This window comes from Ruegeria sp. CDSC002 (assembly GCF_059610905.1).
Map to the genome: position 1 here is coordinate 56,215 of NZ_JBXWOM010000006.1, position 113,106 is coordinate 169,320.

Consider the following 113,106-nt stretch of genomic DNA (forward strand, 5'->3'; position numbering starts at 1 on the left):
TGAGATCGACGTTATACCACTCACCGTACAGGCTTGCGATCCTTTGCCGCAGCGCGGGCAGACCCAAAGCCACGGTATAGCCCAGCGGGCCTTGATCCATTTCTCTGGCCAGGGCCTGAACGGCCCCTTTGGGCGCGCCCGTTCCCGGCTGGCCGACCTCCATATGAATGATGTGCCGCCCGGCCTCTTCAGCGCGGCGCGCGGCCTCCATCACATCCATCACGATGAAGGGATCGACCCCGGATCGGGTTGAGTTTCTCATGCCCATCTCCCATGTTGCAGCCATGGCTTTTGAACGCTTATCCAAGCTGGCGTCAATCCCGGCCCTGTTGCTGATTGCAGTGACATGGTTGAGCAGTGCGTTTCAGTCCAGCGCTCAAAGCCTGATCCGCGACCCCGATATCGAGCACGGGTTGCGCGAATTGGCCTTTCCCATTCTGCGGGCCGCCGGGCTAAACACCAATCGGGTGAAAATTCTGGTCGTCAATGACAGCACGTTCAACGCATTTGTCATTGATTACAACGCAATATACGTAAATTACGGGCTAATCCTGACCGTCGAAAGCCCCGAGATGCTGCAAGCCGTGATCGCGCATGAGGCGGCTCATATCGCCAACGGCCATCTGGCCAGACGGGTTGAAAACATGCGCGCCGCACAGCGCAAAGCCCAGCTGGGCACTGCGCTGGCCCTAATCGCCGCAGCCGCAGGTGGTGGCGAGGCCGCAGCGGGAATCGCCGCTGGCACATCCGCGTCTGCCCTGCGCAGTTTTCTTGGGCACACACGGGCAGAAGAGGCATCGGCCGACCGCAGTTCGGCCAGCTACCTGCGCGCGGCGGGGATCTCACCCAACGGGATGGTTGCCCTTCACCAAAAGTTTGCAGGTCAGGAGTTGCTGAACACCGCCAACCAAGACCCCTATATGCGATCCCATCCCACCAGCCGCGAACGGCTGCGCGCCGCTGAGGCGTTTGTGGGCGAGTTCAGCGATCATGCGTCACCAAACCCCAACGCCGACTACTGGTTCGCGCGGGTCAAGGGCAAGCTATCGGCCTTCCTGCGTTCGCCGGGCTGGACCTTACGCCGGTTAAAAGAGGAAAGCGCGCAGGACATACGCCTGATGCGCGAAGCTGCCGCCCACCATCAGAACCGCGATCTGGCGCGCGCAAGGACAGCGATCGACGGCGCGCTGGAAATCCGGCCCGATGATCCGTTCTTTTATGAACTAAAAGGGCAGATTCTGCTGGAAAACAGAAAATTGCCCGACGCAATTAAAGCTTATGGACAGGCGGTTGAGATGTCTCCGAATGATCCATTGATTCTGGCGGGGTACGGGCGCGCCTTGCTGGCAGATGGGCAGACGGCCGACGCCCTGAAGATGCTTGAAAAGGCGCGCGCGCGGGACTATCGCAATGCACGACTGATGCAGGATCTTGGAATGGCTTATGCCAAGGTCGGAAATAACGGCATGGCCTCGGCCGTGACCGCAGAACGCTATGCCCTGCAAGGCCGCCTGGTCGATGCAGGCATTCACGCAAAACGCGCCGTCGGGCAATTGCCCGAAGGTTCACCTGGTTGGCAACGGGCACAGGATGTGTTGATTGCCTCGGAACGAGCGAAGAAAAAGAAAAGGAACCGGAAATGATCCTCAGACATGCTGCACCCGCCCTTCTGGGGCTTTCCCTGATCACCGGCCCCGCGCAGGCCCTAGACCTGAGCACCATGAGCGATGCCGAACGCGAGCAGTTCGGTGTGCAGGTGCGCGAGTACCTTCTGGAAAACCCCGAAGTGATCATCGAAGCGATCAACATTCTTGAACAGCGCAACGCTGCTGCCGAAGCTTCTGCTGACAAGGAACTGGTCGCCGCCAATGCGGACGAGCTGTTCAACGACGGCTATAGCTGGGTTGGCGGCAACCCGGATGGCGACATCACTCTGGTCGAATTCATGGATTACCGCTGCGGCTACTGTCGCCGCGCCGTGCCCGAAGTCGCGAGCCTGTTGGCCGAAGATGGCAACATCCGCCTTGTGATCAAGGAATTCCCGATCTTGGGCGACGCCTCGGTCCTGTCTTCGCGCTTTGCGGTCGCAACCAAACATGTGGCTGGCGCTGACGCCTACAAACAGGTCCATGACGCGCTGATGGAATTCGGCGGAGAGCCTTCCGAAGTCTCCCTGCGCCGGATCTCGGATGGCCTCGGCCTGGACAGCGATGCGATCATTGCGGCCATGGACAGCGAGCAGGTTACGGATGAAATCGGTCAGACCCGTGCGCTGGCGCAGCGTATGCAGATTTCGGGAACACCTTCATTTGTTCTGGGCACCGAGATGCTGCGTGGGTTCCTGCCAGCGGATCAGATGAAGCAGATTGCGGACGGTGTGCGCGCAGAACAGGGTTGATGAACAATGAGCACCTCTCGCTGAGGTGCTCTTCACCCAACAGCCTATTGGGGTTTTCACAATGAAGCGTAGGGAAGTTCTGCTGTCCGGCGGGGCGATTGGGTTAATGAGTGTCACACAGCAACCTTTTGCCCAAGCTGGTTTGGGCTATTTTGTTCCGGCGGAAGAAACGCGACACCAACGCACTTTCATGCAGTGGCCGGTAAGCCGCAATGTGTATCCAGATGCCCACTTGCGTGATCTGGTGCAGCAAACGATCGCCGATATTGCCAATGCGATATCGCCATTTGAACCGGTGACGATGCTGGCTGCCGCCGAACAGCATTCGGCAGCGCGTGAAAAACTTTCAACGGAAGTTGAATTGTGGGACGTCCCAACCGAAGACCTTTGGTGCCGGGATTCCGGACCGATCTTTTTGATTTCTGACGCCGGTGACATGGCGATCCGCAAAATCCAGTTCAATGGCTGGGGTGAGAAGCAAGCACATAAACAGGATGCTCGTGTCGCTGGTCGCGTTGCCGAACGACTGGGCTTGCCGCTTCTTCCTTCCGGCCTGAACGGTGAAGGTGGAGGTGTTGAGCAAGACGGGCACGGCCTGCTCATTGCACATGAAAGCTCATGGGTGAATGACAATCGCAACCCAGGCCAGTCTCGCAACGAGATCGAAGCCAAACTTTTGGCTGCCTACGGAGCAAACCGCATGATTTGGTCCGAGGGTGTTTGGGGCGAAGACATCACCGACTACCATATCGACAGTCTGGCACGCTTTACTGGACCGGGTCGTGTTCTGGTCAACCTTCCGGACGAACCTGATTTTCAGGACCCCTTCCACCTTGCGGCGTTGGACACCCATGACCGATTGGTCGCGGAAGGCTTACAAGTAGACGTCATTCCGGAACCGATCAGAAGACGGATCAAAGATCCAGAGTTCGTAGCGTCCTATGCAAACTACTATGTTTGCAATGGCGCGGTCATCATGGCCCAATTTGGTGACAAAGAAACCGACACCATCGCGCGCGACGCCTTGTCCCGGCATTACCCGGGGCGCGAAGTTGTGGCACTAAACGTTGATATTTTAGGCGAATTTGGTGGCGGTATTCACTGCGCAACGCAACAAATGCCCGCCGTCTGAATTGACCCGAGGGTCAGTGACATTAACTATTCCGCCGCCTCAGCCACGGCATCCAGTTCAGCGGCCTTCTTTTCGACCTCATCAACAATGTGATCAATCATCTGGTCGTTCGACATCTTGTGGCTGGCCTTGCCTGCCAGATAAACCATACCCGATCCAGCGCCACCTCCGGTGAAACCGACATCGGTCATCAGCGCCTCACCCGGTCCGTTCACTACGCAGCCGATGATCGACAGGCTCATCGGTGTTTTTATGTGTTCCAAACGCTGTTCCAGCGCCTCGACCGTTTTGATCACGTCGAACCCCTGCCGCGCGCAGGAGGGGCACGAGATGATGTTCACGCCGCGATGGCGCAGGCCCAGAGATTTCAGGATCTCAAAGCCCACTTTTACTTCTTCGACCGGGTCAGCGGACAAGCTGACACGGATCGTGTCGCCAATACCCATCCACAGCAGATTACCCAGCCCGATGGCCGATTTGATGGTGCCTGACACCAGTCCGCCAGCCTCGGTGATGCCTAAGTGGATCGGCGCGTCCGTGGCCTCGGCAATGCCCTGATAGGCCGCGGCCGACAGGAAGACGTCGCTGGCCTTCACGCTTATCTTGAATTCGTGAAAGTCGTTGTCCTGCAGCATACGAATATGCTCCAACCCGCTTTCGACCATCGCCTCGGGGCATGGTTCGCCATATTTCTCAAGCAGGTGCTTTTCCAGACTACCGGCGTTCACCCCGATGCGGATCGAGCAATTATGGTCCTGCGCGGCCTTGATAACCTCTTTCACACGCTTTTCATCGCCGATATTGCCCGGGTTGATGCGCAGGCATGCGGCACCCGCTTCGGCAGCTTCGATACCGCGCCGATAGTGAAAGTGGATGTCGGCCACGATAGGAACCGGGCTTTCGCGCACGATCTCTTTTAGTGCTTTCGATGACGCCTCATCAGGGACGGAAATCCGCACGATATCGGCACCCGCCTCTGCTGCGGCCTGAACCTGCGCAATGGTCCCGGCAACATCCGTTGTCAGGGTGTTCGTCATCGTCTGGACAGCAATGGGTGCGTCGCCCCCGACCGGAACATTTCCAACCATGATCTGGCGGGATTTGCGGCGGTAGATATTGCGCCACGGGCGGACGTGATTAAGGGACATGAGGACGGGTCCAAAGCTGCCTGAGTTGCGTCTTTAAATAGTCCGCCTACCCGGCCACCGCAATGGCCAGATCACTCAGCCGGCGTTTCAGGTACTTCCGCCTGAAGTTCGGCCACCAATTGTTTGAGGGCGCTGTTCTGTTCGGATTCCAGATCGGCGATCTCATAGCGCTCGGCAACCGCGTCCTTAGACAGCAGAACACCTTTGGTCACCGTGCCCGGCGCGCCAACAGGTCCGAAATGTTCACCATTCATCGAGAAATAAACGGAACCCGAAGCCCCTGCGCGCAGTTGCGGTGGTTCTTCGGTCAGCGGAATTTCGAATGTATTGCCCTGCTCGACCGTACCCAATGTGCCTTCAAACAGAACGCTTCCATCGGCGGCGCGAATACGCATCCACGATGGCGCAACGGCCACGATTTTCAGTGCGGTATCAACCTGTTCAACAACCTGCGGCAATGCGAGGCGTTCAACTGTGTGCACTTCGGCCACTTCGATCCGGGGCGCCTCTGGCGGGCGGAACGTTCCGACTGTGCGAGGGTCCAATGTGGCAATCGGCGCGTCACGTGCCACAAGAACCGGAACATCCAGCGCCTGTGGGCGATAAAGACGATCCAGCGCTTCGGGGGTCGGTGCTGTGGATTCTGCTGCTTCGGCAAGTTCTAACGGAGCGCGGGCTGCATCCAACGGGTCGAGATCGGACAGAACCACCGGGGCCTGCTCAACCGGGCTCACCTGAACCTGTTGGATTTTGTTCAGAACCGCCCAACCGCCATAGCCAATGCCACCAATCACCGCCAGCAGGACCAGAGACGAGCCAATAGCACGGGGCTCAATCTGGCTGACCAGAGATTCCCTGCCTGGGATGTAAGGTGTATTCGGCGAGATGAACGGATCGCGCCCCATCGGACCCCGCGCGGGCAACCCGCCGGATGGTTTACGAACAACCGAAGCCTCGGCTGACATACCATGGGCCACTTCGAAACCGCTTTCGGCGCAGAACGTGGCAAAGGTATCATCCGGGTTCATACCCAGATAACGCGCATAAGAACGCACATACCCGGCGATGAAGCCGGGTGTGTCAAACGCATCGGGATCAGCGTCTTCGATTGCAGCTATGTAGTTGGCTTTGATCCGCAGTTCGCGCTGAACATCCAGAAGAGACTTACCCATGGTCGCGCGTTCGCCGCGCATCCTGTCGCCAAGCCGTACCTCATAGTCGTCAAAGCCCTTCGGCCTGACGTCCGTGTTTTCTTCGGAATCGCGCTGTGATCTGCGCCCAATCATCCCTGCTGCCCCATTCTGCCTTGCGCGTGTTACACGCCAACGGCGAATCGCCTACGTAACGATTCGTGCGTCTCTTTTGTTAGCGTAAGCTTAACACGCGACAAACGCATTGCACACTTTGGCGTGAGGTTAACCTGCAAGTTCGGCGCGATTTAGCGCACAATGTGACCAAAGTTCGTCCATCGCATGGATCAATCGGTTCATTTCACCCGGTCCGTGGATCGGTGACGGGGTAAAACGCAGGCGTTCCGTGCCGCGCGGCACGGTCGGGAAGTTGATCGGCTGGACGTAAATTCCATGGTCATCCAGCAGTCTGTCACTCAGGATTTTGGTGTGCACCGGGTTGCCGACGATCACAGGTACGATGTGGCTGCCATGATCGATTAACGGCAGGCCCATTCCTTTCAGGCGTAGCTTAAGCACCTTGGCCTGTGTCTGATGCTGCTCTCGCAACTCTGACGCACCTTTCAGATATGCCACCGAAGCGGCAGCACCGGCGGCAACGGCCGGCGGAAGCGACGTCGTGAAGATGAAGCCCGGCGCGTAAGAACGCACAGCGTCACACATTTTCTCACTGGCGGCGATATAGCCCCCCATCACGCCATAAGCCTTGGCCAATGTTCCGTTGATGATGTCGATGCGATGCGCCAAGCGATCACGTTCGGTCACGCCACCACCACGGGGACCGTACATGCCAACCGCGTGCACCTCGTCGATATAGGTCAGCGCGCCAAATTCATCTGCCAGGTCGCAGATCTCTTCGATCGGGCCGAAATCGCCGTCCATCGAATAGACCGACTCGAAAGCGATCAGTTTGGGTGTCGCAGGATCGTCGGCCTCAAGCAGTTCGCGCAGATGCGCGACATCGTTGTGGCGGAAGATACGCTTGTCGCCGCCATTGCGGCGCACGCCTTCGATCATTGAAGCATGGTTCAGTGCATCGGAATAAATGATCAGACCGGGGAATAGTTTCGGCAAAGTGCTGAGCGTCGCGTCATTCGCGATATAGGCGCTGGTGAACAGCAACGCTGCCTCTTTGCCGTGCAGATCGGCCAGCTCAGCCTCAAGCTGCTTGTGATAGACCGTGGTACCCGAGATGTTACGCGTTCCGCCCGAACCCGCACCAGCAGCATCAACCGCATCATGCATTGCATTCAGAACAACCGGGTTCTGGCCCATACCCAAATAGTCGTTTCCACACCACACGGTGATATTCTGCTGCGAGCCGTCCGGACGCGTCCGTACAGCATGCGGGAAATGACCCTTCTGGCGTTCGATATCAATAAAGGTCCGATAACGGCCTTCGTCATGCAGCCTGGCAATCGCTGAATCGAGCTGAGCAGTATAGTCCACCAGTTTCTCCTTCTGTGCCCGACATAGACGTGCTGTTTGTCGAACCCGTTATTTCCCCGAATGACGGATCAAGCCGTCCCCGCGGTTTGCTTCCCCTTGAGTACCTTGCCTAGTGGCATTGCAGGAGTCGCAGCATTGATCTGTATCAATTATCCCTGTTCACGCCCCCCGACAAGTAAAGTTACGGCCATAAGACGCGAGGAAACGACGCAGGCGATAACCCTGCCACACATTCTGTTTCCGACAGTATACTGCAAATCCTGCCGATACGCACTGGACGGCGCCGCCGGTGCTGATAGGTTCCGCAGCAGTTCACGCCATTCAGGAGAAGCTCATGTCGCTAGACGCTGTTCTGAGCAAGATCGATTCCGATCTGACCACTTCCATCGACCGTTTGATGGAGTTTCTGCGCATCCCGTCGATCTCGACCGACCCCGCATACAAAGAGCAGGTCGACCAGGCCGCTGACTGGCTGGTCGCCGACCTGCAAAGTATTGGCATTGCAGCCGAAAAGCGCGAAACGCCGGGCCACCCTATGGTTGTAGGTCATGTAGGCGAGGACAGCGACGGACCGCATGTTCTGTTCTACGGTCACTACGACGTCCAACCCGTTGATCCATTAGAGCTTTGGAACCGCCCCCCGTTTGATCCAGCGTTGGAAGAGACTGAAAACGGTCAAGTTATCCGCGGCCGAGGCTCGTCGGATGACAAAGGCCAGTTGATGACCTTTGTTGAGGCCTGCCGCGCATGGAAGGCGATCCACGGCACTCTGCCCTGCCGCATCACGTTTTTCTTCGAAGGCGAAGAAGAATCCGGCTCGCCTTCGCTGGTTCCGTTCCTGGAAGCCAACAAGGAAGAGTTGAAAGCCGATCTAGCACTGGTCTGCGACACCTCGATGGTCTCGCGTGGCGTGCCCTCCATCGCCTCGCAATTGCGCGGTATGCTCAAGGATGAATTCACCATCATTGGTCCCCGCATCGATCTGCATTCCGGTCACTACGGCGGCCCGGGCCTGAACCCGCTGCGTGAGTTGTCGAAGATCGTCGCCTCGTTCTACGACGACGAAACCGGTCGCGTGGCCGTTGACGGGTTTTACGAAGGTGTACACGAAGTGCCCGTAGAGCAGCTCCGCCAATGGGAAAATTGCGGTTTTGATGAGGCGGAATACCTGAGTTCTGTCGGTTACTCGCAACCGCATGGAGAAAAGGGCTATTCCACACTGGAACAGCAATGGGCACGTCCAACGCTGGAAGTGAACGGCTTGTGGGGCGGCTATAACGGTGCAGGATCGAAAACCGTGATCCCGTCCGAAGCGCACTGCAAGATCACCTGCCGGCTGGTCGGCGACATGGACCCCGATGCCCTGCGCGACAAAGTCCGCAAACATGTCGAAGATCGCCTGTCGCCCGACGCGAAAGTTGTCTGGGACAACGATCTCGAAGGGGCTCCGGCATCGGTGATGAACCTAGATCGCCCCGAATTCGAGGCCGCGCGCGGCGCGTTATCAGATGAGTGGAACCGCGAAGCTGTCTTTACCGGCATGGGCGGTTCGATCCCGGTGGTTGGCTATTTTGATTCGGTTCTCGGACTGGACTCGATGCTCGTCGGCTACGCCAATGACGACGATGCCATCCACTCACCGAACGAAAAGTATGACGTGAAAAGTTTCCACAAGGGCATTCGTTCGTGGGCGCGCATACTGGACGCATTGAATAAATAAGATATTTGCGTGGCTCTGCCTCGCGCTCCGGGAAATTAAAAAGCCAGATGAAGGAAAGATCCTTACTTCATCTGGCTAAAATATCCCCGGGGGAGACGGGCGGCAGGGGCAGAGCCCCCATCCTTACATGTGGATCACGCGCCCGTAGGCATCCAACACGCTTTCATGCATCATTTCCGACAGAGTCGGGTGTGGGAAGACAGTGTTCATCAGGTCTTCCTCGGTGCTCTCCAATTGCCGTCCCACTACGTAGCCCTGAATCAACTCAGTAACTTCCGCGCCGATCATGTGCGCGCCCAGTAGTTCACCAGTCTTGGCGTCGAAAATCGTTTTGATCAGGCCCTCGGGTTCACCCAACGCAATGGCTTTGCCGTTGCCAATGAACGGGAACTTGCCGACCTTGATGTCATAGCCAAGCTCTTTCGCCTTGGCTTCGGTGTACCCCACCGATGCGACCTGCGGTTGGCAGTAAGTGCAGCCGGCGATGCTTTCGGGTTTCACCGGATGAGCGTGTTTACCGGCAATCAACTCCGCAACCATAACACCTTCATGGCTGGCTTTATGCGCCAGCCAGGGTGCGCCTGCGATATCACCGATGGCATAAAGGCCATCAACACCTGTGCGGCAGAATTCATCCGTGACGACATGGGTACGGTCAATCTTGACGCCCAAGGCCTCGAGCCCAAGATTTTCAACGTTACCGACAATCCCGACTGCCGAGATCACTGTGTCAAAGTCGTGCTTTTCAACCTTGCCCATAACCTCAATATGCGCGGTGACCTTACCCTTGGCGCGGTCCAGTTGCTTGACCATCGCCTTTTCCATGATGGTCATGCCCTGTTTGGTAAAGGCTTTCTTGGCCAGCGCGCTGATTTCGGCGTCCTCGACCGGCAGGACCCGGTCCATGACCTCGACAACCGTCGTATCCGCGCCCAACGTATTATAGAAGCTGGCGAATTCGATCCCAATTGCGCCGGACCCGATCACCAACAGCTTTTTTGGCATCCGCGGCGGCTGGAGCGCGTGCTTGTAGGTCCAGACCAGATCGCCATCCGCTTCCAATCCGGGCAGTTCCCGCGCCCGCGCACCGGTGGCCAGAACGATGTTCTTGGCGGTCAGTTCCTCGGTGCCCTTGTCGGTTTTGACTGTGACCTTGCCTTTAGCAGGGATCGTGGCCGCACCCATGAAAACGGTCACTTTGTTCTTTTTCAACAGATGGCCAATGCCACCCGACAGCTGCGCCGCAACGCCGCGTGAACGCTTGACGACCGCATCCAGATCAAAACCAATTTTGTCAGCGCTCAGGCCAAAATCCTTGGCGCGCTCCATCAGATGGAACACTTCGGAGGTTCGCAGCAGCGCCTTGGTCGGGATACAGCCCCAGTTCAGACAGATACCGCCTAAATGTTCGCGTTCGACCACGGCAGTTTTCAGGCCCAGTTGCGCGGCACGGATAGCGGCCACATAGCCGCCGGGACCGGCGCCAATTACGATCAGATCAAAAGATTGTGCTGCCATGTTTCCCTCTCGGCGCAGGTCGATTCAGAAATTAGTTTACCATTAAACTAATTTCCTGAATGCATCAACATATTGCTCCCGCGACAAAACAGACGCAGGGTAAACTGGCGCGGTATGCGCTGTTTTCAGCCTATACCGCGCGTGAACCTATGGCTAGAAGATACGCACCGGGCCTGTCCGGACTTTGTGAAACCCAAGTCATTCGAAAGGCTTACCATGGCCAAAACGCTTAAAGATCTGTTGCTCGCCGTGCTGAATGCAACGCTTATCCTGATTGCACTATGCCTGTTTCTGGGATGGAAGCTGGCTTCTACAGTCGACGACATTACCGTCAAGTTTGCCGAGAAGGTCCAGATCGTAGCGCCCCTGAAGGAAGACGTTCAAGGGATACGCGGTGAACTGACGGCATTGCGCAGCGACCTGTCATCCCTTCAGCTTAGCGGAACAGCAGCCGATAGTGCCACCGCCCGAAAACTGTCTGAAGCTTTGGAAAAGCTGAATGATTTAGAGAATAACCTGCAAGCTGCGCAGGCGAGAATAGCCGAGTTGACCGAAGCCCCGGACCAGTTAATTAACACTGCAATTGAAAATTCGGCCGACATTGTCGCCGACCGGATCATTGCAATCCGAGGCTGCGAGCCGGCGTCCTAGCCGGCTGTCTGCAGCTCGCGCACGGTCGCGCCATATCCGCCCATGTCGACATAGGCGGCCTCGTGCTCGGTCATTGGGCGCGAGAGAGCGTCGTTGCGGTATGGGAACCGACCGAACTTGCGGATCACTTCGCGATGCGCCCTTGCGTGCAACAGGTTGCCGTCGTCGCCATCGGTCATGTTTTGACACATCAGGCGCACACAGCGTTCCTGGTCACACAGGTTTTCCGAATGCATCAATGGAAGATAAAAGAACTGGCGGGCCGGTTCGTCGATCTTCATATCCCACCCTTTATCCACCGCACATTTCGCTGCTGACAACGCCGCGCGGTCTGAGGCGAAGGCCTCAGCGCTTCCTCGGAACATGTTGCGTGGAAACTGATCCATAAGGATGATGTACGCCAATGCACCGCTGGGATAGGTCAGCCAGAGAGAGAACTTGCCTTCACTCGCAGCCTCCCATGTGGTCAGGAACCTTTCGCGAATTTCTGCATCCAATGCGTCATCCTGCAGATACCAACCCTTGGGACCAACCTCATCTAACCAAAAACTCAATACATCTTCAGGACTTGCCATGCCCTTAACTCCGTCGTGTTTCCCCCCCAAGGGACTTAAATTCATTTAAGTGTGTTTTACAGAATTGTAACAGTAAATTATTGCAACACTTGCGACATAAATTCGTGTTCTAGGCAACATCTTGCGTTTCCTGCTCGGCTTCTGCGGCCTCAATGGCCACCTCCTGTGCCAATTCCATCACAACCGGAGACGCCGTTGGATAGAGCGGCGACATGGTGCCTGTTTCGTCGACCGGGATCGCCGCGCGCTGGGTCATACGGTAGAGCGCATAGCCCGCCATAACGACCAACAGGACTGCGATGAAAAGGAAAAAGCCCGGAGGCCCAAAGACCGCATCCCCCATGAGCCAACCGGTAATCAACGGACCCGCAATGGCGCCCATGCCGTTGATGAACAAAAGACCACCTGACGCCGCGGCCATGTCTTCGTGTTCCAGAAAGTCATTCGCGTGCGCAATCAGCAGTGAATACAGAGGGTTCGACATACCGCCGATCACAAAGGCCGCGCCCAGCAGGATTGGAAACGTCACACCGAACACCAAGCCCACAACTGCCGCGCAGCTGCCGACCCCTGCAACAAGCATGATCAGGAAACGGCGATCCATGCGGTCGGACATCCATCCCAATGGATACTGCAAAACCAGAGCGCCAATATAGAATGCGGCAATAAAAGTCGAAATCTCGACCAGTGTCAGACCGGCGCGGGCACCGTATACCGACGCCATCCCAAACTGCGCAGAGAACACGCCCCCCAGAAGAAACATACCAACACAGCCCAATGGCGAATAACCGAACAATTCGCGCAGTGTCATTGGTTTGGTTGTGTCAAAAGCTGGTGTCGGCGAAATCGACAGCAGAATTGGCGCAAAAGAGACCGAAACCAGTATGGAGGCGATTACAAAGGTATCGAACCCGGCCGGGTCGCCCAAAAGAACCAAACCTTGAGCGCTGATGATGCCTGTCATCTGGAAGATCATGTAAAGAGACAGCGCTTGGCCGCGATTTTCGTTGCTGGCAGCATTGTTGAGCCAGCTTTCCGCAGTGACGTACACTCCGGAAAAACAGAACCCGATCACGACACGGCCCAGAATCCAGATAACCGGGTCGGTCATCAACGGATACATGATCATCACGGCAGAAATGAACGATGCCAGTGCCGCGAAGACCCGCACATGTCCGACACGTCGGATCATTTCGGGTGCAAGTCGTGATCCACCCAGGAAACCAACGAAATAGGCTGACATGACGAATGACATCTGAAGGGTCGAAAACCCCTCGATCTCGCCCCGGACACCCAGGATCGTACCCTGTAGGCCGTTTCCGACCATCAACAGGCCCATACCAAGCAATAGCGCCCATGCGCTGGAAAGGACCTGAATCATTGGGGCCTCCGAAAAATTCCGACCAAGACTGTGACACCGTTTTGCAATCAAAAACGGCTTTGGTCATGCTTGTCTACGACATTGAAAGGATTCGATCCCGACAACACGTCCCTTACGGGATCAAAAGCGACGCATCCCCGTAAGAGAAGAACCGGTATTTCTGTTCAATCGCATGCGCGTACACCTTCCGCATTCGCTCCTGCCCCATCAGGGCCGACACCAGCATCAACAAGGTGGATTTCGGCAGGTGGAAATTGGTCATCAAGGCGTCGGTCACATGAAATTCGAAACCGGGATATATGAAGATATCGGTCTCACCTTCCCATGGTTCGATCTGGCCCGGCCGGCTGGCACTTTCGATCAGACGCAGCGCGGTAGTGCCCACCGGGATGACCCTGCCCCCTGCGGCTTTGGTCTCTCGGATCTCTTGCGCGGCGGCGGCGCTGACACTGCCCCATTCGGCGTGCATTTTGTGGGTCGTCACGTCCTCGACCTTGACCGGCAGAAAGGTGCCCGCGCCCACATGCAGCGTGACATGAGTGACTACGACGTCGCGCGCGCCCAGCGCCTGCATCAACGCCTCATCAAAGTGCAGCGACGCCGTCGGGGCGGCAACTGCACCGGAATTGCGGGCCCAGATTGTCTGATAATCCGTCTTGTCCTGCTCATCCGCAGGCCGCTTGGCGGCGATGTAGGGCGGCAGAGGCATTGCACCGGCCTGTTCCAACGCAGCATCAAAATCGTCGCCCGACAGATTGAACCGCAGATAGGCTTGCCCGTCCTCAACCCGCTCCAGCGTGGCGCTCAGATGATCCGAGAACTGAATGTCTTCGCCCAGCTTCACTTTCTTCAGCGGTTTGATCAGGGCCGCCCATGTGCCATCAGCCTGCGGGTCCAGCAAAGTCGCCTCGATTGCAGCAGACACCGGTCCTTGCGCACTGTCGCGATGGCGCCGCCCGTTCAGGCGCGCGGGGATTACGCGCGTGTCGTTCAGCACCAAACGGTCACCCGGCTGCAACCACTCGGTTAGATCAAAAACATGCGCATCCGAGATCGCGTCACCTTCGGCCACCAACAGGCGCGCGGATGAGCGCGGGTTGGCGGGACGTGTGGCAATCCGGTCTTCGGGCAGATGGAAGTCAAAATCGCTGAGTTTCATAGCCGCGCCATACAATTCCGCATCGGAATCAGCAACAGCCCATCCGGGTCAATTGTCCCGGGGCGGAGAACCAAAGGTCTTTTTGGGCTCATCCGGCTTTCTCGGCAGCGCGTTGGGACCATCTGATACAGTCGGGGCCGGTGCGCGCAGCAAATTGCGTAGGAACAGTGGCGCAAGGCCAGACAGCGGATTTACGGAAACCTTTGGCTTCGTAAGCGGCCCGGTCAGACTGTAGTTGAACCCGATGACCCCCTCGCCTTTTTTTGTGAAAACACTTCCGATTGCATTCACCAGATAGATCGGAGAGATCGCGCCACGCAGGTTCAGCATGCCCGCAACCGTGTCGATCGTGCCGTCAAAGGACAAGCCGATGGACGGGCCAACGGCGCTTCCACTGAGGACTTTGATTTCGGTCGGGGTGATCCGCATGCGGCTGTCGATAGTCGAGAAAAAGATCCCCTGCCCGGTCATCTCGTCCAAAAGTCCAACAAGACTGATCGCGTCTAACAGCGCGGCCATTGCCGGCGCGTCGGTAATGCGTGTGTTTAATATCTTGAGGATCACATCATAATTCCCCGGCGCGCTGACCGGTTCCAGTTGCAGATCCAAACTGCCGCCACGTGCCTGGGTGATCACGCCAGCTGACCGCAGGACGGCCCCTGCGTCCTTCGACTTTATGTTCACGGCGCTACCGCTGTCGCGCGGGCTCACCTGACCGCTGACCGCCGTGCCGCCGTTTACATTTGCCGTAAAGGTGCCGTTCACCCCGCCTGTGGTTTGAAACGCGCCCCGGAACCCGGTCAGTGCAATGTCTTCGGTCACCTGCAGGCGGTCCAACAGAACATCGATCCTTGGACCGGGGCCTGACCCTCCTCCGCCACCCCCCTCGCCGAAGGTTGCGCGACCCAGATTCATGACACCGCCCTGAACGACGATATTGGGGACAGGTCCGCCGGTGTTGATCAGTTCGGCCGGCACCGCCAGCCAGTTGCCCAGATCAAACGAACTGAACCGTATCCGGTCAAAGGCACCCCCGTCCCGGAAGAAGATCGAGGCTTTAGTGCGCAGCCCCGCGACATCAAGCGTCAGATCATCCACCTTGGGCTTTTCACCCAGCGTGGCGTCCAGTGTCATCTTTCCGGTCGCCCCCGTCCCTTTGCGCCAGCCAAGTTCAGGAATCGTCATCCCGACCCCGGCGAGGTCCGAAGTCGCAGAGAGTGTGACCGGTTCATCCGCGCCGATTCCAACGGTGATATCCGCTGTGCCTTTTCCAGTCAGCATGCCCGGCGGCAGCGGCACCTTCAGCTCGTTCATCAGCAAAGGCGACAGTTCGATCTGGCCCGTCAGTTCGCTGCGTTGAGGCCCGTCTCCGCCAATGGGCTGACGCCACGCGACCTGCATCGGCACTTGGCCGAATAAGCCGTAGCCGTCGATCTTCACCTCGGTCTGATTGCCGGACAGGTTCAAAAGGTCAGCGCTGACCGAATAGTCAGGTACAAGTTTGTCGCTTTGCACATTGTCGATTTCACCGGTGTAGTGGAATTCGGTGTCGTGAAACTTCAGCCCCTTTTTCAGTGGCAATGACAAGGTGCCTGACAAGCTTACGTCACCAGCCGCCAAATCGACCGGCAAGTTGGCTTTAGACATCAGGCTTAGTGGTGGTCGGTCCAGCAGCGACAAGGCGGCCTCGACGCTGCCGCTCGCCTCGATCCGAGCAATCGCCGGTGTTCCGCCCTTGGCAGTTGTATCCGGGATGATGAACGAGGTTCCCGAGGCATCCACCGCGCCACCCTGATCGGCGATGACAACCCCTTTTTCAGCCGTGACGGTAAAGCGATCTTTCAGCAGGCTAAGCCGGCCCCGCCCGTCCTGGATCAGCGGCAAGGTCTTGGCAAACCTGATCTTGGCCTCATCGAACCCAAGGCCCAGATAGAGGTCCGGCTTACTGCCCGGATGCAAGCGTAGTGAAAACTCCACATCCGAAAACTGACCTTCGAACAGGTTTTCCGACACCCATTTCCGCGGGTTCGGCGCCAATCTTTCGGGCCAGTATCGCAACAGGTTCTCGGACCCCATCTTGTCCAGTTGCGCATCAAACGCGGCATCCCAGCCGTCGGGCTGGCCGATCAACCTGCCCGTTGCGTGCAATTCGTGCAGCGCATCGGTGATGATTAACTGTCCCAGCTGCAGCTCGAACGGCGCAAGCTTGAGTTGAAAATCCACATCCGCCCGCGCCGTTTCCAGCGATTCCGGGAACAGACCACCGGGGTAGATATCGATACTGTTCAGGGTCAGCTGTGACGTCAGGCTTTCAAGAACACCGTTTTCGACCCCGTTCAAATAGGCTTTGCCTTCGGCCTGCACGGCCCCCACATCGGACACGACCGAGGCCTCGTTGAATTCCAGAACATGACGCGCAGGGTCATAGGTGAAATAAGCGCGCGCGGATTCGAACCCGATCGGGCGCGTCTCGGGTCTGGGCTGCAGGACACCCTCGCCCAGGTTCAACGTCGCAAAAAGCGGACCCAGCGCGGCCTGCCCATCTACACTGCCCCGTAACGCGCCGGAAATCGGAGCGTTGAGCACCTGCAACCACGCCAGTGCAACGCTTTGGGTGGCAATGTCTTCCGAGGGAAGATCGGTGATCGAAACCCCAAAACTCGCCTGAGGTGTACCAAGCACACTGGTATAGTTCGCCTCGATCGTGCTGGCATAGTCGCGCCCGGTCAGCACCGAAAACCCGGTCGCCAGCCGCATTTCATCCCCGTCCCGGATGATCGAGATATGCCCGCCGTCAAACACCCAGGCCCGCCCCAGTCGCAGATCCTGATAATCCAGCGTCAGCGATTCCAGATCGACCGCCCGCAATCCTGACAGAAACGGGGACAGGAACACATCATCCGATTCCTCGATAAGCTGCGCCAGCGTCGGGGCCTTTTGCACCGGGGCACTGCCCGACCCAACTGTTAGCGACAGCGCACCGTCCTCACCACGGGTCAAAGCAATCTGCGCGCCCAGCATAGTGATCCGCCGCGGTCTGATCTTACCGCGCAGCAATTCGCGCATCGACAGGCGTGTCCGCAAATCCGATATCTGAGCGATCTGATGACCCGCTGCATCGCTGATGGTCACATCCGTCAATCGGATTCGCGGGCGCCACTTATCGTTTACGATAAAGCTGGCGTCCCCAAAGGTGAATTTCAAACCGCCAAGGCTGCGTTCAAGGCGCGCTTCTACTTTCTGCGTGACCCATTCCGGCGCGTGCAGCTGTTTTCCGATCAGAAAGAACCAGCCCGCTCCGACCATCAGGCACATTAAAAGCAGGGTTCCAATGCTCCAGCGCGCGGCGATACGACGACGTGATCGGCGGCGGACAGGCGTCTCGGGCCGGTCGCCACTTGCGTCTTCGTGCTGAGCCAATTTTTTATCCAAGTCTTTCAACCCGCTCGCGTCGCCCTATTATGCCGGGCAGCACTTAAAATCCTTTAGCGGAGTTTCCAATGCCCGACGTGACAGACATCGCCCCTGATTTCACATTACCCCGCGACGGCGGCGGCGAAGTGACCCTTTCGGACCTGCGCGGCGGTGCCGTCGTTCTGTTTTTCTATCCCCGCGATGATACGCCGGGCTGCACCAAGGAATCCATCGGTTTCTCGGAACAACTTCAGGCCTTTGCAGATGCGGGGGCTCAAGTTTTCGGCATCTCGCGGGACAGCGTCGCCAAGCACGACAAATTTGTCGCCAAGCACAGCCTGACGACCCCGCTGTTGTCGGACGAAGGGTCTTCGGTCTGCGAAGACTATGGCGTCTGGGTTGAAAAGAACATGTACGGCAAGAAATCCATGGGAATTCAGCGCGCGACCTTCCTGATCGATGGCGAGGGCAAGATCGCCAGGGCCTGGCGCAAGGTCAAAGTCCCCGGCCACGTGGACGAGGTGCTTGAGGCTGCGCGCGCCCTGTAACCCTCTCGACCATGGCTGCCATCCGGTTTAAGAGCCGTCCACCCCAATCAGCGGAGACAACGCGGTGTCCAAAACACTGACTCAGATGGCGACCGAAGTCCTGACAACAGCGGATGGTCGTGAAAAGACCACTCTGTCCAAGCGCCATGCCGCAGCCTGGTTCGCTTCGCGCAAGGGCGACGCGCCTGAGATTGAGGTGGGAACCGCAACTCCGCCGCTGAGCCCCGCCCGCCCGGAAAAGCCCGAGCTGCTGTCGCCGCGTGAGGTTCCAAAGCGCAAGCCCGGGACCGAGGCTGGGCGTATTGCCCTGCTTCACGCAGTTGCGCATATCGAGCTGAACGCCGTTGACCTGCATTGGGATATCATCGCGCGATTTGGCCACGTGCCGATGCCGATCGGGTTTTACGATGACTGGGTCAAATGTGCCGAGGAAGAATCGCGGCATTTTGAGATGGTCTGTGACTGTCTGGAAAGCATGGGCAGCCACTATGGCGCCCTACCCGCGCATGCTGGAATGTGGCGCGCGGCCGAAGACACCGCCGAAGACCTGATGGGACGGCTGGCGGTTGTCCCCATGGTGCTTGAGGCGCGCGGGCTGGACGTGACACCCGGCATGATCAACATATTCCGCAAGGCCAAGGCAGAACAGGCAATCGCCGCGCTCGAGGTCATCTATGCCGAAGAAGTGGGCCACGTGGCTTATGGATCAAAATGGTTCCATTTCCTGTGTGGGCGTGAAAACGCGGATCCCAAGGATGTGTTTCACCAATTGGTGCGCCAGTATTTCCATGGCGTCCTGAAGCCCCCGTTTAACGAAGAAAAACGGGCCGAGGCTGGGCTGCCGCCGGATTTCTACTGGCCTCTGACGGAAGACTTGCCATTGCCGGGACAGACCCAATAACGGGCTCAAGTTGAAGGTATCGGCAATTTCTCGCCTAGAATCGGCGGCAAAAACCAGTAACGCAGGGTCGGTAAGTTAACAAACTTGCCCAAAACAAATTGCCGCTTTATGCACTTCGCCCAAGGGACGGCTATCACTCACGACCGATCCCGATCTTGGGGATGGAGAGGTGAGACGCGTGAGAACACGTCTGGCAATTAAATTACATTCATTGTTTGAGCGGCATTTTCCCGAACGCCGTGTCTTTCTGAAATCAGACAATGATACGCGATTCATTCGGCTAAGCTCGGAAACGCAAGTTGTCGCCGTCGCTGGCGTTGCACTGTTCGTGGGTTGGACAGCCGTTGCGACCGCGATCCTTCTGATGGACAGCATCGGGTCGGGCAACTTCCGGGAACAGGCAAAACGCGATCAGGCGACCTATCAGGAACGTCTGAATATCATGTCCGCAGAACGGGACGTGCGCGCGCAAGAGGCTCTGGCAGCTCAGGACCGGTTCAACGCAGCGCTTGAGCAGATTTCGGCCATGCAGTCGGAACTGCTGGCGTCGGAAAACCGCCGCCGCGAGCTTGAGACCGGGATTGAGGTTATCCAGACCACGCTGCGCGCCACCATGAAACAGCGCGAAGAAGCTCGGACAGAGCTGGTCAAGCTTGAGCAGGAAGCGGGCGAAGGCGACATGTACATGGCCGCCGTTGCCAACCCCGAGCAGATGAACTTTATGACCGAGGCGCTGTCCCGCACCGCCGAGGAACGCGATCAGATTGCCGCCAATGCGAAGGACGCGCTGGAACAGCGTGACGATCTTGAGTTGGAAATCCGGCTGATGCAGGAACGCAGCGACGAGATCTTCCGCCAGTTGGAAGAGGCGATGGTGATCTCGGTCGAACCACTGGACAAGATGTTCCGTCAGGCCGGCATGCCCACCGACCGCATCATCGAAGAAGTTCGCCGCGGCTATAGCGGCATGGGCGGCCCCCTAACCCCTATTTCTTTTAGCACGCGCGGTGAGGAACTGACCCCCGACGAGATCCGCGCAAATACTCTGTTGCAACAGATGGATCAGTTGAACCTGTATCGAATTGCAGCAGAGAAAGCGCCGTTTGCAAGCCCCGTCAATTCCGTCGTGCGATTCACGAGCGGTTACGGGACGCGCCGCGACCCCAAGACAGGTGGTCGCCGCATGCATAACGGCGCCGATTTCGCCGGTGCCCATGGCACCGACATTTTTGCCACCGCCGACGGTGTGGTCACCCATGCCGGCTGGCAGTCCGGGTTTGGACGGCTGGTAAAAATCAAGCACGCGTTCGGAATTGAGACACTTTATGCCCATAACACGAAGATACGCGTGAAGGTTGGTCAAAGGGTCTCGCGCGGGGATCATATTGCTGATATGGGTAGCACCGGACGGTCGACCGGCACGCACCTGCACTATGAAGTTCGCGTGAATGGAAAACCTGTTAACCCAATGACTTACATCAAGGCTGCGAGAAATGTTTTCTAAGAGCAAAATCAACGAGCCCTCGTCCACTGCACCCGAGGCGGCAAAACCCGCTGCACCGGCGACACCGGCGGCCCCTGCACCGGCAGAAAACAAGGCCAGCACCGCGCCCAAGCCTAAGCCACCGGCATCGGTTCTGTCTTCGGACCTGCACATCACGGGCAACCTGAAGACCTCGGGCGATATCCAGGTCGAAGGCACTGTCGAGGGCGACATCCGTGCGCATCTGCTGACAATCGGTGAGACCGCCACCATCAAAGGCGAAGTCACTGCCGATGACGTCGTGATAAACGGCCGCATCGTGGGCCGTGTCCGTGGCTTGAAAGTTCGCCTGACCTCGTCCGCACGTGTCGAAGGCGACATCATCCACAAGACCATCGCGATCGAAAGCGGTGCGCATTTCGAAGGATCGGTTCAGCGTCAGGACGACCCCCTGAACCCGGGCCGCAGCGGCAAGGCGGGTGCCAACCCGGCAGCCGAGGTCAAGCAGTAACGCGGACCACTGTCCAAAGTTTCGAACGCCGCGGGGAAACCTGCGGCGTTTTTCATTTGACGGGGACGATCGAGTTTTCCGGTTCCAACCGCCCGGCGCGTCCTTATAGTGACCTTTATGTTGTTCTTTTTCACCGCCTTGGCGCTTATCGCCGGTTTCGTACTGTATCGCTACTGGTCCAAGTCCCGAGCGCGCCAACAGCTTTTGTCCACGCCCCTGACAGACCACCAACGCATCCTTATCGAACAGCAAGTGCCTCTGATCCGCCGCCTGCCCCTTGACCTGCGTGTCAAACTGGACGGCAAGGTGAATCTATTTCTGGATCAGGTTCGTTTCTTTGGTTGCGACGGGCAGGACGTAACCGAGGAGATGGAACTGGCCATCGCCGCGCAGGCCTGCTTGCTCATTGTGAACAGCGATCTTTGGTATCAAAACCTGACAACAATCCTGATCTACCCGAACGCTTTTAAGTCTCGGCAGCGCCGACAGGAAGGATACGTCGTCAGCGAGAAAGAGATCGTGCGCACCGGTGAAAGCTGGGACCGGGGACCGGTTATTCTCTCCTGGACCCACAGCAAACTTGGCGCGCTGAATGATCATGACGGGCAGAACGTCGTACTTCATGAGTTCGCCCACCAAATCGACGACCTGTCTGGGGGAACCAACGGTGTTCCGATCCTAAGCGACGGACAAAGCTTTGCCGAATGGGAACGCGTGTTCCTGACCGCATATGACTCCCATGTACGCGCTGTCGAAAGTGGACGGCACACGGTCATAGATCCCTATGGCGCGACCGGGCACGAGGAGTTTTTTGCCGTCTCTGTCGAGGTCTTTTTCGAACAGCCCCGCGCGTTGAAGGCGGCTGTACCCGAGGTATATGACCAGCTTTCCAAACTGTTCCGACTGGACCCGGTAAGCTGGGCTTAACTCGTGGAAGTTGGAACAAGCATTGATCTATTGATCCTGTGTGAGGCGCACTGCGACTGTTCTTAGGGATCAGCGCGTGTCTTTAACGCTCCGCCCAGCTTGACACTGAACGGAACCCATTTCCTTCCAACGCCTCGTTAGCAAGAATAAAGCGTTCCCGAACCCGGTTGATTTCATCATCTGAAAAAAGACCGTCCGCGTCCAGGTCCGACGCCGCGACTGCTGCCCAAAGCGGTTCAGTAAACTCTTCAAACGTAACGGCTGCGTCACCGTCAATGTCAAAGTCATCGAAGTAAGGGACGGGCTTCGGCCTGGCCGTTTCTTCAGCCCCCGTCCAGCCGCCTTTCGGATCGACGACGGGAATATTACCGTTTTCAGCCGCTCCCATCACACCCCGGATACGGGCCGTTTGCTCACCAAGTTTTTGCCAAAACCGCACGGTGGCCTCTTCAAAAGTCGCCCCTTGACCATACAGATGATAGGCCGGTCCCCAGGCATCTTTTGAGAAGAAAACTTCAAGTTCTGCCTGCGTGACCACACCGTCCCGGTCCAGATCGTATCGCGCTGGCTCTTTGGTAATGGAAAACGAATACTTGTTCGAAACGACCCGCAAATAGTCCACTGCGTCCGCCTGAGACAGCACGCCATCCGCGTTCGACATCAGAGCAAAATAATTCCCAGCAACCTGCTGCCGAACGTCGTCGGTTGTGATCTCGGCAGGAGAAAAGGTCATAATGCTGCGAAACGCTGCACCGAGATAGAAATCAGCGCCATTTGGAAGTTCCACTTGTTCGGCGCCTGCCGAATTGATGAAACCAAGATACAGAAATGCGGAGCGCAGAGCGCAATTTCTCAGACGCAATCGATTGGGCATCTTTATAAACCTACACATGCTAATATTGTGAGTGAGTATTTGTCCTTTCCCTTCCCAATACAACCCAAACAGGAATCCAGGTACAGGCTGCTTTCTTACAATTTCACAAAATGAACTTTTTGAATTAACCTTAAACCCATTGTTTTCTGGAGGACTTTTAATGTCATCAAAACTTATGGCTGAATTCTTTGGTACCTTCTGGCTCGTGCTTGGCGGCTGTGGTAGCGCCGTTCTGGCCGCTGGGGTCGCCGATGTAGGTATCGGGTGGCTTGGCGTTGCCTTTGCCTTTGGCCTGACCGTTCTGACAATGGCCTATGCCGTTGGGCACATCTCGGGCGGCCATTTCAACCCCGCAGTCAGTCTTGGGCTGATGATCGGGGGGCGGTTTCCGGCGAAGGACCTTATCCCCTATTGGATCGCTCAGGTTATCGGCGCGATTGCTGCAGCTGCGGTCTTGTATCTGATCGTCAGCGGCGCGCCCGGCTTTGAAGGCGTGGGTGGGTTTGCCTCGAACGGTTATGGTGAGGCATCACCCGAGGGCTATTCGCTGATGTCCGCTCTGGTGATCGAGATCGTCATGACCGCGTTCTTCATCATCATCATCCTTGGGGCCACTTCCAGCGGCGCTCCTGCCGGGTTCGGCCCCATCGCCATCGGACTTGGATTGACATTGATCCACCTGATCTCGATCCCGGTGACCAACACATCCGTCAACCCGGCCCGGTCCACAGGGGTTGCTTTGTTCGCGGACGCGCCTGCCCTTGGGCAGCTCTGGCTATTCTGGGTCGCACCCCTGATCGGTGGCGCAATCGGCGCATTGATCTGGAAGGCGATGACAACAGACGACTAATGGCCAAGCGGGGGATTATTTCCCCCGCTTTCCTGTTCCTAAGCTATCATCCCTGACGAGACGACGCGAAACCAGGGAGGTAGACATGCTTCGAACACTGATGGTCACTGCGATAACGTTGACCGCGACAGCGGGACTGGCACAGGATGCCTGGCTGACAATCCCCGAAACGCCCGATATGTCCGAGGCCGCGTCCAGTGGTACCGCCAGCGTGAATGGCATCGACATGTATTACGCCACCTATGGATCGGCAGAGGGCACACCCGTCCTGTTGATCCATGGCGGTCTTGCGCATGGCGATATCTGGGCAGCACAAGTGGCTGATCTGTCCAGCGACCACAGCGTGATTGTGGCAGATACCCGAGGGCATGGCCGGTCAACCAATGATGGCAGCACCTACAGCTATGAATTGCTGGCGCAGGACTATCTGGCGCTGCTGGATCATCTGAATGTCGGACAGGTGCATCTGGTTGGATGGTCGGATGGTGCCAACATTGGCTACACGATTTCGACCACTGCGCCTGACCGTCTTGCCAGCCATTTCGCCCATGCGGGCAATGTCACGCTGGATGGGATCGATCCTTCAGTAGAAACCAACGAAGTCTTCGGTTCTTACGTCGGAATGATGGCCGGGGACTATGCCGCCATGTCCCCCACCCCGGACGGGTTCGAAGCGTTCCTGGGCGGTGTCGCGGCCATGTGGGCCACAGAAAAGCCCGGCGGGCTTGAGGGGCTGCAATCGGTGACCGTGCCCACTCTGGTCGTGCAGAGCGAACATGACGAGGCCATCCTTACCGAACACTCGCAAGCGATTGCCGAGGCGATCCCTGATGCTGATCTTCTGATTTTGAAAGACGTTAGTCACTTTGCGTCGTTTCAAGACCCGGATGCATATACGCAAGCGATCAGAGGCTTCATCGACCAATGACGAAAAACCCGGCGCTGGTGCCAGCGCCGGGTTCAAGGATTATTCGGTGACGGTGACTTTTTTCATCACGTCCGGCTGGCCGATAATGGCACCGTTCTGACCCTCACCGCGTTTGATCGCGTCAACCACGTCCATGCCGTCAGTCACCTGACCAACAACCGTGTACTGGCCGTTCAGGAACGGGCCCGGTTCGAACATGATAAAGAACTGCGAGTTTGCGCTGTTGGGGTCTTGCGCCCGCGCCATGCCAACCACGCCACGGTCGAATTCGAAATCAGAAAACTCGGCCGGAAGGTCTGCACGGTCGGAACCGCCTGTGCCGGCGCGGCGCATGTCGCCACCCAAACGGCCATGTTCCACGTCGCCGGTCTGCGCCATGAAGCCGTCAATCACGCGGTGAAACACCACGCCATCGTACTTGCCTTCATTGGCCAGAGCAGCGATCTGCTCAACATGTTTCGGAGCAATATCATCGAACAGGTCGATGGTGACAGTGCCATTGGCCCCCTCACCTTCGATCTCGACCTCAAGACCCGTGGCCAGCGCAGGGCTGGCCAACAAGGCAAAAGCGGCAGCCAGCTTATACATCAGCCGCCACCTTGACACTGATCATCCGATCAGGGCTCGCTGGTGGCTCGCCTCGTACGATGGCGTCCACATGCTCCATTCCGTCGATGACACGGCCATAAACAGTGTACTGGCCGTTCAGGAAATGATTGTCGCCGAAGTTGATGAAGAACTGCGAGTTCGCCGAATCCGGGTTCTGCGACCGGGCCGCGCCCAAAGTGCCACGATCATGGGGCAGTTTCGAGAACTCGGCCGGAACGTTCGGCAGAGACGATCCGCCGGTGCCCGCCATGCGCAGGTTGAACCCGTCTTCCATGTCGCCATGCTGCACGTCGCCGGTCTGCGCCATGAAACCGTCGATCACACGGTGAAAGGCCACGTTGTCATATTCGCCATTGCGCGCCAGTTCTTTCATGCGGGCGCTGTGCTGCGGTGCCACGTCAGGCAGCAGCTCAATGACGACATTGCCGCCTTTGAGTTCGACGATGATTGTGTTTTCGGGATCCTTGATCTCGGCCATGAGGCCCTCCTGTCGTTTTATCTTGCGCAAATACCTATGCGCCGGGCGCGCGAATGCCAAGTGACGCATTGACCTGAGGGCAAAATGCAGGAAAAGAACCGCCTAAGTCACTTTCACATTTGTCGAGGATTGCGCGATGGGCTGGAAAACACTGGACGACATGGACCTGAACGGCAAACGCGTGCTGGTGCGCGTGGATATCAACGTGCCGGTGGTCGACGGGGTCGTGACCGACGCCACCCGTATTGAGCGCATCGTGCCGACCGTTAAGGACATCTTGGCCGCTGGCGGCAAGCCCATCCTGCTGGCGCATTTCGGACGCCCGGGCGGAGAGCGCCGGCAGAACCTGTCGCTGAAGCAGCTTGTTCCGACGCTGGAGACGGCCTTTGGCACCAAGGTTCGGTTTGGCGATGACTGCGTCGGGATCGAGGCGGAAACCGCAGCGGCCAACCTGGGTGCTGGCGAGGTGCTTTTACTGGAAAACACGCGCTTTCACGCTGCGGAAACAAAGAACAGTCCGGAACTGGCTGCCGGCATGGCAAAAATGGGCGACGTGTACTGCAACGATGCTTTTTCGGCGGCTCACCGCGCGCATAGCTCGACCGAGGCGCTTGCCCGTCTTCTGCCCGCCTGCGCGGGCCGCCTGATGCAGCAAGAGCTTAGCGCGTTGGAAGCCGCGTTAGGCGCGCCTAAACGCCCGGTCACTGCGGTGGTCGGCGGCGCCAAGGTTTCAACCAAGCTGGACCTGTTGGGCAACCTGATCGAAAAGGTGGATTACTTGATTATTGGCGGTGGCATGGCGAACACGTTCCTCGTCGCGCAAGGCGTAAACGTCGGCAAGTCGCTGGCAGAAACGGCGATGAAAGACACCGCCGCTGAGATTCTGACCAAGGCCGAGACAACCGGCTGTCAGATTGTCCTGCCCCGCGATGTCGTGGTCGCTGAAAAGTTCGAAGCCCACGCCCCCAATCAGGTTCTACCAGCGGATCAATGCCCCGAAGACAGCATGATCCTTGACGCTGGTCCGGAAACCGTTGCGGAAATCACTGCGATTTTCGACAAGAGCCAAACGCTTATCTGGAACGGCCCGCTGGGTGCATTCGAGATTGAACCATTCGATGCCGCCACCAACGCAGCGGCCCTGAAAGCGGCTGAGCTGACACGGTCCGGACAGCTTGTGTCGGTCGCAGGCGGTGGTGACACGGTCGCTGCGCTGAATGCGTCCGGTGCTGCCAAGGACTTTTCATACATCTCGACTGCAGGGGGTGCCTTCCTGGAATGGATGGAAGGCAAAACGCTGCCCGGTGTTGCGGCACTGGATCAGTAACCCCTATCTGTCTGGCAATCGGCATTCATGGTACTCTCTTCGTCAAACCGGGAGATGCACCATGAAAGCTGTTGCCGTCCTTGCCACCACCCTGCTGCCCGTCACGACATATGTGCAATCCCACTGCAACGGGCACACACAGCTCGATCTCAATTTTTGCGCCAAAGAGAAATGGGAAGTGGCAGATCAGGATCTGAACAGCCTTTGGTCAGAGATCAAACCCTTATCGGACACGCGTGGTGATGGCCAAGCCCTGCTGACCGAGCAACGCGCCTGGCTGAAACGTCGTGACGCGACCTGTGACCCCGAGCTGGAAAGCGACGGTAGCGCGGCCCCCATGTTCTATTGGGCCTGCATGGAAGAACAAACCCTGCAGCGCAATCAAGCGCTTGAAGCCTGGCGATAACCACTTTTCAACCCAGCCAAATTTATGGGGCGAACATGTTTTTTCTGCTGATCATGAAAAATTGCGAATCGAGGGATTCACAAGCCGAATCACCTGTGACATAGTGCAGACAGATGTCCGAAAAGGGCACGTTTTTGAGGCAGACTTCATACGGCGGTAAACAGAGTGTCCCGTTCCCATCGGCCCGGTTTGGGCGCAGTTGCATTTTTCATGGTGGCTTTCACGTTAGGTGTTTATTTCACCTTTGCAGCCGTGCAAGGCGACTATGGCCTGTTCCGACGGGTCGAGATTGCAGCGGAACGGGACGCCCTGTCGCGCGACCTTGCCAAACTTGATGCCGAGATCACGGAAATGGAAAACCTGACGCGCCGCCTGTCGGACAATTACCTGGATCTGGATCTTTTGGATCAGCAGGCGCGGTCCGTGCTGGGCATGATCCGCTCGGATGAGATCGTCATCCGCTGAGCCGATTGAGCGATGGTTCTTTGACCAAAGCACCTGACGGCCCGGGATGAAATGGCTCACGCGGAACTTGGCCTGACGCTTTCTTTAGTCGGAAATTCATACCCGAATTCGGATATCTCGGCGGCAAAGACATTCGCCACGATATCGACGTTCGCATTATCGAAATTCTCGCCGTAGAAAACACCGATGTCATATTCTTTTCGGATACCAGAGTTCCAACGCCGATCACCCAGCGAGACATCTGTGATCCCCCTCTCAGCCATCAGGGTGTTGAAATCTGATTGCAAACTCTCGTAGCGCAGAACGCGGTCGACCGCCAATTGCCCATTCTCAGAATACAGATGAAAGTCTGAAAAGAATCGCAGCTGCAAATTGCAGAACCGATGAAACGATTCCCCAACATCAACAATCTTGTACCCGCGCTGGTGCATCCAGAAATAAAAAGCAGAAACCGCCTTATCCCACGGGTTGCGTTCGACGCAGAAGCTGAAACATCCGTCGCAAAGGTCCCCGAGATAAGTTCGCGCCACTGCGATTCCGTTGTGGGGATTGCGCGCCCTTACGTGGCCTTCCGACCTTTCCCTAAGCAAACGCAACGAGCCGCGTACAATGAACTGCTTGCCCGCGCGCTGTTCTTCCTCCTCCTTGGTGAAGGGCGTCGCAAAATCGCCCTGTGCAAGGTGCTTACTAAGTGCAATTTCAATAGAAGTCCCAGCAGTCTTTTTTGTTTTGATAAACATAAGCTTATCTTGTCGCAGGATCATCATTCGGAAAGAACTCCACAGTTCGGGCGCGAGCATCTATAGCCCAACGTAACTTGTCAAAAAAGCGTAGCGCCAGTCAATCGGAGATAACATCCGGGAAATGGAACTGACGCAAAAATGGCCTGAGTTTTGAAGCCGGACGGCTCGCCCTACGCTGCGTCACATTTCTGCTCGCCAGAAAGCAGGAAATGCTTTATGAAATAGTTTAACGCTAAACTATCTTGCCGAGAGGGGGAGATCGCCAACATGGCTGCGCGAAAAACCACAAAGAAACCAAACGTTTCTGCGGAAGAACTTACCGAATATTACCGTGAAATGCTGCTGATCCGCCGATTCGAAGAAAAGGCCGGTCAGCTCTATGGCATGGGTCTGATTGGCGGTTTCTGCCACCTCTATATTGGCCAAGAGGCCGTTGTCGTCGGCCTTGAGGCTGCGACTGAAGAAGGTGACAAGCGGATTACCTCTTACCGCGACCACGGTCACATGCTGGCTTGCGGCATGGATCCGGGTGGCGTGATGGCCGAGCTGACCGGTCGCATTGGCGGTCTGTCCAAAGGCAAGGGCGGCTCGATGCACATGTTCTCGAAAGAGAAGCATTTCTATGGCGGCCACGGCATTGTTGGCGCGCAGGTTCCGCTGGGTGCGGGTCTGGCATTTGCCGACAAATACAAAGGCAACGGTCGCGTGACCTTTACCTATTTCGGTGACGGTGCAGCGAACCAGGGCCAGGTTTATGAGACATTCAACATGGCCGCCCTTTGGGACCTGCCGGTAGTGTTCGTGATCGAGAACAACCAATACGCCATGGGTACGGCGCAGGCGCGCTCGACCTCGACCAAGGATATCTACCACCGCGGCGAAGCGTTCGGCATCCCCGGTGAGATCGTCAACGGCATGGATGTACTTGCGGTCAAAGCCGCAGGGGAAAAGGCTGTCGCGCACTGCCGTGCGGGTAAAGGCCCCTATATCCTCGAGATCAAGACCTACCGCTACCGCGGCCACTCGATGTCCGACCCGGCCAAGTACCGCACCCGCGAAGAGGTTCAGAAGGTTCGTGAGCAAAGCGACCCGATCGAACATGTGCGCGAGCTGCTGCTGACCGGTAAACACGCGACCGAGGATGATTTGAAGGCGATCGACAAAGAGATCAAAGAGATCGTCAATCAAGCCGCCGAATTCTCGAAAGAAAGCCCCGAGCCTTCCGTCGAAGAGCTCTGGACCGACATTTACGCCTGAGAGGACGACTAAGACATGGCAACCGAAATTCTCATGCCCGCCCTTTCGCCCACAATGGAAGAGGGCACATTGGCCAAGTGGCTGATCAAGGAAGGCGACACCGTATCCAGCGGCGACATCATGGCCGAGATCGAAACCGACAAGGCGACAATGGAGTTCGAAGCCGTCGATGAAGGCATCGTCGGCAAGATCCTGATCGCCGAAGGCACCGAAGGGGTAAAAGTGAACACTCCTATCGCGGTGCTGGTTGAAGAAGGCGAAGACGCCTCCGCCATTCCCGCAGCTGCACCTGCGGCGGTGGCCGAGGCGGCCCCTGCGGCAGCAGAGACCGCTGCCCCTGCTGCAACTGCACCTGCCGCGCCTAAGGTGGATCTTTCCCCGGACTGGCCAGCAGATGCGCCGATGAAACAGCAGACCGTGCGTGAAGCTTTGCGCGATGCGATGGCCGAAGAAATGCGTGGTGACGAGGACGTCTACCTGATGGGCGAAGAAGTCGCCGAGTATCAGGGCGCCTACAAAATCAGCCAGGGCATGCTGGACGAGTTCGGCAGCAAGCGCGTGATCGACACCCCGATTACCGAACACGGGTTTGCCGGCATCGCCGTCGGATCCGCCATGGCCGGACTGAAACCGATTGTCGAGTTCATGACCTTCAACTTCGCCATGCAGGCGATTGACCAGATCATCAACTCGGCGGCCAAGACGCTCTACATGTCCGGTGGTCAGATGGGTTGTCCTATCGTGTTCCGTGGCCCCAACGGTGCCGCTGCTCGCGTCGGTGCGCAGCACAGCCAGGATTACGCAGCGTGGTATATGCAAATACCGGGCCTGAAAGTGGTGATGCCCTATTCCGCAGCCGATGCAAAAGGTCTGTTGAAGTCGGCGATCCGCGATCCGAACCCGGTTGTGTTCTTAGAAAACGAAATCCTTTACGGTCGTTCTTTCGACATGCCGCAGGTGGACGATCTGACCGTCCCGCTGGGCAAGGCGCGTATCTGGCGCGAAGGCACGGATGTAACCATCGTCAGCTTTGGCATCGGCATGCAATATGCGCTTGAGGCCGCCGACAAGCTGGCCGAGGACGGTATCAGTGCCGAGGTGATCGACCTGCGCACTATCCGGCCAATGGACACAGGCGCGATTATCAACTCTGTGATGAAGACCAACCGTCTGGTGACCGTCGAAGAAGGCTGGCCGCAAGGCTCGGTCGGCGGCTACATCTCATCCGTGGTGATGCAGGAAGCGTTCGATTACCTCGACGCGCCGGTCATCAACTGCACCGGCAAGGATGTTCCGATGCCTTATGCCGCAAATCTGGAAAAGCTGGCCCTGATCACAACCGAAGAAGTGATCGCCGCCGTCAAACAAGTGACCTACCGGTAAGGAGCGACAGACAGATGCCTACAGAAATTCTGATGCCCGCCCTGTCGCCGACCATGGAGGAAGGCACCCTTGCCAAATGGCTGGTCAAGGAAGGCGACACCGTCTCGTCCGGCGACCTGCTGGCGGAGATTGAAACTGACAAAGCCACGATGGAATTCGAGGCCGTCGACGAAGGCACAATCGGCAAGATCCTGATCCCCGAAGGTACCGAAGGGGTCAAAGTAAACACCGCGATCGCGGTGCTGCTGGAAGACGGCGAAAGCGCGGATGACATTGCCGCAGCCCCTGCCGCTGCGCCGGCGGCTGCTCCTGCTGCTGCCGCGAGCAACGAGGCTGCCGCGCCAGCGGCACCCGAGGCGCCCGCCCCTGCTCCGGCTGCTCCGGCCAAGGCGGATGGCGGTCGGATCTTCGCATCTCCGCTGGCCCGCCGTATCGCGGCCCAGAAAGGTCTGGATCTGGCGCAGATCGCTGGTTCTGGCCCACATGGGCGGATCGTGAAAGCAGATGTCGAAGGCGCAACTGCAACTGCCCCGGCTACGGCTGCCGCATCCGCACCCGCCGCTGCTGCACCGGCAGCCGCCGCAGCTCCGGCCGGTCCGTCCGCGGATGCTGTTGCCCGGATGTACGAAGGTCGCGACTACGAAGAGATCAAGCTTGACGGGATGCGCAAGACCATCGCTGCCCGCCTGTCCGAGGCCAAGCAGACGATCCCGCATTTCTACCTGCGCCGCGATATCAAGCTGGACGCGCTGCTCAAGTTCCGCAGCCAGCTGAACAAGCAGTTGGAAGGCCGCGGCGTAAAGTTGAGCGTCAACGACTTCATCATCAAGGCCGTCGCCAACGCGCTGCAACAGGTTCCCGAATGTAACGCCGTCTGGGCCGGTGACCGGGTTCTACAGCTTAAACCCTCGGACGTGGCTGTCGCGGTTGCCATCGAAGGCGGATTGTTTACTCCGGTTCTGCAGGACGCCGACACTAAATCGCTGTCCGCATTGTCGACCGAGATGAAGGACCTTGCCGGGCGTGCCCGCGAGCGTAAGTTGGCACCGCATGAATATCAGGGCGGCACATTCGCGGTCTCGAACCTTGGTATGTTCGGTATCGACAATTTCGACGCCATCGTGAACCCGCCGCATGCAGGCATCTTGGCAGTGGGAACCGGGCTGAAAAAACCGGTTGTCGGCGATGACGGTGAACTGACAGTAGCTACTGTTATGTCGGTGACAATGTCTGTCGATCATCGAGTCATTGACGGTGCGCTTGGCGCCCAGTTGCTGCAGGCCATTGTGGACAACCTGGAAAACCCGATGGTCATGCTGGCCTAAGGAAAATCAGGGTCGCGCCGATACCAGACCGGCGCGACCCAACCGGATCACAACCGTCATGTGAGCGCTTGTGATCACCGCGCGTGTTGCGCCGGTTCCTACCCTCAACCACCTTGTCTGAATGAAAATCACGGACACAGGTGCCCTATGACTTCTACCTTTTCTGTAAACTGTTTGCTGGTTGCAGCCCTTGTGTTTGGTATGCCGACGGTTGCGGCGGCTAAGCCCAATACCTATCCGGGCGAACATTCCGCCTTCAGTTCTGATCCAGCCGAAACGGCTAAACGTGAAGCTGAACGCGCGAAAAGGAAAGAAGAACGAAAAAAGCGGCGTGAAGAACAGCGGCGCAAACGGTCGATCAAAAAGAACGACCGCTTGAACTGACTTGAGTTACTGGTCTTTGCCCAGCATGTGATCCATCGAGATCGAGGGTTGATCGCACCCGGCCTCTCCGACGATCTTCGCCGGTATTCCGGCCACGGTTTTGCACGCAGGCACTTCCTGCAGCACCACCGAGCCTGCAGCAATACGGCTGCAATGCCCAACTACGATATTGCCCAGAACCTTGGCACCTGCCCCGATCAGCACGCCATCGCCAATCGTGGGGTGGCGCTGTTCTTCTTCCTTGCCGGTCCCGCCAAGGGTCACCGAATGCAACATCGAGACGTTGTCGCCAACGATCGCCGTTTCACCAATTACGATCGAATGCGCGTGGTCGATCATGATACCTTTCCCGATCTTTGCCGCGGGGTGTATATCAATCCCGAAAATCTCGGACGAGCGCATCTGAAAGAAGTACGCCAGATCATAACGCCCCTTGCGCCACAACCAGTGCCCCACGCGATAGGCTTGCATCGCCTGATACCCTTTGAAGTAAAGGATTGGTTGCAACAGGCGGTGGCAGGCCGGGTCGCGTTCGTAGACGGCCATCAAATCCGCGCGCGCAGCTTCGAGCAGTGCGGGGTCGTCGGCGTAGGCTTCGTCCACGATCTCGCGCAGCACCATCATCGACATTTCGTTCGAGCACAGCTTGGCCGCAATCCGGTAGGACAGCGCCCGTTCCAGGCTACGGTGGTGCAAGATACAGGCGTGAACCAGCCCACCCATCAAAGGCTCAATCTCAACTGCCGACTGAGCTTCGGCGGTGATGCGATCCCAAACAGGGTCGACAGGGGTCACGTGGCTGCGCGTTTCGAACATGGCTTTTCATCCTTTGCTGCGCCTAGAATGCCATTTAGTTGTAAAATCACCAAACGCAAACCCGTGATCTGCAGGGCAACGAAAATGAATGAAACCCAGTTGGAGGATTTCGAAGCCCGTATCCGCGCGCGATTGGACGAATTGGCCGCGCATTCTGCGCTTGGAACCGAGGCACAGGCAGTTGTTGAACTGGACCAACAGGCAGTCGGGCGGCTCAGCCGGATGGACGCCCTGCAAAATCAGGCCATGGCCAAGGCTCAGCAAGCGAATCGTGATATCGAAACACGCCGGTTGTCAGTGGCCCTGACCCGGATCAAAGATGGAGAATTCGGGTATTGCGAGGATTGCGGCGAAGAGATTCCGGTTGGTCGTCTGAACCTTGATCCAGCGGCCAGCAAGTGCGTCAGCTGCGCATCCGGGTAACGCGGAATTGAACCAGGCATCGCAGAACCATCTCAAAACACTGGCAATATTGCAAATCGTCAAAGCTTGGCTCGTTGGCCAATGGCCGGGTTCGGGCCACTGTCATCAATGAGCCATTACCAAACAGCGGGTGTAGCCGGCCTGTATGGCCGACATAGATGTCGGCCAGTTCAGCTTCGTTGATCATTCTAGTGCACAGGCGTTCCCGGTCGGAAGGCGGCGCGTTTAGCAACACCCGCGCCGCGGCACTTACATCGCCGTGCAAAACAGGACGCATAACTGCCTTACCCAACCAGAAGACGTGCGGCGGGACCCGGCCCGTAGCTGGCTGAGATCTGTGCCACATCAACCTCGTAAGTGCCGGTTACGCCATCGGCGGCTTTCATCGTTGATGGGTATGTCCAGCGCGGCTCTGACGTAACCTGTTCGCGTATTACTGACCCGTTGATCCTGATTTTAACCAGATAGGATTCAGTCTCTTCCCCTAGCGGCACGTCAAATCCATCCCAGCCATCGCCGTCCAGCCGGGTTCGACGGATCCACGAAATTTCATCACCCGCTCCGATTTTTGCCAATTTGACATGCACCGGAGCATATGGCCGAAGTCCGTTGCCGTTGAAGGCGTGAACCTGGTGGAGGAAAGAAGGATCGTCATAGGCACGCGTTCCCGGCCCAATGCGATAATGTTTCGCCACCCGCCTTTCAGACCGCAACAGCCCGGTTTGGAAAACTCTTTCATCCAGCAAGACAAAAGTTGAACCTTCAGGCCAGGTGTCAGGCGTGACACTGTCCGTCCCCAATTGCCCGCGCAGGCGCCCTGAAAGGGCGTAGGTCCCCTGACCCACAAGTTCGGCGCTGGCGAACTGGAACAGTTCCCAGTTGCCGGGCGTCCCGTCCCCTATTGCGGCCAGATTGGCACCATTCAACAAAGCGTCGCGCGGGCGCGATTCCAGCAAGCCATCGACCAGCCTGACGCGCAGCGGCGCACCGTCGTCCCAAACCCCTACGCCGGCGCGCCGCAAAGGCGATTGAGTAAACCCGATGACGGCCTGTGCCGAGATAACCTCTTGCAAGGTATAATCCTCATCATTCACAGCCGAATACATTGCAGCGCCGCCGGGCCAGGGGTCGGCAGACACAGCCAGGTAAGGCGCATGCGGCACCTCTGAGCCGGTAATCAGCGGCAGATCCATGAACACTGGCAGAACCGGAACCGGGGCGACAAAGGGCTTGGTCGAGACTAGGTCATCAGGCAGATCAGACGGCGCGTATATTCCCGGTTCGATCCGAACGGCATCCGCCAATTGCATCTCAGCTTGTTCCAGTCGATCGATCCTGAAACGCGCACCCTGTCCGCCTTCATCCAGGCTGACGACATCCCCCGCGCCGATGTGCCCCAACGAAGGCGGCAGCGCAAAGCGCACGGTTTCGCGGGACACCCGCGCCTCGCTTAGCCACCGTTCCGCCGTCTGGCGACCTTCGGCACGGGTCATGGACAGGGGCATCTCGTTGACAGACACCGAATGCGTCCGCGTGTCGGGCAGAACGGACTCTTCCGCGACGATGTCATGATCCCCATCCGATTGAACAAAGCGCAAGCGCACCCGGCCAGTCATTTCAGCCTCGGCTTCGCGGCGATGTTCGATACCGGCCTCAATATCAGAGCTGAGCGCCAGATGTTCCTGTTCCAGCGCGATGGCGCGTTGCCCATTGCGCATCTGAAACCGCAATACGCCATCCCTCTCGATTGCATCGAAACCATAGCGCAGCATCAGCGGCTGCAACGCTGATCGCGCGTCTGAGACCTGTTCGATAGCATAGCCGCGCACCACACCATAAAGGCGTGACGTGTCGATGTCGGTCACCCCAGCCCCATGACAAATCTCGGTCACCACTGACGCCAGCGTGCGCGACCCCGACCGTCCGTTCAACCAATGCCCTCGTGCGTAATTCTCGCCATCACTCCACTGGCTTTGCAGGTTCGGGAAGGTTGGATACGGTCGCGCATCCCAGGCCCAGACATAAGCGTTGGACAGATCAATCATGCGGCCGCCGTAAGTATTGGAAACCGGGTTATTTTTTGCCTCGGACCAATAGCCCAAAATCGCCTTGAGATATTGCACCTGAATGAAATCATCCCGCAGACCGTTGGAATAGCGTGGCAACTTGGATTCCGAGGATTTCGGGTCCAGAAACTTGTTCGGCTGATTGGTGCCTTTGTCGATGGCCGCACAACCCAATTCCGTGAACCAGATCGGCTTGGACCTAGGCACCCATGCGGTCCGATTGGCTTGACGCACGCCGCCGATCCGTTCGTGATGCGGTTGCGACCACCAGTTGCGTATATCCTTGTATCGCCAGATCCAGGCCTCATCATGCGCCTGATCTTCGATCGCAGACCGGATCTGCGCTTTGGATTCCTCGGTCGAGGCGTAGTACCAGTCGTACCCTTCCCCACCTTCAACATTGCCGCGCAGGTAGTCCAGATCATAGATCGCATCTACGCCCGCTTTGGCGTCGACGTGATCCTCTCCGTCCCGCCAATCGGACAGCGGCATGTAATTGTCGATACCGACAAAGTCGATATTGTCATCGGCCCAAAGCGGATCCAGATGAAAGTACCGGTCGCTGCCAGCATCGACTGGTTTGTAACCGAAATACTCGCTCCAGTCGGCCGCGTAGCCGATTTTGGTGTCCGGCCCGAGGATATTGCGCACTTCCGCCGCGAGGATTTGCATCTGCGTCACTGCAGGAAACCCGGTCGCGCCCCTGATCTGCGTCAGGCCGCGCATCTCGGATGCGATGCAGAACGACGCTACTCCACCGGCTGCCTTGCAGAGCGCCGCATAGTGCAAAATAAAACGGAACAAACCCCATTCCTGCGGGCCGGTATAGGTGACGGTGCCATCGCCGACGACAAAGTTGCTTGCGCGGGCCTGGCCAAAGAACTGCGCAACCTGCGCATCGGCGCCGGCAGTCATATCCGGGGACCCGTTGCGGCCTGGTGCCTCGCTCAGCGTGATCCGCCCTCGCCACGGCAGGTGCGGTTGATCGGTGGCATCGGACCAGGGATCGGGCAGACCGTTGCCGCGCAACTGATCCATCAGGATGAAGGGATAGAACATCACCCGCTTACCGGATGAGTTCAGATGCCGGATCGCTTCGATTACGGACGCATCCGCCGGTGTCGCCCCATAGACAGGTCTATCGTTTTCGATCTGAACAATCTGGGCAGCCGCCCGGGATACGCCTGATACGCTCCACGGCATGTTCTCGCCATCAAACTCTTTGTGCAGGACCTTTGGCTGCACCTTGCAATGACCGCACCGCAGATCGTCGCCAAACCAGGACACGACGAGCGACACCGCATCGCAGGCGGGCAATTCAGCATTCAGCGCGTGGGTCGAGGTGACCAGATCGGAAACGCCCGAAGCCGAATGCACGTTCGCAGCCCAGCTTTGCCCCTGCCCTTTGGAATAATTCACCTGCCTGTTGGCCAGAGAATATTCGCCCGTACCCGGGATCATCGCCACGCCGCGCACGATCCGGGAAACAGCACCGAGTGTGTCGGGCAGCCCCGGCTGTTCCTGTCGGACAACTTCAAAGGAAAACTGCGGGACGCGGTTGCCGAATGCAGCAAGCTGTAGGTCCTCGATCACCACATATGCGGTGCCCCGGTACGCAGGGACCTGTCCGGTGCCCTCGACCGCCTCGATTAACGGGTCAGGCAATTGATTGTCAGTGCCCTTGTACAGGCGCACATTCAGCCCGGCGCGCTCAAGCTCTTCACCATCGGCCCAGATACGCGAGATGTCAGAGATCTGCCCAGCGCCCACGGCAATCGCCAGCGAGATCGAATAGCTGTAGGTATGCGTGGTCGTGGTTGTTGTGGCCGAACTTGGCCGCCGCGACCCTTTTCCGCCCCGCGTGGATTGCGTTGTCGTGCTGGTGCTGCGGGTTTCCAGAAAGTCCGACGCCCAGATGATCTGCCCACCGACACGCATACGTCCGAACACGGTAGTGACCGAAGCCCCCTCTCCGGTTTCGGTCAGGCGGAAACGATCCAGACGCCCGGTTTCGACAACCTCGCTGCCGCCACCCATCACAGATTGGCTCATCAGCCGCTGGTCGATGACCCGCCCCAACGTTGCGCCGACAGCCCGGCCAATAATTGCCGTGGAAAGACCCGCGACAGTGCCACCGATCGAGCCGCCAAGAGCAGCGCCTGCTGCGGAAAGTACAATCGTAGCCATTTACTTGACCTCCAGCGGGAATGCGAAACAGGCGACAACCCGGCGACGCCAAGGGTCGCTCAGGGCGTTTTCCACAACGCCGTGCCCGGAATATGCGTGAATGAACCGCGGGACCGCGCCGGTTTCGCTGACAACACCCACATGTTTGGCGACGCCACCATCGCGCATGCGGAACAGCAATACGTCGCCTGCTGCCAGTTCCGAGGGTCGCTTTGATGTCAAATTCCGGCGGGCCGCATCCCACATGCGTTCATCCCCCTGCGGCTCTGACCAGTCCATGCTGTAGCTCGGCACGGACTCCGGCTCAGCTCCGTACAGCGCGCGCCAGATTCCGCGTAGCAATCCCAAACAATCCGCCCCCGCGCCCCTGACGGACGCCTGATGCACATACGGCGTGCCTAGCCATCGGCGCGCTTCTGCAACTATATCCTGCCGGTCTATTGTCATCGTCTGCTGCCCCCTTTATTCGGTTTGTCTTTCTTAGGAACAGCCATCACCCAATCCTCGCCCGGCAAGTCCGGAAAACCTTGAAAATTTATGAGGTTGTTGAATTTTCTTCGACAGGTTTCCATGCGTTTGTCGCACCCGGCGGTTAGCCGGACTCGATCACCGACTGTCAGTCCGCCACTGATCCCCGTCCATAAGGTGACGTTGCGCCCGCCCGTGATACGCTCATCCTGTTTCACCGACGCCCAAAGACCCGAGGCCGTGCCGGAAATTACATCCAGACGGCCACGTTCGAACCATCCCATATCCGGCGCGTCCGCACCTTTCAGTTGAAGCACACTGCCCGCCGACAGGTTGAAGATCTCAGCCTCTGCCTGAAAACCGGCCGCTGCCACGTTGAATCGGCACGCATCGTCGCCTAGCACTGCGGTGCAAGGTTTTTGGTAAATCCGCCCCAAGGGCCGGTTCAGCAGATCCGTCAGCCCTCGCAGCTCAGCATGAAAGGCCCCGCCACCACGACGCATTTCCCCGATTGAACCACGAAACTGTAGAGTTCGTTGTTCGGGGTCTGCCCAGTTCACGAGCCAAGCGCGAACCTGAGCACCGTCAAACCGCCCGGCCTCAATGTCCTCTTCCCGGATTGCCGCATCGGACAGAGCGCCCATCGCTTCAGAGTTATCGATCGAAAGCCCGGTTGCCTGTTCGATCGCTGCTGCGGTCAGCCCCGAGCTTGCCTTGAAGACCAGCCCGTCAAAGCGCAGCTCCATATCATGATCGGTAAACCCATAGACCTGCCCATCCGTGCGCGTGATGGCCCAGCATCGACAGGTGGTGGTCATCCCGCTTTGCAGATGCTCCTGCAACCCCTGTGCATTACCGCCCATCAGACCCGCACCTCGACCACCGGAACGTTGGGCACGTCGCCTGCCTGAAAGCTGGCCACGCTGGTCTGAATCTTGTCGGTGTCAAAACGAACGGGCACGTCAAACTCGAACCCCGCCGTAATCTCGACGTCTTGCGGTGGCGCGTTCGTAAACGTGACCCGGCCCCGCGCCAGATCTACCTCGAAATCCACGCCTTCGCGCATTTCGTCCTGCTCAAGGCCAAGTTTGACGGTCCCTAGAACTGGTTTGAGGATCGGACGGACGTATTTGAACCCGCCAGAGTTGTAGGTTTTCAACAACTGGAACTCGGTCGTCTTTCCGTCGCCGCGTGCAATAACCTGATCGGCATTGTCTACCTCAGCCGTTGCTGCGCCCGACTTGAAGTCAGACCAATCTTTCCACCGAAATCCGAACATCTGCCCCTGCCGCGCCTCGAAGAACGAAATCAGCGCTTCGATATCGTCAAGCGAGCGCATCCCGAGCCCGGCATCATAGCGTCGCCTCGAATGGGCCCAGGGCGTGTTGCGTTCTTCAAACCCGTTGGCCAGTGTCACGATATCTGTGCGCCGCTCGGGGCCGCCAACCGAACCAAAGCTCAAGCTGGTGGGAAATCTAACCTCGTGGAAATTCATGGCCTGCTCCCTCAAGTTACCTGTTGCGATTGCCGCGCCCAAGTGCGCGGCTCATCTGCGCCGCAATCTGGCTTTGACTGCGACGGAACCCCTGCACGTCCGGGGTGGTGATGTTCATCACGACATTGACGGCACGCCCACCGCCCGAAGTGCGCACCCCAAGCTTACCGTCCGACCCGCGCGCCAAAGGCATGATAGCTTCGGGTCCGGCTTCCCCCATCAACCCGGTTCCGCCACGCATGGGAAATGTGGTTGGGCCGCTGACAACGCCGCCATTGGCGAAGGGCATCACCCGCCCTTGCGAAAAACTGCCGCCGTCGGCAAATGGCAAAAGCCCCTGCACCAGACCGCCAACGGTTCCGGCCAGCATCCCACCAAAATGATCCGTCACGGGCTTGATCGCTGCCGAATACGCGGTGCGGATCATTGAATTCTTCAAAACGTCCAGCGCACCTGACAGGTTCATCCCATCCAGCACCACGCCATCGAACGCTTTGCGCAGCCCGCTGGACATGCCGCGCTCCAGCATCGCGACATCCTTGCCGGTTTCCTCAAACGCCGCGCTGATCCGTTTCATCTGGCCGTCAAAAGCAGCCGCCATAGATGCCGCGTCGCCCAGCGAGTCACCCAGCGCATCGCCGCGTTCCTGCAAGTCGTCAAACCCGTCACGATCCGTCATCACGCTCTCCTTGTAATTTATCCGGATAGGCCTTCAGCATCGCATCCAGGCCAGCCCGGTTCATCGCCGGAAGCCCTACGCCCTGCCCCAACATCAGTTGCAATTCGGCTGGCGTCAGTCGCCAGAACTGATCTGGCGTCAGACGCAGACCGACAAGCGCAACCCGCATCAGGGCGGGCCAGTTGAACCCGCTCATGCCTGATCCGGCACCATGAAGGCCCGCGCCAACAACTCGGCTGCCGCACGCGCAGCTGCCATCGGGCCACCCTCGATTTCGGCGCTCAGCAGATCGGCGCGGTTGACGTCGCCGCCACCGCCGCGCAATCCGGCCACAATCAGCGCCAATACGTCACCACTGGAATAGGCTCCGCCTTCGAACCGTTGCACGAGTTCCACCAGCGAACCGGCGCCTAGCTCTTGTTCCAATTCCGCCAAAGCGCCCAGCGTCAGCTTGAGCACCCGCCGCTCTCCACCGATGGTCAATGCCACCTCGCCCGTCCACGGATTGGCCATCGGTTTACAGCGCCGTAAAGCTCAGCGCGCCCGCGCTGGCTAAACTCATCTCATAGGTCGCCTCGCCGTTGTGTGAGCCCGCATATTCGACACCTGTGACCTGAAACGGCCCGGCGACAATACCGAAATCCGGGATGATGACCTGAAAATCCGGTGTTTCGCCGTCAAAGAACAATTGCCGCGCGCGTTCATCAGTCCCGGCGTCCTTGAACACCCCCGAGCCGGATATCGACGCTGATTTGACCCCGGCACCCGATAGAAGTTCGCGCCAGCCACCCTGACTTTCCAAGCTGGTGACATCCACACTTTCCGCGTTGAAGCTGACGCGCGTGGCGCGCAATCCCGCGATCGTTTCGAACAGACCGCTGCCGTTCATATCCACTTTGACCAACAGGTCCTTGCCGTTCTGGGCACCCATATGCTCTCTCCGTTGATTGGTTAGTCGTCTTCCACGCGGGCGCGGAATTTCAGGTCGATCTGGCGGATCGCTCCACCGGTCCCGGTGCGCCGGGCTGATGCGCGCTCGAACCACAGGCCCACCACACGCCCGCGATCAAGGCTGGGCATGGCACCCTTCAGCGCGTCACACACAGCTCCTGCCAGGGTCTTGGCGGCCCCGAACCCTGCGGCTTCGGACACGACCGAAACCGTGAACCGATGAACCGCACCCCCGCCCGATCGGTCAGAGACATCACGAACCTCTTCTGGTCCCAGCGTCACATAAGTCTGTGGTACTGCTCCGGCTGGCAGCGCGTCATATATTGCGCCACCCGACAAATCGTTAACTTGCGCGTCCTCTGAAATCTGCTTGAACACCGCCGCCTGGAGGGCGGCTGAAACGCCATAGCTCATGCTGCCACCTCCTCATCCGCGAAACAGATCAGGTACTGGCCGCGCGGATCACGCTCAGCGACAGCGCGGATGACAAAGCGACGTGCGCCCTCAGCAAAGCGCTGATCCGGCGATGGCCGCGTGGTCGAACCGGTGGGCGCGCCCCGGATCACGATGCGATAGCCGACTCGCGAAATAGGGACACCAGCCACCTGCCGCTCGGACCCGCTGCGCGCGGTCACCTCGGCCCATACCGTGCCCAGCGGCACCCAGGTTTCGGTGTATCCGCCTGACCCATCGGCCACGCGCACCGGCGCCTCCAACTCCAGCTTTCTGTTCAACCGCGGCGCTTTCATTGCATCACCCCAGCGCCAAACCGAACTGTGCGATAGCGTTGGATCAGACTGGTAACGCCAAATGGCATGCACCCGGCACCCAGCGCTGTCTCGTCGCGGTATTCGTAATAATGCGCGGCCAGCAACAGCACCGCCTGCCCCAGATCGGCGGGCAACCCGCCCCAATCCGCTGCCATCCCAGCGGCAAAGACGATCCTGACAGAACCACCCTTTGGCATCTTCGGCATCAGTGGCCCCATTGGCCTAAGACGGGGACGCTGCGCATCTTTTTCCAACCGGTATCTATCCGGGGCGAAGACAGTCTCTGCGCCTTCTGCCTCAGCCAGCGTCACACTCTTGACCTCGGTGACCGGAGCCACCGGCAGCACCTCTCCCGACTGGTCTCGCCATACGGTCAGGCTCCAGGAAAAATCGCGCTCGATCAGAACCTTGCCAGTGCGCGCTTCGATTGCCGCAACGGCTGCGCGCAGAAATCCTTTCAGCACATCATCCTGTACGCTGTCTTCGGCAAAGCCCGTGCCCAGCCGCAGATGCGCCTTAAACTGATCCACCGGCAGCGCCGCATCCGCGATGGCGGTTTCTTCGATCAACATCATCCATTCACTCCGCAATCTCGGACCCCTCCGGGGGCCTCACTCAAGAAAATGACGGGCACGCGCCGCCCCACGTTGCTCGGACGGAGGGGAGCAGCTAGACAACGCAGGGGATCTCACCCCGGCCCGCGCCCGTGCCCGAAGGGCAAATGCCCCCCGGATCCGTCACCAATTAGGCGGTGCCGAATTTCACCAGCTTGATCGCGGCAAAGTCACTCACGTCACCGCCGACGCGCTTGGTCGCGTAGAACAGAACGTGTGGCTTGGCACTGAACGGATCGCGCAAGACGCGCAGATCAGGGCGCTCGGCAATGGTGTAGCCGGCCTGGAAGTCACCAAAGGCAATCGAGAAGCTATCGGTGCCCGCATCCGGCATATCCTCGGCAATCAGCACCGGATACCCCATCAGGCGCGCAGGCTCACCCGCAGCCAGACCGTCCGACCACAGGAAGCGCCCATCGCTGTCTTTCAGCTTGCGGATCACACCGGCAGTTTTCGAGTTCATTACAAAGGTGCCATTGACGCGGTACTGCGCGCCCAGCGCATAGACCACATCGACAATCGCATCCGCATTGACACCACCGTCAATGCCGGTCGGGACATAGCCCAGATTGCCCCAGGTCCAGACATCATTGTCGACCTTTGCATGGTTCAGAATGCCCTTGGGCTTGTCCGCACCATCGCCCGAGATGAACGCCGCCGCTTCGGCACGGGCAAACTTGTCAGCAATACGACCGGCCAGCCATCCCTCGACATCAAACGCGCTGTCATCCAGCAAACGTTGCGACGCCTTGGGCAGCGCGCTCAGCTCGTGCAGGGCAATCGAGATGCGATCAATCGACGGGGTCGCTGTCTCGGTGGCCGCCGAACTTTCATCCGCCCAGCCCGCGCCCACGTCGGTGTGGTCGATCAACACGTCGAACGAGTTTGCCTCGACATTCACCACCGACGCGATCGAACGGATCGAGGCCGTGGTTTTCAGCACCGACTTGATCATCTCGGCGGTTTGCGGATCGACCAGATAGCCGCCATCGCTGTTGACCGCACTGGACAGCGATTTGGCTTCCATATCAAGACCGCGCAGGCCGTCATCGTCACCGCATCGCACATAGGCGTCGAAAGCCTTCTGATGCGGCGCACCGTCCTCGATTGAAGCCGCAAGATGCGGGCGCACCGCGGTGATTGATTTACGATCCAGCATGGTCAGTCGCTCTTCTGTCTGTTGCAGTTTAGTCTTAATTTCAGCCTTCAGGCCCTTGAATTCGTTCACGAAGCCAGTCATCGCCTGCTTGACCTCCTGAACCAGGGGCACACCCTCTCCGGTCAAGGCCGGGGTCTCGGTCTTGCTCATCAGAACTTCCTTATTTGGGTGGGATTGAGGCGCGCTAGGTTCGCGCCAGCTCCTGCCGGGCATGATCAAACACCTCGGCAATACTGCGCAGGGTGTCCTCGGCGTCCGGGGTCGTCCCCTTTGCCGCCACCCGCGCACTGGGCAACATCGGAAAAGTCACAAGCGACACCTCCCACAGCTCCAGTTCGGTCAGGACCCGATGGCCCTTTTCATTTTTTATGGCTCGTTTGGTGCGATAGCCGATCGACAGCCCGTCAATGGCCCCGGCCCGGATCAATTCCGTGGCTTCACGACCTTTCTGCGTGCTTTCCAACATACGTCCCTTGACCCAAAGCCCGCGCTCATCCTCGCGCACGTCGTCCCAAACACCGATGGGCTGCGCCGGGTCGTGCTGCCACAGCATCTTGACCCGCTGACCTGCCGCCTTCAGTCCGGCCAACGACCTGCGATATGCGCCTTTCTGCACCACATCGCTCCCTTGATCGACCTGCCCAAACAGGCTGGCATAGCCCTCGATCACCGCGTCCTCGGTCACCGACAATCCATCGCTAAACCGCGCGAACTTGTGCTCTAAGTCCATGAACACCTCCTCATAAGTCTCTGAATTCATGGCGACACCACCAGAATTGACTGAAACGCTTGCGCCAGGATCACCGCAACGACTCCATAGACCGTCAACCACAGCCGTTTCTCCAGCCGCTCCATCATCTCTTCGATCTGATCCAGCCGCCTGCATAGATGCGCGTGCTGAATCTCGGCCACCCGTTCATGCGCAGCCAGACGCAGGCCCGGCGCACAGTCAAACGGCGGATACCCCTCAGCCATCTGCACGCTCCGGCAGCCCCAGCATCAAGCGTTTTTCAGCGTCTGTCAGGAACTCGGCACCGTTGACTCGCGCCCACTGCGCATCCCGCTCCGCTGACAGCGCCGGCACCTGATCTAGGTCGGGTTTCAACACCAGTTCTTCGCCAGTAAAGCCCGCCAGCCATTCCGACACCGCCGCCGCCACCCGCGTCACCAGGGGCAGAACGGTCAGGCGGTAAAACGCCCGGTTGGCCTCCTGATAGTTCGAATAGGTCGCGTCGCCTTGAATTCCCAGCAACATCGGCGGGACCCCAAACGCCAGCGCGATCTCGCGGGCGGCGGCTTCCTTGGTCTTTTGAAACTCCATGTCTGAGGGTGAGAAACCCATCGGCTTCCAATCGAGCCCTCCTTCCAGAACCATCGGACGACCTGCATTGCGCGCCCCGCGATAGTTCTGCTCAATCTCATCGGACAAGCGGCGGAACTGATCCTCAGCCATCACCCCATGGCCATCGCCACCCTTCCACACCAGCGCGCCCGAAGGCCGTGCCGCATTGTCGAGCAGCGATTTCGACCACCGAGACGCGCTGTTATGTACATCAATCGCCATCGCCGCCGCCTGCATTGGCGAGAACCCGTAGTGATCATCTTGCGGATGGAATGACTTGATATGACAGATATTTTCCGCTGCAAACCGATGTTTCTTGCCCCCGACGGCATAGTCATAAGCCTTGGGCCACCCATCCGCCCCGGGCACCACGCTCATCCGGTCCGAGCGCAACACATGCAGCTCAACCGGCAGCCCGTCTTCGGCCTGCACCGCCTCGACATAGGCATTGCCCGACAACAGCAACTGTCCGAACAGAGCCTCCATCAACTCCGCCCGCCCCTGCGCCGCATTCGGACGGCGCAACAAGCTGAGAATAGGGTGCACATCAAACCGTTGCGCCTGATCCTGCAGCACCAAAGGCAACGCCGCCGCCGCCTCAGCAATCAACTTGACCGAGCGAAACCCCACCGGGTTCCCCGCAAACCCCGTCCGCGTCAACGACACCGCATCCCGAGGGCTCCACGCCACGCGCCCACCCGTTTGCCATGCCACCACAGGCCCCGCCGCGCTCGCCTTCGCCTCGGGTGCGCTCCCAGCCGATCCACGACGCAAGAAATCGAATACCATCTGTGCTCCTTTCTGCCGCCGCTCTGCCCGGCTTGTTGAAAGGAGTTATGACGGAAAGAAGTTTAAGGCTTGGGAATGGGGCGTGCGGGGGGTGAGCAACGGGACCAACCTTGATCACGATCTACACGGCAGCAACTTCAACTTGAACCTATATGCGCCAAAGACGGAATTCGCGACATATGTGGCAATTGCAGGTTTAGGTGAGATTACTTGTTGTCTATTGCGTCAAAATAATCGCACAGACCTTAAGAAACACTGTCACCGTTGGGTAAATCAGAAACGCTGCACCCACAGAAAAGAGCATGAAACATGCCCAGCGCGCGGACTCAAAACGAGTATTTTGATAAGAGAACCACAAGGCAAGAATATCTCGATCATACATCTCGCTAGCTTTTGGACGGTCATGCTTTTTGTAGAAGTCGAAGGTTTCTTGGATACGTGTAGTATCTTCAGGCAAACTTATGTCCAGCGCTGCGCGGATTCGACGGTTAAACTCATGGTGAAACACCTTTGTGTTTTCAGCAACGTAGTCTTCAACATGCCAATACTTCTTTATCTCGTGTGGGCACAATCCTTGGAAAATCACGGTGGAGAGACCGATGGCAGAAAGAGCAATGTAGATATTCACTACCTTACGAAGCATAAACTCATCGTCGAGATTGACAAAACCACCATCGCTACAAACCGCGCTTTGAAATGCTGCACATGCCCATTCCATTGATGATCCTAACAGTGCAACAAATGCATCGTTAAAAATAACAAAATATCCAAAAACAGGGACGAAGATAGTTAGTTTCGCAAATTTCGAGCTGCCAAACGAGCGAAGCAACTCCCACGTTGGAGTGAACGACATTCAGGAATTCCTGCTTAAATATGTTGACTTACTTATTCAGGCTGTTGCCAAATTTGTCCATCAATTTGTACCCGAGCTTAATTCAGGTACAGACCGTCATACTATGTGCAGTATCGCGCAAAATGGATTAGAATTTTCCTCTTTATTTCTGTGGCTTGTCCAACGAGCGACTTCACAAACTCCGCACCCTAGGCCGCCGATAGGCCCCCGCAGGCCCCACAACCAGCTCATGCAGCGCCCAGACCAGCGCGTCGACCCGGTCGGGCGAGCCCTGCCCCTCGTACCCGCGCGCCGTCAACTGGCACATCTGTTCCTCCAGCGAGTCTAACCCGGCCACATGCGCCACGCGCCCCTGCTCGTAGAGCGCCGCCACAGGCTCGGCCCGCGCCACCTTGCCGCGCGACGCCCGTACCGCCCGATACGGGACCAGAGGGTCCACCTGCCGCACAACCTCTTCCACCAACTGCCCGCCCTGATTGACCTCGGCCACCAGCCGTTCAGCCCCGAACTCGTCCATCGCGTCAATCGCCGCCTTCGCCCAGCCCGCCGGGCCAACGCCCTGCACAGTCCGGTCGGCCAGCACATAGGCGCGCCACTCCTCGGGCGACCCTTGCACTTGTGCGCCGACCACCACGATCCCACAAGCATCCGCATTCAACCCCGCCGTCACCGCCGGGTCCAGCGCCACCACTATACGGTCCAACTCTGGTACATTTTCAACTCGCGCCGCATCCAGCATCGCCCCGGTCCACAGCGCCCCCTCGGCATCCGACAGCAGCACCCCGTCCAACTCCTGCCGCCCCAGCCGTGTACCCGCATAACGCGCACGCACCTCGTCCAAAAACGACTCCGCCAAATTGGCCCGGTTCGCCTCGGTCGGCGCATGGGTCTGCACGGTGGAGGGCGATGCCAGCAAGTCCTTCAAAACCTTCACATTGCGCGGCGTCGTGGTCACACAGACTCGGGGCCGTTCCCCCAACCGCAGCGCAAATTGCAGCATATCCCAGGTCTCGCCAGCCTTCTTCCACTTGGCCAACTCATCCACCCAAGCCGCATCGAACTGAGGCCCCCTCAGCCCTTCGGGATCATGCGCCGAAAACGCCTGCGCCTCGGCCCCGTTGGGCCAGACCAGTTTCCGTTCGGACGCCTTCCAGACAGGTCGCCGATCCGGCGGCGAGCATTGCAATATCCCGCTATCGCCAAAGATCATCACATCGCGCACCTGATCGAAGGTCTCACCCACCAACGCTACACAACGCGCCTCGCCGCGATCCAGCGGCAAAGACCCCTCGACTACCTGTCGCACCCATTCGGCCCCGGCCCGCGTCTTACCAGCCCCACGCCCCCCCATGATCACCCAGGACCGCCAATTGCCTTCGGGGGGCAACTGATGCGGCAGTGCCCAGAACTCGAACAGGAAAGGGAGGGCGCACAGCCCCCCCTCCCCGATCTCACTCAGAAATCTGTCCCGAACCGCAGCAGGCGCGGAGGCGAGCCAGCCTGCACCCAATCTCAAATCGAGCGCGCTCAAGGTCGAGCGCATACCCCCCTTGGGCAATTCCGGCTTGTCTGTGATGTTGTTCGACAAAGCTTGTCTCCACTTTCTGACAACTTCGGATCAGCCCCTCTAACTGCCCGAGTTGCTTGGCTGAACCAGCAAGATCTGCATCCTCCCCGGCACCGATCTGTTTGCGCAGTTCTTCCGCTGCTTGGCGCAGATCGCGAATGGATCTCTCAAGCGACTGCAACAAATCAGCCGTCTGGGACATCCGCTCTTCCGGGGTAATCAAAGTCATGTGTGCCTGTGACCTCATGCGTGAGTGATCTCCGCACGAGAGAAACGAAAAACGGCCACCGGGTCGCCCCGGGGCCGTCGCCCACCTCTTCTAGCATGACACAACTTATACGCGAGAAAGTCCGCAAAGTCAATGCTTTGCGCAACAACGGCGCAACGGGTAACGTGCGCTGATAGTTAAGAGACCTTTACTGATAGGGCCATGTGGCAGACGGGCGTCAGTGGTTGAGCTCCGTGATTACAACGTTACGTATCGCCGAGAAAAAGAAATGGCTCGGAAGGTTCAAAGCTGGCCGAAACCTCGCCCGCAAGGATGGGCTTTTCGCCAAGTTCCAGTTTCAGGGTAGAAGCCCCATCGGAGAGATCAAGATTTTCGATATCCACCCAAAACAATGTTGGGCTGAACACGCTCTCATAGTAGTAACGACCCAGTTCATGATCAGCGACCGTACGCCAAGTTGTTGATGCGATGTTTGGGCGCTCCGGGTCCGTCACACCAAATGGTACGGAAATTGATCGCACGAGAGAGAACACCGCTGCCGTCGCATCGTTTTTGTCTTCGAACGAGGGAACGGCATTCAGATTCCAACTCAACCGCGCAAACCGGTCGGAAGACCGATGGGTTCCGGGCAAAAATGAAAGACCATTAACTTCACCCCAATAAGTGGTGATTGCGAGTTGTTCGTCAAAAGTAGGAGAGTTCGTCATGACAGTAAATTCGCGGCCGTGGTGGATAACCAACTCGCCATCGAGATACTCGAATATTGCACTGTCACCAGACGCATCGGATAGCGCAATATGCCCCCCTGCCTCATGTCCGCTAGGCAACATCGGCGCTACAATCACGAATGGCTCTTGCTCCATAGCTGCAACGGCTTCTTCAACTGTTGCAAAGTTATCCAGAAAATACTGCAACCACCCTCCGACAGAAATGAGAGGTTTGTCTCCGGCATTTTCCGTCCCGTAATCCGCTTCGGCAAGATAGAGAGCGTTGCCGACCAGCCCGCCATCATTCATGCCGTCAACAGTTGCTCCGTCATAGATCGTTGCCACGACAGAGCCGTATTTGGACGTCCATTTGACCGAATTCTCTCCGGCACCACCATCACGGTCCATGCCCCGCGGGAAGGCCCAAATGTCTGTTGAAGTATCTTCGAACCAGTCAAGCGTCCTCCCCGTGAGGTAGGATCCGTCTGCCGTTTCATAGACGATCCGAGAGCATGCGATTGCTGAAGACGCGGCTAGAACCACGGTCAAAGTAGAAGCTACAAGTATTTTCACGCACATTTCTGGATTCCTTTTTTGGTAATACACAAAAAGTCATCTCCCCTAAGGATCGGATATTTACCGATGTTATGAAAGCCAAGAAGCACTTCGGGATTTTCAAAGCCCAGCCGGACAAGGTTCTTCTATTTGAACAATCCGTTCCCTGACGGCCGCGGCAGGTACATGTTCCCACTTCGCAGTTCATGCCTTGACAATTGTTAGCAAAACTAGCATGTGCCACCTTAAGACAGCGCTGACGCGTGAGCATTGACGGTCGTAGCAGACCCCACAGCGCATCACTACTTCTCCTAGTTCCCATTCACGCAGGGTTCTTGACGCGACGCCAGATGGCGCAGGGTTCGCCTGCACGTCCCGAGGTTTAGCGGAAACCCTGCCGGTCACGCGTTGCGTGGCCACACACGTCTTGTCCGCGCGGCTATCGCCTTGCGGATTACAAAGGATAGTTATTTGTTCGACTTCGACATGCTGGGTCTTGCACCAGCCCTCAACGATGCACTGAAACGTGCCAATTTCTCACAACCAACCCCTATTCAGAACCAGGCCATCCCGCTGGCGCTGAACGGTCACGACATCCTGGGCCTGGCGCAGACCGGCACTGGTAAGACGCTGGCCTTCGGCCTGCCGCTGATCGACCACTTGCTGGCGCAGCCCGGCAAACCCGCGCCCAAAACCGCCAAAGCGCTGATCCTTGCCCCCACCCGCGAGCTGGTCAACCAGATCGCGGATAGCCTGCGCAACCTGACCGACAAGACCAAGCTGCGCGTGGCCACCGTGGTCGGTGGTCAGTCAATCGGCAGACAGATTTCGTTCCTGTCGCGCGGCACCGACATTCTGGTCGCCACGCCCGGGCGTTTGATCGACCTGATGGAACGCGGTGCTGTTGACCTCGGCTCGGTGCGACATCTTGTACTGGATGAAGCCGACCAGATGCTGGACATGGGCTTTATCCACGCCCTGCGCAAAATCGCACCCAAGCTGGGCACGCCGCGTCAAACCATGCTGTTTTCGGCCACGATGCCGAAGCAGATGGAGGAACTCAGCCAATCCTATCTGACGAACCCGCAGCGGGTGCAGGTCTCGCCTCCAGGTAAAGCGGCTGACAAGATCACGCAGTCTGTGCATTTCGTCGACAGGGCCGGCAAACCGCGGAAGCTGCGCGAAATTCTGTCCGCTGACATGGAAGCTCTGACCTTGGTATTTTCCCGTACCAAACACGGTGCCGAGAAACTGATGAAAGGCCTTGTGGCCGATGGTTTCAATGCGGCCTCGATTCACGGTAACAAAAGCCAGGGACAGCGCGACCGCGCGATCAAGGCGTTCCGGGCCGGAGAGATCAACGTATTGGTCGCGACCGACGTGGCCGCGCGTGGCATCGACATTCCCGGTGTTGCCTATGTGATCAACTATGACCTACCCGAAGTGCCCGACAACTATGTCCACCGCATTGGTCGCACAGCCCGTGCTGGTCGCGAAGGTGAAGCTATCGCCTTCTGCTCACCGGACGAGGTGGATCAGCTGCGCCAGATTCAGAAGCTGATGAAGATCGAAATTCCGGTCGCCAGCGGCACCATGCCAGAATTTTCCGAGCCTAAGAAAACCCGCAATCGCGGAGGGTTCCGGGGGCGTAAACCGCAGGGGGCAAATTCGACATCGAAGCCCACGTCCTCGAAGCGTCGTCGTCCACGCGGACGTCCCGCCGCATAACAAAAAAAAAAGGCCGCGTTTTTCGACGCGGCCTTTTTCTTAGTTGCTCGAGCTGTTTCTTTCAGCCTCAATCTCACGCCACTTGGCGACGTTCCGATTGTGTTCCTGCAAGGTTTCCGCAAACGCGTGCCCCCCGGTGCCATCCGCAACAAAGAAGACAAAGTTGGTCTCTTCCGGTGCGACAGCAGCCTCAAGGCTGGCCAACCCTGGGTTGGCAATGGGTGTCGGCGGCAAACCGTCTATCACATAAGTATTCCAAGGTGTTGCACGGCGCAGTTCACTGCGACGCAGCCCGCGCCCCAGCGTGCCTTGACCCTTGGTGACGCCATAGATGACCGTCGGGTCTGTCTGCAGCTTCATGCCCTGCTCAAGCCGGTTCACAAAGACGCTTGCAACCTGCCCGCGTTCATTGGGAACACCGGTTTCCTTTTCGATGATCGACGCGAGGATCAGCATTTCCTCTGGGCTGCTGATGGGAAGGTCGCCTTTGCGGCTCTCCCACACTGCTTTGATGCGCAATTGTTGCTTGTCTTGCATCGCCTGCAGAACAGTCGTCCGTTCATCGCCCGGTGCCAAGTCATAGCTGTCAGGCGCCAACATCCCTTCGGCCGGGATCTCGGCAATCTCACCTGTCAGCGGTTCAATCGCCTGCAAGCCTTGCGCCACCTGCCAAGAGGTCACGCCTTCGGCAACAGACACACGGTACCGGGTGTCGGCTTCTTCACGCTTTTGACCATATTCGGCAGGGATTTCTTCGTCGGTCACATCAAACGAAGCGATTTCGACAAACTCCAGCGTTGCCGGGTCCAACTCGCGAACCCGGGTCTGGATGCGCGTGACACCGATACGGTATTCAATCTCAGACCCGCAGGTGCTGGCACCACTGCTGGTGATCTCATCGATGATCTGCTCCATCGACGCACCTTCGCGCACCAGAAAGCTACCGGCTTTCAGCTGCTGCGATTTATCTGTGTAGTCCGCAGCCATGCGAAAGATCATGGCGCTGCTGATGGCTCCGTCATCTTCAAGCTCTTGGCTGACACGGGTCATATTCGACCCGCTTCTGACTTGCAGGCACATGGCGGATTCCAGCGGACCCTCGGCCTTGTATTGCGACTGCCCCCACACAACCAGCCCGCCCATCAGGAACAAGCCTACAATCAGCAGAGTCAGCGCGTTCGAAGCAAGAGCCCGCAACATTTAGCTGACCTTTCCGAAGATCACGCTGGCATTGGTGCCGCCAAAGCCGAACGAATTCGACAGCGCCACGTTGATCTCACGCTCACGCTTGGCGTTGGGTGCCAGATCAATCGGAGTTTCAACGGCGGGGTTATCCAAATTGATCGTCGGCGGGGCCACTTGATCCCGGATCGCCAGGATCGAAAAGATCGCCTCAATCGCGCCAGCCGCACCCAAAAGGTGACCGGTGGCCGATTTGGTCGAGGTCATGGTGGCCTTGCTGGCGTGATCACCTAACAGGCGCTCTACCGCGCCCAGTTCGATCGTATCCGCCATGGTCGATGTGCCGTGCGCGTTGATATAGTCCAGATCCGAAGGCTCCAAACCGGCGCTGCGTAATGCGGCCTTCATGGAACGCTCAGCGCCATCACCATCCTCGGACGGTGCAGTTATGTGATAAGCGTCGCCGGACATGCCGTAACCTAGCACTTCGGCATAGATCTTCGCACCGCGCGCCTTGGCGTGCTCGTATTCTTCCAGAACCACAATGCCTGCGCCCTCGCCCATGACAAAGCCGTCACGGTCCACATCATATGGTCGGCTGGCTTTCTTCGGATCATCGGCATATTTGGTCGACAGCGCCTTGCACGCATTAAAGCCAGCGATACCGATCTCGCAGATACAGCCTTCGCCGCCGCCAGCAACCATGACATCTGCGTCACCCGCACGAATGATGCGGCTGGCATCACCGATTGCATGCGCACCTGTCGAACAAGCCGTCACGACCGAGTGGTTGGGGCCCTTGAACCCGTGGCGGATCGAAACCTGACCGGACGCCAGATTAATCAGTGCGCCTGGGATAAAGAACGGCGATACACGGCGCGGACCTTTGTCGCGGATCAGGTTCGCTGTTTCAGCGATAGAGCCCAAACCGCCGATACCCGATCCGATCAGGACACCTGTTCGCAGGCGGTCCTCTTCATCCTCGGGCAGCCAGTTTGCATCCTGACAAGCCATGTCAGCGGCAGCGATCGAATACAGGATAAAGTCTTCGATCTTGCGTTGCTCTTTTGGCGGCAACCAATCGTTGGGATTGAATGTCCCATCAGTTCCATCGCCGCGCGGAACTTCGCAGGCATAGGTCGTGGTGACACCGCTTGCTTCGGCATCAAATTTCGTGATCGGGCCCGCGCCGGATTCCCCATCCAGCAGCCGTGACCAAGATTTCTCGACCCCGCTGGCCAAAGGAGTGACCAATCCCAGACCGGTTACAACGACTCTGCGCATGAAATGCCTCTTGCCTGCTTCCTATTTGAGAACCGCTCATACCCCGGCCCGGGGTCCGGGGGCAAGAGCAACGGCACATTCCCACCCGGCACCATTTCGCCGGACGGTCCGTCTGTGCGGCTTGTACCAAAACAAATTGCCCCGGCCCTTTCACGGAATTGAAAGGCCGGGGCAATGACGTGCAAGACAGGATTACTGGAATTCAGCGACCGGCTCGTGGGCTTGCTCGGCCACGTTAAGCGCGTCTGCCAAGTCAATCGTTTTGCGGAACAAAGCCCGCCCAATCAATGCGCCCGAGATGTTGTGCACATAGGCCAGACGCGAGATGTCATCTGATGTCCGAACGACACCGCTGGCAATAACCGGCGTGCGTGACAGCTGTGCAAGACCCGAGATCAGACCCAGCTGCGCATCGACGTCTTCGATGTCGCTGTCGATATCGGTCACCAGAATCGCCGCAAAGGGCGTGCCCTCGAACGCTTGAATAAACGCTTCGGGCGTAAACGCACTCTGACTGCGCCAGCCTTCAGTCATGACCTGACCTTGCCAGACATCCACAGCCAGAACGATCTGGTCCGGATAAAGCTTGGCCAGTTCCTTGACCAGATTCGGATCCCAGGCGGCAAGCGTACCAATCACCACCCGTCCCGCGCCTTTGTCGATCCAGTATTCGACCTGTTCCCGCGTCCGCATACCGCCGGCCAGTTGCACAGACATCTCGGACGTGCGGATAATTTCCTCGACCAATTCGGCGTTGGTATCGCGGCCTTCGATCGCATCGAAATCCGTCAGGTGCATCCACATGGCACCGGCTGCAGACCAGCTGCGTGCCGTGTCCGCCGGATTCACATGCCAGATCATCGCGTCGTCCAGACGGCCTTTGTCCAGTGTGACACACCGGCCGTTCTGCAATTCCATCGTGGGGTAAATCCTCATGAGCATTCTCCTCCGCTCAATCGCTCTGCAATTCCAGAGTACCATACACGCGGAAGATCGGTCCGTTATTACCAGGATCGGCAAACTACGGCCGGTTTGCGGCATTCGCGAAGTCTCAAATTGTCAGTGGCGCGGCGGCGGTCCGTTGCGGCGCATAAGCGTGACGTCGCTGCCGTTGAACGCGCATTCGCGCATCGGGGTATAGCCCAGCTTGCCCGCCAGATTGCGCGAGGCCAAGTTCGCCGAATTCACCATCGCGACCAACGGACCGGGCATGATCCGGTCAAACCAATCATGTGCGGCTTGTGCCGCCTCCAGCCCCAATCCCTGTCCCTGCGCCTCGGGGACCAGAATCCATCCGGCCTCGGGAAAACTGTCGAAATCCTCGCCAATCGAACGGTTACCGTAAAAGAACCCCGCCTGACCGACCATCTGGCGATTCGACTGCTGGACCACGGCCCATTGCCCAAAACCGGCCATTTGCCAGTGCCCGGCATTTCGAAGGAATGAATCCCACGCCTCTCCGCGCGACCGCGGCTTGCCGCCGATATGTCGCACGATGCACGGGTTGCGCCAAATCTCGGCGAACCGGTTGAAATCTTCTGGCCGCATGGCGCACAGCGTCAAACGGGCCGTATTGATCATAGGGGTGGATCGTATCATGCCCTGCCCGCTTTGAATTATGTGCCTCGGGCAAAAGGTTGCGAACGAATACGGCACCTTGCAAGGCAGAATTGAACAAGGCACGAAAAAACGGCGCCTCCGTTGCCCGGAAGCGCCGCTTTTTAGTTATTTCGAAGCTTTAGGAAGCTTCCGAGATGAATTTGACGGCGTCGCCAAATGTCTGGATGGTCTCGGCTGCGTCATCGGGGATTTCGATGCCGAACTCTTCTTCGAAGGCCATAACCAACTCAACAGTGTCCAGGCTGTCTGCGCCCAGATCGTCGATGAAGGACGCGTTTTCGGTCACTTTGTCTTCTTCAACACCCAGGTGCTCAACAACGATCTTTTTAACGCGATCTGCGACGTCGCTCATGTCTATTCCTCATTCCGTTTTCAGGGCCTAGTGCCCGGTTCTGCCCTTGCCCGCTCAGGCTGGCTTTGATTTGCCCGGTGCGGGCGGTTGGGTCCCGGATGACCGGGAAAGTAGAAGGCCGACCATTTGGTCGACCCCAGCATTTATGCGCCGCCTATAGCATAGACAACGCGCGAGGCAAACGCTTTCGCACCTGCCCCTGTCCGCGCTCACAACATGGCCATACCGCCGTTAACATGCAAGGTGGTTCCGGTAACATATCCAGCTTCGGGGCTGGCAAGATACAGAACAGCCGCCGCAATTTCCGACGCATCGCCCATACGACCGGCGGGAACCTGCCCCAAAATGCCCGATTTCTGATCGTCGGTCAGCTTGTCGGTCATGGCTGTGGTGATAAAGCCCGGCGCAACCGCGTTTGCCGTGATACCGCGGCTGGCAACCTCATAGGCCAGGGATTTGGTCATGCCGACCATACCGGCCTTGGACGCTGCATAGTTTGCCTGACCGGGGTTCCCGGTGGCACCGACGACGGACGAGATGTTGATGATCCGTCCCCAGCGCGCCTTCATCATACCCCGCAGCACGCCTTTGCACAGCTTGGCGGTCGAGGTCATGTTCACGTCGATCACGCTCTGCCATTCGTCATCCGACATACGCATGAACAGGTTGTCCCGAGTAATCCCAGCGTTGTTGACCAAGATATCAACCGACCCCATCGCCTCGGCAGCTTGCTTCGGCAGCGCGGAAACAGCTTCGCCGTCGCTCAGGTTACATGGCAAGACATGCGCCCGCTCACCCAGTTCGGCGGCCAATGCCTCGAGCGGTTCCACGCGCGTGCCGGACAATGCAACCGTGGCCCCCGCACCGTGTAGGACGCGCGCAATCTCGCCGCCAATCCCACCGGACGCACCGGTGATCAACGCATTCTTACCTGTCAAATCAAACATTCGATCTTCCCTTTGCAGCGCAACTTGCGTCGCACGTTGTTCTTATGATTCGCTCTTAACCATATTCTGCACGTCATCCGGCGTGCCTACAGCCTTGCCAGCAATCGCGCGGTCGATCTTGCGGATCATACCCGAAAGCGCTTTGCCTGCACCGATTTCCCAAGTTTCGGTGACGCCCTGCGCCGCCATATACAGCACGCTTTCACGCCAGCGCACAGAACCGGTTATCTGCTCGACCAGCAACTGACGGATCAGGTCCGGGTCGCTGACAGCCTCGGCGCGCACGTTCGCAATTAGCGGAACTGCCGGGGCCTTGATTTCAACTGCAGCCAGCGCCTCAGCCATCACATCTGCAGCGGGTTGCATCAACGCACAATGGAACGGGGCACTCACAGGCAACATCACAGCGCGCTTGGCACCTTTTTCCTTGGCAATCTCGGCAGCACGTTCCACGGCTGCCTTTGCGCCTGAAACAACGACCTGAGTAGGATCGTTGTCGTTCGCGGCCTGACAGACCTCGCCTTGTGCGGCCTCTTCTGCGACTGCGCGCACCGCCTCAAGGTCCAGCCCCAGAATGGCGGCCATTGCGCCTTCACCAACCGGAACGGCGCTTTGCATCGCCTGACCACGTGTCCGCAACAAACGCGCCGTATCCGCAATCGACAGCGCACCAGCTGCCGCAAGCGCTGAGTATTCCCCCAGCGAATGCCCAGCTACAAATGCAGCGTCCGTGACCGCAACACCTTCGGCCTCCAACGCGCGCATCGCGGCCATCGAGGTTGCCATCAGCGCCGGCTGTGCGTTCTGCGTCAGCGTCAGGTCGGCAATATCACCTTCCCAGATCAGGTTGCTCAGCTTTTCACCAAGCGCTTCATCGACCTCGTCGAAAACTGCCCTTGCAGCCGGATAGGCCTCGGCCAGTGCTTTGCCCATACCGATGGTTTGGGCGCCCTGCCCCGGAAAAACGAACGCGCGTGTCATTGCAACCTCTTGGATGACGTTAGGTTGCGATGGGGTGTAAACCGAGTGAACGAGCGGCACAAGCTCTGCATCCTGACACGCATTCTGTGCGTCAGAGGCTATTGTGTCGGCCTCCGCTGCATTTAGGGTGGTCGCAGCAAACAGATCGGAGTCGTGAACCAATGCCCATTGCCAACACCACCCAAAGCTACGGGGGCGTTTCAAAAACCTTCCACTGGCTGACGGCCTTGCTCATTCTGACGGCGCTTCCGATTGGATGGTTTGCGAACGAACTGGCCCACGCAATTGAAGACCCGGCCATTCCAACGACACCGGAAGACCTGCAACAGGCGGCCCAGTTGTTCTCGCTGCACAAAACTATCGGTGTCACGGTCTTTTTCGTGGCGCTTGCCCGTATCTTGTGGGCGATCAGCCAACCCAAGCCTGGGTTGCTCAATGCTGAAAACAAGCCCGAGGCATTTGCTGCGGAAACCGTCCACTGGCTGTTGTATGGCTCGCTGGTTCTGGTTCCTCTGACAGGCTGGATTCACCATGCGGCCACCGAAGGGTTTGCACCGATCCTCTGGCCGTTCGGGCAGAACCTGCCGTTTGTGCCCAAATCCCCCGCATTGGCCGAAGCAAGCGGCGGGTTACACTTCGTCCTGATGCTTGTGCTGGTGGGTGCGCTGGTTTTGCATATCGTTGGCGCGCTCAAGCACCATGTAATCGACAAAGACAGCACATTGCGCCGCATGCTGCCCGGACAGGTGGAATTGCCGGAACCACCAACACAATGGCACTCACCTGCCCCCGTCGTAGCAGCAGTCGTGATCTGGGCTGTTGCTCTTAGCATCGGGTGGTTCGACGGAGCCTACTCGGCACATCCGACCGGTGATAATGCATCTGCCGAACTGGAGGCCGTCCAATCCGACTGGCAGGTGCAGGAAGGCACTTTGGCAATCACGATCACCCAGTTGGGCAGCCCCGTCAGCGGCGCGTTTTCCGACTGGACCGCCGCAATCACATTCGACGAACCAACAGAACCGGGACCGGCCGGGGCTGTTGATGTGACAATTGCCATAGGCTCATTGACCATCGGCACCGTGACACAACAGGCCCTTGGTGCGGACTTTTTTGACAGCGCTCAATTCCCGACCGCGAATTTCACTGCAGATCTGTTCAAAACCGATCTGGCCTATGAGGCACGCGGCACTTTGACCATTCGCGATAAAACCATGGACGTCGTCCTGCCGTTCGAACTGGACTTGCAGGACGGCACCGCCAAGATGCAGGGAGAGTTGGATCTGAACCGAATGGACTACGACGTCGGTACGACACAACCAACCGAGGACTCGCTGGCCTTTGCCGTCAAAGTCGCCCTTGAACTGACAGCCACCCAAGCCGAATAAAGAAAAAACCGCCGAGACCTGAAGGGTCCCGGCGGTTTCTTTCTGCATATAAGGCGGGCTTACTCGGCCTTTTGCGCCTCTACTGAAATACGAATCTCAACCTCGTCGCTAACAAACGGTGCGAACTGGCCCAGATCGAACTCGCTGCGGACCAGTGTGGTGGTGGCATCAAATCCGGCCCAGGGCTTGCCCGCCATCGGATGCTCGCCAACCTGGTTCAGCTTCGCGTCCAGAACAACCGACTTGGTCACGCCGTTCATGGTCAGATCGCCGGTGATGTTCGCGGTGTTTTCACCGGTGACTTCGATACCGGTCGAGGTGAACGAAATCAGGTCACCCTCGGCGACGCCAAAGAAGTCTTCGGTCATGAAGTGATCTTCGCGCGGCTTCCAACCGGTGATCATTTCGACCACTGGCATCGACACGCTCACGCTGGAATCGGCCGGGTTTTCCTGATCGAACATGATCTCGCCTTCAAAGCCCGAGAACATGCCAGTCGTGGTGGAAAAACCAAGGTGGTTATAGTTGAAGACAACCTGGCTGTGGCTGGGGTCCAAAACGTATTTCTCGGCGCTTGCAAACGCCGAGGTCGCCGATACGGCCAGTGCAGCAGCAAGAAGGGTGGATTTCATGACTATCTCCAAAAATGTTGTGAGTGCAAACCAGTTGGAATGCTCAACAACAAAAATGTGCCGCCCTTGGGCGGCACACAAGACTTATTCTCTAACAATTTCTGTTCCTAAATGAACAGAAGTGAAAATCAGGCGAAGATCGTTACACTTCCGCTCAATTGGCCCTTCAGCGCTCGGCCAACATCCGCCGATTGTAGCGGCAACTTCATCAGCAGGCTGCCGTCCACATCATAGAGTTCGACCTGATCATCATCGAACCGTGCACCACCCAAGGTGTCATAGCTGCGGCGCAGTACTGTCTGAGGACGCCCGTTTTCATTCTTTTGCAGCACGCGTACTTCGCGGCGGATCGGATCAAAATAGGCATCGGGGCGCGCATCAAGCACCTGAATGGTCAGCAGGCTGACGCCGATCAGTAAGAATGTCAGCGACGCAGCCAGTTTGATCGGCCAAACTTCGGTTGCCATCACCGCGCCAGACATCAGCCACATGGAAAACGCGACAACGATCAACAACGCCCCCGCGATGCGTGCCAGAACGGTGCGTGCCCTCCAGTTCGGCGCAAATGCGATAAGAACTGGAACCGATTGATCATAAGTCGTGCTGGTCGCAGACTTCTCGAAGGTATTCGTGTTCATCGCGGTCATTTCTCTGTACCCTAGTTCACGTTGCCGTCTTTGGTTCGGTCTGTCCGGTTAGTTCCCGGTATGCAAAACAACTTTGAGCCGAAAAGCGTCAGGAATTGGGCAGCGCAAAGGAAATAGCGCGACTTCACCAAGGCGTGTGTGACGGCCCTTGCCCCCCGACGCGAATGGTGTATATGGGGCCATCCTTCGCAAGAGTTATGAATCGCGCAGCCTCTCGTGGCAGGGTCGCGAAGGACGAACCGGCCCCGCCTTTGAAATGCGCCTTGATAGAAACAGGAGTGCACATGCCACTGTATGAGCATGTAATGATCGCGCGTCAGGACCTGTCCAACGCGCAGGCAGAAAGCCTCGTCGAACATTTCGGCACCGTTCTGGCTGACAACGGCGGCAACGTCGTCGAAAGCGAGTACTGGGGCGTCAAGACGATGGCCTACAAGATCAACAAGAACCGCAAGGGTCACTATTCCTTCCTGAAGACCGACGCCCCAGCTGGCGCCGTTCAGGAAATGGAGCGCCTGATGCGCCTGCATGACGACGTTATGCGCGTTCTGACCATCAAGGTCGACGAGCACAACGAGGGCCCTTCGGTCCAGATGCAGAAGCGCGACGAGCGCGAAGGCCGCCGCGAGCGCCGCTGATCAACGCCTGACGAAAGGACATATACCATGGCCGCAAAACCATTTTTCCGCCGCCGCAAGGTCTGCCCGTTCTCGGGCGACAACGCGCCGAAGATCGATTACAAAGACACCCGTCTGCTGCAGCGCTACATCTCTGAGCGTGGCAAGATCGTTCCCTCGCGCATCACCGCCGTTTCGGCGAAAAAGCAGCGTGAACTGGCCCGTGCTATCAAGCGCGCCCGCTTCCTCGCCCTGCTGCCCTACGCTGTGAAGTAAGGAGAGACTGATATGCAAGTTATCCTGCTGGAACGCGTTGCGAAACTGGGTCAGATGGGCGACGTCGTTGACGTCAAGCCTGGCTACGCCCGCAACTTTCTGCTGCCCCAAGGCAAAGCGCTGAGCGCTTCGAACGCCAACATTGCGTCGTTCGAATCCCAAAAAGCGCAGCTTGAGGCGCGCAACCTGGAAACCAAGAAAGAAGCTGAATCTCTGGCTGAAAAGCTGGACGGTCAGCAGTTCATCGTGATCCGCTCGGCATCGGATGCTGGTGCTCTGTACGGTTCGGTCACCCCGCGTGACGCCGCAGATGCCGCAACCGAAGCTGGTTTCACCGTCGACAAAAAGCAGATTGCTCTGATCGCTCCGATCAAAGAGCTTGGCCTGCACTCGCTGGCGGTCAAGCTGCACCCCGAGGTCGAAGTCAAGATCCAAATGAACGTTGCCCGTTCGCAAGAAGAAGCCGAACTGCAGGCTTCGGGCAAGTCGATCCAGGAACTGGCTGCCGAAGAAGAGGCCGCCGCAGAATTCGAAATCGCCGAACTGTTCGACGATATCGGTTCCGCAGCTTCCGACGATGACGATTTGGTTGCCGAAGAGGCCCCGGCTGAGGAAGACGAAGCCAAAGCCTGATCCGGCTGCCTTTGAAAGATTGATTGGCCGCGCCGAAGGGCGCGGCCTTTTTTTGTGTTCGAACCCCAGACCGTGACAAAGAGTGACGTCAGGCACGACCAGGAATTTGGATTGAAATTATGCTATCCTACGGTCACGCGGCCCCTGCCGCCCCAGCCGCATTTTTTTTGAAGTTCATTTTATTAGCAATTTGCGTGATCGCACATCTGGGCGGATCGCGATCCGACAGGAGAAACCACTATGGCATCCTTGTGCAACTACATCGTCGTGAATGATGGCTCTTTTTCTTTAAACCCCGGTGAAAGCCAGACCTTCAGCGACCCGATCCCTTCCAACCTGATCATCGGAACCAACCGCGCGAAGCCTATCCTTGCCTTCAAAGCCTGGGCAACGCCGTCCGGAGGGGCTTTTCAGATCGAAATTAACGACACCTTCGTTTATAGCCCGTCCATATCGGGCGGCGACATTCGGGGATTATGGGAGGCCTTTCCCGGAACCGTCCTGAACCCGGGGATCAACAACACCGTTCAGTTTCGCGCGACAGAGAACAAGATCTGGTTTGCCGATATCATTATGTGGTTCCAGGTCGAAATTTAACGACGCGCCTTTCCGACCCGATAATTACGGAACACTCTGGTACCAAGTTATGACGCAACGAGACCCGGCATAAATCAGCGCGCGGACTGTGTGTCTGCTTGCGGTTGCATTCGACGGGACTATCATGCGGCCAAACCCCATCCGGAGACTACACATGCCCCACTACACGCGCCGCGCTTTACTTGTTGCATTACTCGGCGCACCTGCCCTGGCTGCCTGCGGCGGCCTGGATGGCAAGCAGAGCTCTCGCAATGCCCCTTTTGATCCTCCGCTATACCCCAATGAAACCCCTGAATTGCGTGCATCAATCAACAAGTGGGCTGACCATTATGAACTGCCGCGCGAGCTGTTGCACAAGCTCGCCATAAGGGAAAGCACGCACCGCCCATGGGCCGTCAACAGGCCATATTACGGGTTGCTGCAGATCCTGCCCGCGACAGCGCGATCCATGGGGTACAAAGGCAACGCTCAGGGTTTGTTGGATGCAGACACCAATCTGGAGTTTGCCGGAAAATACCTGCGTGGGGCGTGGCTCTTGTCAGACGGCGACCAGAAGCGGGCTATCTTCCTTTATGCCAAAGGTTACTATCCCGAGGCGAAGGCCGCCGGGATGCTGGTTGAAACTGGCCTAAGGTCAGAGTGACGTCGGGTAAGGATATAGCTTGTCATTAGCGTAAAGGTTGCAATAATGACTTATGTAATCACTAAGGTATTCTGTTGCCATAACCACGCATTATGCCTAAGCGATATGCATAATTAGCTTGCGTCAGGCACCACAGTTGACGCAACGTATTCGGTGAAATGGACAGATTTGGCATGTCTTTGGGGAAAGATTTGCCGCCGCAAGGGTTGGACAGGTGAAACTTATAGACTTGGCCGCGATCGACCACGAGGAAAAGTCGGCAGCCGACATAATTAATGCTGTCTGCGATGAATTGGGTTTCGATTACGCGTCTTATGCCACTTTTAACCCTGTAAAGGGTGACGTTCAGGGGTATGCCAACTACCCGGACGAATGGAAGATTCACTATGGCAGCCAAGGCTTCCACCATTTCGATCCGACCTTGTATCAATCTGCGCTCAGCATCGCTCCGGTAGACTGGGGCAGATTTAATCACGACGAAAAGTTCCATTCGGTTTTTCGGGACGCGCATGATTTTGGCATTACTTCCCGTGGCTTAACCGTTCCGGTACGTGGCCCATACGGGGAATGTGGCCTGCTGAATGTGACCCGAAATTGCTCGGATTCCGAGTGGGCAAAGCTGAAGAAACATGTGATGGGGGACCTGCAGATGGCCGCAGTTACAGCGCATGATACCGTGATGCAGTCTGGCCTGCTGGCCAAAGCACTGTATTTACCAGCCCTTTCGACGCGAGAGAAAGAGATCCTGCAGTGGGTTGCGGACGGAAAATCACAGCAGGACATCGGTGATATCCTGTCGATTTCCCACCGAACCGTCGAAGTTCATATGCGATCCGGGCGTGAAAAAATGGGCGCGTTGACAACACCGCAAGCCATTGGAAGAGCTATTGGATTGGGCCTAATTGCCCCAGGATAATCAAAAAAGATCAAAAAATACGGGAAACCCCCAATAGTCTTAGCTCAAATCTTAGTTAACGTCATCCTTACGGTAACCAGACTGTAGGGGGATGGAAATGATCATCGTAATTGATGGTATCAACCAGAATAAGTTTAAGCATGTCTTGGACGAGATGTACAAACTGCGCGCGCGCGTTTTTGGCGACCGCCTTGGTTGGGATGTAAATATCGTTGATGGGCGCGAACGCGACCATTTTGACGACCTTCATCCAGCACATGTAGTTAGCATCGACGACGAGGGGGACGTTGTTGGGTGCATGAGACTACTGCAAACGACCGGGCCGCACATGCTGTCCGACGTTTTTCATTCAATCCTAGACGGCGAACCGCCGATCCGCAGCGCGCAGGTCTGGGAAGCAACCCGGTTTTGCGTCGACACCAAAAAGCTTGGGCGAGGACGTGGGGAAAACTCGGTATCCTATGTCACCAGCGAGATCATGATTGGCTCGTTCGAATATGCCAAGATGGCCGGCGTATTGGACTCGATTGCCGTGATTGACCCTGTGATGAACCGCGTCCTGCAACGATCCGGCAACGCGCCTTACGACTATCTTGGAACTGCCAAGCCAATGGGCAAGGTTGTGGCCATGGCCGCTCTTATGGACTGTTCGGATGAACGGATCGCCGGAATTCGGGATTACGCCGACATTGAACACGATGTCTTCCTGACCGAAGAACAGGCGCTGGAGTTGTTTGAGGGCGCAAAGGCCAAGCCAAGTGCCGCAAACTACGACCACCAGCCGCTGACTCAGTTGGAAAAGTACTTTGTCGAACAGATGAGTTCGGCAACATCGAAAACCGAAGTCGAGTCTGTACTGAAGCTGATCGAGGCGCTTTCAGACCGCTTTACGCCAGAGCAGAAGACCGCTCTGTTAAGAACCCCCCGTGCTTTTGCTCATGAGGCCTGACCCCCTCACCTCATAGGTTAAAGCCACCCAAGCGGAGCCGTCATTTTTCAGACGGCTCCGTATTTTTTATGCCCATGGGGATGGTTGAACGAGGATTACTCCTCGTCCAGTGCCTCAACGGCTTTCTGAAGATCGTCTTTGCTGACTTCTTTGTCCGCGACCTGAGCCAGTTCAAAGACGTAGTCGATGACTTTGTCTTCGAAGATCGGCGCGCGCAGCTGTTGCTGCATCTGAGTGTTCTGCTGCACGAACTCAAAGAACTGACGTTCCTGACCCGGGTACTGACGTGCCTGGTTCATGATCGCCTGGGTCATCTCAGAGTCGGTGACCTCAACCTCGGCCTTCTGGCCCAGTTCAGCCAACAGCAGGCCCAGACGCACGCGGCGTTCGGCCAGCTTGTTGTGCTCGTCTGTGGGCTCGATCTCAGCGTGGTCGTGACCTTCCACTTCCGGGTTTTCCTCGTGCCACAACTGATGTGCGATCTGCTTGGCTTCGGCTTCAACCAGCGACGGCGGCAGGTCGAAGGATACCTTCTCGTCCAGCGCGTCCAGCAGGCCACGCTTCATGACCGCGCGCGATGCACCGGAGTATTCCGCTTCCAAACGCTCGGCGATTTGACCTTTCAGCGCGGCCAGATCTTCTGCGCCAAACTTGGTTGCCAGCTCATCGTTTACTTCCGCAGCAACGGGTTCCTTCACCTCTTTGATGGTGCAAGTGAATACGGCGTCTTTGCCGGCCAGATGCTCTGCGCCGTATTCCTCGGGGAAGGAAACGTTGACGTCTTTGACTTCTTCGGCCTTCACTCCAACCAGCTGCTCTTCAAAGCCGGGGATGAAGCTGTTGGAACCCAGAACCAGCGGATAGTCTTCAGCCGAACCGCCTTCGAACTCTTCGCCGTCAACCTTGCCAACAAAGTCGATCACAACCTGATCGCCGTCCTTGGCTTTAGAACCCTTGCGGCGCGCTTTGAAGTCCTGCGCGGTTTCGGCCAGGCTGTTCAGCGCTTCTTCGATGGCTGCATCGTCCGCTTTGACAACCAGCTTTTCCAGCTCGACCGATTTCAGGTCAACTTCGGGGATCGCAGGCAGTGCCTCATAGGACATTGCGACCTCGACGTCGTCGCCTTCTTTCCAGTCTTCGTTGGTCATTTTGACCTCGGGCTGAAGCGCAGGGCGCTCGCCGCTGTCTTCAAAATGCTGGTTCATCGCACCATCGATGCTTTCCTGCATCGCTTCGCCTAACAGGCGCTGACCGAACTGCTTTTTCAGCAATGCCATCGGCACTTTGCCTTTGCGGAAACCCTTCATTTCGACTTCCGGCTGCGCTTCGACCAGTTTCTCGTTAACTTTGTCGTCCAGCTCGGCTGCGGATACGATGATATTGTAGCCGCGTTTCAGACCTTCGTTCAGCGTCTCGGTAACCTGCATTATGGTAGTCCCCATAGGATTCGGGGCGCGCAAAACGGCGCGCCGGGCAAATTTGACGCCTTCTATTTGCCCAGCCGCTTACGTGCAAGAGGCAATGGCCAGATCAGCCTTGTTTTGCCGCCGATTTGAACAAAAAAAACGCCCCAGCCAGACCGGGGCGCCGTTAGTTTATGGGGAAACGTCGTCAGAACTTCCAGAGCGCACCCAGTACCCAGGCTTCGTTCTTGTCAAAGTCGACCGTGTCGTCGAAATCGTGGTTGCGGTATTTCAGGTAGGCGTCTGTGTTGATCGCATCGATCCGCTGAACAACGGCAATACCCCAGGACTTGGTGCTGGACCCCTGATTTTCGAAATCGGAACCGTCGAAATAGTCGATACCAACGCCGGTTTTACCCCAGGACACCCAGTCCCCTTCATAAGCAAGTTTAGTGTACCAGTAATCCGGGTCGCTGGCGCCGGTAGAGGTATCGTCCCGCGTGCCGAGGGCCGCAGTAAAACTGAACCCGCTGGGCAACAGAACCGACGCGGACCCGATGGTATCCTTGCGCTCGCCGGGTTGGCCGTCGAAATCCCTTACTGCATAGGCAAGGCTCGCTGCGAACTCGACACCGTTGGTGAAGGTGTTTCGGTACTTGACTGCGAGATCGTAATAATCGTCGTCGTCGCTGCTGGACAAGATGTTCTGACCATAAGCAATCGCCGCTGAGAAGCCGTTGAAATCGGGCGTGTCATACCGGACCCTGCCCCGACGCGCGCCATCAAAGTTGCTAGCCGAGTCGCCAACGGTGATGCCACTCAAGACACCGTCTGCTCCCCGGTAGAAAAACGCGCCGTTTTCATCGTTCGTAAAAGAATACAAAGCCGTCCCGACGTAGGACAAATCAGTCTCGGCGGCCCCGTCCGAGGCCATACTACCCTGACCGGCAGAGAACTTGCCGTATCCACCTTTGAGCGAGAAATCGACGTGACGGATATCTTCACGGCTCCAACCGTTGGTGTTGGTACCATCTTGGTTGGCTGTCCCGGTACTTGGCAGACCCAGACCGGTTTCGAACCGGAACATGAACTCATTGCTGCCATAAGGTTGCATGACGCGCAAACCCACGCGGCTGTTGGACAGGTCATTGTCCAGCAACCGGGTCTCGGTCTCCTGACCGTCATCGACCGATACGATCACCGGATCGAGCTGACCGTACAGCACCACATAACCGCCGCTGTTATTTTCGTACTTTAGTTCAGCAACGGCAGGGATCGCCGTGGTCATCGCCAGAACAGCGGCAACCGAGGGAAGTTTCAAATTCACTGTCATTTTATTCACCTTGAACGTTTCGTTTGTGGGAACCGCCAAAAGAAAAACCGATGTGACGGACCACTCCGCAAGGAACCGAGTTAGTCGCGTTTAGGATTTCTGCCTTACGGCTCAAATCGGCAGAAAGTAAATTTTAATCATATCAAAGATTTGGCTACCAAGGCTTCGTAGGCAGGAAAATCTGGGTACAAGTCTGCCACTCTGTCTGATGTCTTTCAAAAGGAATGACATGCACTGATGCGTATACGTGCGGCTATTTCTTGCCGAACGCTGAAAAAAGCGGCTAATTTCCGCCCATGCGTCATTTAGCCAAACTCTGAAAAACCGCAGGTAATTGCTCGGGTAAGTCCTCGGCAATCAACCCGGGGCCGAAATGGCGCGCACATTCCACATGCAGCCAGGCCGCCGTTTCCGCAGCCTGCATCGGAGCGAACCCACGCGCCAACAACCCGGTGATAAACCCGGCGAGCACATCGCCAGAGCCAGCCGTCGCCAACCACGGTGCCGAACGCTCATAATGGGCCGAATTGATCGCGCAGCGCCCATCCGGCGCGGCAATCACCGTGTCCGACCCCTTGAACAGAACGACGCACCCTGCCCGCTTGGCCGCCTCACGCGTTGCGTCGACCTTGGAATAGGCCGGGCCTTTGGTTGGAACCGCCTTGAGCTTTTCAGATATGTCAGGGAACAGCCGTGCGAACTCTCCACCATGCGGTGTGAGAACGCAATTATCGTGCAATTGGTCAAACAGAGCCGCAGGGTCGTCTGCAAACGCGGTCAAAGCGTCGGCATCCAAAACCGTCGCCCGATTTGCCGCCAGAGCAACCGACACCAGATCCCGCGCACGCTCCAATCCCAGACCAGGTCCAAGACAAAGCGCATTCAACCGCTCATCGCTGAGAACATCGGACAAACCGTCGCCACCCTCAACCCGTTGCAACATGATGGCCGTAACCTGTGCCGCAACCTCTGTCTGCGCCGCCGGCGGAACCCCCAATGTCACCAACCCGGCCCCAATCCGCAAAGCACCGCGCGCTGCCAATCGCGCCGCGCCGGTCCTGCCCGAACCGCCTGATAAGATGAAGGCGTGGCCATGGGAATACTTGTGTTGCCATTTGAATTTGGGCATTCGATAGAGCGGCAAACCACCCCATGTTCGCTCGTCCTTCACGCGGCCAGGTGCCTCGGCAAGGGTTAGAAAAGCAGGTCGGCTCGCCCTGCGAAAAGGCTTGGGGCCTAATGTGAACGCACTGTCGTATGGTTCACCGTTAAAGCGGCAACGCTGCGTGGAAATACCGATGTCTTTAACAACGAGCTTGCCACACAAATCCGGCCCTTGCGCCAGAAAATGCCCGGGCTTTGGGCTATCGAAACACACGGTCAACCAAGCAAAACGGTCATGCAAAGCGCGCGCGCCGCCCGCAGTAGCAACCTTGTTTCGCATCTCTGCGGGCAAACCGTCCAGAAACTCGCGAGGCCATAGGTTCAATGGCTCTTGATGCAACACCCGCCCGCTGTCCAAACACAAGCCGGATGGGGCATCTATGCTGACCAGGCGGTCGGTGTAATCGTCCCCATTCATACCAGAAAGATGCCGAACGACCTTGAACAGTTCACCGTCCAAGCCGCGTTTCAGTCCCGTCCCAAACAGAGCGTCAACGTAAAGATCGGCAAAACCACCCTTGCGCATGTCCTTTTCAGTCAGCGGTACAACATCCCCCAACTCCTGCCACCGGTCATAGTTCACTTGCGCATCTGCTGGCAGCTTGTCGGCGTCCCCATACAGAAAAACCTCGACTTCCCAGCCCCACTCTTTCAACAGGCGCGCAACGACGAACCCATCACCACCATTATTGCCGGGACCGCACAAAACCACGGCAGCGCCAGACGTTTTTGCCAACTCCGGCCAATTCTCGAAAATCGCCTCAACAACGCCGCGACCGGCGCGCTCCATCAGTTCCAGACCGGTCACCTGACCGGACTCAATCGCCGCTGTTTCAATTGCTCGCATCTGTGCCGCTGTCAGCAATTCCGTCATCTCAAATCCTCTGGCGATTCAGTTTCGCTTACTTTTTGTGCAAGTTGATCAAAAATTGACCCGACGCCCATTTTCTCAGCGCCCGGCTCGGGCCGGTATCGCAATCACATTGCCGCCCGAATTTAGACGTGGTCAGTGCCAAACTGACAAGAGTTAACAGGAGCCCGGAATGAAGAAGATCGAAGCGATCATCAAGCCGTTCAAACTCGATGAGGTTAAAGAGGCGCTGCAGGATGTCGGCGTCCAGGGTCTCAGCGTGATCGAGGTTAAGGGCTTTGGCCGTCAAAAGGGCCACACCGAACTGTATCGCGGCGCGGAATACGTCGTCGATTTCCTGCCCAAGGTGAAGGTCGAGGTTGTGCTGGACGACGATCAGGTCGACGCAGCCATCGACGCTATCGTTGCGGCAGCCAAAACTGACAAAATCGGCGACGGCAAGATCTTTGTCTCGCCTGTTGAACAAGCCATTCGCATTCGGACCGGTGAGACCGGCCCGGAAGCACTGTAACAAACTCAAAGCAGAGGAATATTAAGTTATGAGCAAGGACGCAGTTCTTCAGCTGATCAAAGACGAGGACGCCGAGTACGTCGACGTTCGCTTCACTGATCCCCGCGGCAAGCTTCAGCACGTCACGCTGATGGCAGACCAGGTTGACGAGGACTTCCTGGAAGAAGGCTTCATGTTCGACGGTTCGTCCATCGCGGGCTGGAAGTCGATCGAAGCATCCGACATGAAACTGATGGTCGACACCAACAGCGCATATGTCGATCCGTTCTACGCGGAAAAAACAATCTGTGTGCACTGCTCGGTTGTTGAGCCCGACACCGGCGAAGCCTATGAGCGTGACCCGCGCGGCACCGCTCAGAAAGCCGAAGCCTATCTGAAAGCATCGGGTATCGGTGATGTAGCCTATATGGGCCCTGAAGCGGAATTCTTCTTGTTCGACGACGTCCGTTTCTCCAACAGCATCAATAAGGTATCTTATGAAGTTGATGCGACCGACGCGTCGTGGAACACTGACACCGAATACGAGATGGGCAACATGGGCCATCGTCCGGGCGTCAAGGGCGGCTACTTCCCGGTGAACCCGATCGACGAAGCGCAGGACCTGCGTTCGGAAATGCTGTCGACTATGAAGCGTCTGGGCATGAAGGTCGACAAGCACCACCACGAAGTGGCGTCGTGCCAGCACGAGTTGGGTCTGATCTTTGACAGCCTGACCAAACAGGCCGACGAGTTGCAGAAGTACAAGTACATCATCCACAATGTTGCGCACGCCTACGGTAAATCGGCCACGTTCATGCCGAAACCGATCGCAGGTGACAACGGCACCGGCATGCACGTGAACATGTCGATCTGGAAAGACGGCAAGCCACTGTTCGCAGGCGACAAATACGCCGATCTGTCGGATGAGGCACTGTACTTCATCGGCGGCATCCTGAAGCACGCCAAAACGCTGAACGCCTTCACCAACCCGGCGACCAACAGCTACAAGCGTCTGATCCCGGGCTTTGAGGCCCCCGTTCTGCGCGCCTATTCGGCCCGTAACCGTTCGGGTTGCGTCCGTATTCCGTGGACTGAAAGCCCGAAAGCCAAGCGCGTCGAGGCTCGTTTCCCCGATCCAGCGGCGAACCCCTACCTGGCATTTGCCGCTCTGCTGATGGCCGGTCTGGACGGCATCAAGAACAAGATCGATCCGGGCGAAGCCATGGACAAGAACCTGTACGATCTGCCTGCCGAAGAACTGGCCGATATCCCGACCGTCTGCGGCAGCTTGCGCGAAGCTCTGGAAGCTCTGGCATCGGATCACGACTTCCTGCTGCAGGGCGACGTGTTCACCAAGGACCAGATCGACGGCTACATCGCACTGAAGATGGAAGAAGTCGAAACCTACGAGCACACCCCGCACCCGGTTGAATACGGCATGTACTACAGCTGCTGATCCGATTTGCTGTTTAAAATTCAAGGGCGTCCACTCGGGCGCCCTTGTTTCGTTTGGTACGATCTCTCACACTCGACCCACCCGGTTAGGAGAGATCGCATGTCATCAGACGCCCCCTTTTCTCAATTCACAGACTTCGTGACTTCGAGCGATGAACTGGAGCGCATAACCGGAGCGCCCCTGCCCCAGATCATCGCCAAAGAGCTGTCCGGGCTGGACCAGATGTGCCGCGACTTTATTGCTAAATCCACATTCTGCCTGATCGCATCAGCCAATCCAGGTGGTCATCTGGACATCTCGCCCCGAGGTGATCCAGAAGGGTTCGTAAATGTGTTATCCGACACACTGATCGCAATCCCTGATCGACCCGGCAACAAGCGCGTGGATACGTTCCACAATATTTTGCTGGACCCACGTGTCAGCCTGATATTCTTCGTGCCGGGCAAGATGGAAACTCTGCGCCTTCGTGGCACTGCCCGTTTATGCAAAGACCGCGACTTGCTGGATAGCATGGCAATAAACAACCGCTCGCCGAAACTGGCCTTGGTCATTCACGTCGAAACAGTGTTCGCACACTGCCCCAAATGTGTGATCCGCGCGAACCTGTGGCGACCGGAGGAATGGCCGGATTCCTCGGACCTACCCAATATGAACGCGATGATGGTCAAACACGCCAAAATCGACAAAACACCAGATGAGTGGTTTGAAAGTCTGAAAGGTACCGAAGAGCTGGACCTGTACTAACGTCTTTTCGGACAGAGAAATGCAGCGTACTCTTTTCCTGACAATGCAATTTTCCGGGTTTCCCTGATGCTTCGCTTCGCTCTCTTGTTCGCCCTATCCCTTCCCGCCCTTGCTTCCGCGGCACCTTGCGGCAACACCAGCAGCGGCTTTGAGACATGGAAGAAGGACTTTGCCAAACAGGCGAAACGTGCGGGCGTCAAAAAGAAAGGATTGCAGGCACTGGCCCAATCCCAATACGCCACGCGAACCATTGCGGCGGACCGCAATCAAAAGAGCTTTAAATACTCGTTAGACAAGTTCATGCGCGTCCGAGGGGCAGACACCATCGTGGCGCAAGGGCGCAAACGCAAAGCGCGCAACCCACAATTCTATGCGGCACTCGAACGTCAATACGGCGTACCGGCCGGGGTGCTGATCGCCATTCACGGCATGGAAACCGGGTTCGGAAACTTCATGGGGGACAGTCAGGTTGTTTCCGCAATCACAACACTGGCCTATGACTGCCGCAGGTCCGATTTTTTCATTCCTCACGCGATCGGGGCGCTGAAGCTGGTCGATCAAGGCAGCATTACGACAGCGACAAAAGGGGCAAAACATGGCGAACTTGGGCACACCCAGTTCCTACCGGGCAATGCCATGCAATACGGGGTTGATGCTACCGGCGACGGTCAGGTCGACTTTTACAATATGACCGATGCATTGGCCTCAACTGCCAATTTTCTGCGTAAGAAGGGCTGGAAACCCGGTCGGGGCTATCAACAGGGTCAGCCAAACTTTGCAGTCATTCAACAGTGGAATGCCGCCTCGGTTTACCAACAATCCATTGCAATAATGGCTGCCCGAATCGACAGTTGAAGCTGGCTTGGGATTCCGGCAGTTACACCCGATTTCGGCCACATTGTCGCCACAGACGTCAAAAGGCCCCTAAAATGCCTAGGTTTCCATAGCGTAATCAATCTGCCCGATTTCTCATTTTTTTCCATTTTTGCCCAAATCTGCCCCAGATCACTTGCTAGATTGTTTCCAAACACAGGATGCGACAAAGGACAGCGCAGTGACTCCGAAGCACAGCTATCACGGTGGTCTGCAATTCGACGGTAAGACCGAAGACGCGATCGAGCGGTTCAGCGACATCGTTGCCAAGACCCTTGCGGACTATGGTCACCTGGTCGAGCGCAAGTCTCTGCAGAACAGCACCGAAGCCAGCATTGTGTCTAGTCAGTATCTGGTGCGCCTGACGCTGGATACTAAGGTCGCCGAAACCGAAGACCGGTTCGAGCGCCTCAACCGCGCCGCCGGTCTGAAGACAATCCAGAGGCCCATCGTAACCCTGCCGAATAACCGGCTGACGATCACTGTGACCCCGGTTTCCCCCCTATTGGATGACAGCGAAGTTTCCGAGTTGATGCTGGTCGTGATCCTTTACAGAATGGTTGACGTCTGCGCGACCCAGCGGGTCGAATGGCTGTCGCCCAACACCGTTCTGACCATCGAACAATTCATGAGCGCATTTGACACGCTGGCCCCAAGCAGGCCGCGTGACAGAAAACAGATTTTCGAGGCAGTGACAGGCCCGTTTGCCGGACTGAATGTTACTGACGCAGAAGACCTGGATGAGCCAGAAAAAAAGGCGCTGACCCCAGTAGCCCGGCCAATCCAGCTGTCAGATGAGCAGTTGCTCAGCATCGCTTTTCGGACAGAACCTATCGAGCAGCCTACCGATCGGGACGACACGCCCCCCCTCGTCCACGAGCAACCCAGCGATATCCTCCGACTGACCAGTTGGGGATTGACGGGTGCCGTGGCAAGCGTGTCCGTCCCGATTGCGGCCTCTTTGGCCGCTGTGAACCTGATAAGGGGCGAAGACTTCCGCCTGAACACTCAGGTGCTGGTGTATTCGATCGCGATCTCCGCTCTCAGCACAAGCGGGGCACTTGCGGGCGCTGCCAGCGCGCTGGGCATGTAGCCTGGTATGAAATGACCCTCCTTGGAGGCCCCGCCATCAGGCGGGGTTTTCCATGTTTGGCACCTGCTCTGCCGCCAGAACATATGTATGGATCGAAAAAACCACGGCCTGTGTCTTAGGTAGGCGCAGCAACGTCTGCCGCTCACTCCGCAGGAACCGGGCGTGTCCTGGCTCCTGTGGAGCCCGCCGGTCGTATGCACTGCGGGGTTGATGCAGCTCGGCGTCCTCATACCACAGCGCATTGAATCGCCACAGAGGGCGTCCCGGTTGTATCCCGTCAAACAAACGCTGAACTCGCCGGGCGATGTCGGCGTTGTAGCTGTCAACAGGCAGATGGATGTCGATCAGGGGCCGCATGAATTTCTCGGACAAGCGCCAACTGGCAGGAAAACACAGGATGGCTCCGGTCAGAACATGTTCATCCCCCTGCTTTTGCAGGATGCAGAAATCTTCCTGCACCAATCGGCACAGTGTATCCAATGGCTGATCCGGATCGATCGTAACATCTGTCCCGTCCGGGCGAGCGACGTGATCTGTGCACTCGGGATAAACTTGGTTCAGGACAAGATCCAACAACTCCTGCGCAGCGGGTTTAGCACCTGCATCCATCGCCAGCACATCCGACCGATGACTGACCAACAGGTCCTCGCGTCTTTGCATCTGGGCGGCAAACGCATCATCGTGGTGCAACCAGTTGTCCATGCTTGCTGGCTGAATGCCTGGCAATGAGCGCTTGTCCAGCGGGTCATACGGAGTTGAAGTCTGAAGAATGGTCGTCATGAATTTGACGTATCATCAGAATTTCCGCTTGTCGGTCAAAAAGCGACGAACGCACCGTCGCAAACCTTCAAGACGCCGAGAGATTGATTCTTCACGCTCAAAGAACAGGCAGGGAGACCCACCATGAACCGACACTACCGCGACAGCCGCAAGATCGACCCGACCAAAGGTGCGACCCTTGGTGATGGTACCCCGAATGAAAACGACCGGATCGAAATTGGCCCTACGCAGCTTGCGTTTTCAGAATGGGAAAAGGCCGGCCTTGCCCTGCCCGATCTGGCCCGGATGCGCGAACACCGGTGGAAACGACTGACTCAAGCCATTGTCGATCGCGGTTATGGCGGGCTGCTGATGTTCGACCCGCTGAACATTCGTTATGCCACCGACAGCACCAACATGCAGCTGTGGAACACGCACAATCCGTTCCGCGCGGTGTTGCTGTGCGCTGACGGCTACATGGTGATTTGGGACTATAAAAACTCTCCGTTCCTTTCCACGTTCAACCCACTGGTGCGCGAGCAACGATCCGGCGCCGACCTGTTCTACTTTGACCGGGGCGACAAGGTAGATGTGGCAGCGGACGTGTTTTCAAACGAGGTGCGCGTCCTGATCGACGAACATGGTGGCGGCAACAAGCGCCTCGGCGTGGACAAGATCATGCTGCACGGCCTGCGCGCGCTTGAGGCGCAGGGGTTCGAAATCATGGAAGGCGAAGAGGCTACGGAAAAGACCCGCGCCATAAAAGGCCCGGACGAAATCCTAGCCATGCGCTGCGCCAATCACGCCTGCGAAACCGCTGTGGCGGAAATGGAAAAATTCGCGCGCGCCAATGTGGGAGACGGCAAGACATCGGAGGACGACATATGGGCGGTTCTGCACGCCGAAAACATCCGGCGCGGCGGCGAATGGATCGAAACCCGCCTGCTGGCTTCGGGTCAGCGCACCAATCCTTGGTTTCAGGAATGCGGTCCCCGGATCACTCAACAGAATGAGATCATCGCCTTTGACACCGACCTGATCGGATCCTACGGCATCTGTATTGATATCTCGCGCACATGGTGGATCGGGGACGAAAAGCCCCGACCGGACATGGTGTACGCCATGCAGCACGCGCATGAGCATATCATGACCAACATGGAGATGCTGAAGCCCGGCGTGATGATTCCGGAACTGACAGCCAATGCACACAAGTTGGACGACAAGTTTCTGGCGCAGAAATACGGCTGCCTGATGCACGGCGTCGGCTTGTGCGATGAGTGGCCTCTGGTTGCTTACCCGGACAAGGCAGTGGCGGGCTCTTACGACTACGCGCTCGAACCCGGCATGGTCCTGTGTGTCGAGGCTGCCGTTGGAGAGGTTGGCGGAGATTTCTCGATCAAGCTGGAGGATCAGGTTCTGATCACCGAAGACGGCTATGAAAACCTGACCACCTATCCCTTTGATCCGCAGCTTATGGGGCTGAGCTGACGTTTCAGTTCGACCAATGTGACCGCCTGACATTTCCGTGCCAGTCTTCGGACACGGGATCAGCAACCTGCGCCTCAGTAGATGCCACCGGCGGCAGAGTTTGACCAAGCGCAAATCCGATCACGCCGGTCAGGGCAATCACGGCCAGTATATCCGGGCGTAGAACCACGCCCCTTGGATCCATTGCAGTCTGTGCCATTTGAACCTCCTGGGCTGCACGTTTGCGATGGTCGTAAGATGGGGAGGTGACGTAAATTAGTAAAACGAATATTTTTTAGAATATACTTCACGAAATTTGATGCTTTAGGTTCACAGAGCGGACAAAGGATTGCGCTCAATCTGTTCGCTTCACTCACCTTCCCGTGACGCTTCTTACAATGGGGTTGAGCGGCCAGTAGGAAGCACACACTATTGGTCATCCCGACGAACAAGGAACTGTCATGCCCACCGAACGCATTACCTTTGCCGGTCACGACGGCAACCAATTGGCCGCGCGCCTGGATTTGCCGGACGGGCCGGTCCTGGCCACGGCGCTATTTGCGCATTGTTTCACCTGTTCCAAAGACATCCCTGCCGCGCGCAGGATTGCGGCCCGACTGGCGGCGATGGGCATCGCCGTTCTGCGATTTGATTTCACCGGGCTGGGTCATTCCGGCGGGGAGTTTGCCAACACAACCTTTACCTCCAATGTCGAAGACCTGATCGCGGCCTCGCATTATCTGGCTGGCCGTAACATGGCTCCGGCATTGCTCATCGGCCATTCGCTGGGTGGTGCGGCTGTGTTGCGCGCCCGTGCCGGGATTCCTAGTGTCAAAGCTGTGGTCACTCTGGGTGCACCCGCAGATCCCGGCCATGTGGCGCATCACTTCGAAGATGCGCTGCCTGAGATCACGCAGGCTGGATCGGCGGACGTGATGTTGGGCGGACGTCCTTTCCGCATTGGCAAGGCCTTTGTGGATGATATTTCCGAAGCGGCCCTGATACCGGCCATCGCAGACCTGAAGGCCGCTTTGCTGATCTTGCATGCGCCTCGGGACGAGACCGTAAGCATCGACAATGCCAGCACAATCTTCCTGGCCGCCAAACATCCCAAGAGCTTTGTGACTCTCGACGATGCCGATCACCTGATTACCCGCGCATCCGACGCGGAATACGCCGCAGACGTGATCACCGCATGGGTAACGCGCTACGTTAAGCTCTGCCCGCCGGCTCCGCCGCCGGGTGCGCCCGAAGGTGTCGTACGAGTGACCGAAGCTGATCCGGAAGGGTTCCTTCAAGACATTCAATCCGGTCCCCGGCACCATGCCGTCGCGGACGAGCCCGCCTCATACGGCGGCACCGACCGTGGCATGTCGCCCTACGGGTTCGTGTCATCTGGACTGGGGGCTTGCACATCGATGACTATCCGCATGTACGCGCGGCGCAAGCGGTGGCCGCTGAAAACCGTTTCAGTCGATGTGTGCCACAACAAGGTGCATGCGCAGGACGCGGGGCTGGCCAACGAAGGAAAAGTCGATCAGTTCCGCCGCAAGATCCGCCTTGAAGGTCCGCTGACGGCCGAGCAACGCGCGCGACTGCTGGAAATCGCGGACAAATGCCCGGTCCACAGAACCTTGGAAGGGTCAGCCCAGATCACAACTGAATTACTGGACTGACCTGTCGGTTCAGCGCCGGCCTGCGGGGCGGTGAATAGGCGGCCGTGCCGCCGGGGGTCGTGCAACCGGTGGCCGTGGCCTGTTCGGCGGTCGCGACACCGGTGGTCTGTTCGGTGGCTTGGCGATTGGCGGAACGGGACGCGCAGGTGGGCGACCATCGGGTGGCCGGGGTCGATCCGGCCGGTCGATGTCTATATCTACATCCACGTCGTGATAGTAGTCGTTCCACAACATCGAGTCGTAGAAGGGGTCATACCCGTATCCCACTCCGACTGTGACGCCGTCACAGGCCGAAAGCGTCAGCGTGGCAGCACCCAATCCAAGGGCAAGGGTTGCGCGTTTGATCAATTTGCGTGTCATGTGCGCCTCCTCACTGCAGGGACCGGAACGACGCGAACACGGCATTCAGATCGTCCACATAAGCCGGATCAGCACCATCACGCAGGATCGCAACTGCGATGGTCACGCGCCCCTTCGGCAAGTCAATCACGGAAACAGTAAAGTTCACACCGCGCCCTTCGCGACTGCCGGTCCCGCGAATAACACGCGCGGGCAACCCGCCAATGCGCGTCGTGGTGGTCTCGGACACTGTTGGATCCTTGACTAGAAACCTGTCGATATCCTCAAGATACCGAAGACCGCCCTCGATCGAGGCCACACCCGCAGGCGACACAAAGCCCATCCATACATTATCGTCCGTGACTGGCCGCATCCCCATGACCCGGGCAACAGCACGTGCATCGCCCAGCTCGGTATCTTCAATTTCGCGCGGGCCACCGGTGCGCAGCGCCCAGAAGTCGGGTACAGAAAAGCCGAACAGCGCCCGCCCGTTGTCCGTATAAGTGACCGGAGTGTCGGCTGACGCAGGCGCACCGCACAACCATAGCGAGGCGCAAACGGCGAGCGCCGAAGAAAATTGAATACGCATATCTCAATAACCTGATGATTTCATTGAATGCAGATTGACCTGCAGTGGCCCCTTTTGTCCAGCATTCCGATCTGCGGGTACAAAAAAACCGCGCCGGGATATCTCCGGGCGCGGCTTCGTCAGATTTGGATTGGTTGGAAATTACGAACGAGCGTCGCCCACCAGTTTCCACAGGCCAGGGATCAGCAGTGCAGCCAGCACCAGCTTGATCGCGTCGCCCACCAAGAAGGGTGTCAGACCCCACTGCAGGATCGGCTGATCCCACCCAAAAAGCTGACCCAGCCACAGCAGGCCGGGCACATAGATCACGACATTTGCCAGAACCAGAGCCAACGCCATCTTGCCGAACGAACGGTCCCAGCCGCGCGCGGCCAGTGCGCCCAGCAGAACGGTTGCCAGAAGGTAGCCAACCAGATAGCCGCCGGTGCCGCCCATCATGTAGGTCAGACCGAATTTTTCGGCCGAAGAGCCCGCGAACACGTCGAAGCCCAGCGCGCCGATCAGCAGGTAACCCAGCATGGTGACCAGACCCAGACGCGTGCCATAGGCGGTGCCGATAGTCAGCACGGCAAAGGTGCCCATTGTGATCGGGACAGGCCACATCGGAACCTTGATCTTGGCAGCAATTGCCAGCGCAAGAATACCTAGTGCCACCAGCACAACTTGCTTGACGCGCAGCGCGGTGCCTTCGCGCGGGCCAATCGCATTGGCCAGTACATTCGCATTCATTCTTATGTCTCCACCTATTTTCAACTGCAGAAATGCCCGCTTAGAGCTTTGACTGCAACATGATTACGCTATCTTAACCGATATTCGGTGCTCATTTCATAAGATTTTCTGGGTCCCGAGACGATCCAGCGCACTGACCAGACTGGCCAGGCCGAAAAATCGTAGACAGCATCGTAGCTGTCGGGCGGGCAATCGTGGTGGTCAGACGCATGTGCCTGGCCCAAGGCCAGCCGGTGAAAATAGCGGCCGTCGTCAAAATGTATGGCAATCGCCTCACCCGCCGCGTGCCACAGGTACCTGCGCGTGCCTTTCATCTCGGCTTGCCCCGGCACACGCAGCGTGACTTCTTCGTCGTATATCAAGCCGTCCTCGGTCGGGCTCAGGACCGTGTGACCATGGGCCTGCACCACCTGCCCCGCCTGCATATCCAGAATGGTCCGGGTCAGGCTCCAATGGCCTTCGAAATCCGACAGTCTGCGCGGCAGGCTCATTCGGCGAGTGTCCCGTCGGTCGTGGCACCGTTATCATCCACGAACCGGATCACTTTGCCGCTTTGTTGGACCTCATAGCAGGCCCAAAAATCCGAAGGCGGCCAGACCGAGCAATAACGATCCTCGCGCACCGCCCACCGCCCGGCGCTGGGCCCGCCCGAGAAGTATTGCGTCAGCATCGTATCATCGAAGGTCTGCCAGATACCTTCCCCGTAATCGAGCTTCTGTTCGGTCAATACCGACAGTATTTCATCCCCCGTCAGCGTTCTGAACTCCTCTGCCACCAGAAAACCGGGCCAAAGGGCCAAAATCAGGGCAAACCGTCTCATATTCGCACTCGCGCCTTGTTCCTTTGTCTGCGCGGGTTTAAACCCCGCCGCAACGCCTCCTGCCAAATCACAATAAGGTGCCGCTGCCAATGATTCCACGCTATTCCCGCCCCGATATGGTCGCCATCTGGTCGCCCGAATCCAAGTTTCGCATCTGGTACGAGATCGAGGCACATGCCTGCGACGCCATGGCGGACCTGGGTGTGATCCCGCGCGAGAATGCCGAGGCTGTCTGGAAAGCCAAAGACGTGGAATTCGACGTGGCTCGCATCGACGAAATCGAAGCGGTTACCAAGCACGACGTCATCGCCTTCCTGACCCATTTGTCCGAACATGTCGGCAGCGAAGAGGCGCGTTTTGTCCATCAGGGCATGACCAGCTCGGACGTACTCGACACTTGTTTCAACGTGCAACTGACCCGCGCCGCCGACCTGCTGATCGCAGATCTCGAAGGTCTGCTGGCTGCCCTGAAACGCCGCGCAATCGAACACAAGGACACGGTCCGCATCGGCCGCAGCCACGGTATCCACGCAGAGCCAACCACCATGGGCCTGACCTTCGCGCGTTTCTACGCCGAGATGGACCGCAACCTTTCCCGCATGCGCGACGCCCGCGCTGAAATCGCCACTGGCGCGATCAGCGGCGCGGTTGGCACCTTCGCCAATGTTGACCCGCGTGTGGAAGAGCATGTCTGCGACCAGCTGGGTCTGGTGCCCGAGCCGATTAGCACTCAGGTCATCCCGCGCGACCGTCATGCAGCGTTCTTTGCCACGCTGGGGGTTATTGCCAGCAGCATCGAGAACGTCGCCATCGAAATCCGCCACATGCAGCGCACCGAGGTGCTGGAGGGGGCCGAGTTCTTCTCGATGGGTCAGAAAGGCTCCTCAGCCATGCCACACAAGAAAAACCCGGTGCTGACCGAGAACCTGACCGGGTTGGCCCGCATGGTGCGCGCGGCAGTGATCCCGGCGATGGAAAACGTGGCGCTCTGGCACGAGCGCGATATCTCGCATTCCTCGGTTGAACGCATGATCGGGCCGGATGCCACGATCACGTTGGATTTTGCACTGGCGCGACTGACAGGCGTGATCGACAAGATGTTGATCTTCCCCGAGAACATGATCGAAAACATGAACAAGTTCCCTGGCTTGGTAATGAGCCAGCGGGTTCTGCTGGCGCTGACCCAAGCAGGTGTCAGCCGCGAAGATGCCTATGCCATGGTTCAGCGCAACGCGCTGAAAGTCTGGGAACACCGCACCGATTTCAAAGAAGAACTGCTGGCAGACGCGGACGTCACCGCCGCGCTGAGTCCGGAGGAAATCGAAGAGAAATTCGATCTCGGCTATCACACCAAACACGTTGATACGATCTTCGCCCGTGTATTCGGCGAGTAAACCGCGATTGACCAAATGCTTCGCTGGGCCCGGTTCGCGTGACGCGATCCGGGCCCTGCTCTTTTGCCAGACAGGCCAAAACAGGCTATGATGCCCGTGTATGTCCGGACAGGAGAAACACGATGATCCGCACTTTAATTTGCGCTTTGGCCCTTAGTTGCTCAGCCTCCGTTGCCTTGGCTTGTAGTGGCCATTCCAAGCAAACCCAGTCCTGCGCGCCGGGCACGTATTGGGATTCAGAAGCCCAAACCTGCGCCAAAATTGTGAATAGCTGAGAAAAAAAATTCCTTATTCGTGAATAAACGCGAGCCTTCGGTTGTTAGCTTTTGAGAGAAACGCACTATGCTTTCTGTAAGTAGCCCAGACAACGGAGTAGGAAAATGCGCCTAGTACTCGCTTCAGCCATCGCCCTTCAGGCCTTTGCATTCGCGCCGGTCGCGATCGCCGCTGGCGGTGACAGCAGCCCGCCAAAACCGACCAACACGACCAAGAAGTGTTTCTTCGGTCGCGTCTATGACAAAGACGCCGGACGGTGCGTGAAGCCGGACAAGACCAACTTTACTGAAGAAGAGCTGTATGACGCCGTGCGCGAACTGGCCTATGACGGACAGTTCGAAAATGCTCAAGACATCCTGCGCATCATGGATCAGGATGATGATCGCGTGTTGACCTACTGGGGTTTCACCTACCGCAAAATGGGTGAGCTTGATCTGGCGAATGCCTTCTATTCGAACGCCATTGAGGCGAATCCCGACAACATACTGGCGCGCAGCTACATGGGTCAGGGCTTTGTCACCGAGGGCAAAACCGATCTTGCCATCGCACAGTGGCGCGAGATCAAGGCGCGCGGCGGTGAAGGCACCTGGGCCGAGGCATCCCTGCGCGAGGCGATCCGCACCGGGCTGACTTACAACTACTAAACTTCAGCCTTTCTTTACCCGACTCTCCGTAATCTGCCTGTGGAACAGAAACTTGGCACCACAGGCAGATGCAGGACACAAACTCTTTGGTTCAACTGGCACCGGGGACATCAACACCCGCAGCCGACGCCCAGAACGACGCGCCCCGCGTCGTCCCCAAGGCGTTGAGCAACCGACAAAAAGCCGCCGTCGTGGTGCGTCTTTTGTTGAATGAGGGCGCAGATATCCCCCTGGAAGAACTTCCCGACGATTTGCAGGAAAAGCTGACGCACCAGCTGGGTCAGATGGGCCTAGTGGATCGCATCACGCTGGCATCCGTCGCACATGAATTTGCCGAAGCGCTGGACAGTGTCGGCCTGTCTTTTCCACATGGGTTGGCCGGTGCTCTGGACGCAGTCAGCGACAAGATTACGCCGACAACAGCGGCTAGGTTGCGGAAGGAAGCCGGGGTGCGCCAGATCGGCGATCCGTGGCAACGGCTGCGCGAAATCCCGACAGAAGATTTGGCCACCATCGCTCTGGCCGAAAGCACTGAAATTGCAGCGGTCATGTTGTCCAAGCTGGAAACTGCGAATGCCGCGCAACTTCTGGGTCACCTGCCCGGCCCGGTCGCGCGGCGCATCACCTATGCCGTGTCTAAAACGGCCAACATCACACCCGAGGCGGTTGAACGGATTGGCTGGTCGCTGGCGGCGCAACTTGATCGACGCCCGGCCACGGCCTTTTCGGATGGCCCCGGAGCGCGGGTCGGTGCGATTCTGAACCAATCAGCCGCAGCGACGCGCGACGGGCTTTTGACGGCCCTGGATGAAGAAGACACCGACTTTGCAGCTTTGGTGCGCCAATCAATATTCACCTTCGCCCATATCCCGGCCCGCATCCTGCCCAGGGACGTGCCTGCGATTCTGCGTGGATTGGATCAGGCTGATCTCGTCACCGCCTTGGCTGGCGCCACGGCCGAGAATGACAAAGCCGCGGTCGAGTTCCTGCTATCCAACATGTCGACACGTATGGCGGATAACCTGCGCGAGGAAATCACCGAACGCGGCAAGGTGAAGCTGGCAGAAGCCGAAGAAGCGATGACACTTGTCATCGGCTCAATTCGAACACTGGTCGACGAAGGCGCAATAGCGTTGATCGAAGAGGATAGCGAAGAGTGACGGGCAAGTCCGATCCGGCAAGTCAAAACATGGCTTTGTTTTGCAACGCTTGTGGTTGCGGTTTCCGCCTTGTATGTCTTGCCCGGCAAATCGCAACAGCCGGTGAGACCTATTCATGCCCGTCGAAAAGTCGGAACTAAGCCGCACAGAGCTTAGAAAATACTACATCACTGGATTGTTCATGAAGGGCGTCATCGGGACCTTGAGGTTGTTGCCCTATGAAACACGTCTGGCCACCATGGGCGCAATCGCACGTGGGCTTTCACCGTTGATCGGCTTTACCAAACGCGTGCGCAGCAACTTGAAATTGACCCGCCCTGACCTGTCAGAGGCCGAGGTCAACAGAATTTGCAGCGCCGTTCCGGACAATGCCGGTCGCGCGATTATGGAGCATTTTTCGCCGGAAGGGTTCACCGAACGTCAGCGCACGGCAAAGGTAAGCGGCTCGGGTGTTGCCGCATTTGACACTGCCGTCGCCGAAGGGCGACCGATCATGATGATCACCGCGCATTTTGGTCACTATCTTGCGGCACGCATCGCCCTGCAGGAACGCAGCGGTCAACCGATTGGCTGCCTCTATCGCCGCATGGCGAACCCTTATTTCAACGACATGTATGTCGAGGCGTTCCATAAGACCGGCTCGCCGATGTTTGAACAGGGCCGTCGCGGAATGGTCGAGATGGTGCGTTCGCTCAAAAAAAATGGGATCATCGCGATCGTATCCGATCTGCACGCCCATGGCGGTGAAGAGCTGACATTCTTTGGCAAGCCCGCCGTGACCTCAGTCCTGAATGCAGAACTGGCAATGAAATACAACGCCGTCCTGATCCCATGCTATGCGGTGCGGCAACCAAACGGCGTGGATTTTGAAATCGTGCTACACGACCCGGTGCCGCATACAGATCCGAAGACCATGACCCAGTTCACCAATGACGATCTTGAGGCCATGGTCAGACAGCATATGGGTCAGTGGTTTTGGATCCACCGGCGCTGGAAAGCCTGGAACGGTTTGGGCGTGCAACCCGAGGACATGCCCTGATTATTTGACCCGCGCGGCCGCCACGATCGGGCCGTGCCCTGCCCTTTGCACCAGCACAACTGCCGGAAATTCTGTGTCGACGGTTACCGAATACGCCTGAGGCGCGACGCCGTCCCATTGACCTGCCATATGCCAGGCCTCGACAACATTGGCATAGTCCAGATCGTGACCAGCCAGCTCTCCGCGTCGGATCGAGGCATGGCGCATCGGTGAATACTGAATGACCCGGATGTCATAGGTTTCTCCGGCCGGCAGTTCGATCGGCGTCACATCCACCGATACGTCTTCGCCCGAGCGCACGGCCGTCACGGATGCTTGCGGGGCGGCCTTGAGATGCGCATTGATCAGGCGATCCAGTTCCCGCGATTGCGCCCCGACCACATCCTGCTGGCCATTCACCACCATCTGAGGCGTATAGATCATCGACCGCCCACCTTCTCGCGCATAAGTGCGCTGGCGCAGAGTGTGATCCGGATCGGCGTATTCGTCCTTCCAGCCGATGTAGTCCCAGTAATCCACATGCAGTGCCAGGCCGATCACATCGTCGCGTTCGGCTAAATCATGCATAATCCGGTCGGCAGGCGGACAGGACGAACAGCCTTGAGATGTGAACAACTCAACCACAACCGGATCGCCCTCTGCCAGGGCTGCTGTAGAGAGAAACAAGGAAACTAGCGCTGTTGCGCGAATGGATCTGAACATTACGGGTCTCGGGCCTTTGGCTGGATGTACCGACCGGTTTAAACGCAAGCCCGTTCAACCTCCAATCAACGTTTCTTGAGACATGCGACCATCGTTACCCTTAAATTTTGTGTGCAATGGTATACATAACTCAACAAGCTCACCACCTTGGTCCTTGAACCAAAGACTTTGGTGATGCAGATAACTATTAGCGAATCCCGGAATCCAAGTCATTTCAGAGGGAGGCCACAGATGCCCATCAAAGTCGGACAAGATACCGCCAAAACACGCCGCAACCTTAGCGTGAATGGCAAATCCATTTCATATTACTCGATCCCTGCCGCGCAAGAAGCTGGTCTGGGTGATTTTTCCAAGCTTCCCGCCGCGCTGAAAGTGGTTCTGGAAAACATGCTGCGGTTTGAGGATGACGGCTTTTCCGTCGCGGTCGACGATATCAAAGCCTTTGGCGAATGGGCACGTAATGGCGGCAAGAACCCGCGCGAGATTGCGTATCGCCCTGCCCGCGTGTTGATGCAGGACTTTACCGGCGTTCCGGCTGTTGTTGACCTGGCCGCGATGCGCGATGGCATCAAAGGGCTGGGCGGCGATGCGCAGAAGATCAACCCGCTGAACCCGGTTGATCTGGTCATCGACCACTCGGTCATGATTGATGAATTCGGCAACCCGCGCGCGTTCCAGATGAACGTGGATCGCGAATATGAACGCAACATGGAGCGTTACCAGTTCCTCAAATGGGGGCAGTCGGCCTTTAACAACTTCCGTGTTGTCCCCCCCGGAACCGGCATCTGCCATCAGGTGAACCTGGAATATCTGGCCCAGACCGTCTGGACCGACACCGACCAGAACGGCGACGAAGTCGCCTACCCCGACACGCTGGTTGGCACCGACAGCCACACCACCATGGTCAATGGCATGGCCGTGCTGGGCTGGGGCGTCGGCGGGATCGAAGCCGAAGCCGCAATGCTGGGACAGCCGATCTCGATGCTCATCCCCGAGGTCGTGGGTTTTGAGCTGACCGGCGCGATGCTCGAAGGCACCACTGGCACTGACCTTGTTCTGAAAGTCGTCGAGATGCTGCGCGCGAAAGGCGTGGTGGGCAAATTCGTCGAGTTCTACGGGAGCGGTCTGGACCGTTTGCCGCTGGCTGACCGCGCGACGATTGCCAACATGGCCCCCGAGTATGGCGCGACCTGCGGCTTCTTCCCGATTGATGGTGAGACCCTGCGCTATATGCGTAACACCGGTCGGGATGAAGATCGCCTGGCACTGGTCGAAGCTTATGCCAAGGAAAACGGCCTTTGGCGTGATGAGAACTACGCGCCGATCTACACCGACACTCTGACGCTGGACATGGGCACGATCGTTCCCGCTATCTCCGGCCCGAAACGCCCGCAGGACTATGTTGCGCTGACCGACGCCAAGGCTGCCTTTACCAAGGAAATGGCCGAAACCTTTAAGCGCCCGATGGGTAAGCAGATCGAAGTCAAAGGTGAAGAATACGGCATGGAATCGGGAAAGGTGGTGATCGCCTCGATCACATCCTGCACCAACACCTCGAACCCTTACGTGATGATCGGGGCCGGTCTGGTTGCAAAAAAGGCGCATGAGCTGGGCCTGAACCGTCAGCCTTGGGTCAAAACATCGCTGGCCCCCGGCTCGCAGGTTGTGTCTGAATACCTTGAGGCGGCTGGCCTGCAGCAACATTTGGATGCCATCGGGTTCAACCTGGTTGGTTATGGCTGCACCACATGCATCGGCAACTCTGGCCCGATTCAGAGGGAGATCAGCGAAGCGATTGCCGAAGGGGATCTGGTCGCCACGTCCGTTCTTTCGGGCAACCGCAACTTTGAAGGCCGGATTTCGCCGGACGTGCGTGCAAATTATCTGGCCTCGCCGCCGCTGGTTGTAGTCTATGCGTTGGCTGGCACCATGGATATCGACCTGACATCCGAGCCGATTGGGCGGGACAAGGACGGCAATGACGTCTTCATGAAGGACATCTGGCCGACCCAAAGCGAAATTGCCGAGCTGGTGCAGGAAACTGTCACCCGCGAAGCGTTCCAGTCGAAATATGCGGATGTCTTCAAAGGCGATGAGAAATGGCAAAGCGTCGAGGTTCCGCAACAGGAAACCTATGACTGGCCGCCGACTTCGACCTATATCCAGAACCCTCCCTATTTTCAGGGAATGGGGTCCGAGCCTGGCACGATCTCAAATATCGAAGGGGCCAAGGTGTTGGCGGTTCTTGGGGACATGGTCACGACCGACCACATCTCACCCGCAGGGTCTTTTGCAAGCACCTCGCCTGCCGGTCAATACCTGATCGAACGTCAGGTGCAGCCGCGCGAGTTCAACTCCTACGGTTCCCGCCGCGGCAACCACGAGGTCATGATGCGTGGCACATTCGCCAACATCCGCATCAAGAATGAGATGCTGGACGGTGTCGAAGGTGGCTATACCAAAGGTCCTGACGGCGAGCAGGCTTCGATCTACGACGCTTCGATGGCCTACCAGGAACTAGGCCTGCCGCTGGTCGTCTTTGGTGGCGAGCAATACGGCGCCGGCTCATCCCGGGACTGGGCTGCCAAGGGCACTGCCCTGCTGGGCGTCAAAGCCGTGATCGCCGAAAGCTTTGAGCGTATCCACCGGTCTAACCTGGTTGGCATGGGCGTGATCCCGTTCGAGTTCACCGGAGGCGACACCCGCAAGACACTGGGCCTGACAGGCGACGAAACCGTCTCGATCCATGGCTTGGATTCGGTCGAGCCGCTGCAAGAAGTGCCCTGCACCATCATTTTCAGCGACGGAACCGAGAAAACAATCACGCTGAAATGCCGGATCGATACCGCGCCCGAGATCGAATACATCGAAAACGGCGGCGTGCTGCAATATGTGCTGCGGAACCTTGCCAAGGAAGATTAAAGCAACAAAGCCCCGGCCAATGCGCCGGGGCTTTTTTTTGGGTGCCAGCGCAACTAGCAGAAATAAGAAATAGAGCGCGTGCAGCAGGCACGCTCCGCATGGCAACGGATCAGATCACTGGCCAGCTTTTTCCAATGCCGGGCGTATCCTGCTTTCGATGACGCGCTGCGTAATCGGACCGGCAAAGCGCAGAATGATCGTACCCTCTCCGTCGATCACATAAGTTTCCGGAACACCGTAAAGACCCCAGTCCAGCGCCATGCGCCCTTGTTCATCCCGACCGATGGCCTCATATGGGTCACCCAGTTCGGTCAGAAAACCTTCGGCATTGGCCAACTGATCCTTGTAGTTGATGCCATAGACCGGGATGCCCTCTTCGGACAGCGCCTCAAGGTTGGGATGCTCGGCCCGGCAAGGGGCACACCAGCTGGCCCAATAATTGACCAGCTTGACCTCACCATCACGCAGGGTGTCATCGTCGAACAACGTTTTGCCCGGAAACTCGGTCAGAACGACAGGTGGGGCGGGCTGCCCTTCGCGTGCAGATGGCAAGGCATCGGGGTCATCCCGGAACATGCCAATTCCGGCCAGAACGGCAAATGCGCCGAAGATCAACGGTGGCGCAATCATCAAGGGTGAGATTTTAGCCATTGCGTGAAATCCTGTGTTCGAGCTTTTCCATTTCCGCCCGGACTTTGCGCCCGCGCATTACGCTAAGAACGACCAGTGCAATCAGCAACCCCAGCGAGGCCGCATAGGACCACAGGACCGCGTCGGCATATTTTCCAAGATCAGGGATCATCCGTTTAGCCTTTCTCGCGCCAGCAGCGCCTTAATCCGTCGCGCCCGGATTTCCGTTCCTGTGCGATACAGAACCAACGCAATGAACAGCAGCACAAATCCGATGATACATACCAGCAGCGGATAGAAATAAATGTTGCTGACTTTTTCTTCGGTATCCGCGCCGGTGACGGCTGCGGCGCGCATCACGGATGCCCCCTGATGCAGGCCTTGGTTCCAGAAGTTCACCGCATAGCGGCTGAGCAAGGCAAAAACCGACCCCACCAGACACAGGACCGAGGTCAGATCGGCGGCCGTATCGGAATCCTCGATCGCTTCCCACAGGGCTACGTAGCCAAGGTAAAACAGAAACAGGATCAGGAACGCGGTTAGGCGCGGATCCCAGGCCCACCACGTGCCCCACATCGGTTGCCCCCAGATCGCGCCGGTTGCCAACGCGATTAGGGTCATCACGATACCGATGGGAGCTGCCGCTCGCGCAGCGAGTGCACTGACATGGTGGCGGCGCACCAGCCAGACCAAAGATGTGGCCAGCATCATCAGCCAGCAATTGATCGCCATCAGCGCCGCAGGCACATGCAGGTAGATGATCTTGACGGTCGAGCCCTGTTTGTAGTCATCCGGCGTGAAGAAAAAGCCCCAGATCAGCCCGACGACCAGACACACAAAAGAAGTCATCCAGAAGAACGGCAGGACCCGCTCGCTGGTCGCGAGGAATTTGCGCGGGTTGGCGTATTCCCAGAGGGTATTGGCTTTGGCTGCGATAGACATGGGCTCTATTTAGTCCGACTCGTGTTTGTTCTCAATTGACATCAGTCAAACTGCGACCGTGTCACCGAAGGTTGATCCGCAGCACGGCTGCACTGGCAAAAGGCAACAGAGCAATCGTGGCCGCCGTGATCCCTGCCAGCATCAACAGCGGTGTCTGCGTTTCCATCCCCGTGGCGCCGCGGCGTGCGACTTCGGCCCCGAAGATCAGCGTGGGAACATACAGCGGCAGGACAAGCAATGACAACAATAGCCCCCCGCGTTTCAGGCCGACAGTCAGAGCTGCGCCAAAGGTCCCGATCACACTCATGGCCGGGGTGCCGACCAAAAGTGAGATCACCAGCCAGAAAAAGCCTGGCACCGGCAAGTTCAGTAGCACACCCAGAAACGGCGCGGCTAGAACCAGTGGCAAACCCGTTGTTATCCAGTGGGCCAGCGCCTTGATCGACACAACCGCCTCAAGCGGCAAGGGCGCGGTGGCCAACAGGTCAAGCGACCCGTCTTCCCAATCCAGCGCAAGCAGACGATCAAGCGATAACAGGCAGGCCAAAAGCGCGCCCAGCCAAAGCACACCCGGGGCAATGGTCGACAGCAGCGAAGATTGCGGGCCGACTGAGAACGGCACCAGAACGGTCACAATCAAAAAGAACGCCAGACCAAGGCCAAACCCCCCGCCCGCGCGGAAGGCCAGTTTCAGGTCGCGCAGCAGCAGGGCGATCACAGGAAGCCTCCGTCAAAGTCGTCGATGGGTTTTGGTTTGGCTTTGTTGGGACCCACATCCAGAACCGCGCCGTCCAGACCAAGGTCGATATGGGTTGCGATCAGGGCGGAACCGCCCTGCCCCAGATGGGCACGAACGGTATCGGCGAACATCTGGACGGCGCTTTTGTCCAGTGACACCGTCGGTTCGTCCAGCATCCAGATCGGCCGCCCGGTGACCAGCATCCGGGCCAGTCCAAGGCGACGTTTCTGCCCGGCGGACAGGTTTCCCGCATGGCGGTCCGACAGCTCGTTCAAAGCAAAGGCATCCAATGCCGGTTGGATGTCATCTGCCCCAAAGACCGAGGCCCAGAAGGTCAGGTTTTCCACAACCGTCAACGTTGGCTTCAACCCGTCGGAATGCGAGGCGTAGGCAATTTGATCCTCGGCCCCGACAATGGTTCCGCTCAACGCCGGCTGCAACCCCGCAAGTGTACGCAACAAAGTTGTTTTGCCGATCCCGTTTGGCCCACGCAGGATCAGTGCTTGCCCGGATTGAAGCGAGAAGTTGAGCCCCTCGAGCACGGGGATACCCCCGCGGGTGATGGCAAGATCGGTTACGGTCAGTGTCATACGGTCCCGCTTATCTTATTGCGCATAGGGGCAAAAGGCGGGATTTGCCGCAGGGCAATGCCCGAGCCGCTTTCGGATAAGCATGAAAATGAGGGGCCAGCCCCTCGCGCTCCTGGGATATTTTTGGCCAGATGAAACGGATCCCGTCAGGTGGGAAGCAAAGCCAGCGCGATGCGGCGACCTTCGGAGAGTAGTACATTGTAGGTACGGCAGGCTGCAGGAGAGTTCATGATCTCAACGCCTATACCGGCCTGCTCGAGCGCCGCTCGAAGGTCAGAGGGGATGTGGGCCAGATCAGCGCCCGTTCCGATCAACAGGACATCCAAATGCCCAGCCAGTGCAAGCAAAGAGGATTGATCGTCGTATCCGCCCCAACCGGTGGTGCCCGATGGACCGGTCAGAACCGCCCCTTCGTGGACCTGGCCACCAATACGGAAAAAGCCGGGCCCGTAGCCATCGACCGGTGTTGCGTTGTTATATGTGATCTCATTCAACCGCATGGATATCTTCTATGCCCCAAAGCGGCAGGCCCGACAAGGCGGCCAGCGCGATAACCACGTAGGCGGCGGTGCGGTAGAGCTTTTCCTTTTTGGGGTTGAACAGCCAGCCGCCCAGCCAATTGCCCAAAAGGTTCGGGACCGACAGAGCCAGCCCCAGAACAACACTGTCGAAGGTCACACGCCCCATGACAGACAGAGAGCCGAAAATAAGAAAGTCGAAGCCGAAAAGGAACAGCAGGATCGTAGCCCGAATGACTTCTACCGGCAGCGGACGGGACATGTAGAACAGGATCACCGCTGGTCCAGGCAACCCAGCGACGCCGCCGAGAAACCCCGCAGCGCCACCGATGACTGTCACCATCGCGCGTCGCACGCGGCCTTGGTAGCGTAATCCAAGGATCAGGATTGCGAGCATGAACAAGGCCAGGAAGCTGACCGCGTATCGGAACACCTCGGGCTCGACCTGCGTGAGGACCCACAAGCCAACAGGCAGGATCAAAGCGCAGCCAAGCAGCAACCGTGCCAGGTCTCCGCGGTCTACGGCGCGCCACGCCCGCCGCAGGTTGGGGAGTGGCCCGAAAATATCCATGATCGTCAGTCCGATCAGCGCCCCAAACGGGCCGAGGAACGGTGTGGTCAGAGGAAGAAAAATCAGCGCGGTGCCAAAGCCGGAAAACCCGCGTACGATGCCGCCTAGCGTCGCTGCAAAAAAGATAACGGCCAGCCCCGTGGGGGACTGGCCGAGCAGATCAGGCATCCACATTTGCGAACTGGTTGCCCGCGTTGTTGGACGGCTTAGACCAGTCGCGCTTGACGCCCAGCCACAGCAGGATGGTCGAGGCCACAAAGACCGAGGAATACGTCCCTACGATCACACCCCAGATCATCGCGAAAACAAAGCCGCGGATCACGTCCCCGCCCAGTATGTAAAGCGAGATCAGCGCCAGCAGCGTGGTGACCGAGGTCATCACTGTCCGGCTAAGCGTTTCGTTGATCGAGATGTTCAGAACCTCTTTCAGGTCCTTTTTCTTGTATTTCCGCAGGTTCTCGCGGACGCGGTCGAACACGACCACGGTGTCGTTCAGCGAATACCCCACGATGGTCAGCAACGCGGCAATGATGGCCAGGTCAAACCGGATTTGCAGCTCCGAGAAGATGCCGATGGTGAGGATTACGTCGTGGACTAATGCGGCCACCGCGCCCAAGGCGAATTGCCATTCGAAACGCAGCCAGATGTAGACCAGAACCGCCCCGATCGCCAATACCACCGCGATAACGGCAGTTTGGATCAGCTCACCGGACACTTTGGGGCCGACGGATTCAACGCTTTCAAATGGCAATTTAAGGCCCGGATCAGCAGCGGCAAGCACCTCGCCGACCTGAGTAATCACGTCCGATGTAACTGCCTCGGCGTCTTCTTGCGCCTGGATGCGGATCATCGCAACATTCTCATCCGGCCCAAAGTTTGGATCGAAGATCTCTGTGATTGTCACATCCCCTAATTCCAACGGGGCAAGGGCGTCACGATAGACTCCGACATCAATCTCTTGGGTGCTTTGCGTCCGGATCGTTGTGCCACCGCGGAAGTCGATGCCGAAGTTCAGCCCCTGAAGCATGAAGGACGTGAACGCCACGATCATCATCAAGGCCGAGATACCCAGCCAGATTTTCCATCGGCTGAAGAAATCGAACGAGGTATTCTGGGGTACGAGTTTCAGTCTCATGTCAAACCTCGATCGTTTTCGGGCGGCGGCGTTCAAACCAGATCACGATCATCAGGCGCGTCACGAAGATCGCGGTGAAGACCGAGGTCAGAATGCCCAAACCCAGCGTGATGGCAAAACCCCGCACCGGACCGCTGCCCATGGCAAACAGGATAACAGCGGTGATGAATGTGGTCACGTTTGCGTCCAGAATGGCCGACAACGCCTTTTCATAACCCAGTTCGATTGCGCGCGCCGGGCCTCTGGCTGATTTCAGTTCTTCGCGGATACGCTCAAAGATCAGCACGTTGGCATCCACCGCCATACCAACCGTCAGTACGATACCGGCGATACCGGGCAGTGTCAGGGTGGCTCCGATCAGGGACAACAGACCAAACAGCAGGCCGACGTTGATGATCAGGGCGACGTTGGCAAAGAGACCAAACAAACCATAGCTGAGCGCCATAAAGGCCAACACCGCGACAAAGGCCACGATGGTTGCGACCTTGCCCGCGTCGATACTGTCCTGCCCCAGTTCGGGGCCGATGGTACGCTCTTCGAGGAATTCCAACCCGGCTGGCAACGCGCCTGCGCGCAACAGAACAGCCAGATTGGTGCTTTCTTCGACGGTGAAGTTGCCGGTGATGATGCCCGAACCGCCGGGAATGTGGCTTTGAATGACAGGGGCCGAGATGACCTCATCATCAAGAATGATTGCGAACGGCTGGCCGATATTTTCCAGCGTATAGTCGCCGAACTTGCGTGCCCCCGATGTGTTGAACCGGAAGCTGACCGCAGGGCGACCGTTCTGGTCGAAGGCTGGCTGCGCGTCCACCAGCTCTTCGCCGGTGACGACTGGGGCCGCCTCGACTGTGTAAAACAAACCGGTTTCGTCGATGGAGGGGAGGACCTGTTCGCCAATCCCCGGCACTGCGTCCGGGTTGGTACCCCGCCCCACAACGGGATTGAATGTCAGCTGAGCGGTGGTGCCGATGATCTCTTTCAGTTCACCAGCACTGCCGATACCCGGCACCTGAATAAGGATACGATCCGCACCCTGACGTTGGATCGTGGGTTCACGCGTTCCAACCTCGTCAATACGACGGCGCACAATCTCAAGCGATTGGCGCACAGTGCGGTCGTCTGTGGCAAGTTTTTCCGCCTCGGACAGTTGAACAACGATTGTGTCGCCTTCAGCCCGCGCCTCGATATCAGTCGCGCCTACACCGGTCAGGGTTTGCACCTGACGGGCCAGGCCGCGCACCACTTCAAGCGCGCGGGACATGCCCTCGGGCTGGCTGATGCGCACCCGAATCTCGTCCGGGGCCGACTCTTGCTTGCGGATGGTGCCTACAGTGGCGCGCTCATCCCGCAGTGCATCGCGAATTTCGGGCCACATGGCCTCCATCCGGGATTCGTACACATCGCCGACCTGAACTTCGGCCAACAGATGCGCACCACCGCGCAGATCGAGGCCCAGATTGACCAACGACGACGGCAGCCAGTTCGGCCATTGCGCCGCCTCGGCCTGCATTTCGGGAGTGTCGATGCCAAGCTCAATTGCGGCCTTGGCATCGTTGGATTGCTCGACGCGCGTATAAAACGCATTCGGCAGGGCAAGGATCAGACCGATCACGCAGACCAGCCAGATCAGAACCCGCTTCCAGGTATCAATTTGCAGCATTACCCTGCCTTTTCAAGGAATTGTGGCGCGAAGTTACTTCGCGGGCTCAGTCTTGTTCAGAACCTGCGCAATGGTCGACTTGACCACACGAACCTTCACGCCCTCGGCGATTTCAACTTCGATCTCGTTGTCGCCTTCCTTGACCTTGGACACCTTGCCGATCATTCCACCCTGGGTGACAACCTGATCGCCGCGACGCACGGCTTCGACCATGGCCTGATGTTGCTTCATCTTTTTTTGCTGCGGACGGATCAGCAGAAAATACATGATCGCGAAGATCAGGATCAGCGGGAGAAACTGGGCGATTGCGCCACCTTCCATGGGATATTCCTTTGTTTTGGTGCTGCGGAAATGCTCCGCAAATTTGGCGGGAACCTATGCTCTGAATTGCGCCTTTGCAAGCGAAGGCAACGCTGTACACCGCCCTGACCCGGCCACAGTGCACAAAGAACAAGCCAGGCGTTGCAGATATGTCCTAGGCACCTCGCTGAAACCGGGTATAGTTCGGGTTAAGGGGGACATATGGCAAGGCAATTCAAGCCCTTCCTTTTGCTGGTTTATTTTCTGACGGCCCTGGCGTCCAGCCTGTGGTTTTCGGACGTCGTACTGGCACAGGAAACACCGACAGAGCCCCCTGCTTCTGACGGGGCGGACTCGGACAGTTTCGTGGCTCCGGTCATCGTGGACGGGGACGTATTGTTCCAGGTCAGGGGATCCAGTGCCCTGCCCGCGCCAGAGCGGGCGGAAGACGTTCAGGACAAGATCATCGAAATCGCCGAAGCCTCGGATGCACTGACGGTTGAGGTGACATACGAAGAGACCGAGTTCGGGATTTGGACTCTGGCCGATGGCGAGAGAGTCTCGATCGTCACCGAAGCCGATGCCGAGTTGGATCAGATGGAGCTTAGCGTTCTAAGCGTTTTGCACGGGAACGCGATCAAAAAATCCATCGAAGACTACCGCGCCAACCGCACCGATCGGGCGCGCGTGTCCGGTGCAATTGAGGCAGTGGCATGGACCATTGGTTTTGTGGCGTTTGTGGTGGCAATCCTGTGGGTGCACCGTCGGATTCGACGGAAGACATTAAAATTTGTCTCACTTCACCTCAAGGACGTGGAAACTGCCACAGCCAAAAGCGTTCAGGCCGAAGCGATCGCTGCGCTGGTACGATATGGGTTGAACTTCGTTCTGCTCATCATCTTCTTTCTCGGCTTTTATTACTACCTTTCGTTTGTTCTGCTGGCTTTCGCCGAAACCCGCTATTTTGCGCAGCTGTTGCTGACCTATCTGACCGAGCCGGTACTGCTGATCTTCAAAGGCATTATCAGTTACATCCCCAATTTGATCATGCTGGGCCTGATTTCTTGGGTGGCGCTGTACATCATCAAGGGGATGCGGGTGTTCTTCGACGCAGTCGAGGCGGGTTCCTTCGACATGGGCGATTTCGAAAAGCACTGGGTCAGCCCAACCTTCAACATTGCCCGTGTTGTGGTGATCATGATCGCCTTGGTCTTTGCCGTTCCCTACATCCCCGGATCGGATTCGGCGGCGTTCCAGGGGTTGACGATCCTGGTGGGTGCCATGCTGTCGCTGGGTGCAAATTCTGTCGTCTCAAACATGCTGGCTGGCCTGTTTGTGATCTATCGTCGCTCGACCTCGATCGGGGACCGCATTCAAATCGGCGACCACATCGGCGATGTAGTTCAGATCAAACTGATGGAGACGCATCTGAAATCTATCAAGAACGAACTGATCTCGATCCCTAATGCGCAACTGATGAACTCGGATGTGGTGAACTTCTCGAAGAAAACAGACGGCAGCGGACTGCTTCTGCATACCACGGTTGGCATCGGCTATGAAGAGCCGCCCGAGAAGGTCGAGGCGATGCTGATCGAGGCCGCCAACCGCACCAAGGGGATCAAGCCCAAGCCGGAACCGTTTGTTTTGTGGACAGCATTAGCCGATTACGCGATCAATTATCAAATCAACGGGTATTCGACACGCGGCAGTATTATTCCAAAGATTAAATCGGACCTGCATCGCAACATCGTGGCCGTGTTCAATGAAAACAGTGTGCAGATCATGACGCCCTCTTACATGGCTGATCCGCCTGATCCCAAGATCCCAACCGAACATTGGGATGGCCATCTGGCGCATGAAACACACGAGGATGCCGATAAGTCGTAACCGGCGCTACACCCCGCCTTTCAGATGGTGCATAAGCGGTTTCAGTGATTCACGCATTTAAGGATCTGAACCATGCACGACATCCGCGCCATTCGCGAAAACCCCGCCGCCTTCGACGCCGCACTTGCGCGCCGTGGGGACGCGCCGGTGTCGTCAGATTTGCTGAGACTGGACGAAAGCCGCCGGGCCAAGATTCAGTCCGCAGAAACCGCACAAGCCGAACAGAACAAGGCCAGCAAAGAGGTCGGTGCCGCCAAGGCACGCGGCGACGAGGATGAATTCCAACGCCTGCGCGCACTGGTCGCCGAGAAAAAGGCCGAAATCGCCCGGATGCAGACCGAGGCCAAGGATCTGGATGCGCTGCTGACTGATCAGCTGATCCGCATCCCGAACCTGCCCGCCGAGGACGCGCCAGAAGGTGCGGACGAGAACGACAATGTCGAGGTCAACCGCTGGGGTACTCCGCGTGAGTTGGATTTTGCACCGAAGGAGCATTTTGAAATCGAGGCCGTACAGAACGGCATGGATTTTGAAACGGCGGCAAAGCTGTCCGGCTCGCGCTTTGTCCTGTTGTCCGGCGGCGTCGCCCGCGTTCACCGCGCACTGGCGCAGTTCATGCTGGACACGCACATCAACGAAAACGAACTGACCGAAGTGAATGCTCCGGTTCTGGTTCTGTCCGAGATGATGCAGGGTACCGGCCAATTGCCGAAGTTTGGCGAAGACAGCTATCAGACCCGCGAAGGCTGGTGGCTGATCCCGACGTCCGAGGTGTCCCTGACCAATATCGTCAACGACACGATGATTGAAGAAACCTATCTGCCCCGCCGTTACACCGCGCATTCCTTGTGCTTCCGGTCTGAGGCCGGATCGGCTGGCCGGGACACGCGCGGCATGTTGCGCCAGCACCAGTTCGAAAAGGTCGAGATGGTCTCGGTCACCCATCCCGACAAGTCGGATGATGAGCAAAAACGCATGCTGCGTTGTGCCGAGGGTATTCTGGAAAAGCTGGGCATCCCCTATCGCACAGTGATCCTATGCACAGGCGACATGGGCTTTGGCGCGCGCCGAACCTTTGACATCGAAGCGTGGCTGCCGGGTCAGGATACGTACCGTGAGATCAGCTCAGTCTCAACTTGTGGTGATTTTCAGGCGCGCCGGATGAACGCGCGCTTCCGTCCCGAGGCTGGGGGCAAACCGGAATACGTTCACACGCTGAACGGATCCGGCCTGGCTGTTGGGCGCTGCCTGATCGCCGTGCTGGAAAACGGCCAGAATGCAGACGGCACCGTCACCCTGCCCGAGGTTCTGGCCCCCTATTTGGGTGGCAAGCTGACGCTGCAGCTGGACGGCACGCTGGCATAAGAAAACCGGCGACCAACAGGGCGCCGGTTCAAGAAGCTGCAAGGCGGAGAAGGCTTACTTCTTCGCCTTTTTCTTATCCTTCTTCTTGTCTTTTTTCTTATCTTTCTTCTTGTCCGTCTTGTCGGCCTTTTTCTTTTTATCTTTCTTCTTATCCTTCTTCGTCTTGGCCTTCACCTTGTCCTTGGCTTTCGAGAAGACGGCTTCCATCTCCTGAAGCTTTTTAGCGGCCTTTTCAGCCTTGGCTTTGGCCTTGGCCTTCTTTTTTGCCTTGGCTTCTGCCAGTTCGGCTGCGGCCTTTTCCTCAGCCGCTTTGCGCGCAGCCTCTTCCGCCCGCTTCTCGGCAGCGGCGGCAGCGATCGTTTTGCGGGGCGCTGTTCGGCGCGCTGCAGGCTTTTTGGCAGGCGCGCGGCGCGTACTTGTTTTCGCTGCAGGGCGTTTGGCGGCTGGCTTAGTCCCGGCGGGTTTTGCGGCTGCCGGTTTCGTTGCAATCGCCTCTTTCGCGGCGGCAATCAAGACGGCTGCGCGGGCTTTGCCGATACGAGGAACTTTGACCAGTGCAGCGGGGCTTGCCTTGGCAACGGCTTCAGCGGTTTTGAAGCCGTTGGCTGTAAGTGACTTTCCTAGCCCCTCTCCAACGCCTTTTATTGCGGTCACTGCGGTCATTCTTTGTCCTTTCCGATTTTCCCTGCGTTATCTTATGTATACCAGATACACACTCTCACAAGCCAGTGCCCAGGGATGCAGGTCATTTGTGTCAGCTACTGTGTGCGAGGTTACCGGATTGATCCTTTCCGGGAAACGGAACAAGCCGCTTGGCGTCTTCGTCCCACAGTTTCAGGTTTAAAGCGGCAACAGCCTCGGGGAATTTGATCCGGCGGGGCGTGAATTCGGGCGGTAGGTTATAGTGGCATGCACGCAGCCGATAAGACGGAATGCGCGCATTGAAATGATGGATGTCGTGCAGCGTGATGCACGCAACCGCATTGTCGAACCACCACCCGAAATCCAGCGCCGATGATCCCTGAAGCGCCGCTAGTTGCGGGTCCAGATCCGGACGACGGTCCCAGTATGTGTCTTCGAAATTGTGCTGCAGATAGACCAAAAACACACCCAGCATCCCGCCCAAAAGCGAAAACACCAACCAGACCAGAATACCCGTGGCGCCAGCTATCAGGTAAAGAAGGCCAAGAAAGACGATGATTGACAAGTTGTGGAGCAATACCCCCTTCACGCCAAACCGAATCGTGTTTTTGGGCCACCGATAGCGGACGAAATACGTGAACAGAGCCCCGGCCGGAACCAGGATGAAAGGATTTCGGTAGAGCCTGTAAAACAGGCGCGCTTTCCAATCCGCCTTGTTCCATTCCCGCACGGTCATCGTATGGATTTCGCCCGTCTCACGGTGCTCGAGATTGCCGATACCGGCGTGGTGCAGGTTGTGATTCTGTTTCATCACCTCGAAGGGCGCAAAGGTGAACGGCGAAAGCCCGTGCCCCGCCCACTCGTTTTGGCGACGTGTCTCAAACAGCGAGTGATGCCCGCAATCGTGCTGTAGCACGTAAAGGCGCACCGCCGAAAAGGCAAAGACGACCCCGGCCGGGATCATGACATACCAGCGATCCACATAGGCAATCGCCAGCGCCAGCGATGTGAAATACATCGCGAAGGTTCCAAAATAGCTCAGCGCGGCCAATCTGTTGTCCTGAACCGCGTATTGCCGAGTGTATTCCCTCAGATCCATCCAGCCGCTCCTCACGTTGGTCAGGTCCAATGGTTGTCAAAAACTGGTGCGGAAGCTCCGCGTGAAATTACGCACACAAAAACAGATGCACGCCAGTGAATGCTAGCGTGGGGAAATGGGGCTGTCACGCCCCTCAGCCGAAAATGCTGAAAATTGGCGCAGTTACGCGCGACCCTTGAGATGTTTGGCCAAGGCGCCCGCGTTTTTCTTACGGCGTCCCTTGTACGGGTTCTTGTCCCCCTGTCCGCGCAAAGTCAGGCGGATCGGAGTACCGGGCATGTCAAAAGATTCGCGCAGACCGTTGACCAGATACCGGGTGTAACTGGCCGGCATCTTGTCAGGATGCGAGCACATGACAACAAAGCCCGGCGGGCGGGTTTTGGCTTGAGTCATGTACCGTAGCTTGATCCGGCGACCTTGAGGGGCTGGCGGCGGGTGCTGCTCCAACATAGCTGTAAGCCAGCGGTTCAGCGCGGCCGTCGGCACACGGCGGTTCCAGATGTCATGGGCCCGCAGAATCGCGGCGCGCAGGCGCTCTAGCCCCCGGCCCGTTTTTGCCGAGACCGTCACCAGCGGTGCGCCACGCAATTGCGGCAGCAAACGTTCGAACGACTCTTTCAGATCCCGCAGCTTTTCCTGTTTATCTTCTTCGATGTCCCATTTGTTGATGGCGACAACAACGGCGCGACCCTCACGCTCGGCCAGATCGGCAATCCGCAGGTCCTGCTGTTCGAAGGGGATGGCAGCGTCCAGCAGAACCACCACCACTTCGGCGAATTTTACGGCGCGCAGGCCATCCGATACTGAAAGCTTTTCAAGCTTTTCCTGCACCTTGGCTTTTTTACGCATACCGGCCGTATCAAAGATACGCATTGGCGTGCTGTCCCCATCCGGGTCGGCCCAGTCGATCCGCAGACTGATGGCATCGCGCGTAATACCAGCCTCTGGCCCGGTCAGCAGGCGGTCTTCCCCAATGATCTTGTTGATCAATGTGGATTTACCGGCATTCGGGCGGCCAACAACTGCCACCTGCAACGGCTTTTCAGCGGTGATCAGGGGCGTCTCGCCCTCGCCGTCTTCATCCAGTTCAATATCGGTTTCCGGTGCATCCTCGACCGCCTGTTCTTCGGCGGCATCGGCCAATGGCATAAGCTGGGAATAAAGATCAGTCATCCCCTCGCCATGTTCGCCCGACAGGCGCACCGGCTCACCCAGACCAAGGTTATAGGCTTCAAGCACACCCGCATCCGCTGCGTTTCCTTCGGCTTTGTTGGCCGCAAGGATCACGTGTTTGGAACGTTTGCGCAGAATCTCGGCAAACAATTCGTCGGTCGGCGTGACCCCGACGCGCGCGTCAATCATGAACAGACAGACATCTGCCATGTCCACCGCACGCTCAGTCAGGCGGCGCATGCGGCCTTCAAGGCTGTCGTCGGTTGCGTCCTCAAGCCCCGCAGTGTCGATCACGGTAAAGCGCAGATCCCCCAGACGCCCTTGTCCTTCGCGCAGGTCGCGCGTCACGCCGGGCTGGTCGTCGACCAAAGCCAGACGTTTGCCCACAAGGCGATTGAACAGGGTGGATTTGCCCACATTCGGGCGCCCCACGATGGCGAGGGTCAGCGACATGATACTCAACTTTCAAGACTCAGACGCGCCCTTTAGCGCATCTTGTGGTCAACGGAAAGCGTGCAATTCACCTTTGGTCGACACGACGTACAGTGTTTGACCCGCCACAACCGGTGCCGTGGTCGCGCCACCTGGCACTTCGACACGGTTCACCAGTGCTCCGTCAACAGGGCTGAAGAACCGAACATAGCCATCGTTCGAGGCGATGACGATGCGCCCACCCGCGATGATCGGACCATAATGCGCGTAGACCGCCCCACGGCGTCCCGGCTTATCCTTGACAAAACCCGGCAGGTCCTGCGCCCAGACAATCGCTCCGGTCGCAGCGTCCAGCCGCACCAGTTGGCTGCGGTCGCTGATCAGGAAAATACTGTTTCCAGCGGCCCAGACCGTATCGACGGCCCCCTCGTCTGCGGTCCATATCCGTTCGCCGGAATTGGCGTCAAACGCGACTGTGCGCCCAGAATGGTTGCCGATATAGATCTTATCGCCCGCAACCATTGGTCCACCGGTTACATCGACGATCTGCGCCGCCGCACGTCCGCGACGTCCCCCGGCTACTGACGCGTTCCAGCGGCGAATCCCCCCCCGACGGAACGTCGCTGCGACATCACCCGAGCCAAAGGCGAACACGGAAAAATCGGATGCAATGACTGGCGCCGGTGCACCCAGAACGTTTCCAACGCTTGGGGTGCCCTGAATTTGCCAGGCAATGCGGCCGTCCTTGGTGTTGACCGCCCAACCGGTTTCGTCACCTGCCACCAGATACAGCAGCCCGTTACTGACCAAAGGCGCACCGCTGCCGGTCGCGTTCAACCGTTTTTGCCAACGAATTGCACCGGTCTTCGCATCCAGCGCTGTCAGGCGGCCATAACCGGAAGACACATAAAGCACACCGTTGTCGTACGCCATGCCACCACCCGTGGCATCCGAGTCGCCATCACTTGGCGGAATAAGATCGGTGTTCCAAACGACCTGTCCTTGCGGCGACACTGCAGACACCGTTGCGCCGGCATCAAGCGTATAGATCAACCCGCCCGCAACAACGGGATCAGCCGTGATCCGCTGCTTGCGCGAGTCACCCTGACCGATTGATGCGGACCAAATGCGCTGCGGCGTTGCCCGCAACTGTGCATTGGTCGTCCGAAACGCCGCCGTACCCGGGCTTTGCGGCCAACTCGCGTTGGCTCTTTGCGCCGGAAGGCTGATCGATTTTGAGCCCCGAGTTTCCACTGTTTCGGTATCGGCAGTGGGCCGGATATCTTCTCGCGGCCCCGGCAAGATAACTTCGGGTTCCCGGCAGGCGGCGACCAGGGTCAGTGAAAGGGCTGCCATCGGCAATCCAATACGGGAGAATAGACTTGCTACCATGATGTTCCGAACTCGCCTGTAAGTTTTCCTGCCGCCACCGGATCAGCCCTGTTGGGCGATCAGCGGCTCTGGTTCGCCACCCAGCGCTACAATCAACTGAGCCGCACGCTGTTGCAGATCCACGCCAACTTCTGCGTCCTGGCGCAAGGCCTGAAGCCGCGTGACGGCGGCGTCAACATTGCCCTCGGACACATCAATCAGGGCCAACTGTTCTTCGGCCAGCAACCGTAGCGGCGCACCCGGTGCGGCCAGCGCCTCGAACTGAAGACGGCGATCGGCTACAGGCAGAGTGTCGCTCTGCAGCAGCAGCGCCTTGAAAGCCGCGATCGCGCGGTAGATTTCCGGCAGATCCCCTTGGGACGCAATGGCGTTCAGGCTGGCGACCGCATCCTGTTCCGATCCGGCCTCAAACTGAGAGGCCGACAACAGCATGTTAAGAACCGCATCCCCACCCGGCGATTGTGTTTCGACGGCGGCAAGACTGGCTGCACGGTCTTCCGACTGATTCTGTGCCAGCGCCGCCAAGATTGAATCACCCAAATCCTGCGCCTGACTGGTTGCGCGCGACTTGCGGACTTCATTGAACGCAGCACCGCCCACGATCAAGACAACCACAAGCACACCGACCCAACCCCATCTGCGCAATAGCAAGAACAGGCGGTCCCGGCGTACCTCTTCGGTCACCTCATCAATAAAACTGTCGACGTCGCTCATCCCTGCCCTCCGGGGCTGCATCCTTGGTGTATGGCGCCATGTCATACCCCGGCGCAATCGCCAAGCCAAGAGCCCGATTTTTTACAATCTCGCCGGTGGCCTGCCCTCTTGTAGAAAAAAATAAACCGAACTATTCAGTTTAGTGTGGAAACGATACATAATCGTCCCCACTTTCTAGCATGACCGCAAAAAATATGTGGCGCAGAATTCTGGGAGTTGTCCTGCATGCGATTGATTTCATTAGTAAACGCCGCTTTGGTTATTGTTGTTTTGTTTTTTTTGGTTTTCGAACGGGACAGCCTGTTCTCTTTCGCCGGGCGCGCGGAAGCCGAGGCCAGCCCTGAGGTTGCCAGCGAATCTGGCGAAGTCGTGGACGTGGATCAGGCGACGATTGGCGTCGTTGCCGTTAGGTCAACTGCACGTGAAATTGACAGCGCTGTGTTGTTGCGGGGCCAGACCAAGGCCAATCGTCAGGTCGAAGTACTGGCCGAAACCACATCGACCGTCATCTCAGAGCCCAAGCGCAAAGGCACGTTCGTCGAAGCCGGCGATCTTCTGTGCGAGCTTGACCCAGGCACCCGCCCCGCCAGTTTGGCCGAAGCGAAGGCTGCCAAGCTAGAAGCCCAAAGCCGCATTCCAGAAGCCGAAGCCCGCCTGGAAGAAGCACATGCGCGTGTCGCCGAAGCCGAGATCAACCTGACGGCTGCGAATAAACTGTCTGACTCGGGGTTTGGATCTGAAACACGCAGAATCTCAAGCGAGGCGGCGATGAGAACCGCCGAGGCCGGTATCAAAACCGCCGAAGCCGGTCTTGAGGCCACCCGCGCTGGAATCGAAGCCGCAACCGCCGAGGTCAAAGCCGCGGAACGCGAAATCGATCGCCAGACGATCACAGCACCCTTCAAGGGATTGTTGGAAAGCGATACCGCAGAATTGGGCAGCCTGATGCAGCCCGGTGCGCTATGCGCGACCGTTATCCAACTGGACCCGATCAAGCTGGTGGGTTTTGTGCCGGAAACCGAGGTGAACCGCATCATTGTCGGAACCGAAGCCACAGCGCAGTTGGTCACTGGCCTGCAGGTTTCTGGTCGTGTGACATTCCTGAGCCGCTCGGCCGATGAAACAACCCGCACGTTCGAAGTCGAAATCACTGTTCCGAACCCGGAACTGGCCATTCGGGACGGCCAAACCGCCGACATCCGCATTTCGGCCGCTGGGGCCAAGGCGCATTTCCTGCCGCAATCGGCACTGACCCTGAGCAATAACGGTCAACTCGGTGTCCGCACCATTGGCCAGAGCAACGTGGTCGATTTCCAGCCCGTCGTTCTTCTGCGTGATACCGCCGAAGGCGTTTGGGTCGGTGGCCTGCCGGAAACTGTGGACATCATCGTCATCGGGCAAGAGTTCGTAACCCGCGGCGTCACAGTTGAACCCACATATCGGGAAGCTTCGAAATGACCGGAATCGTCAGTTGGGCCGCCGGCCGGGCCAGAATGGTTCTGGCCTTCATCGCCATCTCATTGGTGGTTGGTGGCTTTGCCTATGTCAGCTTGCCGAAAGAAGGCGAGCCCGACATTGAAATCCCTGCCCTGTTTGTCTCGGTTCAGTTTCCGGGCATCTCAGCCGAGGATTCGGAAAACCTGTTGGTCAAACCAATGGAGACCGAACTTGCGGACCTTGATGGGCTGAAAGAGATGACCTCGACCGCCGCCGAAGGGTATGCGGGCGTCGCGCTGGAGTTCGATTTCGGCTGGGACAAGACTGCGATCATGGCTGATGTGCGCGACGCAATGAACAGCGCGCAAGCCGAATTCCCCGACGGAGCCGAGCAATACTCGCTGACCGAGATCAATTTCTCAGAATTCCCCATCGTTATCGTCAACCTGACGGGTGCAGTCCCCGAGCGCACTATGGCGCGGGTCGCCAAGGCCTTACAGGACGACCTTGAGGCGATGGATTCGGTGCTCGAAGCCGGTATCGCGGGCAACCGCGACGAATTGCTTGAGGTCATCATCGACCCTCTTCGGCTTGAGGCATACAACGTCACCGCCGCCGAGCTTATCGATGTTGTGCGCAACAACAATCAGCTGATCGCTGCCGGTGAGGTCGAAACCGCACAGGGCACATTCTCGGTCAAGATCCCCTCTTCCTTCAAAACTGCGCAGGATGTTTATGGCCTGCCGGTCAAAGTGAATGGCGACCGGGTCGTCACCCTGGGGGAATTGGCGCAGATCAACTATACCTTTGAGGACCGCGAAGGCACCGCCCGTTTCAACGGCGAACAAACCGTCGCGCTGCAGGTGGTCAAGCGCAAGGGCTACAACCTGATCGACACAGTCGAGGGTGTGAAACAAACCATCGCCGCTGCGCAGGCCAAATGGCCACCCGAGATGCAGGCCGCAATCCAACTGGGCACCTCGAACGACCAAAGCCGCATCGTCGGTTCGATGGTCAGCCAGTTGGAAGGCTCGGTTCTGACGGCCATCGCACTGGTAATGATCGTTGTTCTGGCCTCTTTGGGCACACGCGCGGCATTGCTGGTGGGTTTTGCGATCCCGACCTCATTCCTGCTGTGTTTCGCCTTCCTGGCAGTCATGGGCATCAGCATCTCGAACATCGTGATGTTCGGCCTGATTCTTGCGGTGGGTATGCTCGTCGACGGGGCCATTGTTGTCGTGGAATACGCTGACCGGCGCATTAAAGAGGGCGTTGGCCCGATGCACGCCTATGTCGAGGCTGCGCAGCGTATGTTCTGGCCTATCGTGTCATCCACGGCCACAACCCTATGTGCCTTCCTGCCCATGCTGTTTTGGCCGGGTGTCCCGGGTGAATTCATGGGCATGCTGCCTGTCACGCTGATCTTCGTTCTGTCCGCTTCGTTGATCGTTGCACTGATCTATCTGCCTGTCATGGGCGGTGTTTCGGGCCGCCTGAGCCGGGTTTTTGACCGCACCTCTGACTGGCTGCGCGCGCGCACTGCTTGGTGGGTTCGTGCGGTTATGGTGCCGCCATCGCTGTACCTGATCTTCCTTGGTGCGATGCAACTGCTGAATCCGACCTATCTGTTGCCCGAAGGCGCATTCGGAGCAGTTCTGCTTGGTGCCTTCCTGTTCATTTTTGGGGCATTTGCCGGTTCTGTTACGTTGAGTGCCGCCAAAATAGAACGCGCCCCCGATCAGCATGTGCATACAGCACGCGAACACACACCCTTTGGCTATGTCATCAAGTTCCTCGTCGGCAACCCGATCATGCCGATTGTTTCGATTGTCGTCATTGGCTTCGCTGTGATGTCAGTCATGACCGCATTTGGGAACAATAATCGGGGCGTAGAGTTCTTCGTCGAAAGCGAACCCGAGCAAGCCACGGCCTATGTTCGTGCACGTGGCAACATATCACTGGTCGAAAAGGACCAGATGGTACTGGCGGCCGAAGAAATTATCAGCGCACATCCCGCAGTCGTGAACGTGTTTTCGTTTGCCGGAGAAGGCGGGCTGAACCAAAATAATGGAGGTGCGCAGGCACCGGCAGACACTGTCGGTCGCGTCCAGTTCGAAATCATCCCGTGGGAAGATCGACCCAACGTGTCCGAACCGATCTTCGGCGGGTTGATCGACCGTGAAACGGTTGCCCCGGAATATGATGGTGATTTCGTGCTCGATCAGTTGAACGCCGAACTTGCGAAAATTCCGGGCTTCATCGTGGAAATCCTACCGCTGGAACAAGGCCCGGCCTCGGCCAAGCCCGTTCATTTGCGCATCAAGGCGGATGGCTGGGAAGAACTGACCTCAGCCACTGTTGCGGCCCGTAAAATGTTCGATGAAACACCCGGCCTGATCAAGATCGAAGACACCCTGCCCTTGCCCGGCATCGACTGGCAGATCGACGTGGATGTTGCCAAAGCGGGTCGTTTCGGCGCAGATGTGGCAACCGTCGGCGCGATGGTGCAACTGGTCACGCGCGGGCTGCTGCTGGGCGAAATGCGCCCCGACAGCGTGGACGAGGAAATCGAAATCCGCGTTCGCCTGCCCGACGAAGATCGGGTTTTGTCGACACTGGATACGCTCAAAGTGCGAACGCCTGATGGGCTGGTGCCTTTGTCGAACTTTGTCACCCGCAAGCCAGTGGCCAAACTGGCCGAGATCAACCGGATCAACCAGCAGCGCTATTACGATGTGAAGGCCGACGTTGAGCCGGGTCTGAGCAAAGTTGTGATAGATAACGCAGACGGCGCGGAACAGCGGCTGGCCGTTGTGCGCGGCGTCGTGGAAGGTACAGAACCCACAGGTGCGATCTTCACTGGACCGACCGGCAGCAATTTCGAGCTTGTCAAGTTGACTGGTGCAGAAGATGTCGATGCAGTGCGCGCCGATCTGGAATCTGGAAACGCCCGGATTAGCCTGATCAATGCCAACGAACGCATTGCAGTGCTGACCGAGTGGCTTGAAACCAATCCCTTCGGCAGCACCGTCAGTTGGGAATGGACCGGCGATCAGGAAGATCAGGCAGAAAGCCAGGCTTTCCTATCCAGCGCTTTCTTGGCTGCTTTAGGCCTGATGTTTGTGATCCTGCTGGCGCAGTTCAACTCGTTCTACAACTCGGTGCTGGTTCTGCTGGCTGTTGTGCTTTCGACCACCGGCGTTTTGATCGGGATGATGGTCATGCAGCAGCCTTTCTCGATCATCATGACCGGGACAGGGATTGTGGCCTTGGCGGGGATCGTGGTGAACAACAACATTGTTCTGATCGATACCTATCAGGAATATAGCCGATATATGCCCCGGATCGAGGCGATCATCCGCACGGCTGAGGCGCGTATCCGCCCGGTTCTGCTGACCACCCTGACCACGATGGCCGGTCTGACACCGATGATGTTCGGATTGTCGCTGGACTTCATCAATGGCGGCTATTCTATCGACAGCCCAACTGCGCTGTGGTGGAAACAGCTAGCTACGGCGGTTGTGTTTGGGCTGGGTATTGCAACGGTTCTAACCCTGATCGTGACGCCATCGTTCCTGGCGCTACGGGTGTGGGTCACCACCTATGCGGTATGGCTGGCAAAGGCGCTGGCACGGGCCACTGCAGGTCGTTCCAGCCAAATCGCTCAGGATATGGCGGTTGGTCACGCTGCCCGTCAGGTACAGGCCACCGAGGTTGTCTGGGGGGATGAGACGCCGCCTGCGCCCGCACCGGATGCAGACAGGGATGAGCGTCCCGATCACCCGCCAACGTCACCCCTAAAGGCGGCCGAGTAATGCAAATGGCGAACCGCAAGGTTCGCCATTTTTCTTCTCCGGGACCTAGTCTCTAAGACCTAGTCGGTGAATACATATTCACCCAAATCACACAGGTTCAGACCGAAGTCTTCAGCCAACGAACCATCGTCGAACGCCCCCCGAATATCGTAGACACATGTGGTCAGACCATCCGCGATGACAACATCGAATTCATAATCGGGCGCGACATAGCCACCGCTCAGCAGGTTCCCCTCCCAGCTGCCGGAAGACGCAGGCGAGACATTGAACTCGACCAGATCCGCGCTGGAGTCATTCACAACCAGAAATTCAAGATCCTCGGCAAATGCCGAAGTCGCCATAAGAACAGTTGCGGCCAAGGCTGCTGCTGCACGCATTTTCATTAGATATTCCTTTGATTAAGGTCCGGCCAAAGAACCTGGCACCGTGACTTTAGGTGATTTGTCACCAAGGAAAATGAACGTCAAATTAAACCTGCGGGAATGAACGCATTTTTGCAGGGCTGTTCTGCCCGGCCTCAGGAATTACCCTCATGACCGGATCAGGCCGCGTCCGCTTGCTGGCGACTCCAGAGCTGCGCGTAACGGCCCGCGCGCTGCAAAAGCTGGTCATGGGTGCCTTGTTCAAGGATTTCTCCGCGTTCCAGAACGACAATGCGGTCCGCCTCGGCAATCGTGCTAAGGCGGTGCGCGATCGTCAGCACGGTTCGTCCTTCGCCTGCCCGCGCCAAGGCATCCTTGATGTCCTGCTCGGTATCTGTGTCCAGCGCCGAGGTCGCCTCATCCAACAGCAGGATCGGCGGGTTCTTCAGAAGGGTACGCGCAATGCCCACCCGTTGTTTCTCACCACCCGACAGCTTCAGCCCCCGTTCGCCTACCTTGGTGTCATAACCTTCGGGCAACGTCACGATGAAGTCGTGGATCTGTGCCGCTTTGGCTGCGGCTTCGACCTCATCCTGAGTGGCCCCGTCCCGGCCATAAGCGATGTTGTACCGGATCGTATCATTAAACAGCACCGTGTCCTGCGGCACGACACCGATGGCTGAGTGCAGGCTGTTCAGGGTCACATCGCGCACGTCCTGCCCGTCGATCTTCAACGCGCCCCCGGTGACATCGTAGAACCGGAACAGCAAGCGGCCTATCGTTGACTTACCCGAACCTGTGGCACCGACAATTGCAACAGTCTGACCAGCAGGTACCGTCAGCGACACACCTTTGAGGATCTCGCGGTCCGCATCATAGCCAAAGCGCACATTGTCCAATGTCACCTCACCACCACTGACCACCAGATCTGGCGCGCCGGGTTTGTCCTGCACCTCGGTCGGTTGTTCCAACAGGTCGAACATCTGCCCCATATCCACCAGCGATTGGCGGATTTCCCGGTAGACGGTGCCCAGAAAGTTCAGCGGCACTGTGATCTGGATCATATAGGCGTTGACCATGACGAAATCGCCGACGGTCAGCGTACCCTGCTGCACCCCCATGGCCGCCAGAACCATCACGCCGATCAGCCCGCAAGTGATCAGAAGGGACTGACCAAAATTCAGGAAGGCCAGCGAATACGCCGTTTTAAGCGCAGCCCCGGCATAGGCCTTCATCGACACGTCGTACCGAGCCGCCTCGCGCGATTCAGCATTGAAATACTTGACGGTTTCGAAATTCAGCAGGCTGTCGATCGCGCGTTGGTTGGCCTCGGTATCCTGATCGTTCATCTCGCGGCGCAACTTCACGCGCCATTCGGTCACCGCAAAGGTGAACCAGATGTACAGCGCGATGGTGACAGCAACGACAACCAGATACCAGACGTCGAACAGCCACATCAGAATGATCGCGACCAGCAACAATTCCAGGATCAATGGACCGATGGAAAACAGCAAAAAGCGCAGCAGGAATTCCACGCCTTTCACACCACGCTCGATGATCC

Annotated in this window: 115 protein-coding genes (2 of these 115 cut by a window edge); 45 read left to right on the forward strand and 70 right to left on the reverse strand. The window is 57.8% G+C overall.

The genetic code is table 11. The annotated features are described in order from the left end of the window. Positions 1–262: the beginning of a pyridoxal phosphate-dependent aminotransferase gene (locus AC2FJE_RS12320; RefSeq protein WP_496754372.1), read on the reverse strand. It extends 902 nt beyond the left edge of the window; 262 of the gene's 1,164 nt are visible here — the first part of the coding sequence; its start codon is at positions 260–262; the stop codon falls past the left edge of the window. On the opposite strand from AC2FJE_RS12320, the gene AC2FJE_RS12325 reads away from it, so the two are divergent. The 3 genes from AC2FJE_RS12325 to AC2FJE_RS12335 all read left to right on the forward strand — a co-directional run bounded on the left by AC2FJE_RS12325 (position 261) and on the right by AC2FJE_RS12335 (position 3,530). Further along, on the forward strand, positions 261–1,643 hold the full coding sequence (locus tag AC2FJE_RS12325) for a M48 family metalloprotease (protein WP_496754374.1): 1,383 nt from the start codon (positions 261–263) through the stop codon (positions 1,641–1,643). The genes AC2FJE_RS12320 and AC2FJE_RS12325 overlap by 2 nt on opposite strands. Continuing rightward, positions 1,640–2,398: a DsbA family protein gene (locus AC2FJE_RS12330; protein WP_282151464.1), complete on the forward strand. Its 759-nt coding sequence runs from the start codon at positions 1,640–1,642 to the stop codon at positions 2,396–2,398. The genes AC2FJE_RS12325 and AC2FJE_RS12330 overlap by 4 nt, the downstream gene beginning before the upstream one ends. 61 nt (positions 2,399–2,459) lie before the next feature. Beyond that, entirely contained in the window at positions 2,460–3,530 is a 1,071-nt protein-coding gene (locus AC2FJE_RS12335; protein ID WP_496722583.1) for an agmatine deiminase family protein, read from the forward strand. Between the two features lie 26 nt (positions 3,531–3,556). Here AC2FJE_RS12335 and ispG read toward each other — a convergent pair whose 3' ends face one another. The 3 genes from ispG to hemA all read right to left on the reverse strand — a co-directional run bounded on the left by ispG (position 3,557) and on the right by hemA (position 7,317). Further along, the gene (ispG, locus tag AC2FJE_RS12340) at positions 3,557–4,678 is read right to left on the reverse strand and encodes a flavodoxin-dependent (E)-4-hydroxy-3-methylbut-2-enyl-diphosphate synthase (protein ID WP_496754380.1); all 1,122 of its coding nucleotides are present in this window, start codon (positions 4,676–4,678) and stop codon (positions 3,557–3,559) included. A 71-nt stretch (positions 4,679–4,749) separates the two neighbouring features. After that, a complete protein-coding gene (locus AC2FJE_RS12345; protein ID WP_496696745.1) occupies positions 4,750–5,964 on the reverse strand; it encodes a helix-turn-helix domain-containing protein in 1,215 nt (404 codons plus the stop codon). 129 nt (positions 5,965–6,093) lie between these two features. Then, positions 6,094–7,317, reverse strand: a complete 1,224-nt coding sequence (hemA, locus tag AC2FJE_RS12350; protein WP_058273980.1) for a 5-aminolevulinate synthase — start codon at positions 7,315–7,317, stop codon at positions 6,094–6,096. A 334-nt stretch (positions 7,318–7,651) separates the two neighbouring features. Here hemA and AC2FJE_RS12355 point away from each other — a divergent pair, with 334 nt between their 5' ends. Next, positions 7,652–9,037 carry a dipeptidase gene (locus tag AC2FJE_RS12355; protein ID WP_496760993.1) on the forward strand — a complete coding sequence of 462 codons (1,386 nt, stop codon included), beginning with the start codon at positions 7,652–7,654 and terminating at the stop codon, positions 9,035–9,037. A 123-nt stretch (positions 9,038–9,160) separates the two neighbouring features. On the opposite strand, the gene lpdA is transcribed toward AC2FJE_RS12355, so the two are convergent. After that, the gene (lpdA, locus tag AC2FJE_RS12360; protein ID WP_496754385.1) at positions 9,161–10,555 is read right to left on the reverse strand and encodes a dihydrolipoyl dehydrogenase; all 1,395 of its coding nucleotides are present in this window, start codon (positions 10,553–10,555) and stop codon (positions 9,161–9,163) included. 216 nt (positions 10,556–10,771) lie between these two features. Between lpdA and AC2FJE_RS12365 the strand changes: the two genes are divergently transcribed. Further along, positions 10,772–11,206, forward strand: a complete 435-nt coding sequence (locus AC2FJE_RS12365; protein WP_108860381.1) for a hypothetical protein — start codon at positions 10,772–10,774, stop codon at positions 11,204–11,206. On the opposite strand, the gene AC2FJE_RS12370 is transcribed toward AC2FJE_RS12365, so the two are convergent. The 4 genes from AC2FJE_RS12370 to AC2FJE_RS12385 all read right to left on the reverse strand — a co-directional run bounded on the left by AC2FJE_RS12370 (position 11,203) and on the right by AC2FJE_RS12385 (position 17,753). Further along, positions 11,203–11,781, reverse strand: coding sequence for a DUF924 family protein (locus AC2FJE_RS12370; protein ID WP_108860380.1), 579 nt, complete (start codon positions 11,779–11,781; stop codon positions 11,203–11,205). The genes AC2FJE_RS12365 and AC2FJE_RS12370 overlap by 4 nt on opposite strands. A gap of 109 nt (positions 11,782–11,890) precedes the next feature. After that, the gene (locus AC2FJE_RS12375) at positions 11,891–13,162 is read right to left on the reverse strand and encodes an MFS transporter (RefSeq protein ID WP_496754387.1); all 1,272 of its coding nucleotides are present in this window, start codon (positions 13,160–13,162) and stop codon (positions 11,891–11,893) included. Positions 13,163–13,274: 112 nt separating this feature from the next. Next, positions 13,275–14,321 carry a tRNA preQ1(34) S-adenosylmethionine ribosyltransferase-isomerase QueA gene (gene queA, locus AC2FJE_RS12380; protein WP_496760994.1) on the reverse strand — a complete coding sequence of 349 codons (1,047 nt, stop codon included), beginning with the start codon at positions 14,319–14,321 and terminating at the stop codon, positions 13,275–13,277. Positions 14,322–14,369: 48 nt separating this feature from the next. Beyond that, positions 14,370–17,753, reverse strand: coding sequence for a YhdP family protein (locus AC2FJE_RS12385; protein WP_496754391.1), 3,384 nt, complete (start codon positions 17,751–17,753; stop codon positions 14,370–14,372). Positions 17,754–17,821: 68 nt separating this feature from the next. Here AC2FJE_RS12385 and AC2FJE_RS12390 point away from each other — a divergent pair, with 68 nt between their 5' ends. From AC2FJE_RS12390 to AC2FJE_RS12410, 5 genes are all read left to right on the forward strand, one after another. Next, on the forward strand, positions 17,822–18,283 hold the full coding sequence (locus tag AC2FJE_RS12390; RefSeq protein ID WP_496754393.1) for a peroxiredoxin: 462 nt from the start codon (positions 17,822–17,824) through the stop codon (positions 18,281–18,283). A gap of 85 nt (positions 18,284–18,368) precedes the next feature. Then, the gene (locus tag AC2FJE_RS12395; RefSeq protein WP_496761061.1) at positions 18,369–19,184 is read left to right on the forward strand and encodes a ferritin-like domain-containing protein; all 816 of its coding nucleotides are present in this window, start codon (positions 18,369–18,371) and stop codon (positions 19,182–19,184) included. A gap of 178 nt (positions 19,185–19,362) precedes the next feature. Further along, the gene (locus AC2FJE_RS12400; protein WP_496696758.1) at positions 19,363–20,688 is read left to right on the forward strand and encodes a DUF5930 domain-containing protein; all 1,326 of its coding nucleotides are present in this window, start codon (positions 19,363–19,365) and stop codon (positions 20,686–20,688) included. After that, positions 20,678–21,178: a bactofilin family protein gene (locus AC2FJE_RS12405; protein WP_058273990.1), complete on the forward strand. Its 501-nt coding sequence runs from the start codon at positions 20,678–20,680 to the stop codon at positions 21,176–21,178. Before AC2FJE_RS12400 ends, AC2FJE_RS12405 begins: the two co-directional genes overlap by 11 nt. 117 nt (positions 21,179–21,295) lie before the next feature. After that, the gene (locus AC2FJE_RS12410) at positions 21,296–22,105 is read left to right on the forward strand and encodes a M90 family metallopeptidase (RefSeq protein ID WP_496754395.1); all 810 of its coding nucleotides are present in this window, start codon (positions 21,296–21,298) and stop codon (positions 22,103–22,105) included. 82 nt (positions 22,106–22,187) lie between these two features. Here AC2FJE_RS12410 and AC2FJE_RS12415 read toward each other — a convergent pair whose 3' ends face one another. Further along, positions 22,188–23,042 (reverse strand): hypothetical protein, encoded by an 855-nt coding sequence (locus AC2FJE_RS12415; RefSeq protein WP_496696761.1) that lies wholly within the window; start codon positions 23,040–23,042, stop codon positions 22,188–22,190. A 97-nt stretch (positions 23,043–23,139) separates the two neighbouring features. Between AC2FJE_RS12415 and aqpZ the strand changes: the two genes are divergently transcribed. Together aqpZ and AC2FJE_RS12425 are read left to right on the forward strand one after the other, a co-directional pair. Further along, complete coding sequence (gene aqpZ, locus AC2FJE_RS12420; protein ID WP_108860372.1) at positions 23,140–23,829, forward strand: aquaporin Z; 690 nt, start codon at positions 23,140–23,142, stop codon at positions 23,827–23,829. An 85-nt stretch (positions 23,830–23,914) separates the two neighbouring features. Continuing rightward, positions 23,915–24,757: an alpha/beta fold hydrolase gene (locus tag AC2FJE_RS12425; protein ID WP_496760995.1), complete on the forward strand. Its 843-nt coding sequence runs from the start codon at positions 23,915–23,917 to the stop codon at positions 24,755–24,757. Positions 24,758–24,796: 39 nt separating this feature from the next. On the opposite strand, the gene AC2FJE_RS12430 is transcribed toward AC2FJE_RS12425, so the two are convergent. Beyond that, positions 24,797–25,345: a peptidylprolyl isomerase gene (locus AC2FJE_RS12430; RefSeq protein ID WP_109311395.1), complete on the reverse strand. Its 549-nt coding sequence runs from the start codon at positions 25,343–25,345 to the stop codon at positions 24,797–24,799. Next, complete coding sequence (locus AC2FJE_RS12435) at positions 25,338–25,844, reverse strand: peptidylprolyl isomerase (RefSeq protein ID WP_108860369.1); 507 nt, start codon at positions 25,842–25,844, stop codon at positions 25,338–25,340. Before AC2FJE_RS12435 ends, AC2FJE_RS12430 begins: the two co-directional genes overlap by 8 nt. A 136-nt stretch (positions 25,845–25,980) precedes the next feature. Here AC2FJE_RS12435 and AC2FJE_RS12440 point away from each other — a divergent pair, with 136 nt between their 5' ends. From AC2FJE_RS12440 to AC2FJE_RS12450, 3 genes are all read left to right on the forward strand, one after another. Next, on the forward strand, positions 25,981–27,171 hold the full coding sequence (locus tag AC2FJE_RS12440) for a phosphoglycerate kinase (RefSeq protein ID WP_496754399.1): 1,191 nt from the start codon (positions 25,981–25,983) through the stop codon (positions 27,169–27,171). A 61-nt stretch (positions 27,172–27,232) separates the two neighbouring features. Continuing rightward, complete coding sequence (locus AC2FJE_RS12445; RefSeq protein WP_496754401.1) at positions 27,233–27,577, forward strand: lysozyme inhibitor LprI family protein; 345 nt, start codon at positions 27,233–27,235, stop codon at positions 27,575–27,577. A gap of 165 nt (positions 27,578–27,742) precedes the next feature. Continuing rightward, positions 27,743–28,042 (forward strand): FtsB family cell division protein, encoded by a 300-nt coding sequence (locus tag AC2FJE_RS12450; protein ID WP_058273997.1) that lies wholly within the window; start codon positions 27,743–27,745, stop codon positions 28,040–28,042. Between the two features lie 56 nt (positions 28,043–28,098). Here AC2FJE_RS12450 and AC2FJE_RS12455 read toward each other — a convergent pair whose 3' ends face one another. Continuing rightward, positions 28,099–28,809, reverse strand: coding sequence for a hypothetical protein (locus AC2FJE_RS12455; RefSeq protein WP_496760996.1), 711 nt, complete (start codon positions 28,807–28,809; stop codon positions 28,099–28,101). Between the two features lie 243 nt (positions 28,810–29,052). Here AC2FJE_RS12455 and pdhA point away from each other — a divergent pair, with 243 nt between their 5' ends. The 4 genes from pdhA to AC2FJE_RS12475 all read left to right on the forward strand — a co-directional run bounded on the left by pdhA (position 29,053) and on the right by AC2FJE_RS12475 (position 33,134). Beyond that, positions 29,053–30,042 carry a pyruvate dehydrogenase (acetyl-transferring) E1 component subunit alpha gene (gene pdhA, locus AC2FJE_RS12460; RefSeq protein WP_058273998.1) on the forward strand — a complete coding sequence of 330 codons (990 nt, stop codon included), beginning with the start codon at positions 29,053–29,055 and terminating at the stop codon, positions 30,040–30,042. 15 nt (positions 30,043–30,057) lie between these two features. Beyond that, positions 30,058–31,425 (forward strand): pyruvate dehydrogenase complex E1 component subunit beta, encoded by a 1,368-nt coding sequence (locus AC2FJE_RS12465; protein WP_282169358.1) that lies wholly within the window; start codon positions 30,058–30,060, stop codon positions 31,423–31,425. 14 nt (positions 31,426–31,439) lie between these two features. Continuing rightward, positions 31,440–32,750: a pyruvate dehydrogenase complex dihydrolipoamide acetyltransferase gene (locus AC2FJE_RS12470; protein ID WP_282169357.1), complete on the forward strand. Its 1,311-nt coding sequence runs from the start codon at positions 31,440–31,442 to the stop codon at positions 32,748–32,750. 147 nt (positions 32,751–32,897) lie between these two features. Continuing rightward, positions 32,898–33,134, forward strand: coding sequence for a hypothetical protein (locus AC2FJE_RS12475; protein ID WP_058277512.1), 237 nt, complete (start codon positions 32,898–32,900; stop codon positions 33,132–33,134). A 6-nt stretch (positions 33,135–33,140) separates the two neighbouring features. Here AC2FJE_RS12475 and cysE read toward each other — a convergent pair whose 3' ends face one another. Beyond that, the gene (gene cysE / locus AC2FJE_RS12480) at positions 33,141–33,950 is read right to left on the reverse strand and encodes a serine O-acetyltransferase (RefSeq protein WP_058277511.1); all 810 of its coding nucleotides are present in this window, start codon (positions 33,948–33,950) and stop codon (positions 33,141–33,143) included. Positions 33,951–34,034: 84 nt separating this feature from the next. Here cysE and AC2FJE_RS12485 point away from each other — a divergent pair, with 84 nt between their 5' ends. Continuing rightward, positions 34,035–34,373, forward strand: coding sequence for a TraR/DksA family transcriptional regulator (locus AC2FJE_RS12485; RefSeq protein ID WP_108860362.1), 339 nt, complete (start codon positions 34,035–34,037; stop codon positions 34,371–34,373). On the opposite strand, the gene AC2FJE_RS12490 is transcribed toward AC2FJE_RS12485, so the two are convergent. The 19 genes from AC2FJE_RS12490 to AC2FJE_RS12580 all read right to left on the reverse strand — a co-directional run bounded on the left by AC2FJE_RS12490 (position 34,354) and on the right by AC2FJE_RS12580 (position 50,855). Continuing rightward, on the reverse strand, positions 34,354–34,650 hold the full coding sequence (locus AC2FJE_RS12490) for a DUF7742 family protein (RefSeq protein WP_108860361.1): 297 nt from the start codon (positions 34,648–34,650) through the stop codon (positions 34,354–34,356). The genes AC2FJE_RS12485 and AC2FJE_RS12490 overlap by 20 nt on opposite strands. Positions 34,651–34,657: 7 nt before the next feature. Then, positions 34,658–38,626: a baseplate multidomain protein megatron gene (locus AC2FJE_RS12495; protein ID WP_496760997.1), complete on the reverse strand. Its 3,969-nt coding sequence runs from the start codon at positions 38,624–38,626 to the stop codon at positions 34,658–34,660. Beyond that, a complete protein-coding gene (locus tag AC2FJE_RS12500) occupies positions 38,627–39,073 on the reverse strand; it encodes an NlpC/P60 family protein (protein ID WP_282151488.1) in 447 nt (148 codons plus the stop codon). Further along, on the reverse strand, positions 39,070–39,957 hold the full coding sequence (locus AC2FJE_RS12505; protein WP_496754414.1) for a phage/gene transfer agent baseplate hub protein: 888 nt from the start codon (positions 39,955–39,957) through the stop codon (positions 39,070–39,072). The genes AC2FJE_RS12500 and AC2FJE_RS12505 overlap by 4 nt, the downstream gene beginning before the upstream one ends. Further along, positions 39,957–40,589, reverse strand: a complete 633-nt coding sequence (locus AC2FJE_RS12510) for a phage distal tail protein, Rcc01695 family (protein WP_496754416.1) — start codon at positions 40,587–40,589, stop codon at positions 39,957–39,959. The genes AC2FJE_RS12505 and AC2FJE_RS12510 overlap by 1 nt, the downstream gene beginning before the upstream one ends. Before the next feature lie 16 nt (positions 40,590–40,605). Then, on the reverse strand, positions 40,606–41,268 hold the full coding sequence (locus tag AC2FJE_RS12515; RefSeq protein ID WP_496754418.1) for an RcGTA-type gene transfer agent tail tape measure protein: 663 nt from the start codon (positions 41,266–41,268) through the stop codon (positions 40,606–40,608). Then, positions 41,255–41,464 (reverse strand): rcc01693 family protein, encoded by a 210-nt coding sequence (locus AC2FJE_RS12520; RefSeq protein ID WP_496754420.1) that lies wholly within the window; start codon positions 41,462–41,464, stop codon positions 41,255–41,257. The genes AC2FJE_RS12515 and AC2FJE_RS12520 overlap by 14 nt, the downstream gene beginning before the upstream one ends. Continuing rightward, positions 41,461–41,781 (reverse strand): gene transfer agent family protein, encoded by a 321-nt coding sequence (locus tag AC2FJE_RS12525; RefSeq protein WP_496754422.1) that lies wholly within the window; start codon positions 41,779–41,781, stop codon positions 41,461–41,463. The genes AC2FJE_RS12520 and AC2FJE_RS12525 overlap by 4 nt, the downstream gene beginning before the upstream one ends. 4 nt (positions 41,782–41,785) lie before the next feature. Beyond that, on the reverse strand, positions 41,786–42,199 hold the full coding sequence (locus AC2FJE_RS12530) for a phage major tail protein, TP901-1 family (RefSeq protein WP_496696792.1): 414 nt from the start codon (positions 42,197–42,199) through the stop codon (positions 41,786–41,788). Positions 42,200–42,219: 20 nt separating this feature from the next. Beyond that, positions 42,220–42,633 carry a DUF3168 domain-containing protein gene (locus AC2FJE_RS12535; protein WP_496705212.1) on the reverse strand — a complete coding sequence of 138 codons (414 nt, stop codon included), beginning with the start codon at positions 42,631–42,633 and terminating at the stop codon, positions 42,220–42,222. Further along, a complete protein-coding gene (locus AC2FJE_RS12540) occupies positions 42,630–42,968 on the reverse strand; it encodes a phage head closure protein (RefSeq protein WP_496705210.1) in 339 nt (112 codons plus the stop codon). The genes AC2FJE_RS12535 and AC2FJE_RS12540 overlap by 4 nt, the downstream gene beginning before the upstream one ends. Continuing rightward, entirely contained in the window at positions 42,965–43,564 is a 600-nt protein-coding gene (locus AC2FJE_RS12545) for a head-tail connector protein (RefSeq protein WP_496754425.1), read from the reverse strand. Before AC2FJE_RS12545 ends, AC2FJE_RS12540 begins: the two co-directional genes overlap by 4 nt. Positions 43,565–43,733: 169 nt before the next feature. Next, on the reverse strand, positions 43,734–44,912 hold the full coding sequence (locus AC2FJE_RS12550) for a phage major capsid protein (RefSeq protein WP_496754427.1): 1,179 nt from the start codon (positions 44,910–44,912) through the stop codon (positions 43,734–43,736). A gap of 34 nt (positions 44,913–44,946) precedes the next feature. Further along, the gene (locus AC2FJE_RS12555) at positions 44,947–45,492 is read right to left on the reverse strand and encodes an HK97 family phage prohead protease (protein WP_496754429.1); all 546 of its coding nucleotides are present in this window, start codon (positions 45,490–45,492) and stop codon (positions 44,947–44,949) included. Between the two features lie 26 nt (positions 45,493–45,518). Then, positions 45,519–45,737: a GTA head formation protein, RCAP_rcc01685 family gene (locus tag AC2FJE_RS12560; RefSeq protein WP_108860356.1), complete on the reverse strand. Its 219-nt coding sequence runs from the start codon at positions 45,735–45,737 to the stop codon at positions 45,519–45,521. After that, the gene (locus AC2FJE_RS12565) at positions 45,730–46,893 is read right to left on the reverse strand and encodes a phage portal protein (protein WP_496754433.1); all 1,164 of its coding nucleotides are present in this window, start codon (positions 46,891–46,893) and stop codon (positions 45,730–45,732) included. The genes AC2FJE_RS12560 and AC2FJE_RS12565 overlap by 8 nt, the downstream gene beginning before the upstream one ends. Before the next feature lie 217 nt (positions 46,894–47,110). Then, the gene (locus AC2FJE_RS12570; protein WP_496754435.1) at positions 47,111–47,746 is read right to left on the reverse strand and encodes a hypothetical protein; all 636 of its coding nucleotides are present in this window, start codon (positions 47,744–47,746) and stop codon (positions 47,111–47,113) included. A 172-nt stretch (positions 47,747–47,918) separates the two neighbouring features. Next, positions 47,919–49,289: a DNA-packaging protein gene (locus AC2FJE_RS12575; protein WP_496761062.1), complete on the reverse strand. Its 1,371-nt coding sequence runs from the start codon at positions 49,287–49,289 to the stop codon at positions 47,919–47,921. Positions 49,290–49,787: 498 nt separating this feature from the next. Next, complete coding sequence (locus AC2FJE_RS12580; RefSeq protein ID WP_496754437.1) at positions 49,788–50,855, reverse strand: linear amide C-N hydrolase; 1,068 nt, start codon at positions 50,853–50,855, stop codon at positions 49,788–49,790. 420 nt (positions 50,856–51,275) lie between these two features. Between AC2FJE_RS12580 and AC2FJE_RS12585 the strand changes: the two genes are divergently transcribed. Beyond that, positions 51,276–52,532, forward strand: coding sequence for a DEAD/DEAH box helicase (locus AC2FJE_RS12585; protein WP_496754439.1), 1,257 nt, complete (start codon positions 51,276–51,278; stop codon positions 52,530–52,532). A 39-nt stretch (positions 52,533–52,571) separates the two neighbouring features. On the opposite strand, the gene mltG is transcribed toward AC2FJE_RS12585, so the two are convergent. The 7 genes from mltG to fabD form a co-directional block, all read right to left on the reverse strand. Further along, complete coding sequence (gene mltG, locus AC2FJE_RS12590) at positions 52,572–53,732, reverse strand: endolytic transglycosylase MltG (RefSeq protein WP_496760998.1); 1,161 nt, start codon at positions 53,730–53,732, stop codon at positions 52,572–52,574. Next, the gene (fabF, locus tag AC2FJE_RS12595) at positions 53,733–54,998 is read right to left on the reverse strand and encodes a beta-ketoacyl-ACP synthase II (protein WP_109311409.1); all 1,266 of its coding nucleotides are present in this window, start codon (positions 54,996–54,998) and stop codon (positions 53,733–53,735) included. 192 nt (positions 54,999–55,190) lie between these two features. Next, positions 55,191–55,934 carry a 1-(5-phosphoribosyl)-5-[(5-phosphoribosylamino)methylideneamino]imidazole-4-carboxamide isomerase gene (locus AC2FJE_RS12600; RefSeq protein WP_496760999.1) on the reverse strand — a complete coding sequence of 248 codons (744 nt, stop codon included), beginning with the start codon at positions 55,932–55,934 and terminating at the stop codon, positions 55,191–55,193. A 123-nt stretch (positions 55,935–56,057) separates the two neighbouring features. Further along, positions 56,058–56,597 (reverse strand): GNAT family N-acetyltransferase, encoded by a 540-nt coding sequence (locus AC2FJE_RS12605; RefSeq protein ID WP_282120449.1) that lies wholly within the window; start codon positions 56,595–56,597, stop codon positions 56,058–56,060. A 139-nt stretch (positions 56,598–56,736) separates the two neighbouring features. After that, positions 56,737–56,970 carry an acyl carrier protein gene (locus AC2FJE_RS12610; RefSeq protein WP_005982462.1) on the reverse strand — a complete coding sequence of 78 codons (234 nt, stop codon included), beginning with the start codon at positions 56,968–56,970 and terminating at the stop codon, positions 56,737–56,739. 209 nt (positions 56,971–57,179) lie between these two features. Next, positions 57,180–57,917, reverse strand: a complete 738-nt coding sequence (gene fabG / locus AC2FJE_RS12615) for a 3-oxoacyl-[acyl-carrier-protein] reductase (protein WP_058274008.1) — start codon at positions 57,915–57,917, stop codon at positions 57,180–57,182. A gap of 42 nt (positions 57,918–57,959) precedes the next feature. Continuing rightward, complete coding sequence (fabD, locus tag AC2FJE_RS12620) at positions 57,960–58,898, reverse strand: ACP S-malonyltransferase (protein WP_496761000.1); 939 nt, start codon at positions 58,896–58,898, stop codon at positions 57,960–57,962. 161 nt (positions 58,899–59,059) lie between these two features. Here fabD and AC2FJE_RS12625 point away from each other — a divergent pair, with 161 nt between their 5' ends. After that, positions 59,060–60,286: a cytochrome b/b6 domain-containing protein gene (locus AC2FJE_RS12625; protein WP_496754445.1), complete on the forward strand. Its 1,227-nt coding sequence runs from the start codon at positions 59,060–59,062 to the stop codon at positions 60,284–60,286. A gap of 59 nt (positions 60,287–60,345) precedes the next feature. Here AC2FJE_RS12625 and AC2FJE_RS12630 read toward each other — a convergent pair whose 3' ends face one another. Together AC2FJE_RS12630 and AC2FJE_RS12635 are read right to left on the reverse strand one after the other, a co-directional pair. Next, positions 60,346–60,918, reverse strand: a complete 573-nt coding sequence (locus AC2FJE_RS12630) for a YceI family protein (RefSeq protein WP_108860343.1) — start codon at positions 60,916–60,918, stop codon at positions 60,346–60,348. A 128-nt stretch (positions 60,919–61,046) separates the two neighbouring features. After that, positions 61,047–61,565, reverse strand: coding sequence for a hypothetical protein (locus tag AC2FJE_RS12635; RefSeq protein ID WP_108860342.1), 519 nt, complete (start codon positions 61,563–61,565; stop codon positions 61,047–61,049). 284 nt (positions 61,566–61,849) lie between these two features. On the opposite strand from AC2FJE_RS12635, the gene rpsF reads away from it, so the two are divergent. The 7 genes from rpsF (at position 61,850) to AC2FJE_RS12670 (ending at position 66,196) form a co-directional block, all read left to right on the forward strand. Further along, entirely contained in the window at positions 61,850–62,203 is a 354-nt protein-coding gene (gene rpsF / locus AC2FJE_RS12640) for a 30S ribosomal protein S6 (RefSeq protein ID WP_082637099.1), read from the forward strand. Positions 62,204–62,230: 27 nt separating this feature from the next. Further along, positions 62,231–62,458 carry a 30S ribosomal protein S18 gene (gene rpsR / locus AC2FJE_RS12645; protein ID WP_005982441.1) on the forward strand — a complete coding sequence of 76 codons (228 nt, stop codon included), beginning with the start codon at positions 62,231–62,233 and terminating at the stop codon, positions 62,456–62,458. 12 nt (positions 62,459–62,470) lie between these two features. Continuing rightward, complete coding sequence (rplI, locus tag AC2FJE_RS12650) at positions 62,471–63,091, forward strand: 50S ribosomal protein L9 (RefSeq protein ID WP_058277502.1); 621 nt, start codon at positions 62,471–62,473, stop codon at positions 63,089–63,091. 240 nt (positions 63,092–63,331) lie between these two features. Continuing rightward, positions 63,332–63,688 carry a hypothetical protein gene (locus AC2FJE_RS12655; protein ID WP_282169338.1) on the forward strand — a complete coding sequence of 119 codons (357 nt, stop codon included), beginning with the start codon at positions 63,332–63,334 and terminating at the stop codon, positions 63,686–63,688. Between the two features lie 154 nt (positions 63,689–63,842). Continuing rightward, the gene (locus AC2FJE_RS12660) at positions 63,843–64,331 is read left to right on the forward strand and encodes a lytic transglycosylase domain-containing protein (protein ID WP_282120445.1); all 489 of its coding nucleotides are present in this window, start codon (positions 63,843–63,845) and stop codon (positions 64,329–64,331) included. 214 nt (positions 64,332–64,545) lie between these two features. Then, positions 64,546–65,247 (forward strand): LuxR family transcriptional regulator, encoded by a 702-nt coding sequence (locus tag AC2FJE_RS12665; RefSeq protein WP_058274014.1) that lies wholly within the window; start codon positions 64,546–64,548, stop codon positions 65,245–65,247. 97 nt (positions 65,248–65,344) lie between these two features. After that, positions 65,345–66,196, forward strand: coding sequence for an acyl-homoserine-lactone synthase (locus AC2FJE_RS12670; RefSeq protein ID WP_282169337.1), 852 nt, complete (start codon positions 65,345–65,347; stop codon positions 66,194–66,196). A 95-nt stretch (positions 66,197–66,291) separates the two neighbouring features. On the opposite strand, the gene tig is transcribed toward AC2FJE_RS12670, so the two are convergent. The 3 genes from tig to AC2FJE_RS12685 form a co-directional block, all read right to left on the reverse strand. Next, entirely contained in the window at positions 66,292–67,623 is a 1,332-nt protein-coding gene (tig, locus tag AC2FJE_RS12675) for a trigger factor (protein ID WP_496754778.1), read from the reverse strand. A gap of 184 nt (positions 67,624–67,807) precedes the next feature. Next, positions 67,808–68,932: a porin gene (locus AC2FJE_RS12680; RefSeq protein ID WP_496754450.1), complete on the reverse strand. Its 1,125-nt coding sequence runs from the start codon at positions 68,930–68,932 to the stop codon at positions 67,808–67,810. A gap of 301 nt (positions 68,933–69,233) precedes the next feature. Next, complete coding sequence (locus tag AC2FJE_RS12685) at positions 69,234–70,970, reverse strand: NAD(P)H-hydrate dehydratase (protein WP_496754452.1); 1,737 nt, start codon at positions 70,968–70,970, stop codon at positions 69,234–69,236. A gap of 169 nt (positions 70,971–71,139) precedes the next feature. Here AC2FJE_RS12685 and AC2FJE_RS12690 point away from each other — a divergent pair, with 169 nt between their 5' ends. From AC2FJE_RS12690 to AC2FJE_RS12710, 5 genes are all read left to right on the forward strand, one after another. After that, complete coding sequence (locus AC2FJE_RS12690) at positions 71,140–71,478, forward strand: P-II family nitrogen regulator (RefSeq protein ID WP_058274017.1); 339 nt, start codon at positions 71,140–71,142, stop codon at positions 71,476–71,478. Between the two features lie 28 nt (positions 71,479–71,506). Then, a complete protein-coding gene (gene glnA, locus AC2FJE_RS12695; protein ID WP_058277498.1) occupies positions 71,507–72,913 on the forward strand; it encodes a type I glutamate--ammonia ligase in 1,407 nt (468 codons plus the stop codon). A 99-nt stretch (positions 72,914–73,012) separates the two neighbouring features. Further along, positions 73,013–73,657: an MSMEG_1061 family FMN-dependent PPOX-type flavoprotein gene (locus tag AC2FJE_RS12700; RefSeq protein ID WP_496761001.1), complete on the forward strand. Its 645-nt coding sequence runs from the start codon at positions 73,013–73,015 to the stop codon at positions 73,655–73,657. A 66-nt stretch (positions 73,658–73,723) separates the two neighbouring features. Then, positions 73,724–74,512, forward strand: a complete 789-nt coding sequence (locus tag AC2FJE_RS12705; protein ID WP_496696832.1) for a lytic murein transglycosylase — start codon at positions 73,724–73,726, stop codon at positions 74,510–74,512. Positions 74,513–74,711: 199 nt separating this feature from the next. Then, positions 74,712–75,623, forward strand: coding sequence for a hypothetical protein (locus AC2FJE_RS12710; RefSeq protein ID WP_282169331.1), 912 nt, complete (start codon positions 74,712–74,714; stop codon positions 75,621–75,623). A gap of 36 nt (positions 75,624–75,659) precedes the next feature. On the opposite strand, the gene AC2FJE_RS12715 is transcribed toward AC2FJE_RS12710, so the two are convergent. Then, a complete protein-coding gene (locus AC2FJE_RS12715; RefSeq protein ID WP_496754455.1) occupies positions 75,660–76,403 on the reverse strand; it encodes a heme-dependent oxidative N-demethylase family protein in 744 nt (247 codons plus the stop codon). Positions 76,404–76,526: 123 nt separating this feature from the next. On the opposite strand from AC2FJE_RS12715, the gene dddP reads away from it, so the two are divergent. Next, positions 76,527–77,870, forward strand: a complete 1,344-nt coding sequence (gene dddP, locus AC2FJE_RS12720) for a dimethylsulfonioproprionate lyase DddP (RefSeq protein WP_496754457.1) — start codon at positions 76,527–76,529, stop codon at positions 77,868–77,870. A gap of 4 nt (positions 77,871–77,874) precedes the next feature. On the opposite strand, the gene AC2FJE_RS12725 is transcribed toward dddP, so the two are convergent. Continuing rightward, entirely contained in the window at positions 77,875–78,069 is a 195-nt protein-coding gene (locus tag AC2FJE_RS12725; RefSeq protein WP_496754459.1) for a hypothetical protein, read from the reverse strand. A 241-nt stretch (positions 78,070–78,310) separates the two neighbouring features. Here AC2FJE_RS12725 and AC2FJE_RS12730 point away from each other — a divergent pair, with 241 nt between their 5' ends. Then, positions 78,311–79,525: a bifunctional alpha/beta hydrolase/OsmC family protein gene (locus tag AC2FJE_RS12730; protein ID WP_108860328.1), complete on the forward strand. Its 1,215-nt coding sequence runs from the start codon at positions 78,311–78,313 to the stop codon at positions 79,523–79,525. A 9-nt stretch (positions 79,526–79,534) separates the two neighbouring features. On the opposite strand, the gene AC2FJE_RS12735 is transcribed toward AC2FJE_RS12730, so the two are convergent. The 5 genes from AC2FJE_RS12735 to AC2FJE_RS12755 form a co-directional block, all read right to left on the reverse strand. Then, a complete protein-coding gene (locus AC2FJE_RS12735) occupies positions 79,535–79,885 on the reverse strand; it encodes a hypothetical protein (protein ID WP_082649311.1) in 351 nt (116 codons plus the stop codon). 10 nt (positions 79,886–79,895) lie between these two features. Beyond that, entirely contained in the window at positions 79,896–80,453 is a 558-nt protein-coding gene (locus tag AC2FJE_RS12740; protein WP_282169326.1) for a hypothetical protein, read from the reverse strand. 141 nt (positions 80,454–80,594) lie between these two features. Then, the gene (locus tag AC2FJE_RS12745; RefSeq protein ID WP_282120434.1) at positions 80,595–81,182 is read right to left on the reverse strand and encodes a biotin transporter BioY; all 588 of its coding nucleotides are present in this window, start codon (positions 81,180–81,182) and stop codon (positions 80,595–80,597) included. Positions 81,183–81,250: 68 nt separating this feature from the next. Continuing rightward, on the reverse strand, positions 81,251–81,673 hold the full coding sequence (locus tag AC2FJE_RS12750) for a DUF6314 family protein (protein ID WP_282151524.1): 423 nt from the start codon (positions 81,671–81,673) through the stop codon (positions 81,251–81,253). Next, the gene (locus tag AC2FJE_RS12755) at positions 81,670–82,002 is read right to left on the reverse strand and encodes a hypothetical protein (protein ID WP_496754462.1); all 333 of its coding nucleotides are present in this window, start codon (positions 82,000–82,002) and stop codon (positions 81,670–81,672) included. The genes AC2FJE_RS12750 and AC2FJE_RS12755 overlap by 4 nt, the downstream gene beginning before the upstream one ends. 89 nt (positions 82,003–82,091) lie before the next feature. Between AC2FJE_RS12755 and purB the strand changes: the two genes are divergently transcribed. The 4 genes from purB to AC2FJE_RS12775 all read left to right on the forward strand — a co-directional run bounded on the left by purB (position 82,092) and on the right by AC2FJE_RS12775 (position 86,515). Next, positions 82,092–83,396, forward strand: coding sequence for an adenylosuccinate lyase (gene purB, locus AC2FJE_RS12760; RefSeq protein ID WP_058277485.1), 1,305 nt, complete (start codon positions 82,092–82,094; stop codon positions 83,394–83,396). Between the two features lie 380 nt (positions 83,397–83,776). Then, a complete protein-coding gene (locus AC2FJE_RS12765; protein ID WP_058274031.1) occupies positions 83,777–84,316 on the forward strand; it encodes a tetratricopeptide repeat protein in 540 nt (179 codons plus the stop codon). Positions 84,317–84,384: 68 nt separating this feature from the next. After that, entirely contained in the window at positions 84,385–85,476 is a 1,092-nt protein-coding gene (locus tag AC2FJE_RS12770) for a flagellar motor switch protein FliG (protein ID WP_496761002.1), read from the forward strand. Positions 85,477–85,591: 115 nt separating this feature from the next. Continuing rightward, positions 85,592–86,515 carry a lysophospholipid acyltransferase family protein gene (locus AC2FJE_RS12775; RefSeq protein ID WP_282120430.1) on the forward strand — a complete coding sequence of 308 codons (924 nt, stop codon included), beginning with the start codon at positions 85,592–85,594 and terminating at the stop codon, positions 86,513–86,515. On the opposite strand, the gene AC2FJE_RS12780 is transcribed toward AC2FJE_RS12775, so the two are convergent. Further along, positions 86,516–87,217 (reverse strand): DUF1223 domain-containing protein, encoded by a 702-nt coding sequence (locus AC2FJE_RS12780; RefSeq protein WP_496754465.1) that lies wholly within the window; start codon positions 87,215–87,217, stop codon positions 86,516–86,518. Positions 87,218–87,448: 231 nt separating this feature from the next. On the opposite strand from AC2FJE_RS12780, the gene acnA reads away from it, so the two are divergent. Beyond that, the gene (acnA, locus tag AC2FJE_RS12785; protein ID WP_496754467.1) at positions 87,449–90,139 is read left to right on the forward strand and encodes an aconitate hydratase AcnA; all 2,691 of its coding nucleotides are present in this window, start codon (positions 87,449–87,451) and stop codon (positions 90,137–90,139) included. A gap of 114 nt (positions 90,140–90,253) precedes the next feature. On the opposite strand, the gene AC2FJE_RS12790 is transcribed toward acnA, so the two are convergent. The 10 genes from AC2FJE_RS12790 to yajC all read right to left on the reverse strand — a co-directional run bounded on the left by AC2FJE_RS12790 (position 90,254) and on the right by yajC (position 97,248). Further along, positions 90,254–90,790 (reverse strand): DsbE family thiol:disulfide interchange protein, encoded by a 537-nt coding sequence (locus AC2FJE_RS12790; RefSeq protein ID WP_109311432.1) that lies wholly within the window; start codon positions 90,788–90,790, stop codon positions 90,254–90,256. Beyond that, on the reverse strand, positions 90,783–90,941 hold the full coding sequence (gene ccmD / locus AC2FJE_RS12795; protein WP_496754470.1) for a heme exporter protein CcmD: 159 nt from the start codon (positions 90,939–90,941) through the stop codon (positions 90,783–90,785). Before ccmD ends, AC2FJE_RS12790 begins: the two co-directional genes overlap by 8 nt. Further along, positions 90,938–91,711: a heme ABC transporter permease gene (locus tag AC2FJE_RS12800; protein ID WP_058274037.1), complete on the reverse strand. Its 774-nt coding sequence runs from the start codon at positions 91,709–91,711 to the stop codon at positions 90,938–90,940. Before AC2FJE_RS12800 ends, ccmD begins: the two co-directional genes overlap by 4 nt. 61 nt (positions 91,712–91,772) lie before the next feature. Then, positions 91,773–92,429 carry a heme exporter protein CcmB gene (ccmB, locus tag AC2FJE_RS12805; RefSeq protein WP_058274038.1) on the reverse strand — a complete coding sequence of 219 codons (657 nt, stop codon included), beginning with the start codon at positions 92,427–92,429 and terminating at the stop codon, positions 91,773–91,775. After that, a complete protein-coding gene (ccmA, locus tag AC2FJE_RS12810; RefSeq protein ID WP_496761003.1) occupies positions 92,426–93,040 on the reverse strand; it encodes a heme ABC exporter ATP-binding protein CcmA in 615 nt (204 codons plus the stop codon). Before ccmA ends, ccmB begins: the two co-directional genes overlap by 4 nt. A gap of 146 nt (positions 93,041–93,186) precedes the next feature. Continuing rightward, positions 93,187–93,540: an Mth938-like domain-containing protein gene (locus AC2FJE_RS12815; RefSeq protein ID WP_282169317.1), complete on the reverse strand. Its 354-nt coding sequence runs from the start codon at positions 93,538–93,540 to the stop codon at positions 93,187–93,189. Beyond that, complete coding sequence (locus AC2FJE_RS12820; RefSeq protein ID WP_496761004.1) at positions 93,527–94,297, reverse strand: TSUP family transporter; 771 nt, start codon at positions 94,295–94,297, stop codon at positions 93,527–93,529. The genes AC2FJE_RS12815 and AC2FJE_RS12820 overlap by 14 nt, the downstream gene beginning before the upstream one ends. After that, the gene (gene secF, locus AC2FJE_RS12825; RefSeq protein ID WP_113789550.1) at positions 94,290–95,264 is read right to left on the reverse strand and encodes a protein translocase subunit SecF; all 975 of its coding nucleotides are present in this window, start codon (positions 95,262–95,264) and stop codon (positions 94,290–94,292) included. Before secF ends, AC2FJE_RS12820 begins: the two co-directional genes overlap by 8 nt. A gap of 1 nt (position 95,265) precedes the next feature. After that, positions 95,266–96,927: a protein translocase subunit SecD gene (secD, locus tag AC2FJE_RS12830; RefSeq protein WP_496696858.1), complete on the reverse strand. Its 1,662-nt coding sequence runs from the start codon at positions 96,925–96,927 to the stop codon at positions 95,266–95,268. A gap of 33 nt (positions 96,928–96,960) precedes the next feature. Then, positions 96,961–97,248 carry a preprotein translocase subunit YajC gene (yajC, locus tag AC2FJE_RS12835; protein WP_058274044.1) on the reverse strand — a complete coding sequence of 96 codons (288 nt, stop codon included), beginning with the start codon at positions 97,246–97,248 and terminating at the stop codon, positions 96,961–96,963. A gap of 201 nt (positions 97,249–97,449) precedes the next feature. On the opposite strand from yajC, the gene AC2FJE_RS12840 reads away from it, so the two are divergent. Continuing rightward, entirely contained in the window at positions 97,450–99,114 is a 1,665-nt protein-coding gene (locus AC2FJE_RS12840) for a mechanosensitive ion channel family protein (protein WP_496761005.1), read from the forward strand. 72 nt (positions 99,115–99,186) lie between these two features. Continuing rightward, on the forward strand, positions 99,187–100,479 hold the full coding sequence (gene serS / locus AC2FJE_RS12845; protein ID WP_496761006.1) for a serine--tRNA ligase: 1,293 nt from the start codon (positions 99,187–99,189) through the stop codon (positions 100,477–100,479). 54 nt (positions 100,480–100,533) lie between these two features. Here serS and AC2FJE_RS12850 read toward each other — a convergent pair whose 3' ends face one another. From AC2FJE_RS12850 to AC2FJE_RS12870, 5 genes are all read right to left on the reverse strand, one after another. Next, positions 100,534–101,142: a helix-hairpin-helix domain-containing protein gene (locus AC2FJE_RS12850; protein WP_282120417.1), complete on the reverse strand. Its 609-nt coding sequence runs from the start codon at positions 101,140–101,142 to the stop codon at positions 100,534–100,536. Positions 101,143–101,233: 91 nt separating this feature from the next. Further along, positions 101,234–102,220 carry a fatty acid desaturase gene (locus tag AC2FJE_RS12855; protein ID WP_282120416.1) on the reverse strand — a complete coding sequence of 329 codons (987 nt, stop codon included), beginning with the start codon at positions 102,218–102,220 and terminating at the stop codon, positions 101,234–101,236. Between the two features lie 162 nt (positions 102,221–102,382). Continuing rightward, positions 102,383–103,846, reverse strand: a complete 1,464-nt coding sequence (gene der, locus AC2FJE_RS12860) for a ribosome biogenesis GTPase Der (protein ID WP_496754486.1) — start codon at positions 103,844–103,846, stop codon at positions 102,383–102,385. 48 nt (positions 103,847–103,894) lie between these two features. Beyond that, the gene (locus AC2FJE_RS12865) at positions 103,895–105,217 is read right to left on the reverse strand and encodes an outer membrane protein assembly factor BamB family protein (protein WP_496754488.1); all 1,323 of its coding nucleotides are present in this window, start codon (positions 105,215–105,217) and stop codon (positions 103,895–103,897) included. A 42-nt stretch (positions 105,218–105,259) separates the two neighbouring features. Further along, the gene (locus AC2FJE_RS12870) at positions 105,260–105,931 is read right to left on the reverse strand and encodes a hypothetical protein (RefSeq protein WP_496754491.1); all 672 of its coding nucleotides are present in this window, start codon (positions 105,929–105,931) and stop codon (positions 105,260–105,262) included. 225 nt (positions 105,932–106,156) lie between these two features. Here AC2FJE_RS12870 and AC2FJE_RS12875 point away from each other — a divergent pair, with 225 nt between their 5' ends. After that, positions 106,157–107,389 (forward strand): efflux RND transporter periplasmic adaptor subunit, encoded by a 1,233-nt coding sequence (locus AC2FJE_RS12875; protein WP_282169307.1) that lies wholly within the window; start codon positions 106,157–106,159, stop codon positions 107,387–107,389. Then, entirely contained in the window at positions 107,386–111,183 is a 3,798-nt protein-coding gene (locus AC2FJE_RS12880; protein ID WP_282169306.1) for an efflux RND transporter permease subunit, read from the forward strand. The genes AC2FJE_RS12875 and AC2FJE_RS12880 overlap by 4 nt, the downstream gene beginning before the upstream one ends. Positions 111,184–111,242: 59 nt before the next feature. Here AC2FJE_RS12880 and AC2FJE_RS12885 read toward each other — a convergent pair whose 3' ends face one another. Together AC2FJE_RS12885 and AC2FJE_RS12890 are read right to left on the reverse strand one after the other, a co-directional pair. Next, entirely contained in the window at positions 111,243–111,566 is a 324-nt protein-coding gene (locus AC2FJE_RS12885; RefSeq protein ID WP_496761007.1) for a hypothetical protein, read from the reverse strand. Between the two features lie 158 nt (positions 111,567–111,724). Then, positions 111,725–113,106 carry the 3' portion of an ABCB family ABC transporter ATP-binding protein/permease gene (locus AC2FJE_RS12890; protein WP_282120409.1) on the reverse strand. Its footprint extends 418 nt past the window's final position, so only the last 1,382 of its 1,800 coding nucleotides appear in the window; its start codon lies off the right edge, out of view; its stop codon occupies positions 111,725–111,727.

Coding starts and splice junctions, on each gene's coding strand:
- AC2FJE_RS12325 (WP_496754374.1), top strand. CDS start 261: ATGCCCATCTCCCATGTTGCAGCCATGGCTTTTGAACGCTTATCCAAG.
- AC2FJE_RS12330 (WP_282151464.1), top strand. CDS start 1,640: ATGATCCTCAGACATGCTGCACCCGCCCTTCTGGGGCTTTCCCTGATC.
- AC2FJE_RS12335 (WP_496722583.1), top strand. CDS start 2,460: ATGAAGCGTAGGGAAGTTCTGCTGTCCGGCGGGGCGATTGGGTTAATG.
- ispG (WP_496754380.1), bottom strand. CDS start 4,678: ATGTCCCTTAATCACGTCCGCCCGTGGCGCAATATCTACCGCCGCAAA.
- AC2FJE_RS12345 (WP_496696745.1), bottom strand. CDS start 5,964: ATGATTGGGCGCAGATCACAGCGCGATTCCGAAGAAAACACGGACGTC.
- AC2FJE_RS12355 (WP_496760993.1), top strand. CDS start 7,652: ATGTCGCTAGACGCTGTTCTGAGCAAGATCGATTCCGATCTGACCACT.
- lpdA (WP_496754385.1), bottom strand. CDS start 10,555: ATGGCAGCACAATCTTTTGATCTGATCGTAATTGGCGCCGGTCCCGGC.
- AC2FJE_RS12365 (WP_108860381.1), top strand. CDS start 10,772: ATGGCCAAAACGCTTAAAGATCTGTTGCTCGCCGTGCTGAATGCAACG.
- AC2FJE_RS12370 (WP_108860380.1), bottom strand. CDS start 11,781: ATGGCAAGTCCTGAAGATGTATTGAGTTTTTGGTTAGATGAGGTTGGT.
- AC2FJE_RS12375 (WP_496754387.1), bottom strand. CDS start 13,162: ATGATTCAGGTCCTTTCCAGCGCATGGGCGCTATTGCTTGGTATGGGC.
- queA (WP_496760994.1), bottom strand. CDS start 14,321: ATGAAACTCAGCGATTTTGACTTCCATCTGCCCGAAGACCGGATTGCC.
- AC2FJE_RS12390 (WP_496754393.1), top strand. CDS start 17,822: ATGCCCGACGTGACAGACATCGCCCCTGATTTCACATTACCCCGCGAC.
- AC2FJE_RS12395 (WP_496761061.1), top strand. CDS start 18,369: ATGGCGACCGAAGTCCTGACAACAGCGGATGGTCGTGAAAAGACCACT.
- AC2FJE_RS12405 (WP_058273990.1), top strand. CDS start 20,678: ATGTTTTCTAAGAGCAAAATCAACGAGCCCTCGTCCACTGCACCCGAG.
- AC2FJE_RS12410 (WP_496754395.1), top strand. CDS start 21,296: ATGTTGTTCTTTTTCACCGCCTTGGCGCTTATCGCCGGTTTCGTACTG.
- aqpZ (WP_108860372.1), top strand. CDS start 23,140: ATGTCATCAAAACTTATGGCTGAATTCTTTGGTACCTTCTGGCTCGTG.
- AC2FJE_RS12425 (WP_496760995.1), top strand. CDS start 23,915: ATGCTTCGAACACTGATGGTCACTGCGATAACGTTGACCGCGACAGCG.
- AC2FJE_RS12430 (WP_109311395.1), bottom strand. CDS start 25,345: ATGTATAAGCTGGCTGCCGCTTTTGCCTTGTTGGCCAGCCCTGCGCTG.
- AC2FJE_RS12435 (WP_108860369.1), bottom strand. CDS start 25,844: ATGGCCGAGATCAAGGATCCCGAAAACACAATCATCGTCGAACTCAAA.
- AC2FJE_RS12440 (WP_496754399.1), top strand. CDS start 25,981: ATGGGCTGGAAAACACTGGACGACATGGACCTGAACGGCAAACGCGTG.
- AC2FJE_RS12445 (WP_496754401.1), top strand. CDS start 27,233: ATGAAAGCTGTTGCCGTCCTTGCCACCACCCTGCTGCCCGTCACGACA.
- AC2FJE_RS12455 (WP_496760996.1), bottom strand. CDS start 28,809: ATGATGATCCTGCGACAAGATAAGCTTATGTTTATCAAAACAAAAAAG.
- pdhA (WP_058273998.1), top strand. CDS start 29,053: ATGGCTGCGCGAAAAACCACAAAGAAACCAAACGTTTCTGCGGAAGAA.
- AC2FJE_RS12465 (WP_282169358.1), top strand. CDS start 30,058: ATGGCAACCGAAATTCTCATGCCCGCCCTTTCGCCCACAATGGAAGAG.
- AC2FJE_RS12470 (WP_282169357.1), top strand. CDS start 31,440: ATGCCTACAGAAATTCTGATGCCCGCCCTGTCGCCGACCATGGAGGAA.
- AC2FJE_RS12475 (WP_058277512.1), top strand. CDS start 32,898: ATGACTTCTACCTTTTCTGTAAACTGTTTGCTGGTTGCAGCCCTTGTG.
- cysE (WP_058277511.1), bottom strand. CDS start 33,950: ATGTTCGAAACGCGCAGCCACGTGACCCCTGTCGACCCTGTTTGGGAT.
- AC2FJE_RS12485 (WP_108860362.1), top strand. CDS start 34,035: ATGAATGAAACCCAGTTGGAGGATTTCGAAGCCCGTATCCGCGCGCGA.
- AC2FJE_RS12490 (WP_108860361.1), bottom strand. CDS start 34,650: ATGCGTCCTGTTTTGCACGGCGATGTAAGTGCCGCGGCGCGGGTGTTG.
- AC2FJE_RS12495 (WP_496760997.1), bottom strand. CDS start 38,626: ATGGCTACGATTGTACTTTCCGCAGCAGGCGCTGCTCTTGGCGGCTCG.
- AC2FJE_RS12500 (WP_282151488.1), bottom strand. CDS start 39,073: ATGACAATAGACCGGCAGGATATAGTTGCAGAAGCGCGCCGATGGCTA.
- AC2FJE_RS12505 (WP_496754414.1), bottom strand. CDS start 39,957: ATGGGCGGTAATGCACAGGGGTTGCAGGAGCATCTGCAAAGCGGGATG.
- AC2FJE_RS12510 (WP_496754416.1), bottom strand. CDS start 40,589: ATGAATTTCCACGAGGTTAGATTTCCCACCAGCTTGAGCTTTGGTTCG.
- AC2FJE_RS12515 (WP_496754418.1), bottom strand. CDS start 41,268: ATGACGGATCGTGACGGGTTTGACGACTTGCAGGAACGCGGCGATGCG.
- AC2FJE_RS12520 (WP_496754420.1), bottom strand. CDS start 41,464: ATGAGCGGGTTCAACTGGCCCGCCCTGATGCGGGTTGCGCTTGTCGGT.
- AC2FJE_RS12525 (WP_496754422.1), bottom strand. CDS start 41,781: ATGGCCAATCCGTGGACGGGCGAGGTGGCATTGACCATCGGTGGAGAG.
- AC2FJE_RS12530 (WP_496696792.1), bottom strand. CDS start 42,199: ATGGGTGCCCAGAACGGCAAGGACCTGTTGGTCAAAGTGGATATGAAC.
- AC2FJE_RS12535 (WP_496705212.1), bottom strand. CDS start 42,633: ATGAGCTATGGCGTTTCAGCCGCCCTCCAGGCGGCGGTGTTCAAGCAG.
- AC2FJE_RS12540 (WP_496705210.1), bottom strand. CDS start 42,968: ATGAAAGCGCCGCGGTTGAACAGAAAGCTGGAGTTGGAGGCGCCGGTG.
- AC2FJE_RS12545 (WP_496754425.1), bottom strand. CDS start 43,564: ATGATGTTGATCGAAGAAACCGCCATCGCGGATGCGGCGCTGCCGGTG.
- AC2FJE_RS12550 (WP_496754427.1), bottom strand. CDS start 44,912: ATGAGCAAGACCGAGACCCCGGCCTTGACCGGAGAGGGTGTGCCCCTG.
- AC2FJE_RS12555 (WP_496754429.1), bottom strand. CDS start 45,492: ATGGACTTAGAGCACAAGTTCGCGCGGTTTAGCGATGGATTGTCGGTG.
- AC2FJE_RS12560 (WP_108860356.1), bottom strand. CDS start 45,737: ATGGCTGAGGGGTATCCGCCGTTTGACTGTGCGCCGGGCCTGCGTCTG.
- AC2FJE_RS12565 (WP_496754433.1), bottom strand. CDS start 46,893: ATGGTATTCGATTTCTTGCGTCGTGGATCGGCTGGGAGCGCACCCGAG.
- AC2FJE_RS12570 (WP_496754435.1), bottom strand. CDS start 47,746: ATGTCGTTCACTCCAACGTGGGAGTTGCTTCGCTCGTTTGGCAGCTCG.
- AC2FJE_RS12575 (WP_496761062.1), bottom strand. CDS start 49,289: ATGCGCTCGACCTTGAGCGCGCTCGATTTGAGATTGGGTGCAGGCTGG.
- mltG (WP_496760998.1), bottom strand. CDS start 53,732: ATGTTGCGGGCTCTTGCTTCGAACGCGCTGACTCTGCTGATTGTAGGC.
- fabF (WP_109311409.1), bottom strand. CDS start 54,998: ATGCGCAGAGTCGTTGTAACCGGTCTGGGATTGGTCACTCCTTTGGCC.
- AC2FJE_RS12600 (WP_496760999.1), bottom strand. CDS start 55,934: ATGAGGATTTACCCCACGATGGAATTGCAGAACGGCCGGTGTGTCACA.
- AC2FJE_RS12605 (WP_282120449.1), bottom strand. CDS start 56,597: ATGATACGATCCACCCCTATGATCAATACGGCCCGTTTGACGCTGTGC.
- AC2FJE_RS12610 (WP_005982462.1), bottom strand. CDS start 56,970: ATGAGCGACGTCGCAGATCGCGTTAAAAAGATCGTTGTTGAGCACCTG.
- fabG (WP_058274008.1), bottom strand. CDS start 57,917: ATGTTTGATTTGACAGGTAAGAATGCGTTGATCACCGGTGCGTCCGGT.
- fabD (WP_496761000.1), bottom strand. CDS start 58,898: ATGACACGCGCGTTCGTTTTTCCGGGGCAGGGCGCCCAAACCATCGGT.
- AC2FJE_RS12625 (WP_496754445.1), top strand. CDS start 59,060: ATGCCCATTGCCAACACCACCCAAAGCTACGGGGGCGTTTCAAAAACC.
- AC2FJE_RS12630 (WP_108860343.1), bottom strand. CDS start 60,918: ATGAAATCCACCCTTCTTGCTGCTGCACTGGCCGTATCGGCGACCTCG.
- AC2FJE_RS12635 (WP_108860342.1), bottom strand. CDS start 61,565: ATGACCGCGATGAACACGAATACCTTCGAGAAGTCTGCGACCAGCACG.
- rpsF (WP_082637099.1), top strand. CDS start 61,850: ATGCCACTGTATGAGCATGTAATGATCGCGCGTCAGGACCTGTCCAAC.
- rpsR (WP_005982441.1), top strand. CDS start 62,231: ATGGCCGCAAAACCATTTTTCCGCCGCCGCAAGGTCTGCCCGTTCTCG.
- rplI (WP_058277502.1), top strand. CDS start 62,471: ATGCAAGTTATCCTGCTGGAACGCGTTGCGAAACTGGGTCAGATGGGC.
- AC2FJE_RS12655 (WP_282169338.1), top strand. CDS start 63,332: ATGGCATCCTTGTGCAACTACATCGTCGTGAATGATGGCTCTTTTTCT.
- AC2FJE_RS12660 (WP_282120445.1), top strand. CDS start 63,843: ATGCCCCACTACACGCGCCGCGCTTTACTTGTTGCATTACTCGGCGCA.
- AC2FJE_RS12670 (WP_282169337.1), top strand. CDS start 65,345: ATGATCATCGTAATTGATGGTATCAACCAGAATAAGTTTAAGCATGTC.
- tig (WP_496754778.1), bottom strand. CDS start 67,623: ATGCAGGTTACCGAGACGCTGAACGAAGGTCTGAAACGCGGCTACAAT.
- AC2FJE_RS12680 (WP_496754450.1), bottom strand. CDS start 68,932: ATGACAGTGAATTTGAAACTTCCCTCGGTTGCCGCTGTTCTGGCGATG.
- AC2FJE_RS12685 (WP_496754452.1), bottom strand. CDS start 70,970: ATGACGGAATTGCTGACAGCGGCACAGATGCGAGCAATTGAAACAGCG.
- AC2FJE_RS12690 (WP_058274017.1), top strand. CDS start 71,140: ATGAAGAAGATCGAAGCGATCATCAAGCCGTTCAAACTCGATGAGGTT.
- glnA (WP_058277498.1), top strand. CDS start 71,507: ATGAGCAAGGACGCAGTTCTTCAGCTGATCAAAGACGAGGACGCCGAG.
- AC2FJE_RS12700 (WP_496761001.1), top strand. CDS start 73,013: ATGTCATCAGACGCCCCCTTTTCTCAATTCACAGACTTCGTGACTTCG.
- AC2FJE_RS12705 (WP_496696832.1), top strand. CDS start 73,724: ATGCTTCGCTTCGCTCTCTTGTTCGCCCTATCCCTTCCCGCCCTTGCT.
- AC2FJE_RS12715 (WP_496754455.1), bottom strand. CDS start 76,403: ATGACGACCATTCTTCAGACTTCAACTCCGTATGACCCGCTGGACAAG.
- dddP (WP_496754457.1), top strand. CDS start 76,527: ATGAACCGACACTACCGCGACAGCCGCAAGATCGACCCGACCAAAGGT.
- AC2FJE_RS12725 (WP_496754459.1), bottom strand. CDS start 78,069: ATGGCACAGACTGCAATGGATCCAAGGGGCGTGGTTCTACGCCCGGAT.
- AC2FJE_RS12730 (WP_108860328.1), top strand. CDS start 78,311: ATGCCCACCGAACGCATTACCTTTGCCGGTCACGACGGCAACCAATTG.
- AC2FJE_RS12735 (WP_082649311.1), bottom strand. CDS start 79,885: ATGACACGCAAATTGATCAAACGCGCAACCCTTGCCCTTGGATTGGGT.
- AC2FJE_RS12740 (WP_282169326.1), bottom strand. CDS start 80,453: ATGCGTATTCAATTTTCTTCGGCGCTCGCCGTTTGCGCCTCGCTATGG.
- AC2FJE_RS12745 (WP_282120434.1), bottom strand. CDS start 81,182: ATGAATGCGAATGTACTGGCCAATGCGATTGGCCCGCGCGAAGGCACC.
- AC2FJE_RS12750 (WP_282151524.1), bottom strand. CDS start 81,673: ATGAGCCTGCCGCGCAGACTGTCGGATTTCGAAGGCCATTGGAGCCTG.
- AC2FJE_RS12755 (WP_496754462.1), bottom strand. CDS start 82,002: ATGAGACGGTTTGCCCTGATTTTGGCCCTTTGGCCCGGTTTTCTGGTG.
- purB (WP_058277485.1), top strand. CDS start 82,092: ATGATTCCACGCTATTCCCGCCCCGATATGGTCGCCATCTGGTCGCCC.
- AC2FJE_RS12765 (WP_058274031.1), top strand. CDS start 83,777: ATGCGCCTAGTACTCGCTTCAGCCATCGCCCTTCAGGCCTTTGCATTC.
- AC2FJE_RS12770 (WP_496761002.1), top strand. CDS start 84,385: ATGCAGGACACAAACTCTTTGGTTCAACTGGCACCGGGGACATCAACA.
- AC2FJE_RS12775 (WP_282120430.1), top strand. CDS start 85,592: ATGCCCGTCGAAAAGTCGGAACTAAGCCGCACAGAGCTTAGAAAATAC.
- AC2FJE_RS12780 (WP_496754465.1), bottom strand. CDS start 87,217: ATGTTCAGATCCATTCGCGCAACAGCGCTAGTTTCCTTGTTTCTCTCT.
- acnA (WP_496754467.1), top strand. CDS start 87,449: ATGCCCATCAAAGTCGGACAAGATACCGCCAAAACACGCCGCAACCTT.
- AC2FJE_RS12790 (WP_109311432.1), bottom strand. CDS start 90,790: ATGGCTAAAATCTCACCCTTGATGATTGCGCCACCGTTGATCTTCGGC.
- ccmD (WP_496754470.1), bottom strand. CDS start 90,941: ATGATCCCTGATCTTGGAAAATATGCCGACGCGGTCCTGTGGTCCTAT.
- AC2FJE_RS12800 (WP_058274037.1), bottom strand. CDS start 91,711: ATGTCTATCGCAGCCAAAGCCAATACCCTCTGGGAATACGCCAACCCG.
- ccmA (WP_496761003.1), bottom strand. CDS start 93,040: ATGACACTGACCGTAACCGATCTTGCCATCACCCGCGGGGGTATCCCC.
- AC2FJE_RS12815 (WP_282169317.1), bottom strand. CDS start 93,540: ATGCGGTTGAATGAGATCACATATAACAACGCAACACCGGTCGATGGC.
- AC2FJE_RS12820 (WP_496761004.1), bottom strand. CDS start 94,297: ATGCCTGATCTGCTCGGCCAGTCCCCCACGGGGCTGGCCGTTATCTTT.
- secF (WP_113789550.1), bottom strand. CDS start 95,264: ATGAGACTGAAACTCGTACCCCAGAATACCTCGTTCGATTTCTTCAGC.
- secD (WP_496696858.1), bottom strand. CDS start 96,927: ATGCTGCAAATTGATACCTGGAAGCGGGTTCTGATCTGGCTGGTCTGC.
- yajC (WP_058274044.1), bottom strand. CDS start 97,248: ATGGAAGGTGGCGCAATCGCCCAGTTTCTCCCGCTGATCCTGATCTTC.
- AC2FJE_RS12840 (WP_496761005.1), top strand. CDS start 97,450: ATGGCAAGGCAATTCAAGCCCTTCCTTTTGCTGGTTTATTTTCTGACG.
- serS (WP_496761006.1), top strand. CDS start 99,187: ATGCACGACATCCGCGCCATTCGCGAAAACCCCGCCGCCTTCGACGCC.
- AC2FJE_RS12850 (WP_282120417.1), bottom strand. CDS start 101,142: ATGACCGCAGTGACCGCAATAAAAGGCGTTGGAGAGGGGCTAGGAAAG.
- AC2FJE_RS12855 (WP_282120416.1), bottom strand. CDS start 102,220: ATGGATCTGAGGGAATACACTCGGCAATACGCGGTTCAGGACAACAGA.
- der (WP_496754486.1), bottom strand. CDS start 103,846: ATGTCGCTGACCCTCGCCATCGTGGGGCGCCCGAATGTGGGCAAATCC.
- AC2FJE_RS12865 (WP_496754488.1), bottom strand. CDS start 105,217: ATGGTAGCAAGTCTATTCTCCCGTATTGGATTGCCGATGGCAGCCCTT.
- AC2FJE_RS12870 (WP_496754491.1), bottom strand. CDS start 105,931: ATGAGCGACGTCGACAGTTTTATTGATGAGGTGACCGAAGAGGTACGC.
- AC2FJE_RS12875 (WP_282169307.1), top strand. CDS start 106,157: ATGCGATTGATTTCATTAGTAAACGCCGCTTTGGTTATTGTTGTTTTG.
- AC2FJE_RS12880 (WP_282169306.1), top strand. CDS start 107,386: ATGACCGGAATCGTCAGTTGGGCCGCCGGCCGGGCCAGAATGGTTCTG.
- AC2FJE_RS12885 (WP_496761007.1), bottom strand. CDS start 111,566: ATGAAAATGCGTGCAGCAGCAGCCTTGGCCGCAACTGTTCTTATGGCG.